Here is a 115343-nt window from a genome sequence, read left to right as displayed (position 1 = left end):
CCCATAGCTTGCTCTGTTTATGTTCCAGATTTCCTTTAACTGGCCAGAACAACACCGGGCCAAGCACAGCCATGAAAAACGGAACAAGCGTCATAAGTGCTACCAGCAGGATGGCGACTCCGACAGCGACTGCCGCAGCCGATTGATAAAGCTTAAATGATGACAATCCGATCGCCGCAAAGCCGATCATAACGGCTAAACCGCTGAAAAACACAGTTTTTCCAGCCGTGCGATAGGTTGTTATAATCGCTTCAGTTCGGCTTTCTTGTTTGCCAAGCTCCTCTTTAAAGCGGCTTAGCAGTAAAATGCAATAATCTGTACCGATCCCGAACAAAATGGCGACCAAAAATGTTTGCGTAAAAGTGGACAATGGAAAATTCACCATTTCAACTAAAAAGGCGACAATTGACTGTGATGCCAAATATGTCATGCCGACTGTCAAGAGCGGCACAAATGGCGCTATAAGCGAGCGGAAAACGATCAGCAAGACGATCAAAATAAACACGACTGTTATGCCTTCTGTTTTTTTCACTCCTTCCTGCGAGCTGACAATAACGTCTTCATCGATGATCCAGCTGCCGGTATAATAATGCTCCAATGAAATATTATCGATCACTTTATAAAGAGCGGATGTCATTTCTTTTGCCGTTCTTCCGTCTCTTTCCATTTGTATTGACGTCAAGATGGTGGTTTTATCTTTTGAAACAAGCTGATCCTTTAACTCCTCTTGATGAAAAGGCGAAACAATTTCTGTAATCCGTAAATTCTCGCTGTTTTGTTCAAGCTGTTTTACAGCTTGTTCCGCTTCTTTCCAATCTTCCTTTGTCAGCCCGTCCTCATTATGCAGCACAAGGGCGACTGATATTAGATCTCCTGAATGCTCTTTGCCCTGAATTTCTTTTAAAATGTCATTCGCGATCGAAGAGGAATAACCTTCTGGAACCGTAATTTGCCCTTTTTCGCGCACAAGCTCCTCCATGTTTGGCGATGTAAAGAGCAAACCAATAACAGCGACAAGCCATAAAATGAGTACAAACCATTTTCCTTTCAGGATTACCCTCATGACTCAACCTCCAGTTCAAGCAATACGTTTGCCAATTTTTCATAGGTTTGAATAAACGATTCGATCTCGTCCTCCGAAAATTTTGTTATGAACGATCCTACAACTTTATGAACTCTCTCTTCTGTGCTTGCAAACAAATTGCTCCCTTTTTCAGTCAAAGCCAAATAAATGACCCTCCTGTCTTTTTCATCGCGAATTCGCTGAACAAATCCTTTCTCAACAAGCCGATTAATCATCGCTGTGATCGCGCTTTTGTTCACTCGAAAAACATTGGCTAGTTCTGTTGAAGTGCACCTTTCCTTTTGATGGATATAGCGCAAAAGATAGTGTTGTTCGTTTGTGATATCTGGATCAATTTCACATTTCACAAGTTCCTCCGCTCTTTTCGTCACAATGAACGAAACCTTAATATACCGTTCGATCAATTCATCTATTTTTTTTCGATCCATTGTCTGCCCCCTATTTTAAATAGTTCAACTATTTAACTATTAAATCATTTAACTATCTACCTGTCAATCAATTTGTATGAAAATTGGCAAACTTCCTCTTCTTCAAACGCGTGAAAGGTGCATTCCAATAAATGAAGGCTTCTCTAACGTGCTGAACGCTAGTTTCCATTCTCTAAAATATGTTCTTAGCATAGAAAAATGTTGTGTGAGCTAAGCTTTTATACTGTAAAAGATCCGCATCACTTAAGAGCAGATTCGACGAGCAGCAGTCAGGACTGTCCGTTGCACTCTCAATGCTTTCGTTATCGAACTGAGAAGCTCCTGTTTCAAGTGTCAGTTAAACGGCGAGCAATTCATGGAAAAAGGGATCAACCTGCAAAGATGATCCCATCCATCGGTTCACAAAATCATCCAAACCGAAACAGCTAGCGAAACAACAATTGGAATAACCTGAATACATACCATCCCTTTAAAGGTGATTCGTTCTTCAGGAATCGGAAATGAAGCCTTTTCACACAGCCAATTAGCAAGCTTCTCCATTTTTGACTTTTTCATTGGAAAATCCGGTATTTCCACTGTATATTTTTTTAATAATTTATCAATTTCACGATCCTTTTCCATCAGATTCGATCCCCCATTCTTTCCTCATTTTTTGAACCGCTTGATGCAGCCTTGATTTCACCGTGCCCAAAGGTATGTTTAAGATGCGCGCAATATCCTTTTTCGACAGATCATGATAATAAAACAATACGATAACGGCCCGCTGTTCGTTTGAAAGCGATTGAAGCATCCGCTCGACCTCCATTTTTTCATCGGAACGGGATATGGTGACAGGCTCTTTATATAAAAACGGAAGAAGACGGTGCCACCTTGCTCTCATTTTTATTTTGCTGATCATCGTATGATAAGCAATTTGAAAAAGATATGTCTTCAGCCTCCCTTTTTCAGGGGAAAAGTAATGCTTTTTTTGCTGCAGCTTCAAAAATGCATCTTGAACGACATCCATGCTAAGCTGGTCGTCCCGTGTACAACGGTAAATAAAGCGGAAAAGCGTTGCTCGATATCGTTCATAAAGCTCGTTCAAAGCTTCCGTATCACCGTTTTGAAATTTTTTCATCAGCTTTTCATCTGTTAAATTCATCTGACCACCGCTCTTTAATTCCTTTGAACACATACAGGATTCTTCCGATGAACCAAAGAAACGTCATTAAAGTAAACATAAACGATTGATGAAGGAAAAATTGAATGACAGGACTGTTAATGTTATCTCCCCTTATTAGAAAGATAAAGAGTCCTGTGAGGCAGCAAAATGAATAAATTGCGGATATAACCGTAATCGTATCCCAACGGGTCCAATAGAAATAAAGATCGGTTTTTTTAAAATCAATGTTTCCCCATCGATCCCGAACGACCTTTTTATTTAAAGAAGCGATCGAAACACCGAAAATCGTTCCGATGATTCCGCCTACAATTGAACTGATTACCCAGCCGGTTACAGGCATAATTGGCATCTCCTTTCCCATCATTCATTTGTTTATACAAATCGTGAAAGGAAAAAGTTCATTTTTCTTCGTAATTTTTTAATAAAAAGGCTTCAGGTTGATTTCATCTGTAATATTAACAAAATCGCTGTTAGTTTTAATGTTTCACTGGCCGTTTTACATGAAACGCTCCGGTTCCATTCCGTTGATCAACATTTTACATCTTCTTGCAGATAAATCTCACGCTTTTTTCGCAAACGTCATAGGTCCGAAACAGATTCAATCATTTTAATGTTTTATGAAAAATGAAGTTTTCCTGTTTCTTTCTGTCAAGTCGAAAAAGTTGAAGTTGTTTCTTTTCATTCGATACAATGGATGTGCGATTGATTGATAAAAGAAGGTGAAAACGTGAAAATTGAAATATGGTCTGATTATGTTTGCCCATTTTGCTATATCGGAAAGCGGCGGATGGAAAAAGCGCTTGAGCTGTTTCCGCACAAAGAGCAAGCGGAAATCGTGTTCCGCAGCTTTGAGCTTGATCCAACCGCCAAAAAACAGTACGATCTTTCCATCCATGAAATCATTGCTCAAAAATACGGCATTTCCGTTGAGGAAGCGAAGCGGGCAAATAACGATATTGCCAAACAGGCAGAGTCCGTCGGATTGACATTTCGCTTCGAGGAAATGAAGCCAACAAATACGTTCGATGCCCATCGATTAGCGAAATATGCGGATAAAAAAGGAAAAGGAAGAGAAATGCACGAACGGCTCTTTTATGCTTATTTCACTGAATCGAAATTAATCAGTGACCATCAAGTTTTAGTTGAACTCGCAGAAGAAATCGGCTTGGATGGCGACGAAGTCAAGCAAGTGCTTTCAAGCGGTCATTTGGAAGAGGAAGTTAGAAAGGATGAACAGGAAGCCTCACGTCTCGGTGTCAGAGGTGTGCCGTTTTTCGTCATCAACCGCAAATATGCCATTTCTGGGGCGCAGCCAACAGAAGTATTTTTGAAAAGCTTTCAAAAAATATGGGATGAAGAAAACTCTTCTTCGCCGCTCAAACCACTGGCAGCTGATGGCGGAGGACTATGCAACGATCAGAGCTGTGAAATGTAATTCGTTTTGACCGCAGGTGGACAGGAGGAACAACGGTCATCAATAACGACGTGTCCTCCTTTTGCATTTCTTTCAGTTCATGACATCTGTCAATTGCTCACATCGCAAAGTTTGTTTAATTTATTTACTTAAATTCGTTTGTTAACACATATAAAAGAACCGAATCGTCAGGTTATCAATGTTTACATCCTTTGTTACATTGACTAACCTTCCCAAGTTTTCTTTAGAGGAACAATTCTTACTTTACTCCTCAAACTATGAAATTTAGGCGGTGCGGCTGCTCATTATGTCTTCATAACGGTGATGAATCGTTTAACTATTTTTCTTGTTGATCTGCTATTCCTTTTTTCTTGAATGATGCAAAGACCTTTCCATTTTATTACACTTGCACCCGAAATAAAAAATCCACGTCAAAGTCCTAGAGGTAAAATACTGGGATTTTGACGTGGATCTCCATTTTCCCTTCAAATTTATGAATTTTTCATCCATCGCAACATTGTAAATGATTTCAAAGAACGGACTTTTTTCCATTTAATGTTTGATTATCCATTTTTTCATAAATTAAATTCTCGCTTCAAAAATGACCGCCTCTTGATCAAATTTCATATCCAATAGACCCTCTGTTTTATTTATAAAAGAGTTCCAATTGTTGATAAGATTATTGTAAGTAAATGGATAATACGCATGATGCGCCGACCAATCATTTTGAAAAAACATGTCCCAGTCGTTTTTTGAGGAATGATAACGGACAAGATCATTCCAATTCGCATCATTTGTTTTTTGTTCATATGAAACATAAGCAGACGGTATAATATGCAAAAAGACATGATCTATATTTTTTTCTTTTGCGTGCCTTCTCATACTTGAAATAATGTCATCGATGATTTTCGAATCAAGTATGGAATAAGCCCTTTTGCTCCGTCCATATGCTTCTTCCCTCTTTTCCTCCTGGAAGCGGTTGTATGATTCAATCGTTTTTTGGATATATGAATGGTATACATGCTCAAGGTTGCCGCGCATTTTTTCAGACAATGGTGTATGAAGCAATGCTTCCAACTTCATCCCTAATAATCCGAGTTCAATCCCGATTTGTTCTTCGCTTTTTGCAGCCGTATAGCCATGTTCTGTTCGGACCGCTTCTTGATAAAAGGACCCAGCCGCTTCAAAATCATATATTGTATAATGATCGCCGGTTTCTAAAGCGCTTTCATTCTGTAAAAATTGTTGGTGGAGGGCCTCCAACTTAAAAGTATGGTTGCCCCTTAACAGCTGTTCACCATCCGTTCTATCGATTGGGGCATAATCCTCATGCTTGCGTAAAAAAGATGTATATTGTTCGATGCGCTGTTCATAAGCTTTTAAAATATCGTTATACATCTCCTCTTTCACGTCTGGAAAACCATGCTTCACAAAAAAGCCGCCAACTGATTTTGAAAAAGAATCAGCTAACTGTTGGATGCTTTGTTGAAAAAAATGATCGAGTTTGTCGAGCCGCTCTTTTCGTTGTTCACCAAAAAAATTTTCTTCAATCCAGTTTTTTAAATAAACATATTCTGAAGCTAGATCATCAATTTTTTCACCTAGGCGGTCAAAACGCCCAAATCCTGCCCGCCCCCTTGCTTTCGCGTAGAACTTAGTTGATTTCCAAGGAACGATTAGAGCGTTTGACTTCCCCCTTTTTAACGTGATTGTTTTCAGAACAGATCCGTGTGCCAGCGCTTCCTTCCTCAAATCTTTTATGTTGTCCTTTTCTGATTGGGCCCCAAGATTGGATTCATATATTTTTTCGACAATAGACTGTTTTTTCTCATGTTCTTTCAATGATTGCTGCAGAGCAACAATAGGTGCAAAACTGAATTGATCTGTGTAATAAAGCTGAACCATTTTCCCACCTCCCTCTATAAACTTTCATTTTTTTGCGGATGCGAGTTTGTTTGATTTATATTCTTAGTTTCGACGGAAACCATTATAAAACCTCTTGTTTGCACAAAGATTTTAAGTGACTGTCCAAAATGGATTCGATCATCTCATTAGATAAATATTCCGGATGCATTAATCCATGAATGGCCAAGCCATCGATCAGCGCATACAGACGGTCCACCTCCAGCTCTACATTGATATTCGGCCGCGCAAGATCAAGTTTGACTAAAGTCTTGATGACCTGTTCAAATCCATAACGCATTTTAAGATATACTTCTTTGCTTAAAGGCTGAAGTTCCGGCTCCGAAAGAGCTTTCTGGGTAAAAGCAAACCATACCTCCATTTCTTTCTTTGTATCGTCTTCAAGCGGCAAAACCTCCCGGATCATCCTTTTCATTGCATCAAGCGGCGGCATAGAAAAATCAATTTCGTTAATTCGTTGACTCACCCTTTCCGACACCAATTTCATTGCAAATGACAGCAGTTCTGCTTGAGTTGAAAAATAATGTCTTAATGAACCAACGGAAACTCCTGCTTCTCTCGCAATATTGCGAACGGTTGCTTTTTCCATCCCGCCTTTCGCAATGACATTCCATGTCGCTACAGCAATTTTTTCTCTTTGTTTTACGTGATCCACTTTTTTCGGCATATTTTTATTATATCATGGTTGTTTTTTTAATACACTTGTATTAAATTTTTATTTAATACGTGTGTTTTAAAAAGGAGTGGAATCATGATCGGTTGGCTCATTGTCATATGCGAAATTTTGTTTTGGATATTTGTCGGCGCCGGATTATTCGCTAGATATATTCTAGGCTGGAAAAAATTCGGGTCGCTCCTTCTATTGTGTACGCCTCTTATCGATCTTGTTTTAATCATCGCAACGGTTATCGATTTGAAAGACGGTGCAACAGCTCATTTTGTACACGGATTGTCTGCTGTATATATTGGGGTTTCGGTTGCATTTGGCAAACGGATGATTCAGTGGGCGGATGAACAGTTTGCTTACCGATTTGCTGGAGGAAAGCGGCCAAATAAACGGCCTCAATTCGGAAAACAGCATGCTGCTTATGAACGGAAAGGCTGGTACCGCCACCTTCTAGCATGGATTATTGGGAATGCACTTCTCCTGTTCATGGTTCTTTTTGTCAACGATTTCCAGAAAACAGAAGCACTTTTATCATTTTCGGCAAAATGGACGTTCATCCTGTTTATCGATTTTTTATGGAGCTTCAGCTATACAATATGGCCGAAAAAAGAAGCGAAAGGGCATTATGAAAGTTAAAAATGTAATCCTATAATTTGACCATTTTCCCCTAGATTAGCGCTACAGAGCTTGTAGAGAAGGACAATATTTTTCTCTACAAGTTTTATTTACAGCTTTTTATACCATGTTTGTAAACTCTTTACGTTAGTACCATCCCATCATAAACACTCCGAAACATGCTGTATTCACTAAAAACGTAATCCCAGCTGCGATCAGTATTCCTTGAGCAATCGCTGTTTTTCTTTTCATTAAGGCGATCACCACTGCTGGAATGATATAAATCACCTGAACAAAACCGATAAAAAAGATCGTAATCGGAAAAATCAACAATAGCCCATGTAAAAGAAGCACAATACCGATGCCTTTCCAAATGTCTTTTGTATGCTCATTCATGCGCAGTCATCGCCATTTCTGTTTGAATTTCTTTCAGCCGGTTTTCAAGGCTGTCCCTATAAAACAAGTTATACGTGTCAAACGGAATGATGCGGCCGTCGTGATGTACAATATGTACACAGGATTTTTTAACTGAACGAACATCAAAGTTATAAGCATCTAAAAATTGCATAATAATTACACGAAACACATTGTTATAACTGATATTTTCCGGTATCGCTACTTTCGGCAGACAGCATAATAAATCTTTTAGTGACATCGCGGAAGAGCCGGGAGAATGATTTAAACTGAATAGCTCAAAAACTTTATGTTTCAATTGTTCATCCTGTTCAAATACGATCGTATTTTGATCTCCTTCAAGGAGAATATGCGGATCGATCATACCCGTCAGAGGCTTTACTTCCCCGTTTAACTTCAGCGCATACCCCATAGCCAAACAGTCAGGATGGCAAGGGACAGGAATAATATCGTCTGCTTGAAAAACCTCCGATTGCTCGATAATCATGCTGCGAACTTCGCTCAACGTTAATCGGTCAGTTGCAGGGTTAAAATTTTTTGTTCTTCCGGCAATTTGCACCGGCTGAAAGGTGACTCCCCTGACTGCCTGCTGCGAAAGACCGTATTTAATGATTTTTCCGACCTCCTGATCGTTTACACCCTTTTTTAACGTGACAACTAATGTTGTGGAAATGTTGTATTCATTTAAATGTTCTATTGCCTTCTCTCGGACTGCTCGCAAATCTACTCCGCGCAGATCGATTAACGCCTCTTTTTCAAAACTGTCAAACTGCAAATAAATTTCAAATCCGGGCATGTAGCGAGCCAGCTTTTCAGCAAATTTTTTGTCCTGGGCAATTTTAATTCCGTTTGTATTCACCATTATATGCTTAATTGGCTTCGATTTCGCCATTTCTAATATCTCGAAAAACTGTGGATGGATCGTTGGTTCACCGCCGCTGATTTGAACGATATCTGGTTCCCGCTCATTTTTCACAATCGCATCAAACATCTTCTCAATTTCCTCTAGTGGGCGCCATTTCTGTTTTTTCGGGGAAGACTCCGCATAACAGATCGGGCATTGCAAATTGCACTGATCCGTAACTTCCACCAATGCCAAGCAGCTGTGCTGCTCGTGATCCGGACATAAGCCGCAATCATACGGGCACCGTATTGAATGGAGGTATTCCAGCGATACGGCATTTCTGCACGCTTCAAAAATTCACGGCATTTTTTGTAATATTCGATATCGGTTGAGATCAATACTTTTTCTCTTCCATGATGACGGCAATGTTTTACTAAAAAAACTTGATCATTCTCAAATATGACTTTTGCTTCCGTTTTCCGCAAACATTTCGAACAAATGCTGTTCGTTAATTCATAGAAAATGTATGGTCTATTTGGCATACTGAAATTTCTCCCTTCTCTTTTTCCTTATAAGGAACAAATAGTACATCAATCCGACGAAAGCTGCTAACTGAATGTTGTTTAACCCAAAATACGGGTGAGGTGTCGGCTTGATAAAATCAATAAAAAAGCGAAACAGCAAATAGGAAACCATAAAAAACTGGAACAGAAACCCTTCCCACGGAGATGTTTTCTTTTTTCTTATGTATAGAACGAAAAAACCGATCAGCCATAAATAGACAATTTCATATATTTGAGTTGGATGTCTCGGCACGCCGTCTCCAAAATCAACACCCGTCACCCAAGTCGTTGGGGTGCCGTGCGTATGGTCTGAGAGGCCGGTGAAAAAACAGCCTATCCTGCCAATGCTCATGCCAATAATAAGCGGTAAGACAAAATCATCGCCTGTCGAGCGCTTCCAGCCGATTAGCTTTTTTGCGGTTTCAACTCCGATCAGTCCTCCCAGCAATCCACCGACGATCGTTTTCCCGGCCATTAAATAGTTGAGATTCGTCACATTTTTCAGCGTTTCAACAGGATTTTCAAGCCAATATAGGAGCTTTGATCCTAACGCAGCCCCGGCTATCGCACCGATCACGACCCACATCGCCTTATCAAGTGGAATTCTTTCTTTATTTCTCGTATGCAAGTAAACTCTGAAACCGGCAAAATAAGCCAAAGTCTCAAAAAATAAATGCGGATGAATCGAAACAGGACCCAAATGTATATAAACAGGAAAATCCATTTTACACCTCTTTTTGCAAAACCTTACTTTCATCATATCAAAAAATATGAATTTATTGTTTTAATATTTTAAACATTACAAAAAAATTTCGTTGCAGCAGTTATATTTTTTCCCCGTCTCAACTAAACTAATGGAAGCACCGGCAAATATTTTCGAAAGCTGATTTTTGTTGAACAAGCTTAGCATCAATAAGTGATTCCAAGCTGTCCGCATCAGCCCATTTACAGAAAAGCTATATTTTCTAATGTTTATAATCAAGGCAGATTGGATTTTTCCGGAAGCAACTCCCGAATTTCCTTTGAATCATGATGGCAATCGCTTTTGCATACAAATAAATAATTAAAAGTTATTTGTTAGGAATCGTTGTTTGAGCAGGTTTCCTAGATTTGATTCAACGATCATCCTGTCATTTCCTTGCTCTCATTCATGCAAATCTTTCAAACTTTTTTTACACTTGACAGAATCGGTTTTGAAAAATATACATCCTACTAATTGTGCAATTCAAAATTTACGAGACTATATTTTCGTTTATAATGAAGTTGTCAAATTCCATAACGTAAAGGGGGAAAACACCATGTCTGGCAAGATGAAGACTTACCGAGTGGGGATCGCAGGTGCGGGCGCTTTTGCCACTTTTTTGTCCGGTGCGCTTGCACGGCTGCCTGAATTTCAATTGACAGCTGTCGCAGGAAGGACGGATACAAAACGGGAGAGCGTGATGGCTGCTTACAAAAAACAGAGACATAATGCGATAACGCCAAAAGAATATTATGAGGCAGCCGACCTTATAGCCGATCCTGAAATCGATATTGTCATTTTAGCAACACCGCCCCATCTTCACTCCTCACTTAGTCGACTGGCTTTAACACACACAAAGCATGTCTTGTTAGAAAAACCTGGTGCCCTTTATGCCAAGGAACTTTTGGAAAATGCGAACTATGCAAAAAAACAAAAGCGTGCATTCGCCGTGAACCTTGTATTGCGTTACAATCCGCTAGTAGAAGCTGTTGAATGGATCGTCCGCCATCGGCTGCTTGGATTCGTGCATCATGCAAGTCTCACCAACTCGGCTCATCACGTCGCCAATGGCCATTGGTTTTGGAATGATCAACTAAGCGGAGGCATTTTTATTGAACATGGAGTTCATTTTTTTGAGGTCGGTCGCCACATACTCGGAGAAGCGGTCGATGCGAACGGTTTTGCTCTGACGGAGGAAAACGGTGAAAAACAGCGTGTTTGGGCGAGCGTTCTTCATAAACCAGTTTATCAACAAGACGAAAAAAGTTCGGAAAACAACCTATATTCTTTAGTTCCTGTTCAATATTACCACGGCTTTACGATGGATCCTGACGCACCGGAATCGACAAAATGGGAAATTCATTGCACTCATGGACGGATTGTACTTGAAGGATGGATTCCCCAAAAATTATATTTAGAGGGCAAAATCTCAAAAGAACAGGGCGAGCTGATCGATCAAATACTAGACAGCATACCGAAAAAACCGGTAGAAAACGCTGTTGAAAAAGTACGCTCTTCAGCCTTTCATTGTTTCAAAAATAAATCGTTCCCGCTTAAAGCACTATCCAGCATTTCATACGAACGGACAATCAAATTGGAGCAGCGGCAATTGTGGTATGAGGCAATGGTCCAAGACCGTTTCCTTGATTTTTGCCGAATCATTGAAGAAGAAGGATGGGAAGGATTTGTTACAGCTGAAGACGCCGTGAAAGACTTAGAACTGGCAAATCGTGTAACGTTTAATAAAACGGAGCAGCCGCTAACCGAATAAATTGGTTAGCGGCTTTAAATAGCATTTTATCCAATGGAAAACGACTGATCTAATCTCATTTTTTTATTTCGCATATACACTAATGCGAAATGATGTTAACGTCATTCCAGCACCTTTCATGTTCCCCTTTTAATTTTTATTCAAAATCCCCTCTAAGAACAAAAGGGACACTTGGTCCGCAAGTTCATTTTCTGTTTTTTCTCCTGTCATTACATATCGTTCAATGATGTGCTCGATCACTGAGAGAAATGCTTCACCGGCAAATTGAGTGTCAATTTCCGTTTTAACAATTCCAAGTCTTTGATTGTTGCTCATATTTGCTGCTATTTTTTCAACAATGATGCTTCGTAAACGATCATCTTTGTTCTCCCTGAGTGCAACTTTCGTTAAGTGAGGATTTTTTCCGAGAAACTTCAGAATGTCAACGATTGTCTCACGGACATGGTCTTTCACTTGCTCCGGTTGTATATCAGCCACTTTTTTTCCTGCATCACTAAAATGAATTAACTGCTTTTCAAAATCTTCAAGCATTTGTTCGAAAATTTCTTCCTTGCTGTTGAAATAAAGATAAAAAGCTGCCTGCGTGAGCCCTGCTTTTGCCACAATATCGCTGATCTTTGTAGCATGAAAACCTTTATGAGCGAACAGCTCCGCAGCAGCTTGAAATATTTTCTTTTTGCTCTCTTCTCCTTTATTTCTCGCCATAAAAATCACCCTTTTTTATACAACTAACTAATTAGTTAGTTGTTATTGTACATGATATTGCTTTTACGATCCATTACTTCCATTAAGTTTTTTTGCCATCGTTTGATCATTTCTCCTCCTCTGTCGCCACCGCTGTTGTGATGCTTAAACAAATAAAGAGCGGCATCAACAAATGAGCCGCCCAATTACCCTTGTGTCAGGCTGATTTAGCCTCCATTTGAAAGCCCGGATCATTCCATATTTCAATCCATTTTTTCAATGCCGTTGCCAAGATGACAATACCAAGAACGAGCATAATGATGGATAAAATTCCGTTTAATACGTTGTAGCCTGCAGCTTCCGGATTCAAATAAACATTTACGGTCATCCAGTAGCCAGCATAGTTTACTGTAGCAAATAAATAAGCTAACGGAATGAGGCAAGTAAGCATATATCTTCGTTTATCGGCAATTTTTAAAATGACTGTCGCACCGACAATCAGTCCGATGGATGCCATCAGCTGGTTCGATACGCCAAACAATGCCCAAACCGATCCAATATCTCCTGAGTAAAGCAGGTACCCCCACATAAAACAGGCTAAAGCGCTTGCAAATACGGAAGCCGGAACGGAATCTACCTTTTTTAATGGTTTATACACTTCACCGAAGAAATCTTGAATTAAATAACGTGCTACACGTGTTCCTGCATCAATCGCAGTTAAAATGAAAACAGCCTCAAACATTATAACAAATTGGAAAAAATACGAAGCCAAATTCTCAAACCATGGAATCGCAGTAAAAATATAAGTCATTCCAACTGCAAGTGTAACCGCTCCACCTGTTCTTCCTTCCAAATTTAAACCTATTTCCTGGCTTAAAGCTGGTAAATTAATAACATCCATTCCAAGTGTCCGGAATACTTCCGGCGCGGAATTGATCGCAAAATAATCTGCCGGATGAAGAGCTGTTGCAGCGATCAGCGCCATGATGCCGACCAAACATTCCACCAACATGGCTCCAAAGCCGACAACTTTTATATCGCTCCACTTATTAAGCATTTTCGGCGTTGTACCCGATCCGACAAAAGCGTGAAATCCTGAAATCGCACCGCATGCAATTGTAATCGATATAAACGGCCAAACAGGTCCAGCTAAAATCGGCCCTCCGCCGTGGATAAATTCAGTAAAGGCCGGCATTTCAATAGAAGGATTAATGATAAAAACACCAATGATCAGCGCAATGAACACACCGATTTTCATAAAGCTGCTCAAATAATCACGAGGAGCAAGCAGCAGCCAAACCGGCAAAGCCGCAGCAAAAAATGCATAGATTGGTAAAATAAGCGCCAAAGTTTTAGTATCGAATGTCAACCAATCCCCAAGAGCTGTTTCTTGTATGGAAGGTCCTGCGAAAACACCTATCATTAATAAAATAAAGCCAACTGTTGAAGCTAATTTTAAATTGCCTGTTTTCTTATAGAAAATTCCGACTCCCATAGCAATAGGAATGGTGATTCCGACTGCAAACGTGCCCCAAGGGTTTTTTTCCAATGCATGAAGAACAACCATGGAAAGACCAGCCATTGTTATGGTAATAATGAACAGCATGGCAAGTCCTGTACAAAAGCCGGCTACCGGACCTAATTCTTCTTTTGCTACTTCCGATAATGATTTCCCTTTTTGCCGCATGGAAGCAAATAAAACGACTGCATCATGGACGGCCCCTCCAATTACGGCACCAATCAAAAGCCACAGCAGACTGGGCAAATATCCAAATTGTGCAGCCAGGATCGGTCCGACGAGCGGTCCTGCTGCAGCAATAGCGGCAAAGTGATGCCCGAAGCTTACCCATTTATTCGACGGAACATAATCCTTTCCATCATTTAATTCGTGAGCTGGTGTCGGTTTTGAATCATCCAGCTTCAACACTTTTACAGCCATAAATGTTCCGTAAAGACGGTAGGCGATCATTAAAATACACATTGAGGCAATCACGATTGTAATCGCATTCATTTTTTTGCAAACTCCCCTTTGTTCTTGCTTTTTACATTCATTGTATTAAATAAACATCTTCATGATCGGTTTTCAAAACAAAATGCAAGAATCCGGGGATAAATCGTCAATTTCTTAAATTGAATTGCAACAATTTTGTCACAAATATTGCTTAAAGCTTTCAGCTTTTTTTAAATGCCCAATCGCTTTTTCAGTTCCTTCGTATAAGTTCTGCTGACCGGGATCGATTCGCCATTTTTCATGATTACATGATACGTGGAGTTGAACCACGGCTGAATTTCAACTATTTCATTCAAGTTGACTAAATAAGCTCTATGAACACGCATGATATGCGTTTGCTGCAGCTTTCTTTCAAAAGTGACAAGCGATTCTTTAACTTCATATTTTTGATCGCGGCAAGTGATAATGGTTTTTCCGTCATTAAACTCAATATAAAGAATATCTTTCACGTTAATAAGCAGAATGCGGTCGTCTAATGACACAGGAATCTTTTCATCCTGCATTTGAAAATATTGCGGTCTTTTTTCTTGGCGGGCTTCCAGCCGCTTTGAAATTTTTTCAATTGTATGAAATATCCTTTCTTCATCAAACGGCTTCAAAATGTAATCAACCGCATTCAGATCAAATGCTTTCAAAGCGTACTCATCATAAGCGGTTGCAAAAACAATCTCAGGTCTATGATCAATCTCCATTAGCTTTTCAGCAAGTCTAATCCCTTGTTCATGAGATGACAGCTGTATATCGAGAAAGATCACATCCATGTCGGTCTGGCGGATTTTTTCAATCGCTTCATCCATTTGTTCCGCTTCCCCAACAATCTCTACCTGCTTGCTCCTTTTAAGCAAGTAAATAAGTTCGTCTCTTGCCAACGGTTCATCCTCCACGATAAAAGCCTTGATCATACGGCTACTTCTCCTTTCATTTCTAATGGAAACTTAATCGTCACTTTCGTTCCATTTTCATCGCTTTTAATATGGAAGGCTCCGGCGGAACCATAAATTTCTTCTATTCGTTTTTTTATATTCCAAAGAGCTGTTCCTGTTCCATCATTCGATTGAACGGTCTGATTTCCCAATTGACGCAATAAATGATCAGGAATGCCGCTGCCATTATCTTCGGTGATTAAGATCATTTGATCATTTTTTGCATACGCCTGAATGGACACTTTCCCATGCTCCTTATTGGCAAAAGCGTGCTTGATGGCGTTTTCGACGAGAGGCTGAAGCGTAAACGGCGGAACCATTACTTTCTTTAAGCTTTGGTCAATATCAAAACTTACATGATATTTATCAGGAAATCTTGTCTGCTCAATAGATAAGTACGCTTCAACATGCTCAAGCTCTTTTTCAAGCGGAATGACAAATTGTCTAGCTCCCTGTAAATTACTTCGGAAGAACACGCTTAATTTTAAAAGAAGCTTTCTAGCTTTATCCGCATCAGTTCTGATCAAGCTGGAAATCGTGTTTAACGAATTGAACAGGAAATGCGGATTAATTTGCGCCTGCAAAGCTTTAATTTCTGCATCTTTCAGCAGTTTTCTCTGCAGTTCTGCATCAGCAAGCTCCAATTGGGTAGAAAACAGCTTGCTAAGTCCTTCCGCCAGCTCTTGCTCCACTTTATCCATAAGATTCGGGTCTAAAAAATAAAGCTTTAACGTGCCAACCGTTTGGTTGTGTACTTGAAGCGGCATAACAATCGCTGACTGAAGCGGACAATCAGAATTTGGGCATTGGATTTCCTCCTTCGATTTTGCTTTAATGATTTTACCCTGCTCTAAAACCTTTTTTGTCAGCTTTGTTACTAAAGTTTGCCCCTGCTTATGATGATCAGAACCGGCACCGATATGAGCGAGGACAATTTCCCGATTGGTAATGGAAATGGCATCTGCTTTCGTCCATTTTAAAATAATTTCCGCTACTTTTTTACACGAATGCTCATTTAAGCCTTTTCGGAAAAATGGCAAGGTCTGCTGCGCGATGTAAAAAGATTTATGTGTTTGAAGCGCCTTCGTCCGCTCTTCCTCCACTAGAATCGAATGAATAATTAAAATAAAAATAAGAGTCCCAAATCCGTTAATCGTAATCATCGGAAGAGCGATTAATTCTACAAGCTTAACTGCGGATTCAAACGGGCGGGCAAGTAAGAGAATAAGTCCCATTTGAGTACATTCCATAAAAATTCCGGTCAAAACAGCTTTCCAAGGTGAAAAATTGTCTTTTATTCTAAAACGCTTCCAAAGGAAACCGGTCACGAATCCAGCCAAAATAGTAGATGCTCCGCAAGCAAACGCGGTAAATCCTCCTAATGTCATCCGATGAAGTCCTGCTACTAAACCAGTGCCGATGCCGACGAATGGACCGCCAAGCAATCCCCCAATCACTACTCCCATAATTCTTGTATTGGCAATTGCGGCATCTCCATCCACTTCTATTTGCCATGTTTGTGAGCTGATATTGCCTTGAGCAATTTCGACACCAGTATAATTACTAATAATGCCAAAAGATCCAAATACGGCAATCAGCATTAGCTTTTCGCTTAATCCATGCTCATGATGAATCATTCGCCGAAATGCCTTCATCCTTGATAACAAAAAAGCTAAAATGACTAAAATTCCCACTCGCTCCAGCATTAAAGGCATTAAATCAAACAAGACAGACACACTCCTTTACACCGATATTCCAGCTTTTGTTCGCTCGCGGTGTCAATATTCATTGTACCTATTAAAGGGTGCTGAATAAAGTTTAATGTTCACAATGGTTATCATTACTATTACATTTTAAGCTTCTCAAAATGGATTTTTAGGCAGTACTCATTATAATATGGGTGTTATACTGAAAGTCGCACAGTTGCTTAGAGCGGGTGGAGATGCGGTATTTGATGCGGCAAGACATTTTAACATAATAGACGCAGCTACTGCCAGAACGTTTAAAAATAATAGTAAAAAATCGGAATTTGGTTAACGCAATTTGAAAATGCTGGTTCAGATGCAGCTGCTATGGTTAGAACAAGACTTCCAGTTTACTTAAAAAAGAATACTAGAATGAGTAAAACTACCGCTGAGAACATTGCAATAGCTGTAAGCTGGGCTATTCGTATGGCAGATGTCTTATTCTTTTAGGAGTGATACTTGTGGGGATTTTAGCTGTAAGTGAATGGATGAAAAAAATGGTTTACATAAAGATGATATACATTTTATCGAAACAATTTTGACTTTTGCTTCAACATTATAAAACCCAGTGGCTGAGAGTGAAGAATCAATAACAAAGTCAATAATAAAATAAATAGCCTTTTCACTGAAAGAAAGGTGAAAATTAATAGAAAGGGCACTTATATCAAGATTTTAAAAATATATTAAATGAAAATAAAATATTCATAAACCTAAGTGAATTATTGAGTAGATACCATTCTCAAGGAATTTGCAAGGATTTATGTGAAAAATTACTTAAAGAATACAATGATAATAAAAATGTATAATTTTAGTTATTTCGGTTGTAGTCATATAATAACTATTCGAGTGCTCTTCGTAAAAAAACTTATGCTTTAATGTTTGTCCATTATAATTTATATTGTCTAATTAAGGAAAAAGCCTAATTTCTCATCATTTAAAATGAGAGAATTAGGCTTTTTATTTCGGAATTTACTTAGTGTTCTAAATCTGCATTTTCCTACAGCAACCCTAAGTAGAAGCAAGGAATGATTGGGATCAGCAAAAAACTTATTTCTTTGAAACGTAGCATATCTTAATTGAAATAAAAAGGTCGCTCAAAATTATCAGATGCACATAACAACCCAAATATTAGGAAAAGATAAAAGCATCATCAGTTCTAATAGGAGGAACTTTTTTATGAAAGAAGCTGTTAGTAAAAATGAACTTCCTCAGCTTTCAAAACCGTTTTGGCCAGATTCTGTTCAGCTGCCCTCCTTCAACAAGCTTGACAAAGATATTTTTGTTGATGTAGCGATTGTAGGCGGCGGGATCGCAGGCATCACAAGCGCCTATCTGCTTGCGAAAGAAGGAATCAAAACCGCGCTGATCGAATCGGATCGTATTTTAAATGGTACGACCGGGCATACAACCGCAAAAGTCACCGCACAACACGGGCTGATTTATGATGAATTTATACAGCACTTTGGGGAAAGCAATGCAAAGCTATATTATGAAGCAGCCAGCGATGCGATGGAGTTTATCAAACAAACGATACAGGAGCACAACATCGAATGCGATTGGAAAGAAGAGGATACATATGTTTATACGAATTCAGAGCAATACATAAAAAAAATCGAAAACGAATATAAAGCATATGAAAAGCTTGGAATTCAAGGAGAGCTTGTGGAAAATATCCCTGTTCCCGTACAGGCAAAAACAGCAGTTGTGATGAAAAATCAAGCCCAATTTCATCCGTTAAAATATTTGCAAAAGCTTGTGGAAAACGCGTCGGAAAAAGGGATAGACATCTATGAGAATACAGCAGCTGTCGATATAAAACATGGCCCACACCCGAAAATTTTGACAAAAGACGGTTATCACATTTTGTGCAACTTTGTATTCATTTGTTCGCATTTTCCTTTCTATGATGCCGCCTTTTATTTTTCAAGAATGTATGCGGAAAGATCGTATATTATTGCTGTCAAAACAAAAATTGAGTATCCCGGCGGCATGTACATCAGCGCCGAAAATCCGGTTCGGTCGCTTCGGTCCGTCACGATCAATGGAGAAAATCTTGTGCTGATCGCAGGTGAAAATCATAAAACTGGACAAGGAATCCCGATGATTCAGCATTACGAATCCCTTCAAGCTTTTGGCGATCAAGCATTCGGCATACAAAAAATTCCTTACCGATGGTCTACTCAAGACTTAACAACGTTGGATAAAATTCCTTATATTGGACATATAAACGAACAGAAAGCAAATATCCTGTTTGCGACAGGGTTTCGAAAATGGGGAATGACAAACGGCACAGCCGCCGCACGACTGCTTGTCGATATAATTAAAGGGAAGGAAAACCGATATCGCGAGCTTTTTACTCCAGCAAGATTTCAAGCAGATCCAAGCGTGAAGCAGTTTATTTCAACGAATACGGATGTTGCAAAGCATTTGATTGAAGGAAAGCTTGAGTTTGCTCTAAGAAAGCCGGAAGATTTAGCCCCTGATGAAGGAGCAGTCGTTTCCTATAACGGAAAAAGAGCCGGTGCCTACAAAGATGAAAATGGCAGCCTCCACATTGTAGATACTACCTGCACCCATTTAGGCTGTGAATTAGAATGGAACAGCGGCGAGAAAACATGGGATTGTCCATGCCATGGTTCGAGATTTTCAATAGACGGCGATGTTGTAGAAGGTCCGGCACTCAAATCAATTAAGAAATTAAAGGGGTGACTGCATCGCTTCCAAGTCCAAAAAATGAAAAATAAAAGGGAGAAAGACTTGTTGAACAAAAACAATCCTTTCTCCCCTTTTTATTGAAACGTCTGTTCTTCAATCAAAATTCTGCCATATGGAAAACTACGACAGGATTTGCTCAATTTCCTCGAGCACATCTTCCGTTAATTCCACATCAATTGCTTTGACGTTTTCTTCGACTTGCTCCGGCTTGGTGGATCCGATCAGAGCGCTGGCAACATTCGGCTGCCGCAATACCCAAGCAATCGCCAATTGGGAAAGTTTAATTCCTAATTTATCCGCCACTTTTCCTAATTTTTCTACCTTCAATAAATTTTCATCTGTCAGCAAATCATTGATATATTTATTTGCTTTTGGATCACTCGCACGGCTTCCTTCCGGGATGTCTCCATTGCGCTTATATTTCCCCGTCAGAACACCTTGTGCAAGCGGCGAAAAAACAATTTGGCTAATACCGTTATGTTCGCAGACTGGAATAATCTCCTTCTCAATATAACGGTTCAGCATATTATATTGCGGCTGGTTGACAACGATGCGGTCCAGCAAATATCGATCTGCTGTGCCAAGAGCTTCTTGTATTTGCTGAGCAGTCCATTCACTGACGCCGACATATAACACTTTTCCTTGCCGGACAAGATCATCAATTGTGCGCAGCGTTTCATCGATCGGTGTTTCCGGATCATAGCGGTGGCAGTAATAAATGTCAACGTAATCTAATTGAAGGCGTTTTAAACTGGCATGGAGCTGTTCAAACACATGCTTCCGCGATAAGCCTTTGTCATTGGGGCCATCTCCCATCGGCCAAAATACTTTCGTTGCCAAAACATATGATTCACGCGGATATTTCCGCAATGCTTCACCGACAACCTTTTCCGCTTCCCCAGTTGCATAAACGTTCGCTGTATCAAATGAATTGATGCCTAGCTCATACGCTTTGTCAATCGTCCGAATGGCCGTTTCTTTTTCGATGGAGTTTCCGTATGTAAGCCAGCTTCCCAAGCTGATTTCGCTAACCTTTAGCCCCGTTCTTCCCAATTTGCGATATTTCATTTATTCATCCCCTTTTTTCAAAAAATAGCAAAAAAATTCATTCAAGACTCATTATAATACTAAACATTTCGAATCTGAAAGCAATTTGTTTGAAGGGGACAAAAATCTATCATTTTTCCTCATGTGAAAAAATTCTCTAGTTTTCATAAAACTTGCGCTGCCGATCAGTCAGCGTCATGGTAGCGAACCACTTCTTCATAAAAAATTTTTTGCGAGTTAATGACTGGTTCGTTTTCCGACCGTTCAACATAATGATAATCGCCGTTTGCATCCTGAAAACGTGCTTTGACGTTGTCCTTTAGTTGTATGTCCAAGATGTTTTTCAAACGCTCTTTTAAACGGACATCATAAATCGGAAAAAGAATTTCAACACGTTTAATCATGTTTCTTGTCATCCAGTCAGCAGAGGATAAGAAAATTTTCTCCTCCCCAAAATGGTGAAAGTAAAAAATACGGCTATGCTCCAAAAAGCGGCCGACGATGCTTCGCACTTGAATGTTTTCGCTCACACCTTTTATTTGCGGTCGCAAACAGCAAATTCCCCTTACGATCAAGTCAATTTTGACTCCAGCCTGCGAAGCTTCATAAAGCTTCATGATGATCGTTTTATCTGTTAAAGAATTCATTTTGGCAATAATCCGGCCTTTACCGCTTTTCTGGTGCCATTCGATTTCTTGATTGATGAGTTTGATAAAGGTCTCCCGCATATCATATGGCGATACAGAAAAATGATTCCAATCCGGTTTTTCCGCATAACCGCTCAAATAATTAAAAAAGTTGGTTGCATCGATCCCAAATGTTTCTTCGCTTGTAAAAAAGCCGATATCCGTATACAGTTTCGCCGTGACATCATTGTAATTTCCCGTGCTCAGATGAACGAAGCGTTGAATTTTACCCGTTCCTTCTTCCTGCCGGACGACAAGGGTAATTTTGCTGTGCGTTTTTAAATGGTGAAAGCCGTAAATAACGTGAACTCCGTGCTGTTCAAGCATTTTTGCCCAATGGATGTTGTTCTCTTCATCAAATCTTGCCTTTAATTCAACTAAAACCGTCACCTGCTTCCCGTTTTCCGCCGCTTTTGCCAATGCTTGAACAATCGGCGAATTTCCGCTTACACGATACAGCGTCTGCTTGATTGCCAACACTTGAGGGTCATCCGCTGCACTTTCAATAAATTCAACAACAGGCTGAAAGGACTCGTACGGATGGTGTAATAATAAGTCCCGTTTTAATATAGCTTCGAACAAATTTCCGTTCGGCAAGTCGAGCGGGGGTGGTGGAATGAACGAATCATGAACAAGGTGCTCAAAATCGGTCAGCAAATGGGTATAAAATGGAAATAAAAACGTTAAATCGATCGGGCCGTCCACTTCATAAACATCCATTTTTTGAATTTCCAGCACATCCATTAAATAATTTAAAACACGTTCATCTATCGTTCCTTTTTGAATTTCAAGCCTGACCGCCGCACCCCACTTCCGCTTTTTCAGCTCCTTCTCAATCACTTCCAGCAAATCCCGCGCCCCTTCTTCATCAATGGTCAAATCTGCATTCCTCGTAATGCGAAACGGTGAGACCGAAATGATGTTGTAACCGAGAAACAGTTTGTAAATAAAACTGCTGATCAAATCCTCAAGAAATACAAACTGCCTCTTTCCATCTTGATTCGGCACTTCAATGAATCGAGGCAAAACAGCAGGAACTTGAACGATCGCAAAAAAAGGGTTTTTCCGCTCTTTTTTCTTATATTGAAGCAATACGGCCAAGTTCAACGATTTATTTAAAAGCATTGGAAACGGTCTGTACGCATCGATCGCAAGAGGCGTCAAAACCGGGAAAATTTGCTCATCAAACTTTTGTTCCAAAAAGCGGAATTGTTCGCCAGTTAATTCATTAAGCTTGAGAAATTCAATCCCTTCCTCTTTTAATTCCCCCTGTACATATTCATTAAATATTGCATATTGGCGTTTGACCAATGTGTGGCATTTCGCCGAAATGGCGTTAAGCTGCTGCTTTGGCGTCATGCCGGCTTTATTTTCCGGTAAATTAAAACCAGCTTTTTCTTGATCTTTTAAACCAGCAACCCTCACCATGAAGAACTCATCCAAGTTCGAGCTGAATATAGCTAAAAACTTCATCCGCTCAAGCAAAGGATTTTCAAAGTCAATGGCCTCTTGCATGACACGCTCATTAAATGCAAGCCAGCTTAATTCCCGGTTATTATAAAATTCTGGACGGCTTATATCTGGAATTAATTGTTCTTTCTTATCTTGCATAATTTCGCCCACCTTTTACCTTTCGTATGTCCATTAGACGAGTGTAAATGATAATTCGACTTGGCAGTTAAAAGCGCGTTCCATATGCTTTTTTTGCTTATTTGCTTCCTGCTCTTCAAAAGTATAATCACTGTTGCAGGCTAAAGATATTTCCATCTTTTCCCCCTCCTTTTTGTTCACCTCCAGTTCGGAAATGATTGAACGGTGTGTCGTGTTGAGGGAATAAAGGAATTTCAAAATCGCGCCTAATCGCTCCAGCGATAAAATTTCTTCCTCCGTTAATAATGATTTGTAAGGAGAGATATATTTCATCAAAGCTTTTTTGGACTTGAAGGAAGCGACGCATGCAAGTTTCAGCCGCATTTTATGACTGATTCCGTCAAGCGATCGATTTGTCAAAATATAAAACGTATGCTGACTGCTTGAATGGTGATCGATAAATTCCCCGAATTGAACCAACTTTGTGCTTTTAAACAAAATTTCTTTTTCCTCTTGTGTAAAGGATATGATTTGCTTTGCCTCACATTCACTGACAAATACGTAAGCAAGACGAAGGAGGAATGATGTATTCTTTAAGTTGATTTTATAATCACTGGCAAGCTTGGAAAATGTTTCGTCCGCTACTTGAGAAAAAGATCGAACGTTTAAGTTGGAAAATACCTCCTCAAAAAAGACCCCTTCCCTTAAGCCTTTGCTGCTCATTGTAAAAAATGGAGCTGATACGATTTCCGTCAACGTATAGATTGCCTCAATTGCAGGAATGATGATATCCGCGCGGTCCTTCGACAGCCCATCCAACTTTTGGCGCTCTGAGACAGTCATTCCGATCAGCCATTGATTTATTTTTTTAATTTCATTCGGTTCCATCTCATATTGATGAATACCAAATAACGGGTAATTGGTTTTATTTTGGTGAAGCCTTATTAGATTTCTGGCGCTGCCGCCAATCCCGATTACCGGAACATTTTTGTTTTTGAGCCACTTTTGCGAAGAAAATTCATTTCGCAAAAATGCTGTCAGCTCTTTCATTTCCGATTCTTTCGGTTCACTGTTGGCGATAAACCTTTTCTTTAATGTAAGAGCCCCAAATGGAAAACTGTGTGAATGGACGAGCTCCCGATTTTTAAAATACGCCACTTCCGTGCTTGCTCCGCCTATATCAATGGTTATGCCTTCAGTTAAATATACGGAATGTATAACAGCTAAGTACCCGTAATAGGCTTCTTCTTGACCGGAAAGGACGCGAAAATCGAAATTCGTCTCTCTTTTTATAGCCTCCAAGACCATTTTCCGGTTTTTAGCAGATCTAATAGCTGCCGTTGCAACCCCTTTCGTTTCTGCCACTTGATGAAATTGAACGATTGGAACAAATTTTTTTAAAGAATCGATGACAACCTCGATCCCCTCGTTGGACAAATTTCCTTTGGCGTCAATATACGTAGCTAAACGGGCATTGATCTTAAAATTGTAAAGCTCTTTATATTGTCCATTTTGATCAATATGAAAAATAACGAGGCGAATGGAGTTCGATCCTAAATCTATTATGCCGATTTTTTTCTCTGTCATTTTTCCCATCCTTTTATGAAATCCAATGAAGAAAGTATGTTATTTTTTACTTATATCGTACTATTTTTCCAGTCTATTTAAAAGATTTGAATAGATATAAATTAGTGAAATAATTTTTACAGACAACGTCCAAAAGACATAAAAATCGGCAAGACTGCCGATTGCTGGAAGCTGACTTCCATTTTTAAAGTCAGTTCTTCAAATGAATTTTGTGAAAGCTGTCGTTTTACAAAAACGAAAATTCCGAAGATCCATTTTCTTTTTTTAAAAAATGTGCTATATTTTTTCCAGAAGTAAAAAAATGGTTTCCTAACCATTTAAGCTTCGACAAGGAGAGGCGGTCAATTATAGCAAGATCGCTTTGAGATTTGGGAGAAATGAATAAGCTTTAAGAAATGAACAACGTTATTGTCTCAGCAATTGCCCAATAACAAAATTTGTGAAAGCGATCGATCATCCCGATATTCATTTTTCCCTGTTTGCATCAAAAGTAAAGCGTTTTCGAAAACTTTTGAAGGAGGTATATTTGATGGAGTTTAGACCAGGATTAGAAAACGTAGTGGCAGCTGAGACAACGATTTCGTTTCTCGATGTAGAAAATGAAGAAATTGTCATTCGAGGATACGATTTAATTGAACTTGCCGAAACAAAATCATATGTCGAGGTTGCGTTTTTGCTGCTTGAAGGCAAGCTTCCGTCTGAACAAGAAAGAGCTAGATTTGAAAGCGAGCTTCTAGCAAAAAGAGAGCTTCCAGACGTGCTTTTCGAAGTATTTTCTAAACTGCCGAAGACAACTCATCCAATGGACGCCCTGAGAACAGGCATTTCCATTTTAGCAGGATTTGACCCGCTCATTGATGACAGATCTGAACAGGCCAATAAAACGAAATCTATCAATCTTCTAGGACAGATGCCATCCATTCTTGCCAGCAGTTATCATCTACTCAATCAACAAGAAGTCATTCCACCAGATGAAAATCTCTCCTACAGTGCAAATTTTTTATATATGATTACAGGAAAAAAACCGACTGAACTTGAAACGAAAATATTTGACCGCTCGCTCATCGCTTATATCGAACATGAAATGCCAAACTCTACATTTGCCGCTCGCGTCATATCGTCTACACATGCAGATTTGTATGGCGCTCTCGCCGGTGCGGTTTCCTCCTTGAAGGGACACCTGCATGGCGGAGCCAATGAAGCGGTGATGTATTTAATTGAAGAAGCAGGTACAAAGGAAAATTTTGAACGATTGATTAAACAAAAATTAGCAAATAAGGAACGGATCATGGGATTTGGCCATCGCGTCTATATGAAAAAAATGGATCCAAGAGCATTGCTTATGAAAAAAGCATTGCAGCAGCTGTCCGAACAACGGGGCGATTTTCGATTGCTTGAAATATGCGAAGCCGGGGAAACCATTATGAGAGAGGAAAAAGGATTGTATCCGAACCTCGATTATTATGCGGCTCCTGTCTATTACATGCTTGGCATTCCGATTGATTTATATACTCCTATTTTCTTCAGCGCTCGAACAGCAGGCCTGTGCGCCCATGTGATCGAACAGCATAATAACAACCGTTTGTTCCGTCCGCGCGTGAAATATACAGGAAAACGCTCTTTGAAAGTACAACAGTAATGGATAGCTTAGGAGGTTGTAAAAATGGCAGAAGTACTAGTAAAAAATAATGAAAATCGACAAACAGACAAACTGCTTGAAGAAATTGCCGATTATGTTCTAAATAAAGAAATTCAAAGTAAAGAAGCGTTTGAAACCGCCCGCTATGTGTTGTTAGACACGCTGGGCTGCGGCATACTTGCTCTTCGCTACCCTGAATGCACAAAGCTTTTAGGCCCGATCATTCCGGGGACGGTTGTTCCAAACGGGTGCCGCGTCCCTGGCACTTCATATGTATTAGACCCCGTGCACGGTGCATTTAACATCGGCTGCATGATTCGCTGGCTCGATTATAATGACACTTGGCTTGCAGCGGAATGGGGTCACCCTTCTGATAACTTGGGGGGAATTTTAGCTGCGGCCGACTACATAAGCCGAACGAATGTGGCAGAAGGGAAAAAGCCGCTCAATATGAGGACAGTTCTTGAAGCGATCATAAAAGCACACGAAATTCAAGGGGTGCTGGCACTTGAAAACAGCCTGAACAGAGTCGGGCTTGACCACGTGCTGTTCGTAAAGGTTGCTTCAACTGCTGTCGTTACGAAACTTCTTGGCGGCGGAAAAGATGAAATCATCAACGCCCTTTCCAATGCCTGGATTGACAATTCAAGTCTTCGGACATATCGACATGCTCCAAATACTGGTTCTCGCAAGTCGTGGGCGGCTGGCGATGCAACAAGCCGCGCTGTACGTCTTGCATTTATGGCCATAAAAGGTGAAATGGGATATCCTTCTGCCCTATCGGCTCCGAACTGGGGATTTGAAGACGTGCTGTTCCGAGGACAGAAACTGAAGCTCGCCCGTCCTTTGGAATCATACGTAATCGAGAATATTTTATTTAAAATATCATATCCAGCAGAGTTTCATGGGCAAACAGCTGCTGAATGCGCCATTGAGCTTCATCCTGAAGTAAAAGATCGCCTTGATGAGATCGAAGAAATCACGATCACGACGCATGAATCAGCCATTCGCATCATCGACAAAACGGGACCTCTTCTCAATCCGGCTGATCGTGATCATTGCCTTCAATATATTACTGCCATCGGTCTTATTTATGGCGATTTAACAGCGGATCATTACGAAGATGAAATCGCACAAGACCCTAGAATCGATGCGCTTCGTGAAAAAATGACAGTTGTGGAAAATAAACAGTTCAGCAAAGATTATCTCGATCCGGACAAACGGTCAATTGCAAACGCAGTTCAAATACGGTTTAAAGACGGAACGGAAACGCGCCAAGTTGTGCGGGAATATCCAATCGGCCACAGATTCCGCCGTCAAGAAGGTCTGCCTAAGCTGATCCAAAAATATGAAAACAATTTGGCAACACGGTTCCCAAACAAGCAGCTCAAGCAAATCTTAGACGTTTCACTTGACCAGAACGTGCTGGAAGAGACGTTTGTACATGAGTTTGTAAACTTATTTGTTATATAAATCCGGGGCAGATCACACGTTGTTTTGCATCAGATGCATGTTACTTTGGCGCAATTTCATTGTTTGGCAAGAAAAAACATGTTATAAACCTTGTAAGACATTTGAGATAACTCTATCGAGCTTGTGTGGCAATCGACCACACCAAAAAATGTTCTGTAAAGCGAAAATTTTTTGGGCAGGCAAAAAGAACGAAAAGAATCGATTTTGTACCAAATGACGGAAGTTAACAGACAAAAGATCAGGGTACAAAACAGACCGTAAGCGAAGCGTGGATACAGGGCGGCACCCTCAAGTAGACTTGACGAGCTAAGCAAAGGCAGCGCTCGTTTAATGAAAAACGCGGCTTGCCTCTAGAAACGTAATTAATGGTTCTGTAAAGCTAAGATGAAATGACAGAAAAGAAGGTGATTCCATGGTTTGGATCGTTGAAAAAGAATCGACACAAGAGGAGTTGGCCGATCGGTTTCGAACGTTAATGAACGCACCGGAAATCCTTCAAATTCCTGGAGCCCATGATGGAATGGCTGCACTTATAGCGAGAAAAGCAGGATTTCAAGCGCTTTATTTGTCAGGCGCCGCCTATACCGCGAGCCAAGGGCTTCCTGACTTGGGCATCGTCTCGTCAGAAGAGGTTGCCCGCCGGGCGCGGGAAATCGTGCGGGCGGCTGATCTGCCGCTTCTCGTTGACATTGATACCGGTTTCGGCGGTGTTTTGAATGCCGCCCGAACAGCTAAAGAAATGGTAGAAGCACGAGTAGCTGCTGTCCAAATCGAAGATCAAGATCTTCCGAAAAAATGCGGACATTTAAACGGCAAAAAGCTTGTGTCTGTAGAGGAGATGATGCAAAAAATTAAAGCTATTAAACAGGCAGCGCCGACTCTTGTCGTTGTTGCCAGAACGGATGCCTATGCAGTTGAAGGAATTGAAAGCGCCATTGAACGCGCCAAAAGATATGTTGAAGCGGGAGCAGACGCTATTTTTCCTGAGGCTCTTTCGACCAAAGAAGACTTTTTAAAGGTGAGCCGGGCAATTTCAGCTCCTCTTCTCGCAAACATGACAGAGTTTGGAAAAACTCCTTACTATACAGCAGAAGAATTTTCGGAACTCGGCTATTCAATGGTGATTTATCCTGTTTCATCTCTTCGCGCCGCCGCTAAAGCGTATGAACGCCTATTCCAAACCATTAAATCGTCTGGAACTCAAAAAAGCGAGCTCGAGAATATGCAAACTCGCAAGGAACTTTATGAAGTGATTCATTACGATGATTTCGAAGCGCTCGACCAAACGATTGCAAAAACAGTATTGCCTGAAGATTAACCATCCACGGGGTTTGCCCCGTGGATGAAAAAGTATTTACCGGAAAAAATAGTAGCTGCTCACATTTCTGATTCATAAAACTTTTTAATCCCACAATCCTTTTTTCGTGTCCTTCCATTCCCATTGCTCCAAAATCGTTGTTGTTTTTGAACCCCATCCTTCCAATGCTTCATTAGCAAACTCTCTCTGTATATAAAAGTACTGTCTGTTATGCTCGCTTAAATAAATCTCGCCCGTTCTCGTCTGCTCTACATTTTCATAATGAAAGGAACGGAGAGACCAATCAGGTATATTTCTTTTCTCTTCTTCTTCCGCTGATAAAACTTTATAAGAAACATTTCCCAGCAATTCATCTGTAATGTAATTTTCCGCCTCTCCTAAAGATGTCCCTTTTGGAAAAAACATGACATCAACTTCCCCATATTTTTCATTCACCGCTATCAGCTTTGCTCCGATCAAATTTTTTTCTTCAATATATTCTGCCTGCCAACGATCCGGAATATATGTGGTAAAAGGTAGTTGCTTTATGTTTACGAGGTGATACAGCTCCTTTTCTTCCATTCCTTCCAATGAAATTGTCATTTCGATCGATTCAGGTCGGTTGATATCTCCTTTTTCTTCTTCCTTTTCTGCATTTTGAGATTGTTGGGGAGACATTAGTATGCTTTGTTGATCTGAATGCTGACCGCCTTCTTTCGTCTCATTTGTTTGAAAAGGAGGAAAAATCATTAGAAGGATGCATACAGCTGCTGCGGCCGCAAATGAGAATACAAGCTGAAGCTTGCTAACGGCTTTTTTCCTTCTCTCTTTATTTCTAGCTAATTCAATTCCGGCTAAAGCTTTTTGAAAACTTTTTTCTTTAAATTCATCTGTCGGTTCTATATAAAAGTGATGAAAAAGCTGTTTTATTGACTCTTCACGCTTTTCGCTATTCGGCGGTACGAGTTGTTTTTTCATGATCATTCACCTCGCTTTTTAAATGGGCTGACAATTTCTTTTTAGCCCTTGTTTGCAGTGATTTAACCGCCATAACCGTTTTCGACATTACCTTGGCTGTTTCTTTTATAGACATTCCTTCAAAAAATCTTAAATAAAGGACCGTCTTTTCATCCGGGGACAATTTTTCCATACTGGCCATGATCTGTTCTCTGAGCGAATATTCCAGAATATTTTGTTCTACTAAATGTTTATCCTGTTTATGCCCTAAGTCCTCGGGGCTTAAATAGACTGTGTTATTTTCTTTTTTATACTTGCGATGGTAATCGATAACAACCCGCCTTCCAATTGTAAACAGCCAAGTTTTAAAGCTTGATCTTCCTTGAAAGTTCGCTAAATGAACCGCCATTTTATACATGACATCTTGAGCAATTTCTTCTGACCGATGATAATCCCCCGTCTGCATATATGCATAGCGGAGCACTTGGCCAATGTAGCGGTCATGAAGCTCACGGAAGGCTGAATCGTCCCCCTCTAAAGCCTTTTGAACCAAATCTTCATCTCGCATGCCGAGGTGCACCTCTCTTTCTCGTACAATCAATTAGACGAAATGCTGGAGAAAAAGTATCGAATCATGCAGATTCTAGTTGCAGAAATAGATTGGAGGAATTCCCATTTTCTCACAAAAAGCAAGAACTCAAATTTTGGAGCTTTTTAGATGGCAAAGTTTTGTAAAATAAGCCAACGATCTGCCCTGCATCAGTGGATCGTTGGCTTATTATATGGGAAGTAGCTGAAATGTAAGACGCTCTCTCCACAGAAGTTCAACCTTTGAAAATAGTAATCTAAAAACAACGATCATTGAAATTTTAATGATCTCTTTTGCATTTCTAATTTATATACAAGCCGATTTTCCAACCCCTTCTTTTGGTAGATGTTCCTAAATGGATTGTAAGCGTTTCATCAATGAATCCCGAAAGCTTTCCGATAGTTCGTCCACACGAAGAATTTGTTCAATTCCTTCTTTATTTGTTTTATCATGAAACATGATTTGATTCGCAAAAGAAACCGTTATGTTTAGCGGATGTTTTTCAATGAGCTGCAAGCTTGATTGTGTCTCCACCCAGCCTTCTTTCAGCACCCGAAAATAAAAACCGGTATAACCAGTATGTTGAACACGAAGCGGCAAGTCATTCACCCTGTGCTTTTTGGCAATCTTATGGCATGGCTGCCGAGGCTGGCTAACTTGCACAACCGCTTCCCCTAATTGGAACGTATCCCCGATGCAAACTTCTGTTTCCAACAAGCCTTTTACTGTCAAATTTTCACCAAATGCCGCCACATCCAGCTTTCTTTCAAGCTCATGCTCCCAATAGGCATAATGATCATACGGATAAACGCATACCGCTTTATCTCTACCGCCATGATGAACAAGATCTGCCTGACCATCGCCTGAAAAATTAAGAAATGACAAAAAAACCGGTCCATCAACAGGCTGCTTTTGAATTCCAGTGACGAATTCTTTGCCGTTATAGATGAAATTTTTCGGTTTTCCTACATTTATAGAAATAATTTCATAAGTTTTTGCTTCCATTTTGATCAACTCCATTAATTCTTTAAGATCTTCCAACTTCGTTTGGGAGCAGCAATAGATTATCGTTAAGCGGCAAGTCTGCAGTTTGTATGATTTTCAAAAAATCATACAGGATAAAAAAATCTATTCCTGTGCTGTAACCTCCTAAAATGGTTAAAAAGCTGAATTGGGGAACAACCAAACAAAAACTAGCATAGTTTATAGTGAGCTTTTTATTGTCTACTAGATAGATTGATGCGCTCTTTTTGAAGAAAATTCCATTTTGTCTATTTTTTATTCATGATAAACTCGTTGATGAGACGCTTCACTTTTTCAGCAGATTGTTGAAATAACTCTTTTTCCTTTTGATCGATTTCCCATTCAAGGATGCTTTGGATGCCTGTATGATTCACTGTTAGAGGTACACCTAAACTAATGCCAGAAACGTCGTATTCTCCGTTTAATACCGCAGAACCGATTGCTGTCGACGTTTTTGGTTGAAGCAGCTGATCAATCAGCCTTTCCATACCGACGGCAGACGTCCACCCGGTTGTTCGGTTTATGCCTAGGTCATTGAAGTTTCGAAACCAATTTGTCAGCTTTTCTTTAACTTGAATTTTCTGATCTTCTGATAAAAGCAGCGGCTTATAGTTTACTTTGACTTGGCTGAAAAGCGGAACTTGTGTTTCTCCGTGCTCACCTATAACAGGGCTTGATACTTTATCATTCTCGTGTAGCTTTAGAACTCGGCGAAGCGCCCATTCAAACCTGTAGGAGTCATTCATGGTGTATCCGATTAATTTTTTCTTATCAAATTGAAACGTATGAACTAAATAGTAATTCAGAACATCGACTGGATTGGAAGCGGTGATAATCAAAGCGTTTGGGGCATGTTTTGCGACGGCTTCTCCGATTTGACGAAACAATTGCAAGTTTCCTTCTAAAAACTCATCTCTAGAAGAAATATCGGTTCGGTTTGGGATGGCTGCCGTAATGATGACGATATTAGAGTGCTTTAAATCGTGAAAAGTCCCTTTATAAATCGTTTTGGACGGATAAGCATTTTCCAAATCCATTAAATGATTGAGCAGCAGCTTTTCATTTTGATCGATGAGACAAATTTCATCGATCGCTTTTTTCCCTGCTAATTTGAAAGCGATGGCGGCTCCAAGAGTTCCTGCTCCGCCAATGATCGTAATTTTGCACATTTTCTTTTCCCCCTTTGCAGCCGTTAAGATTCCTCTCCACGTCAAACAGGCAGCATGACCCGTTTTGACATTGAATACACAAATTTCCCCGTCTTGTCAATGGATCATCTCTGAAAAAGTGCACCGTTTTAAAACAAGCTCGTCTCTTTTTGACTAAAATTACAAAGTCAGGCACTACTGATTTTGAATAACACGGACGATATTATGGTATTTTCCGCAAAAGTCGAATTAAATCTTGAATTTCTTCTTCTGTAAATGCGTTGAATTTGGAACGCATATATTGAATCAAGTCCTGTTGAACCGCTATGATGGTTTCTTCTCCTTTTTTTGTTAAAGAGATTTGGACAATTCGGCGGTCCTTCTTTGATCTATTCCGTTCGATGTAGCCTTTTTCGATTAGCTGATCAGTAATACCTGTGAGGAAACTGGGAGATATATCAGATTCTTGGGAAATGGTAGATAGTTTTTGAGGGCCGTTTTTCAGCAAAAACTTCATAATAAAAAATTCATTTCTTGACAAGCCATATTTTTTTCCCATTGTATAAAAATTTCGCAAATCACGAAAAATCCTTATAAATTCGTTCTCTAATTCCGTCATGGAGGAGGATGTCGGATTCATAATATTACTTTCCCTTCCTTTCACATATATAAAGGGTGTCCTCTGCCGGACATCCCCGTTTCATTCATTATATCTTTGTTTATAACTCTTGGGAAGATGCTTCGGTTTTAACTTTTGCTGCTTCGAACGAGCTTTCCTGGAGCGTTTTCTTTGGTGTTTTCAAGAAAAAGGAAAGAACTAGCGCGATGAATGCCAAAACGGTCGCAATGTAAAATGCATCGTTGATCCCTTCGATGGTTGATTGCTGCAATGCCTGCCCTAAAAGTGCCTGAGCACCAATAGTTTGACCAGCATGTGCAGAAAGTCCGGCTGATTGAGCCATACTGCTGCCAAGTGCTTGCAGCTGATTCATCAACATTGGATCAGTTTTTGACACAAGATTCGTATAATCTGATAAATGATTTGTTGATTGCTGTGTCATAACCGTTACTAATAATGCGGTTCCAATAGATCCAGCCACTTGGCGTATCGTATTCGACATGGCTGTTCCATGGGAAATCATCTTTAATGGCAGCTGATTCATACCGGCAGTCATGATCGGCATCATGATCAATGACATTCCGAAAGACCGCAGCATATATATTCCTAATAAGGTTGTGTAGGGCGTATCGGCCGTCAGCTGCGTGAATTCATATGTTCCATATGTTGTAATGGCCAAACCGACAATTGCTAATCCTCTTACACCATATCGATCGAAAATTTTTCCTGCTATCGGCCCCATTAATCCCATGATCATTGCTCCTGGAAGCAATAATAAACCCGATTCAATCGGTGTAAAACCGCGAATATTTTGTAAATAAATCGGGAGAAGCAGCATTCCTCCAAATAATGCCATAGTAACAATCGAGTTGATAATTAATGTGAACGTAAAGAGGTTGTACTTAAATACTCTTAGTTCAAGCAGAGGTTTTTCCACATTCAATTGTCTTACGGCAAAGAAAATTAAAAAAACAACTCCGACCATTAAGCTGATGATAACTTCCGCGCTTGACCATCCTTTGCTTCCAGCCTCGCTAAACCCGTATAAAATGCCGCCGAATCCAATACTTGAATAAACAATCCCTTGGATATCAAACGTCGGGCGAGTTAATTCTTTTTCTAAACGGAACCAAATAAAGGCGAAAAAGATATCAATTAAACCGATCAAAGCCATCGCGTAGAACAAAAAATGCCAATCATAATTTTGCACAACCCATCCTGAGAGTGTCGGACCAATTGCAGGAGCCAGAATCATGGCAATCCCCATCGTCCCCATGGCTGTTCCTCTTTTTTCAGGAGGAAAAACAGTCAAAAAAATGTTCATGCCAAGCGGCATTAAAATTCCTGCACCAATCGCCTGAATAATTCTGCCAATCATCACCAATGGAAATGTTGCTGATACGGCACAAACGAGCGATCCAATTGTAAACGAGATCATCGCTGTAATAAACAGCTTGCGAAAACCGAAATTTTCAACTAAAAATGCGCTGATCGGTATTAAAATTCCGTTTGCAAGCATAAAGCCTGTCATCAGCCATTGTGCTGTTGTCGCATTGACATTTAAATCCGTCATCATGACCGGAAGCGCTACATTTAAAATTGTTTGGTTCAAAATCGCAATGAACATTCCAAACATTAAAACGAACAGCACTTTTCCAACCGGCACTTCCTTATCAAGTGCTTCCTCTTTTTTTGTATGCCAGTTTTTCTTTCTGACAAGGAAAACATTCATGACGACCAGCACAATCAGAGTGAAAAACGTATAACTGATGATAAACGGCATGCTTCCACCTCCTTCAGTTTATATGGTTAAATCATTTATTTATGGATGCGTACTTTTGCATTCATTCCCGGCATAATTCCTAGCCCTTTTGCATCCGCAATAGATATTTTCACAGGAATCACCTGTGTTACTTTCGTATAGTTTGCGTCCGCATTTTCACTTGGAAGCAATGAGAAGACGCTAGCTGTTGCTTTTCCGATTTGCTCTACTTTTCCCGAAAGTTTAGACTCGCTGTACCCGTCGATGTAAATATCAACATCTTGACCAACTTTTACATCCCCAATAATGGTTTCTTTAATATTGGCAGTGATCCATAAATGATCGAAATCATATGCATATGCCAAAGGGGTACCAGCTGCCACAAATGAATTTTCTACCGCATTTGTTTGGACAATCGTTCCGGACTGGGGCATTTGAATGCTGACAGGTTCATCCTCCCCAGGTAGGGCTAATTTTCCAATGACTTTATCTTTCTGAAATTGTGCTCCAACCTTTCCATCAAATTTTGTCAAGACGCCGGAAGCAGGGGCGGCGATCACTAATTGCTGTCCGTCCACTTTTGCGTAATCTGTTTTAATATAGTTGGCCGACTCATTGTAATAATAAAATCCGGCAAAACCTCCTAAAACCAAAACAACGAGAACAACAATATTTAATATGACCAACTTTTTCACATTCATTTTTTATCACCCTTACAAAAAATATTCATTAAATAAATATTTCATTTTACGAAATATTTATAAACTGCATTATTTATCATATGACAATCGTTTATCCGAGTCAATGTTTTTCGTGTACCGAAATATATATATAAAAATGACCCAGACAGTACAATGGACTGTTTGGGTCATTTTGTCCAAAAAGCATGATCATGCTCCATTCGATTTTTGATAAAAAGCTGCTGAAAACATTCATGAAAGTCCAAGACAAACGAACGAAATCTCAAAAAGAAAACGGTTTAAATAAATCACATTGTAAAAATGCTGCATGAAAAGGAAAAGAGCAGCTATGATAAAAGCGATTCCCAGCCCAAGATTTATTTTTCCAACTAGTGTAAAATTGTTTATTTCAACTCCTCCAAACAATCACGTTTTCAAACAAACGTTACATGACAGGCGAATTTAAACTTGAAATATCGACTTTTTGTTTCCCTACTTTTAAGAATACCATAGTCATATCATCTTTTTGCGGAACGCCTTCTGTAAATTTATGAATCGATTCCAGCACTTTTTTTTCAATCTCCCCGGCATTTTTATCCTGATTTTGTTTTAACGTTTCGATCAGCCGTGCCAATGTAAATTGCTCACCGTGTTTATTCTGCGCCTCAATGATTCCGTCTGTATAAAAGAAAATTGAATCATGTTCAAATAATTGGATCGATTCTTCATGGTAAATTTGATTAGGAAGACCGCCAATCATAATCCCTTTCACTTTTGGAAGCTCATGTACCGCATCGCCTCTTATAAACAGCGGAAGATGATGGCCAGCATTTGCATATGTAAACGTTCCCGACAGCGGATCCCAATCGGCACAGAAAACGGTAACAAAAGATTTTAACTTTCTCAAATCATTGTATAACGCTTTGTTCATTGCAGTCAGCGTCTTTCCGGGGCTTTGCGTGCTTTCAGCGGCTGTCCGAAAGGCGCCGCGCGTTAAGATCATGAGCATCGCAGCAGGAATCCCTTTTCCCATCACATCCCCAATAACGATGCGCACTTTACCGTTGACAAGCGGATAAAAGTCGTAATAATCCCCGCCAATTAATCGGGCAGGTATAGAATAGCCAAATACCTCTCCCCCTTCGATCGATGGAGCATGCCCGTTCAACAACGTTGTTTGTATCGTCCGTGCCAAGTTTATTTCCCTTTGCAGCATTTGTTCCTTTCTCTTAACATCTTCTATCGTATAGGAAGATTGCTGATACGTTAAAAAGTCTCTTTGCATCAAACAACCTCCCCTTGAATCGATTTTAAAATTTCGTATAGTCCAACTGTTTCAAATAAATGGTTTGTGAAGTCATTCATACCTTTAAAAACTAATTTTATGTTTTTTTCTTGAGATAAATAAATTAAATCGATGATTTCACCAATGCTGGATGAATCAATGAATTCCAAATAGCTAAAATCAATCGTCAATACTTGAAAATTGCCGATTTCATTAAAATGACCATGAAACACATGAGCCGTTGAAATATCTAAAACTCCTTTAATGTATAATGTGAGGTTTTGATCTTGAATTTCCTTTTGAACCGTAAGACCCATACATACCCTCCTTGGCAGAAAAACTGAGCAATCATTTTCACCTTTATGTGTTTCATGATTCTTGAACTTTAAATTTAACCCGTGGTGCTAGATAAAATCGAGTAAGCATAAAATAGCCCTTGCCTGCGGATCTCCTGTAGAATGAAAGTGCGACCAAACATTCGAAAGGAGAATCCCCATGCAAGAGCACTTTCATTTTACAACAGACAAAGCGAAAATTCAAAAACAATATGCAGCCATTTTCTTTTTTGTTTCTGCCCAGCTGTCACACATTCAATGCTATCTTCAACGCCGCAATCGTCATTTGGCGAAACAAGAAGACGCAGTGATCATTGCCATTCATCTGTTAGGAAAGTTGCTTGGCTTCTCTTCCGAACGTGCATGGCATCGCTTTGTTACTGGGAACTTGTTCACGGATGGACGTTTTCTCGAACGTTCTCGATACAATCGCCGTTGCCGAGCGCTGCGCTTTGCGATCAAATGGATTCGTCATGAACTGGCGAAACGTGGGCAACACCATGCCTATGCGGTCGTAGATAGCATGCCAATCGAGTTGTGCCATGCCGCAAGAATGTACCGTGTCAAACGATTTCAAGGCATCGCTGACATTGGATTTTGTGCATCGAAAAAGCAGTGGTACTATGGGTTTAAGTTTCATCTTCAAGTGACAGACCAAGGGCTACCTATGGGATACGTGGTAACCGAGGCGTCCTGTCACGATCGAACTGCAGCTGAAACCGTCATGACTCAAATTCCTCACCCCTATAACTTGGGTGACAAAGGATTCATCAGTAGTGAATTGCAAAAAAAGTTGTATGAGGCGTACCAAATCGCTTTTTGGACTCCATCTCGCAAAAACCAGAAACACCGCCCATCGGAGTCATGGGAGACATGGCTCAAACAAAAACGGAAAGTAATCGAAACGGTGTTCTCCGTCCTTATTGACCAGTATCGTATGACAGACATTCGTGCGAATACGATTTCAGGATTTGAAGTGGCACTAGATGGCATCTTGTTGGTGTATTCGCTTGTAACACTCGGGCTAGTTGAGCGCTAGCGCTCAACTAGCACCACGGGTTAAATTTATTTATTTTATTTTCTAAATCCTTTGAAAGGTTGTCTAATTGAATAATAATTTCATTCAATTGCTGTATCGCATCAAAAGAAGATAAATTCATTTCCGTAACTTTTTTGACATTTTGTTTCATCAAATCATTCAGTCTTATGAGTTGATGACTTGATTGAATAATAAAATTAGAGACATGATGGAATTCAAAATGATTCGCTTCTTTTAGTTTTTCCAGTTGTTGATTGATATTTTCATAGTTTTGTCTTATTTCTTTCACTTCTAATTCTATTTCATGAAAAATTTCCCGCGATTCCTTCGTCATGGTTGTTGAAACTTCGTCCATGACATGAAAGTAAGAGTGTACTGTCTCTGATAAAACGTTTGAAACGAGCCTTAATGTTTCAATATCGTTTTTAATATCGACAATTAATTGGCTGATGCTGTCAGTCATTTCATTTAAATGGGCAGCAATATCACCGAATTCATTTTTCTGATCGACATGAATTTCTTCGGTCAAATCGCCTGCTGCAATTTTATTAATATAACGGTGAATAGTAGGGATCGGTGTTAAATATTTTTTCATAATGACCTGCAAAACGAAAAATATAATGACAAAGGCAGCAACAAATGACAGGACAAACAAAAAAATGATATTATGAAAAAACTTTGTGCCAGCGCTTAAGTCGGTGACAATCGTAATAACCCTGTCATTTGGAATTGGCAGATAATATTTCCGATAGTTTTCCCCCAGTTTCACTGACTCCATTTGATTTTCTTTCAGAACTTTTTGAATATAAAAATGATCTTTTTCATGCTTATATGAATTTTTCCCATATAATATCGGCGCATCTCTTTCCGGTTCAATAATATCTCGATTTTCGCTCCGAAGCAGTACATTGGCATTTATAACCGCAATTTCTTCAATTTCACTTTCTTTAAATTTTTGAATTGAATGAACAAGAGCTTGAGGATCCGAATGTTTTGTTGCTTTATAAATTTCAGAATCGAGAATATACGGATTGATCATAAAATCGGTCGTTCCATCATAATAATAGGCATATTTAAAATATTTGTTTTCCCAGTCTGATTTGGAGATCGGACCAACCCAATAATGTTCTTGATAATAACCTTTCCCTACTGTTACAGGCTTACCTGACATCAGTTGTTGAAAAGCATCATACCAATACCCCCACTCTTTTGTGCTTAAACCAATTTCATTGGGGTCTGAAGATTGGGCAATGATTATATCATCATTTCTTCTTACCAATAAAGAAATATTGTACACATCATATTTATTGCGCAATGTAATTAAATCTTGCTGAGTCACTTCCTCGATCGTTTTCCCGCGCAATTCTTTTGCAATCTCTTTTGAAATTAAGTGCAGCTTTTCGTCAATTAAACGTTCAACCGTTTTTTTGGAATTTTCGCTGATTTCTATCGCGCTTTTTAAAATGCTTGCTGTTCGTAACACATCATTTCTATGAAAATGATCAAATTCTTTCTCCATCTGCCTGACAAAAATAAAGATGAAAATAGAACAAATAATAATCGGAATAAGCGCAATCATCGTAATAATTTGACCAATGATCGTTTTATTCTTTAAGAAATTCATCCGCATTCACTCCGAACGAAAGGATCAAGTACTTGATTGCAAAATGATCTTTATCATAATGGGATGTTTTTTCTTCTCTCTATGAGTCGTTCCTTTAAATCTGCTTCTAAAATAATCGTCGTTCCTTCTGTACTTGTATATATTGAAATTTTATCCATCATTTTTAACATAATGCTGAAACCGTGCCCAAATGACCGTTTGCTGGAATAACCTTCTAACAATATTGATTTCGGCAGCTCGCTTAATTTGATGCCATTTCCTTTATCTTCTACAATCACTTTTAACCAATCATGGTTCAAATAAACTTTCATTTTTCCTTCAACCGCATGCTTTAATACATTTGTTACAGCTTCAGAAATAGATAAGAGCACATTATATCTTTTCTTTTCTGAAATATGCCGATCATTTAACAACTGGTCAATAAACGTTCTACATGCCGCAACATCATTTTTTTCAGAAACAGGAAATTCCGCAATTTTCTCACCTTGATTAAAGCTTTTTAATTCTTCCCGTTCAATCAGAGTCAATTTTCCTTGTGTGACGGCGTATAAACAATCACGGTAAATTGTACGTATCCTCAATTCTTGTTTTCTCTCATATTCTCGTAAATGACTTACATCAAACAATAGACATAATATTTTCTTTTCCAAACAGATCCAATGAACGTTATACATTTTCCGACTTGGAACATCTTCAATAAATTCATGTGCATATCCATTTTGAATAGGATGATTCGTAATCAGGCTTTTGATTTGTTGTTCACAAGGAATTTGAACTTTTTCACCATTTATATGATAGAAGCTGCCATTTTGATAAAATACAGCTTGTACAACAGCAAAATCTTTCAGAAGCTTCGAGCCTTTATATTTTATATCGTGAAAGTGCTGCTGATTTTGAGCCTGAATCAATCCCGGATGATGATCTTTGCTTGCCTTTTTGAAATCAGCTATTTTTAAAACAATTTCTACTAATTTTGGATCAAGTTTTGTATTCTTTAAATTTAGAAAAGCTTTCTTTTGATTGATAATTCCAGAAGAATGCATCAATTTGTCATACTCATTTGCCGCAGCAATAATGCGGGCTCCCAATGGAATTTCTTCTCCTTTTTTTCCATCCGGATAGCCGTTTCCATCCCATTGTTCGTGATGAAAACGGACATACTGGGCAGCTTTTTCGATTCCCGATATTGCTGAAACCATCTTTGCCCCTAACTCGGAATGTTGTTTATAAAGCTTTTCTTCTTCAAGCGTTAGAGCCCCGCGCTTCTGAAAAATTTCATGCTCCATTTGTATTTTTCCAATATCATGCAACAAGGCAGCGTAATGAACAGCATCAACATGTTTGGGGCTTAACTTTAACTCTTCTGCGATGCGGCGTGCTAAATCTCCTACCCTTTTAGAATGCCCCTTCGGCAAATGAACTTTTTGTTCCATATACTGTGTAATATTTTCTAAGGTGGCCAAATGGTTTTTTCTATGACGAACTAGTACTTGAGCAATGGATCGAGCGAATAAAAAAACAGCGACGGCAAAGATCGTTTCAAACCAAAATGGAAAAGGCTGTTGATCGTAATCAATAGCAGCAAGCCGAAATCCTAAAATAAATGTCACAGCAAATGCTAACAATGTATCATTCATCTCTGTTGTCAAAACATCTGAAAAATTTTGAGAGAAAACGAGACTCTTATAAAACACTGTAATGGCAAAAAAGATGAAAAAATATATAAACGTTGTGCATGCAAATGCGAAAACGGAGGTTATATATGTAAAAACGCCGAGTTTGCCAAAAAAATACTCAAATACAAATCCTGCCAAAAAAACAGCAACCGCACATTGACTAACCTGAAATAACCAAGAAATAAAGCTTAATTTGCTATTGTAAAATAAGAATAAAGAAGCGATGAGAACAACAATCACAGCTTCCGGAATTCCCATTTGAACAAGAACCACAATGTTAAAAATGCTTGAACAAGAAAGCTTCTTACCATTGCGGAGTTCGATAGGAAATATTTCTAATATCCCTGCAAGAATCGCTATTAAAATGGCAAATGGTATATGTGTTTTCTCTAAACTCCATAATTGTATTAGAATAATGGGCAGGCCAAAGCCGATGACAATAAGCATGAACCCTTTCTCTTTCAACAAGATCGGCATGTATGATACACCTCCCTCTAGAAATGTTGATATATCAAGGCTTTTCGGCCTCTCAGGGGTGTCAAAAAAATATTTTTCGACAAAATCCCTTACATCCTTTTTCAGTTTTGTGGATATCTTACAGAGCCAGGGTGCGCTTCGCGGCCACGTCTGGATACATTTTCCTGACGTGGGGGGAAGCGTATTCGATGCACCCTTGGATCTCCGCATCGCTGATGAGGACGAACCCTCCCATGTCTCCGGGCGTCTTTGCGCCAACATTCCCTCGTTCGGTCTCGTCATCAGGCGGAGGCCGGCCAAGCTTTCTTAGGGACTCGAGGTCGCATGGAGGAGATCACGCCAGCTTCTCCGGTGTCATCCTGTTGTCAAACATTTTTTCTGTTCGTGGGGGAGGCCTTATGCCACCCGGTGTTGAACTTGGGACAAGACGTCCTGCATCATTCGCTCTGCGTCAAAGGCTTGTTTCTTCGTACAAATCGCAAACAGCACATTCAGCAGTTTTCGGCATAACACCACGATAGACTGTTTTCCGGTCAGCGGGTTGACGGATCGGGTCGTGTAATACTCATGCAGCTCGCGAAACGCCTCGTTGTGCCGGATCAGCGGAATCATCGCCCGAAACAACACCGATCGCAGCCGTTTTCGTCCCCGTTTGGAGATCCGCTTTTGCCCTTTGCGCTGGCCGGAGGAGTTCTCCTTGAGCGTCAGGCCCGCTAATTTCACCAATTGACGCGGGTCCCGATAGTGGGAGAAACTGCCGATCTCCGCCAGCAGGTCAATGATCGTGGCATCCCCCAACCCGTCGACCGTTTTCAGCCATTGATACTCCATCGTCGTTTGAACCAACGCCTTCAACTCCGCGTCCAGCGCCGCGATCTCGGCTTCTAATTGGCGGTATTGGCGGACGAGCGCGGCGATCTCAAACCGGGCCATCGTCGTCCCTTCCGTCACCCCAATGGAGTCCTTCGCGGCGTCGATCAACGCCTGAATTTTGGCCTTCTGCGGGCATTTCAGCCCTTCGCTTTGCCGGTACACCTCGATGAGCTCCTCGGCGGTCCGACCCACCATATCGGCCGGAAACGGCGTCCACTCCAACACCGAAAGCGCCGTTTTCCCCAGATCGCGAAACACCGTCCAAAACTCCGGAAAATACCGATCGGTCCAACGAATGATCGCATTTTTCACCGCCGTCTGTTCCTTGCGGAGCTTTTCTTTGAGGGTGCTCCCGACGCGCAAATCCGCTTCGATCTCGTGCAACAGCCGGGGGACGAGGAATCGTCCGTCTTTCGCCAGTCTGGCGATGACCAGGGCGTCTTTGGCGTCGTGTTTCGTCGGCAGGTTGTCATCGAGTTCTTTCGACCGGCACACATGCGCTGGGTTGACCATGACCAGCGGGATCCCGTTTTCCTCGAGAAAGTAGGCCAGGTTCAACCAGTAGTGCCCGGTCGGTTCCACGGCGACGATCACCTGTGACTTCCCGAACGCTTGCATCGCCTCCTGAATCGCTTCATTCAGCTGCCGAAATCCCTTCTTCGACTGGAGGAACGGGAAGGATTTTCGAAGCACACGCCCCCGGTCATCCACGAAGCAGGCGTAGTGGGTTCGTTTCGCGATATCGATTCCCACGACAAGCGTTTGTTCGGTGACTTGATTGATTTTATGATTTTGTGTACAATTCATCTGAAGTCCTCCTTGGCATGATGGTAGGTGTTGTTTGACACCCCTGCATCATACCAAGAGGGCTTTTTTTGATCAAGTCCCCGGAAAAGCTCCTAACAGGAATGCTTTCTTTTAAAAACTCGGGTCAGACATATTTTACGAATTGAATGAAAAATCCCCGAATAATTTTTAAAGCTTTTTCAATATAAAAAAGAAAAAATCCATTTTAGAACTTCTCCCTTGCAAATATCATGCCCTTAACAATCCGTGCACCTCTTGTATTTTCAATTTCGAAATGTAGGCAACTTTATCGCTTCCAGAAAAATGGGCGGCATACGTTTCGCCTTGTGGTTCAATTTTTATGATCTTTTTCAAATTAACAATATAGGAACGATGAGTTTTATAGAAATTACAAGGCAATTTCCCTTCTATTTCTTGCAGTGATTCGTTTGTTTCGTGTTGATGTTCTGCAGTATGAAACACCGTTTTTCTTCCGTTCTTCTCAATAAAAAGAATGTCGTCTGATGAGATGTAATGAAAGGTTTGATTCGATTTAATCGAAAGCTTTTTAAACTCTTTAAATGGATGCTTGTTTAATAATTTTTTCTCTATTTCAATCGCTTTTTTCGCCTTTTCAAGCGCCGTAAATAATCGAGTCCGTTCAATTGGCTTTACGATATAATCTGTAGCAGACAGATTAAATGCGTCAACAGCAAATTCATCATACCCAGTTGTAAAGATGACTTGCAAGGACGGATGGATTTCTTTACATATTTTCATAGCTTCCATTCCGTTAATTTTCGGCATATCGACATCAACTAAAACAATATCAGGAATTTTCTTCATAAATCGTTGAATTAATTCTTCTCCGTCAGCTGCCTCACAGACGATTTCATATTGGGGGAACAATTGAATAAAATGGGATAAAATCAGTCTTGAAGGGTGATCATCATCTGCAATAATCAGTTTGTATTTCTCCATAAATCTCCACCTCGTTGCTCTAGTTTGCGTGCCGTCTTTTTGAGTTTATTGTGTATTCTGCATGGATGATGATGTTCCTTTTCAAAAGGAAAGCATGAATTGCGGATGAAACCGGCATCTTTCCTTGTTGGATGTCTCCATGATGCAGACAGCGTCTTCGATGTTTATCCAAGTACATAAAATGCTGAAAAGCCGTTTTGCTTTATGAATTTCACATAAATATTTTCATAAAATAAGTTTTTCATTATAATCAAATTTTGTCGCCGAAAAGATGCTTGCAAGCTGCGAAAAAGTTGAAATGCGTCGATTTCTTGCAAGGATGTTCTGCAATTCAAATCTTTTCCCGATATAAAACCGCCGGGATGCCAATTTGAAATAAAAATTATTTTAACAGAAACATTCAGAAACATTATAGAAAAAATTTGATTTTTCCCCGGGCTCCCAACTCAGTCTTCAACAATCTGTAAAATACATAAAATGCCAATATTAGTATTTTTTTACATATCAAAAGGTAGAAATCGGCTGTTTTGCTGATTTCTACCAATACTGCATCGTCTACATGTTGTTTTCTGCTTCTAAAATAGCACTCATCCCACTTCATTATCGTAATACCTATACAAATACATTTTCTCCTAAAATTTTATCTAATTGGAGCATATCAAATACATCTTTCACTAAAGGTTGAACGTTTTTTATTTTCACTTGAACATCCAACCCATTCTTTTTGACTGTCTCGATTAAATTTAATAGCAGTCCAATCCCGGTGGAATCAACGAAAGGAACTTCTTGAAAATCAAACTCAATATTTGTATAGGTTTGCAGAGCCGGAATAATTTCTGTTTCCATTAATTCCACGACTTCAATATCTAAATCTCCGACAAACCGGACGTATGCTTTTTCGTTCAATTGATCGAGGCTATAAGAAAACATACAAAAATTCTTCCTTTCTAAATCATGCCTATTCGTTTTGCTGAAAAATCTTTTTATAAACGGCACGTCCTTTTTCAAACGTCAACTGTTTTTATGTCGCTAAAATACAAGATTTCCATTTTTATCTAATTTCGCTATTATGTTTCTTTTCCCTTCATGAAACACATGCTTCATTTTTCCTATTTCGATGATTGTCCCTTCATTGGCATGATCAATGATAATTTTTCCATTGCTTGGCACGCTGATTTTTGTCATAACCCCGCTTTCTGAACCGCTCTCTCTCACCATGACCTCTTTTTCGGAAAATATTTCCCCGCCTCTGAGGACATTTTTTATGGCGATCGTTCCACCAGCATACACTTTGCTGTTAAAACAGCCTTGTCCAGTTATAAAAATGTCCCCTCGGGAATAAATGGTGCTATTTTGAGCATACTTTAGTTTGACAAAACAGTGATCATCCTGTTCATTTTTTTGCCGCTCTAACAGTTCAGTTATTTTTTGCATGAGCTGATTGATTTTTTCGATCGTATGGTATTCATTTACAGCAGGTGAAAGGAAACATAGTCTTAATTGTTCGCTAATTGTTAGCCATTCCAGCTCTAAAATATGACTCCCATTATTGCAGGTCGCAATATATTGCTTTACAAGCGTAAGCAAATTATTGAACTTTTTTTCAAGCAAAATTTTTATTAACGGCTGTAATCCTTTTGATGAATAGTCTGACATTTTATATGCAGGGAGCTTAATGACTTGATAAATGGATTTGATCAATTGATCCATTTGTTCTTGAATGCTTGTTAATAATCGAATGAGCTCGGATGAATAAATATTTTGTTTTCCTGCTGAGATTGTGCTTTTAATAAAGCTTCCATGAACGGCAATGGCATTTTTCGATGAAATTGTAGCTCCATATACATTTTTTTGAATCAAAATGTTTCCATCCGCCTCTACAACCATTCCCTCTTCCACATTGCCAAGAATGTCCAGATCACCCTTAAAACGAATGTTTCCTGATAATAAATTCACATCATGAGAATGTACAAGTTTTGGCAATATAGATACTCTGACGATTAATCCCCTTTGTTCAATGAGAGGACGCCCCGTTTCTGTAGCTAAAATTTTTTTACCTTGCTCGATAAGAGCGATTCCCTTTCCCGGCTGAATCGTAAGCGGATATGTCGGTTTAGGTGGTAAAGGTTCGTTCGTAACCGTAATTCCAGGTATTCCAGGGACAGGAGGATGTACAATAGCAATGACCTGTCCTTTTTCAACTGAAGGGAACTCCTGTTTTTCACGAAAATCGACGGTTCCGTCTTCTTTTTCTTTCACTTTTGCTCCTTTATTTAAATCAACGAGAAGCTCGATTTTTCCATTTTCCCCTTCTTTCGGTTTCATGCCAGATGCAATTGTAAATGTTCCTGGCCGGTCCGCATGAATGGCTTTAATAATCTCGTTATGGTTAAATCCATGAATAACTCGCAGCTCTTCTAGTTTTTTTAAAATTTGATTGTAATCAACTGCTGGAATCGTTTCAACAATTTCTTCTCCTTCTAATACAATATGCTCACTAGGTTCGATATCTTTCACTTTATACGTTTTTCGAACCCCTGGTTCTATTTGCAGTAAAACATGCAGTTTGTCAGAGTCGAGTGTAATATCCCATTTACCTTCCGTTACAACTTCATCCGTTTGAATTTTATACTCATCCATTTCGGTTACGATCGTCGTTCCTGTAATGAGTTGACCATTCTTATACAACTTTATTCCTTTTCCAACAGTAACGGTCGGGTATTTATTTGAAGTTGGCTGGCAATATAATTTTCCATCTTTTACCCACACTTTACCTTCTAATGGATTTTCTTTTATTGGTTCAGAGCTTGCAAATGATTCGATTTCTAACGAATCAATGGTCTGTTCTAAGGGATCCTGTTTTATAGACCTTTGCTTAGAAGATGTTTCCTGATCATCCAGCTTTGTTAGTCTGACGATCGCCTGTTTAGAACCAATTTTCCAAAATCCTTTGCCGCCTTTTTCGATGATTTCAATCGAAACTTTCTCCTTATCAGTTCCTAAAATACTCAAACCTAGTTCGATCGCTTCCTGTATGTTTTTTCCTTTCGCTAAAACTGACTGATTCATTTGCATCTACCTCTCCATATAAAATTCAGGAGAAACATGTTCATTCATCGGTCGGAGTGCTTATCGAAAAATATCTTCAATGGTGTGGACGGCTGATTTTTCTGGTTTTCCTAATAAATTTCCTTGGCCAACAGGAACTTTTAACAATTTTGCCTTAGCTAAGTCCATTTCCTTTTCGATTCCTTCCAAGATAATAGTAGTTTGTTGTTTTGCATATTGCACTAAAAGCGAGACAATGTGCTGTTTTTCTTTAGAACGATATAATTCTTTAGTAAAATGCCGATCAAGTTTAATATAGCTTGCTGAAAAATCAACAATTTGTTGTAAAACAGCCGTTCCATTTCCAACACCATATAACGCTACATCAAAACCGTTTTTCTTTAACATGTTTATTTTATCTTTTAAATCTGGCAAGTCCCATATATGCTTTTCACTTGGTGTATGATTTATTTGAAATACAACTTTTTCTTGTATTTGAGGATATTGTTTCAATAACCGCTCGACAAATTTTTCGAATTGATGATGAATGAGTGTGGAAGGGAAAAGATTGACGAATATTAATGAATCATCCAAACGTTCAATCGGAAAACACGTAATCGCATTTAATATCGCCTTTATGTTCAGTTCATAAAGACATCCTTTTCCCCGTGCCAGTTCATATATTTTTTCTATGTCCATTTGGCCATCTGGAAAGGTTAAAAATGCCTCATATCCAAATACATTCCAATTATTTAAATCCCAAATCGGTTGATAAACTGATTCCATTTTATTGGCTGCACTGTTTCTCATCTTTTCCCTCCCTTGCCATGTTTTATAATATTTTTGTTCTATGTTCAATGTAACTGTATTCCAACTTATTGTCTAACCAGCCTCCAGCATGAGAGGAACGTATTTTGACTTAAGAAAAATGATAGAGGACAGAATATGTCAAAAATCCGACATTTTACGACTTTTTTATACAAACTTACAAATATTGCCTTAATAGTTCTTTTTGACTAAAAATAATAGCAAAAAAGACCTATGACTAAATAATCATGCTAAAATTATTTCCTTTTTTTAGCAGATGTTTGAAGCCAAAGGGAAAAGCTTCAGAATCGTCATTGTCTTGTATTCATGATTTTGTAACTAGGAAATTGTATTTATGAAAAAAAGAAGCTGCTGTGATTAGCAAGCCTCCTGTTCAAGTATGAAATTCTTCTGCTTTTACCGACATTGCCGGCGAGTTTGACGTGTTCGTCTAATAAAGTTTTTTATAATTCCCATTTCCTGTGTTTTCACAAGATGATATCTTTTGCTTAAGAAAAGGTTTTCATTATCACTGGAATGAAAAAAGCTTTGATTTTCATCAAACCTTTTACTTTTGCATATTGAATATTGCAAAACGCTTTGTAACAAGGCAACTGAACGGTCAGTCATTAAATTCCAACATTTCCAGCACATTAACTGGAACTCTTTTAACCTATTTGAACAAAATAACAATTTTCCCATAACTCATGCGGCATTTTCCGTAAACATAGAAAACAGTTTATATATATTTTAATGGTGCTGCCTGTGTTCTAGATCTTTCTTAACAGCATGATTCGTTTCTCGATTCAACACCGGCAGTTTAATCCAAAAGTCACTTCCTTCTCCTATTTTGCTAACAACCCCAAATTCCCCGTTCATCAGCTCTATCAGTTGCTTTACAAGTGAAAGTCCGAGACCGGTTCCTTCAACTTGCACATGTTGAATACGATAAAAAGGTTCATATATTTTTTTCAATTCTTCTTCGCATATCCCGATGCCGGTATCAATTATGTGAATAACTAGAAATCCGTTTTGACATTTACAGGTTATATGGATCTGTCCACCTTCAACATTATATTTAATCGCGTTATCTAACAAATTTAAAATGACTTGTTTTAATCTTAACGAGTCAATGTGGATCATTTGATCCACACACTGAGCAATGCTTTTGATGATTTTGATCCTTTTTTTGTTTGCTGCTGGCTTCATCAATGCTATACATTCACATATGACCGAATCAATTTGTACTTCGTCATTTGAAATTTTTATTTTTCCTGTTTCAATTCTGGAAAGATCTAAAATTTCATTAATCAAATTTAATAAATGGCGGCCTCCTTTTAAAATTTCTTCCACAAATGCTTGCTGCTGCTCCGTTAACGTTTTATCTAGTTCCAACAAATGAGAAAAACCAAGGATTCCATTTAACGGCGTTCTTAATTCATGACTCATTTTCGATAAAAATTCCGATTTCGCCATATTCGCTTTGACGGCTTCTTCTTTCGCCTGAATAATGCTGTTTTCCATTTTCTTTTGTTCTGTTATATCTTCAAACGTCCATAAATGGCCTTTCAGTTTCCCGTCCATATAAAAAGGAAAATAACTTCTTTTCAAGATTTTACTATTTTTGATGTTCACTTCATCAGAGAAATGCTTATAGGGCGTGAAAATCTTTGACACTTCCCCTATGTTTTCTTCGACCTTTCGGCCAACGGCTGGAAAATAATTTGTGATGCTTTTCCCAATCAGCTGTTTTATTGGCTCATTGATTTGAAAAATTTTCAATATCGTCTTATTTAAGGCGATAATCTTCATTTCATGATCAATCACAACAATTCCGATTGGCAGATTGTCAATAATCGTCCGTCTTAGTGCATTCGACTCATTTAATTTCATTTCCTGCTCTTTTCTGACGGTTATGTCTACACAAGAACCGATGACTTCAACAACTTTTCCATTTTCTATAACCGGACTTAACACAGCCAAGTAATCATATCCGTTCAGCTTTCCCTCAAAATGGACAATCTCGCCATTCCAGGCTTTCTGATAAGCTCGAAGCTGCCCTTCAGCGACTTCTTTCGGCAAAAAATCCCGCAAATCCTTTCCAATAATCTCATGGGGAGAATAGCCAAGTTTATAGAGCAATTCCCCTGCACATAACGTATGGATAAACTGATCGTTTATTTTGACGAACTTAAATGTCATTCCTTGCTGGCGTTCTAATGTATTCATTAAATCTTTCTGCATTTTTCGAAGTCGTTTTTGATATTGTTTTAATTCTTTCATATCTTTGGCGATGACGAAAAAACCTTCATTTTTTCCTTCAACGATCATAGGGACAAACGTTAAAAGTAAAGGAATCCATTCACCTTTACTATTTTTAAACGAAACTTCCATTTCATTTTCGTTGTGCTCCAACAAACGATTCATTTTCTGTTTTACCCTTTCGGCATCGTCTTGAGGCAAAAACGAAAAAATCGATTGATGAATCATTTGTTCTTTTTTTGCTTTTAAGATTTCTAATCCTTTAGGATTTATATTCGTAATCATTCCGTCGATATTAATGATGAAAACGATATACGGATTATACGTAATCAATGATCCGTAATATAGATTTGTTGTTTCAAGCTTTCTTTCTAGCTTGTTTTTTTCTTTTTGAACAAATGCAAAAATCATAAAAATCATAATGATTGAAAGGAGGAGTTGATTTGCCAGCAATGTAGAAATCGAATAAATCTGCTCATATATGAATAATCCAGCTTTTTTTATTTCATTCATTACCGTGTATTGAAAAATGAAAATACCCAATCCCAAAACAATTGAAAGTATTATGATCGTTTTCATTTGAAGCTTTTGAGATCGCTTATTGTGATGGAAAAAGGCAATCAATGCTCCCGCTAAAACAAAAGCGATTAAGTTAGAAAGAACGGAATAAAATCCGTCATATTCATTCCCTTTCAATGATTTTATACCAATATAATATATTACAAAAATACTTAAACCCACTACAATCGAAATCGCCGCTGCATTAGAAACATTTTTTTGTTTATCTTTCATGGAAAAAGCAGCGAATGATGCAATGATCCCTAGCAAAAAAGATAATAGCGTATAGACGGTGTAATACGTTGCAATCAAATATAAATCATCACCGAGCATGTCAATAAATTGCATCGACCAAATTCCTAACCCTACCCATATCGTTCCTAACATTATGTATAACCACTTATCCTTTTCAGTAGACACCTGTATGTTCTGAATCATGTGAACAGAAAAAAAAGAAGCAATGATTGCCATGACGACAGATGAAATCACTAACTCCCAATTAAACAAAGCTTCCATGTTTCACACACCTTATCTTATTTGCTTACATCATAAACAAATAAAGAAGGTTAGACAATTATTTTTACTCTGTGGAACCATTTTGAACAGAACGGAACAGTTTTTTTAGTAAAATATTAAAACTGTTTTTTGAAGACGGTGGAGTAATATGCCAAAGAACTTTGCAGATAAGCGGGATACTTTTTTTAAAAAGCGGAATTTAAAGCGTCATCCTAGTATTGAAAAAACAAAAAAAGCACCGAGATTTAAGAAATTTTATAGGTGCTATTGCTCTCAAACAATCATTCTATATGAAAAATTTCATAGAAGCAATTTTAAATGTTCTTAACAATCTTTGCATTTTATTGCACCTATTGATTCAAAAATCTCTTAGTGCAGCATTGTAAATGTTATATTTATTTATTTTTGTAAAATATAAAAATTCTTTTGATTTAAAGAGTACAACTACAGAATATGACTTGCAATAATTCGATCAAGCTTCCGAATATTCACTTTTTTATTTAATAATAATTTGAATTTCCCTGCCCTAGTCCATAGTTCGAGTTCTGCATTAAGGTCAATCTTTCCTCCATTTTCAGAAGAATACATGACAATCGATTTAAATGGAATGGTGTAGATTTCCACTTTTTTACCTGTAATTCCTTGACGATCGGCAATGATTATTCTTTTGTTCGTCACGACCGCAACATCTCGAACCGTTTTATACGCAGCTTCCGCAGTTTCCCCTTCAATTAAAATTTCCTCCACTTCTTTTGGAACATCTGTCTCTTCATAAAACGTCCAAGTCATAATAGAACCTACATTTGCCATACCTATTTTCCTCCCCTATTTGCTTCATTTATGAACAATAAACATAATTTTGGCAAACTGTCTTGGAGCTTATCTTACAAATGTGATAAAATCAACGTTCACTGGTTCATGCCGTTCAGATCGCAGTCTCAAGTTGATCTGTCCTCGATGGTAATGTCCGTGCAAAGCGACATGAGTTAAAATTTCCCTTAATGTATTTTGAAACTCGATTCCTTTACTGTTTCTGTAAGTGACAATGTTGTCTAAATCACGATTCGTCAAATTTTTCAAAAACGATGTAATGCTCTGTTCATTTTGTTTTGCAAGTTCTGCACAGGCATCTATATGTACATCCTCCCAAATCGCAATGTGTGAGCTGTCCAATCCTTGTAATCTTGTAAACCATAGTTTTTCAGTTAAAAGAATATGCGAAAACAAGCGCAGCGCCCCATTATTTTCCCCTTCAATCTTTTGCAAAGTGTCTAATATACGCTCGTTCGCCCAATGCAAGTGCTCAAACATCTTTTGAATCGTTTCCAATAAAAATCCTCCTTCTTTACTTTACTATGTATACAGCAAATGCTGTTCCTTTGAGTGAACTGACAATGATTAGGTTTTATCGTGCAAAAGTTCGTCAAATACACGGTGTATTTTCCGAATATTCTAATAATTTATTGTTGACAAGCTCCTGATTATGAATTCCTGTTTTTGACTGTTTTATCAAATTGGGAAATATCCAACCTTTTAAAACTTTTTGGGAAAGCCACTCCAAAGATTGTTCAGAGTTTTGCATTCTGCCTCGCAAAATGACAAGTGTTGAAACAATTATAACATGAGTTCGCTTAAAAATTTAAACATTTTTTCGGTCTGTGAGCATAATAAAGCTCTCTCTATTATTAATCCAACTTCTGTCAAATATAATGCCAAATTACATATTCAATATACCTGCTTGACAGCCGATTTTCTCATTGATTCGTTCAATCATTTCGCAAACTTTAAAAGTCGGATAGATCATATGCTTGCTGGACAGATCAAGCAATCAATAGTTTACTTTCTATCAGTTAGTATTTAATAATAGAAGAAGGAAAGGGGCATGCTGACATCAAACGACAAATAGTTAGTATTTATATCTATAGAAGAAAAGAGGTTGTTATAGCCTGACTCTTCTATTCAACCTTTTGAGGTATTGAAGCTCTTCATATAGAACTAGCAAATCGAGTAGGAGGGAGCGATTAACTCCCGTCCTCTCACACCACCGTACGTACCGTTCGGTATACGGCGGTTCAATTAAGATAATTGACGCAAGTCTTTATAACTTCCGTGAATAGCTGTTCTCTTTATGCCAGTGGTCACTCCACCCTCCAAGAGGTCTCCCACGGGATTCACCGCTTCCTTCCTCAAGTGAGGTACTACGTTTTCTGTGTTCATCATGACTCACTGAATGCCAAGGGCTATTCTCTCTTAATTGTTCGGTCCTTCTTAGTTGTTCTAGACCAACTAATACTATGACCTCTGCTGACTTCTGACTGTTCAGCTATCTATCACTAGATAGGTTACCAAGGTTACTTGGCGTGCCAGCCAGACCTCCCCGGGTAAGAGTGTAATCTTTCCTTCCATCCATCTGCTTCATTTACTCTGTATCACCTTCGGCAGAAAGGGCTTTGTTTTGTCTTGCAAACTCACCCAGTGATACCTAGCCTCATATGAAGTTCGTGTTCCGAGAGACCTTAAAGTTTGCCGCTCGCTTCCTTCAGATTCCGCGTCACCACGGACACCCTTGCGTTAAGCTAACTGCTACTTCTGCCTTCGCAGCTCGGGACTTTCACCCTATAGATTACACCCATGCCGGGCGCACATAAATCACTCCCTACACAATGTATAGGGAGTGGTCATCATTAAAACGGAAATTGACGCTCTTTTTCTTGAACTGAAACCCATTTTGTCACGGTAAATTCGTCGACAACCCATGGATTTCCGAAACGTCCTAAACCGCTTCCTTTGTTTCCGCCGAATGGAATATTTGGAGCATCATTGACTGTTTGGTCATTGATATGGGTCATGCCTGAATCAATGGACAACGCAAGCTGTTCCCCTCTATTCAAGTCGCTGGTGAAAATAGAAGAACTTAAACCATATTCGGTGTCATTGGCCATTTCAATCGCTTCTTCATCTGATTCAGCCTTAATGATTGTCGCGATGGGCGCAAAAACTTCTGTTTGCGCGAGCTTGCTTGAATTTTTGACATTCGTAAAGACAAATGGAGTGAGGACGTTTCCTTCTCTTTTCCCTTCTAAGACAAGTGTTGCGCCTTCCTTCTTAGCTTCTTCAATGTAGCTTAAAGCTTTTTTCAGCTGGGTTTCATTGATTAATGGTCCAATGACCGTATTGGGATCGGAAGGGTTCCCATAAGGAAGAGATTTTGCTCTGGAAACAAATTTTTCCACAAATTCATCGTAATGATCTTTATGAACGATAAAGCGATTGACGATCATACAAATTTGTCCTTGGTGGATAAACTTGCCGAAAACAGCGGCGTTCACTGCCTGGTCTACGTCGGCATCCGACAGCACGACAAACGGACTGTTGCCTCCAAGCTCCAGCGCAACCCGTTTCAAATTGCGGCCAGCAATTTCACCGATATGTCTGCCAACGGCGGTGGAGCCGGTAAAACTAATTAAGCGCGGAATCGGATTTGTCAACATTTCATCACCGATTTCAGGAATATCGGTTAAAATCATGTTGAAGACTCCTTTTGGAAGTCCGGCATATTCAAATGCTTTCGCAATGATCGAGCCTCCAACAAGACCTACCTGTATATCCGGTTTATGGACAACGCTGTTTCCTAATGCAATCGCAGGAGCGATTGTTCTCATCGATAAATTCATCGGGAAATTGAACGGTGATATCGATGAAATCACTCCGAGCGGAAGACGGTAAATTTTGTTCACTTTCCCTTCAATTGCACTTGGGACTTCCCTGACTTCATGTATGGCTCCTGCATAGTTCAAGGCTTCTTCGAGAACCTCCAGCGTCAAGTGCAATTCTACATTCGCCTTTAAAACAGTTCCGCCTGTCTCACGAGTGATAACGCTTACAATTTCATCCTGATGAGACTTTAAATATTCTGCTGCTTTTCGAATAACTTCCTTTCTTTCTTCAACAGACGATTTCGCCCATTCTTTTTGTGCCTGTTGAGCGATTTCAAATGCTTCTTGCACTTGTTCTCTCGTTGCTAAACGCACTTTTGTGATGAGGGAATTATCATAAGGATTAACATCTTCAAATATGCTTTCGCTTTTTCCTTCAACCCATTGTCCGTTAATATAGCTTTTATTGTAGTTCTCAAATTTCTCCATTTAGTCCCCTCCTAAAAATTCCGAATTTTCAATCCGATTTTATTAGTTTATGGCGCGGCTGTCAATCATTAAGCATCATTTCATATTTTTCGTCCTGCTGTTATTGTATCAATTTGCTTGGCCCGCCATGAAATTGGCAAGCTTCTAAAAAACCTTTCATTGAGAACTGTAAGATTTTCTAGGAAGCTGCATCAACATAGCAGCTATGCTCCGTTTTATAGATAAATATGTTTCGCTGCCGACTTCCATTCCACTCAAATCCCAAATATTTCTCGCTATATTTCGACAATGTTTAAATGATTTTCGAGTCATTTTTATTGAAATGGTTCAGAAGTTCCATTTGATTGTGCTTTTGAAAAGTAGATCAACTTATATAGTTTTGTTCAAACATACTTTTTGGCTTCTTAAATTCTAGCAAAATATTTTAAGGCGATGCATCAGTATTTTCCATTTTTACTGTGCATATGATCCGGCAGTTACTTGCCTGGATCTAAAAAGTGGTGATTCAACTCTCCATAAAAATAAAATAAAGAGGGATTCTCACCTCTTCCAAAAACTATCAAAACATGGTAAAATAAAAAGGAACATTTGTTCGTTTATTTTCGGTCTGCCTTTCGGCACGAATTCATGAAGGGATCAAGGGATGGAGGGTTATTTTGAAAAGAAGATAAAAAAACATATAATGCTTTCTTTTGCTCATCATTTAAAGTAGAAAGAATATGTTCTACTTGATCATCAACAAGAGATATGTCCTCGTTATCGATCATTTTAAAAAAGCTTCCCATCGGTATATTAAATCTTTGACAAAACTTTTGAATGAGGCTAATAGGAATTTCTTGTTCACCATTTTCGATTCTAGAAAGCCTTGGCTGAGAAATTTCCAAATCCTCGGCCAGTTGAACCATCGATATATTATACTTTTTTCGCACTTCTCTTATTTGTTCTCCGATTTTTTTATTGATTTCCATCTGTTACATTCCTTCTTTGCTACTTCATCTATAATATAGTTTAACGTTTTCCTATTTTACTTTCAATTCGTTTTGTATTACTATAAAAATGAATATTTTTTATTCATTACATTACTTGATACTCTAATGCTGTAATTTTTTCTCGGCAATTCCGATAAATGTCTTCCCCTGTTTCCGTCAGCTGAATGATTTTTTCACGCCTGTCTTTTCCGGGAATCTGCTTCAACAATCCTTTTTCTTCCAGACGCCGGACGGTTCTTGTAATATTAGGCTTTTCGACTTGATAATATTTCGAAATTTCCACCAGGGTGCAAGGCCCGAAATTTTTCACATAAAAAATCACTTGCCATAAGGAATACGTCAGATCAAATTCGCCTAATAGGTCGTTTAATTTATTAATCAATGGCCGGTATAAACGGATATATCGGTAAAAAAACCTTGCATCTCCATGTCTCTCCTTTTTCCAATTAGTTACCTATGCTAATAATTAACAAGAGTAACTATATAGCGATTTTTCTTTCATGTCAATCCGTATTTTGATTCATTTTATTTGAACATCGACCCAATCCGTTTTTTTGTAAAACATCATGAAAGAAAATGAATTTCAAAGCAAACTTCCCTAAAACGCGAAGGAATCCGGCTTTTGTTTTCCGCCGATTTTCAAACGTTTTAAGGATTATTTTGAATGAATCAGATGAAATAATAAAAAGCCCCTGCCAAAATTGGGAGGAGCCATTTGATCGATATTGATTCTTTAATACGCGAAACATATCAGTTATTTGCAACATTGCTTTTCTCCACTTTAATCCTGTTCAGCCGTTTTTGAAACATTTCCCGCCAGCTGTCCGAAAGCTCTTCTACACGAAGAATCTTCTCGATCCCCTCTTTATTGGATTGATCTTTGTACAAGATGCGGTTTGCAAAGGAAACCGATACAGCAAGAGGATGTCTGTCCAACAACATCAAACAAGAATCCTTCGCCACCCAGCCTTCTTTCAACACCCGGAAATAAAACCCGGTGTACCCGCTGTTTTGTATACGAAGCGGCAAATCTGCGATATCATGTTTTTTCGCCAATTTATGGCATGGCTGCCGCGGCTGGCTGACCTGCACGATCGCTTCACCAAGTTGATATGTATCTCCAATACAAACGTCCTCTTCGACTAAACCTTTAACCGTTAAATTTTCGCCAAACGCCGCCCAATCCAACTGCCTGCCCAGTTCCTTTTCCCAAAATGGATAATGATCATACGAATAGACACATACCGCTTTATCTTTTCCGCCATGATGAACCAAATCGGCTTGGCCATCGCCGGAAAAATGAAGAAACGACAAAAATACCGGTTCATGAACAGGTTTTTTTTGAATGCCTGACAGCAATTCTTTGCCGTTATATACAAAACTTTTCGGTTTTCCAACATTGATGGATGCTATTTCATATGTCTTGGACGTCATATTAATCAACTCCGTTCGTTTGTAAAAATCGAAAAATTTGCATTTCTAAAAAGGCTTTTTTGAAAAAGCGGTCATGAAGCGACAAACTATTGATTCATCCGCAAAGTTTTTCCAAGCCTAATTTTGGCTGAAAAACGACTATGCATATTAATTTTACTACAAGAAAAAGGAAAAGAGTACCAGGAGATTTCAAATGGCAGGAGACGCAAAACTCAACGCGGTAGGAAGGGTTTACAGACCAAAAAGCAAATATGGCTCGCTTCTTCAAAACGACACTTTCTTTTTTTTCAAAAAAGGAGTTTGTAACGTTAGCAACGAATACTTAGTATGTTTGATATTCATCATGTCATTGGAGGGGAGCAAGGTGAATGAAAAATATCCGGTGATGAATGGAGCAGAACCTTTTTACTTTGAAGGGAATTCCATCGGCATTTTAGTTTCGCACGGTTTTACCGGAACAACCCAAAGCATGCGTCCGTTAGGAGAAGCGTTTAGAAAGGCAGGCTATACGGTATGCGGCCCGCGTCTAAAAGGACATGGGACACATTATGAAGACATGGAGAGAACCGTTTATCAAGATTGGATTTCGTCCGTTGAAGCAGGCTACCAATGGTTAAAAGAGCGGTGCGACACGATTTTTGTAGCGGGACTTTCCATGGGAGGCACGTTAACATTATACATGGCGGAACAATATCCCGAAATCAAGGGAATTATTCCAATCAATGCTGCTTTGCGAATTCCTGATATGGAATCGGCCAAAGATTTGGAAGATGCCAGATTTTTAGAGGCCATCGGTTCGGATATAAAAAACCCTAATGTGAAAGAACTTGCTTATGAAAAAACGCCGGTGCGTTCTATCAAAGAAATTTTAAAATTAATGGAAATCGTCAGAAACAATCTTCATAAGGTGTCATGCCCGACACTCATTCTTGTTTCTAATGAAGATCACGTTGTACCTCCTGATAATTCCCAAATGATCTATGAGACCATCTCATCAAAAGAAAAAGAATTGATTCGATTAGAAAACAGCTATCATGTCGCAACTCTCGACCATGACCAGCCGTTGATTATTGAAAAATCATTGCAATTTGTAAAAAAATATTCATAATCTGTTGAAACAATAGAGAGCCAAAGGCATTTGAGAACATTCACGGCTCTCTTTTTCCCATCCTAAAAAAAGATTTTTTTGAAAGCAAATGAGTTCAATGCCTTAAAACAGCATATAGGTTGCAAACGATCGTCATTACTTATTTAATGTAAATGCCGTCAACTATGTTCTTTATTTTCTTTGTATAACGTATCAGCCCTAAATACACTTAAAGTCGAAACTATGATTGATATAACAACGAAAACAACCCAAAAACTATTGTTATGTACTACAAGAATTACTACTGCAAAACTCAATAATATAGACAAAATAAACCCCGTCATTGCTTTTACGTCTCGAAAAACTTTATTATTCCTTATTTCTCCTTTCATACATGCAAATTAATTTTTTCAAACTTCAACACTAGCATTGCAGTAATTAAATCTGATGATTCAAAATACTAAGAATGTTCAATTTTTTATTGATTTCGAAACAAAAAAATCCTTTACAATGGAAGTACAGGTGGTTCCTGTCCAAATCCAATCGTAAAGGATAACTATTATGGACAAGAATACACTAATTTCATCATTTGGTAAATGGGTTTCACCCATAAATATTCAAAAACTTAGCGAACAAGTCAAAGAATTGAAACAGGACTATTACACAAAAAAGCTGACAACAGAAGCCTATATTAAACTTTTATTGGTAGCCCAGCTGCTCGAATTTAAGAGCTTAGAGGAAATGAGTGATGCACTTGTAGACGAAGATCTTCAAAAAGCACTCGGATTTGAATCGATAAGTGCCTCTCAGCTATCCCGAAAAAACAATCAGATCCACCCACTAATTCTTGCAAATTTGTTCTTGGATCTTGTTTGGAAAATTCAACGGTACCATTATAAAAACGGAAAGAATATGCCACTGAAAATCATTGATTCAAGTACACTCCCGTTGAATTTGACCCATTATAAATGGGCAAAATTCCGTCAAACAAAAGCTGGTGTAAAGCTACACTTACGGCTCGTTTTCATGGATAAAGACACCGTCTATCCTGAAAAAGCAGTGATTACGACAGCAAAAGAACATGACCGAAATCAACTCGAAGTCCTAGTGGATGATCAAGAAGCCATGTATGTGTTTGACCGCGGTTATGTGGACTATGAACGTTTTGATCGGATGACAGATGATGGCTATTTCTTCGTTTCAAGACTGAAGAAAAACGCAGTCATTCGTGAAGTCTATACATTTTCACTTCCTGATGATTGTCACGTTCTATCCGATAAAATGGTCTACATTGGTACCACACAAAATCGTACTGAAAATGTCTATCGTCTACTAGAAGTTATGGACACAAAAGGGAACTTACTTCGTTTCATCACCAACCGATTTGATTTAAAACCAGAAGAGATAAGTGATATTTACCGATCTCGCTGGGCTATTGAACTCTTTTTCAAATGGCTCAAGCAACACGTAGAAATTAAGCACTTTTATGGAATGAGTGAAACAGCTATTCAAAATCAAATTTTCTTAGCCCTGATCACGTATTGCTTACATGTTCTCATTCAATTGGAGATGAAAAGTAAGAAATCCCTACTTCGAATTACTCGTTGGTTAAAGAGAGCTCTGTGGAAACCAGCTTATGTTTGGTTGCGAAAATTTGATGGGCGAGCCAGTCCATAATCTCCCTTTTGTCGTTGTCGCTCTGATTTAACTGTATATATTTACCAAATGGACAGTGCCACCTTTCTTTAGGTTTTGTCTTTTTGGCACAAATTCACAAAAAATAATTAACAGAAAATTCTAACTATATTTATGCAATGCTAATGCATAAAAATAAAATAAAGAGGATTCTCACCGCTTCCAAAAACTATCAAAACATGGTAAAATAAAAAGGAACATTTGTTCGTTTATTTTCGGTCTGCCTTTCGGCACGAATTCATGAAGGGATCAATGGATGGAGGGTTATTTTTGAAAAGAAGATAAAAAAACATATAATGCTTTCTTTTGCTCATCATTTAAAGTAGAAAGAATATGTTCTACTTGATCATCAACAAGAGATATGTCCTCGTTATCGATCATTTTAAAAAAGCTTCCCATCGGTATATTAAATCTTTGGCAAAATTTTTGAATGAGGCTAATAGGAATTTCTTGTTCACCATTTTCGATTCTAGAAAGCCTTGGCTGAGAAATTTCCAAATCCTCGGTCAGTTGAACCATCGATATATTATACTTTTTTCGCACTTCTCTTATTTGTTCTCCGATTTTTTTATTGATTTCCATCTGTTACATTCCTTCTTTGCTACTTCATCTATAATATAGTTTAACGTTTTCCTATTTTACTTTCAATTCGTTTTGTATTACTATAAAAATGAATATTTTTTATTCATTTTTATCTTCAAAGGGTTGGGTGAGCATAGATGAACTTTGAGCAAGCTTTCAATGAATTCGCTTATAATCGAATTGAGCAAGCTTTGTTAAATCGACAAAACCGTGAGCTCAAAGCTCTATACAACGAGCTTGAAGAAAAGCTTAAAAAGCTGGGCATAGCCAAAAACGATTGCGATGATTTAAAAGGAACCATCTATTGTTTGATGGATACTCAAAATTTGCTAGTTTATAGGCAAGCACTTGCAGATGTCATTTCCTTTCTTATCAAACTGGAAGAAACAAAAGCGGGCACCGGCCAAAAATAAACAATTCTACGAAAATATTTCCCGTTCATGCTGATCAAAAGGGTTTTTGGGGGTCAAGATGTTGACAAATGAATTAAATCCTTCTTTCTATGAACATCGTAACGCACAATATTTTTCACTGCCTCTCTACATATTTAATAATGAGTATAAAAAAGACCATCATGAATCAATTATTGAACAGTATCTACATAAAAATGTAAAAAATAGGTATTTTCAAGTCCCGGAATTCGTTTTTAAAGAATTTGCCAAAGGAAATTTGTCTGAAGTGTGTGTCTGGATTTTATTGACTTGTTTTTATTTGCTCCATATAAACAAGAGAAACGGCTTTAACGAAGGGGAAATTTTGCGGCTCGTAATGGAAGCGAGGAAAAAGACATGTTCTTATCCATCATTAAAAAAATGCTTTAAGCATTGTGTTGCGGAGTTAAAGAGAAGCGGATGGATCGAGCAGAAAAACAGGCTAATCTTTCTGAAAATTTTTTGAGTATTCATTCTCTTTTTTTCAATTTTCTTGTTTGAGAGAAAAGAAAAACGCGGTTGTGAAACCGCATTTTTAAATAAAAGGGCGAAAATTATATCGTTTCAAAAAGGATTGAAACCATCTGCTTATTTTACTATTAAATCGACACCGATAACCCCGACGATGTCTCCGTTCTTATGAATGGGGAAGGAAATGGTGATGCACGGTTTTTTTGTAACAGCAGATGTATAGATGCTTGATATAAAGATTTTATTTTTACTAGCTTCGATAAACCAAGGACGGGCTTTTGCATTTATTAAGCCTGCAGGAGGGTTGGAATAAACGAATGTACCGTCCAGTCGATTCGACCAAATAGCTTCGATATGCTCGTTCTCCTCAAAAAATTGATCCAATGCTTTTTTATGAACATCCGCATCTAGTTCATACAATGGAAATTGTGATAAAAGATTCATCACTTTTTCTTTCATTTCATTGATTTTTGCCAAATCTATTTCAGTAATTTGTTGAAGCTGATCCCTTTTGACTAACGTTTGCAGCTCTTTAGAGGTTTGATCCAATGTCTCGCTGATGGCAATCATCTCTTCAATATGCTGGTGCTGCTTATCCATATCTTCTGAAACTCTCAGTGCATATGTTTTATTTTCATGAGCCATATCTGATATTTGCTTGAGCACCGTAGTAATTTCCTGTACATGATCACACTGTAATTCGACAGCGTCTTTCGAATCCGATACCATTGATGTGATTTTGCCCAACGATGTTTGAAAGGAATGGATAACATCAATTAAAGATAGTAATTCAGCCACATTCTTTTTCATCTGATCGTTTTCCGATTTTACCATTTTGGTCGAAAACTCAATTTCTGATTGAATCGAAGAAAGAATTTGATGTGTTTCTTCAACCGCATCATGCGTTTGGTTTGCTAAATTTCCAATTTCATTTGCAACGACCGAGAAGCTTTTCCCGTGTATTCCGGCTCTTGCCGATTCGATATTTGCATTTAATGCAAGTATTTTTGTTTTTTGGGAAATCGCTCCAATCGAAGAAAGAATGTGATCCATTTGTTTGGAAAAAGAAACGAGCCGATCCATTTGATCAAGAATTTTCAAATGATTTTGCCGCAGCTGTTCCGTTTCTTCTTGTATTTTTTGCAGCTGTGTTTTCGATTTTACGAGCTGTTCATAAAATAATATGCTTGAGGAATGTATCTCTTGGGAAGATGCTGTGATTTTCACAGCTGCCTCTTCAATTTTACGCATCTTTTCTGAAACGTTATTTGTGTCTTGAGCGGTCTGCTCAATATGCTCTAATAGCTGAAACGTGCTTTTTTTACTCGAGGAAGATCGTTCATCAAGGGAAACAGCGGTTAATTTCATTTGCTCAATGACGCCTTTTAATTGATCCGCAGCAACTTCCACCTGTGCCGCAAACGAATCCTCCATCTGTTTTTTTTGTTTATCTTCTTCATGATCCGCTGCTCGATTCCATTTTTTTAAAAACAGCATATTTATCACCTACTGTCTCCACTAATTTACTCTTTATTGTAACAAGCCGAACAAGAACGAAACATGATTTATGTCACATAATCTGACACAAAACATTTCAATATACAACCATTCGACAGATGCTACCTTTTTTCTCGTTTTTTCTTTATCATTGTTGAATTTTGCGCTTTCCCGAGAAATAATTTTTATTTACAAAAAATACTCTCCTTCCGCGCAAAAAAGGCGGAGAGTTTATCAAGCTGTTATTCTCTTTCATTCAAACTTTCCTGTTTGATAGTCGACGATTGCTTGCCGTATTTCTTCTTTCGTGTTCATAACAAACGGACCGTTATGGAGAGGTTCTCCCGCATATAGAAGCAGCCGGAGTTTGTCTGCCGCTGTGACGGTTATGAAGCTTTCCTCTCCCTCAGCACCCTTTGTTAAAAACAGCACTTGCCCTTTTTCCCCTTTTGTTTTGGACGCACCAAACAAGCCTTTTCCTTCCAAAATATAAAGAAAACCATTATAGCTTCCCGGAAGATCTTGATGAACAGACGCATCAGGTTCCAGAATCATTTCTACCATCAAGACAGGAACGTAATTTTTTAGTCGGCGCTTGAATACCTTTTGACGAACCAGAAAAAATCCGAATCAACGCTCCTTTTTCTTTTCTAACTGGCATGTTAGCACTTTTCAAATTTTGATAGCGGGGAGCGGTCAGTTTTTTTGAACTCGGCAAATTAACCCACAGCTCTAGACTGTGAACAGTAGATCCAGGTGCAGGATCTTCTTGATGGATTACTCCTCTTCCAGCAGTCATCCATTGAACATCACCCGGCTTTAGCTTGCCATATCCATTTTTGTTATCAAAATGCTTTAAAATCCCGTCAATTACATATGTGACAGTTTCGATTCCCCGATGGGGATGAAGGTCAAACGTCCCTTGCTGAAAAATATCCTCCGCAAGCATTAAAAACGGATCATATTCCTCCCAATTACCAGGTTCTAACACAAATGCATTAGTATGGGTAGGATTATTCGTTTGTAACGCAACATTTTTAATTTTGCGTATATCTCTTTCCATACAAGCCTCCTTATCTATTTTCTGCTTTTTGCAAGTAATCAATAATCCCTTGCGCACAAATGCCCATATCGATTTTTATATACTCGTGCACTTGATGATCTTCGGAAATATGTTTTTTCTTTAAGTAATCTTGCAACGTGCTGTACAATCTATCAGATAGAAGCTTTGATTTTTCTTCAAACGGCAAGCTTCCATGCTCTTTTACAACCGCTTTGCCTTGATCTACAAAAATGTCCAGCCAATATTTTAGCTGTTTATAAACTTCCTCTGGATGCTCGCTCATGCCAAAATGACCGAAAAATATTTTCGAAACGTTTAATGCTTCGATTCTTTCGCATGATTCAAGCATTTTATCCGGATCGAACTGGTTAGGAGAAGTAGACGGCAAATAAAACTCTAAGTCTGAATCTAAGAGCATTGAATAAAAAACCCCGATCGTGTCGCCGGTAAAGATGCCGTTGCTTTTGGAATCATGTATACAAAAATGGTGATTCGCATGACCTGGTGTGTGATAAAATGTCAGCACGCGATCATCGCCTACTTGAAGCGTTTCCAAATCTTCTTTTACAACTAGCTGGTCTTCTGGCACGGGCAAAATCGGGTCAAACAATTTTTGAAATTGCTCCTCTCCATACACCGTTTTGGCGCTGGCAATTAATCTCGATGGATCTTGCAAATGACGTTTCCCGCGGGGGTGGACGAACACTTTTGCTTTTGGGCAATGTTCAAGAAAAAGCCCGACACCTCCCGAATGATCTAAATGAATGTGCGTAACAATGATGTTTTGAACATCCTTCGGATCAATTCCTAAACTTTCAAGACCTTTTAATAAATATGGGACAGACGGGCTCGCGCTTGTTTCGATGATGGTCAGCTCTTTTTCGTGAAGAACGTAAGCCCCTGTTCTGTTTTCTAATCCTAAGTCAAAAAGATCAATTAATGTGATGTCATCGCCAATGTTTTGTACCTTCAATGTTATGTGACTCCTTTCTTTTATTTGCCTACTACATAATTCAACAAAAAAAGATTAATTTCCTTTTCCAAACTTTTTGTTGATTGGTTAAAATTTTTTAATGACAAATTTTTTATTTTAATATATAATATCAATGCTGACGTTTTTCGGGAAGTAGCTCAGCTTGGCAGAGCACCACGTTCGGGACGTGGGGGTCGCAGGTTCAAATCCTGTCTTCCCGACCATGGAGAAGTACCCAAGTGGTTGAAGGGGACGCACTCGAAATGCGTTAGGGCGGGCAACCGCCGCGTGAGTTCGAATCTCACCTTCTCCGTTTAAAAAACGCGCTTTTTAGCGCGTTTTTTTATTGCCGGAATTTGAATAATTGACCCTTTTGAAAATTTTTCAAAACAATTGATATTCTTATTTTCATAAAACTGTTTCAGCAAGTTATGCAAAAAAACCTGAAAAGCCTATTCAGTGCTTTTCAGGTTTTTTCTTATCATTCCTCGATTGGAGCTTTTCTTCTAAATTTGCTTAATACTTCATAGACGATTGGAACAATGATGAGAGTCAGCAAAGTCGAGCTGGTCAATCCGCCGATGACGGTTAAACCAAGTCCTCTCGAGATCATGCCTCCATCTCCTTCATAACCTAATGCGAGAGGAAGCAATGCTCCAACTGTTGCCAGCGCAGTCATTAAAATCGGTCTTAGACGAGTTGCCCCTGCTTCAATGAGCGCATCTCTTGTAGAAAGTCCTTCACGCTCTTTATGAATGACACGGTCAATTAACACAATCGCATTCGTCACAACAATACCGATTAACATGAGCGCACCGATCAAAGCTGAAACGCTCAATGTTTCTCCCCCAAGCCATAGCGCTACAAATCCGCCGATGACGGTAAATGGAAGTGAAAATAGAATGGCAAAAGGCGCAAGTCCTTGACTAAACGTAACCACCAGCACAAAGTAGACAACAGCGATGGCAGCGAGCATAGCCAATCCTAATTGTGAAAACGACTCATTGATCTGTTCGGACACTCCACCTGTTTCAATGTTCACACCAGGCGGCAATTCTAAACCATCTATTTTCTTTTGAATGTTTGCATTTACTTGGCTAACGTCATTAGTAGTAATCTCTCCACTGACTGATACTGCAAATTTTCCGTCGCGTCTAGTAATCGTATTGGATGTTTCGCCTTCTTTTACTTTCGCTACATCTCCAATTTTCACATTCATGCCAAGTGGGGACTGAATGGTTTTCTTTTTCATCTCATCAATCGAATCAAATGTTTGCTCTTCCCCTTCAATATAAACTTCAATGTCTTGACCTTCTTTTTGGATTGTTGTTAAAACCGGCCGTTCATGCTGTTGGCTTAATGCCATCGCAATTTGCCCAGCGGTCAATCCTAGCTTGCTCATCTTTTCTTGATCAACAACAAACGTGAACTCATCATAAGTTTTCGATAAACCTGATTCGACATTTTTCAAGTTTTTTTCATCTTCCAAGATTTTTTGCACTTTTTGGGCGACAGGCTCAATATCTTCCATCGAATCGCCAAACACATGCAATGTGTACTCATTGCTTGCCATCATCATGTCAATGGTGCCCCAATCGCCTTTTTCGTTCGTTAATTCATTTAAGTCTTTAACAATTTTCTCCTTTTCTTTTTCAAAATTCGGTGTGTCATCTTCATACATAATAAAGAAAATGGCCTGATTTCGATTTCCAGGATTCATCGGATTTTCGCTTCCGACAGACAATTGAATCGTTTTTACATGATCACGGTCGACAAGGAAATCTTCTGCCTTCAATGCGATATCTTCTACTTCTTCCAGCGTTTGCCCTGGATCCGGATCATACGTTACGATAACTTGCTTTTCTTGTTCATTCGGCAAAAAGCTTACACCGATGACAGGAATTAAAAACAGACTGGAGACAAGAAGCAGGATCGCAATCAATGATGTTATCCATTTATGGTTCAAAGACCAATTTAATATTTTTTTATAGTTAGTAACCAAAAAGCCAGCTTCCTTTTCTTTTTCGCCTTTCCGTTTTACTCCTTTTTTAAATAAAACGTGAGCAAGTGCCGGCACAATAGTAATCGCCACTAAAAGGGACGCTAAAAGCGAGAATACAATCGTAAGGGCAAACGGCATAAATAGCTGTCCGACCATCCCTTCGACAAATGCGAGCGGCAAGAAAACCGCTATCGTCACAATGGTTGAGGACATAATAGGAATAAACATTTCTTTTGTCGCTGCAATAATCAGCTCTTTCCCTTTTAACGGCTCCCCTTTTAATGTCATCCGTCTGTAAATATTTTCAATGACGACAATCGAATCGTCAATGACACGGCCGATCGCCATTGTGATAGCTCCAAGCGTCATCATGTTCAACGTGATGTCCATTTCACGCAAAATGATTAATGCAATTAATATGGAAAGCGGAATTGACACCACGGAAATCAACGTTGAACGAATGTTGCGCAAAAACAGCAAAATGACAATAACTGCAAAAATCGAACCGAACAGCGCTTTATTCAGCATTGTTTCAACAGATTTTTCAATCGGTTCCGCTTGGTCCAGCGTTGAAACGACTCCGAGGCCTTTATATTCGTCTTTTAATTCATCCAATTTTTCTTTTACTTCATTCACAACTTCAACTGTATTCGCATCAGTAGCTTTTACAATTTGCAGTCCGATTGCTTCTTTTCCGTTCGTTCTTGATACGGATTCAGCTTTTCCGACGATTTCGATATCGGCAATTTCTCCTAATTCGACTGTTGGCAATTCAATGCTTTGCTGCTGGATCGCCTGATTTGGCGCTGCACCATTTGCTTTAGACAAACCGTTTGGCACTTGGCTCATTTGCGCCTCTCCAGCTTGCTGCCCTTGTGCTGATCCAGTGACTGGGATTTTAAGCTTTTTCAAATCGTCAATTGTCGTAATATTTCCGTCAACGACAACAGACTTTTCCGTGTCTTTAAATGTATAAAGACCTAATGGCGCACGGAGATCCGCACCTTGAATATAATCTTTTATTGTTTCCTCATTTAGCCCGAGCTCTTTTAATTTGTCTTGATGAAAAACAAGCCGCCCCTCTTCTACCTGCTGTCCAGAAGTTACAATGCTTTCTACTCCATCAATTCCTTTCAATTCAGGAACAATGATGTCTTCAACCAGTTCAGTTAATTCAGGAAGTGTTTTTCCTTCATCAAAAAAGCTCACTGTATAAACAGGGAAAGCGTTCATGCTAAATCTTGCAATTTTAGGCTCTCCTGCTCCATCCGGAAGTTCGACTTGTTCGATTGCCTTTTCAGCTTCCTCTTCTGCTCGTTCCATATCTTTTTCAAATTTGTATTCGATTTGAATAGAAGATGCATTTTCAAACGAATTAGAGCTGACGATTTCCACCCCGTTCAAATTGCGAACAGCTTCTTCAATAGGAACCGTCACTTTCTCTTGTACTTCTTCAGGGGTTGCACCTGGATATGTAGTCGTAACACTTATGATGGGAGTGTTTATGTCCGGGATCGTCTCCAGCTTCATATTAAATCCAGAAAATAGTCCCGCAAAAATTGCAATGATAGTTAAAATCCAAATAGCCAGTTTGTTACGGAGCGAAAATTTAATAATGTTCTCCACCAAGTCCCATTCCTTTCATGAAGATTTGACAATTCTCCTTTTTTTATACATACTTATAGTAAGTTGACTATATAGTCATTATAATTGACCGGTTAACTAGTAGTCAACTAAACTAATAAAATTTTTTCCGACAATAAGGGGATGTTCATGTGAAAGAAAAAGAACGTTTAATCATTGAAGCTGCGATGAAGCTGTTTGCTCGAAAAGGCGTTTCTTCCACCTCCATCCAAGAAATTACCAATGCATGTGGCATTCCGAAAGGTTCGTTTTATTTTTATTTCAAATCAAAAGACGAGCTGTTAATTAAATTATTGGAGCAGTTTTTTAGTCAGTTAAAGAAAAAAACGGAGCAAATCGGGGCAAATTACGAAGATCCAAAAGAGCGGTTTATTAAACAATTGTCTGTTCAATTAAAAGAATTTTTGGCGCATAAAGAAATATTTATTACGCAGATGCATGAAAATTTAAAAGAAAATAATGAAAAAATTGATTCGTTGTTACAAAACCTAAGAAACGATTTTTTTCATTTTTTAACAAACAATCTGAAAAACATTTACGGCAAGTCAATTGATAAGTATATAGCAGATGTAAACATTATCGTTCAAGGAATCTTTTTTTCATTCATTCAGTTCCTCATATTTGAAAATAGGGTGAGAGTAGATGAGGAAAAATTAGCAAAATACATTTTGCAAACAGCAGATGATTTAGTCAAAGGAATGCTGGCAAAACAAAATGACCCCATCATTCCAGCTGAGATCATGACCAAAATGTTCAATCATTCTCAATCCCCCAGCCATCCGTTGAACATTTTAAATGAGATAAAAGAAATGAGCCGTTCTATAATCGATGATGGACAGTTAAACATTACGATTGAAGTGTTAGAAGCTGAAATAACGGCTGAAAAGCCAAGAATTCCGGTCATTAAAGGAATGTTGTCAAATCTCCATGAATATCCTGAACTACGCTACTTGGCCAATCAACTAGCTGATTATTTTCAAATTAAATGAGCCTCTAAAGGGTTAATTCCTTTAGAGGCTGTATTTTTACTCCAGCTCCAACGCTTTTGTTTCTTGTCCAAACAATAGAACAGCTAGTGCTCCAATAATAATGGCAGCGCAAAAAATTGAAAAAATGGCTACCATGGAAACTTTGAGAGCGGCTAAATAACCAACTAATAAAGGCCCGAAAATGCCACCAATTCTTCCGAACGATGCGGCCATTCCCGCACCTGTCCCGCGAATTTCTGTTGGATAAAGCTCAGGTGTATAAGCATAAAGCGCTCCCCAAGCCCCTAAGTTAAAAAATGATAAAAAGATTCCAGATATTAAAAGCTCTGCCGTTGTATCGGAAAATCCGAAAAAGAATGCGCTCAGTGCAGTGCCAAATAAATAAAGAGAAAGAACAAATTTTCTACCAATTCGTTCAATGAGCCACGCCGCACTAAAGTATCCCGGAAGCTGTGCAATCGTCATAATAAGAACATACTCAAAGCTTTGCACTAAACTGTAGCCTTTCATCATCACAACGCTTGGAAGCCATAAAAACATCCCGTAATAAGAAAAAACAACAGAAAACCACAACACCCAAAGTACAGCTGTTTGTTTCACATATTTTTTTGACCAGACAGCTGCGATATTTTTCCATACATTTGATTTTGTTTGTATCGATTTGAATTTTTTTGAATCCGGAAGCTTCATGCGCAAATAAATCGCATAAAAAGCCGGAAGAGCTGTTAAAATAAGGGCGAGACGCCAGCCAAATTGAGGGATAACAAAATAAGATATAATTGCCGCGATCAACCATCCTGCAGCCCAAAAACTTTCAAGCAGCACGACCATTCTTCCCCGATCCTTTGTCGGCGAGCTTTCTGATACTAGCGTTGATGCTACTGGCAATTCACCCCCCAGCCCCATGCCGATAAAAAATCTTAACAGCAAAAATACCGCTAATGTGGTTGTAAAAGCCGACAGGCCGCTGCCGATCGAAAATAACAATAATGTGATAATAAAGACAGTTTTTCTGCCAATTTTGTCTGACAAGAGACCGAAGAAAAATGCCCCTACAGCCATGCCGATCGAGTTGATGCTCCCGATCCAGCTCATTTGTTCTGCCGTCAAATTCCAATCTTCTTTTAACGCGGCAATGATAAAAGATAAAATGCCGACATCCATTGCATCAAAAAGCCATGCGATTCCCGCAATGCCTAATAGCTTTTTTGTTGACATCTCTTTCATCTTGTCAACTTCACCTCTTTCTGATGTCTTTACATATGTTTTGTTATATGTAAACTATATCATATTTTACATAATTGTCATGTTTTTTGTTTTTATAAACGAAACATAATATTGTGCCACCGGCATATGAATACTCTAATCGCAATTTCAGACCATCTTTGCAGCGTTTCATTTATTGCAAAAGGTTCAATTCCTTAAAATTTCTACTTTTAGAAAAATCCTTAACAACTAAAAAGATCCACAGAAATCATTTATATATTCTGTAGATCTTCGCCATTTAAAAAGGAATTAGGAGACAGCACTTTGTCTATAAAATTTTTATTTTTTGTTTTTTGTCCCATCTTCTACGTTATATGCTTGACCATATGCTTCACGGGACGGTTCATATAAGTCATGTACATCCGTTCTTCTTTCGAGTTCCGTTTGTTCATGTGTACGTTTTTTGTTTTTAAACCACTTCATTTTTGCTCACCTCTCATATATATCATCATCTTCTTATTTATTGTTGCGAAATTTTTTACGTTTATTCGAAAATATGCATGCCATTCGCCAACCAGTTCTTTTTTTCATTTATAATGAAATTAATCGATTATGTTAGATTGAAGGTGACAGTATGGAGATCGAAGATATTATAAAGAAGGTTAAAAATCATACTCCGACGATAATTGGGATGGATCGTTTAGTAAAATTTGCGGTATTGCTTCCGTTTATGCGAATAAATGATGAAGTTCATTTGTTGTTTGAAGTACGCGCCAAAAAATTAAAAAGGCAGCCGGGCGAGATTTGTTTTCCAGGTGGGAAAGTTGAGCCGACCGATCACGATGAAAAACATACAGCTATTCGCGAAACATCAGAAGAGCTAGGTATTTCAGCCGATATGATTCAGCATGTATATCCGCTTGATTATGTGATGACTGCCTACGGAACGGTTGTTTATCCTTTTGTCGGCATGATCGACCCTGACGCTTCGTTAGAGCCAAACAAAGACGAAGTCGGCGAAGTATTTACAGTTCCTTTTCAATTCTTTTTAGAAACGAAGCCTGAAATTTATGAAATTCATTTTCGGGCAGAACCTGAAGAAAATTTTCCTTATGAAAGCATCATCGGAGGAAAAAAATATAAATGGAATTCACCGAAAATAGAAGAACATTTTTATTATTATAAAGATAAAGTGATTTGGGGGCTGACAGCCCGGATGATCTTCTATTTTATCGATATGCTAAAGAGCGAGCCATCCCTATAATAGTTTTATGGGATGGCTGTTTATTTAAACTGTACCGTGAAACAATTCTTTTTTCCTCCACCCGCCGAGCCTAAAATATAAAAAGGCGAATAAGCTGGAAATAACAAAGCTGACGCCCATTCCGACACCGATGCCGTCTTCGCCGATCCAATTGGAAAAAAGGTATGTGAGCGGGTAACGCAGCACCCAAAACGAGATGATGTTTAAAATTAAGACTTGCATCATCGCACCAGATCCACGAACAACACCGTTTAACACAAAATTGATGCCAAGAAACGGATAGAAGAAAGCGACGATTTTTAAATAATTCACACCAAATTGCACCGCTTCTTCCTCCTGGATAAATAATTCCACACCAAAACGGGCGAAAAAGAGAATTAGCAATGATATCAAAACCATAATAGCTAAATTATACATCAATCCATATTGAGCAATTTTATAAACTCGATCCCATCGATTTGCACCAATGTTTATGCCTGCCAAGCTGTTGACAGCAGTTCCGAGGGCCATTGCGGGAAGCAAGATAATATTATCGAGCCTCTGAGCAGCGCCGAATCCGGCCAGCGCGTCTTCGCCAAAACTAGCTACAACGCTCATGATCGCCGTCACTCCAGCGGAAATGACCATCATTTGCATGCCGGACGGAACCCCGATTTTTAAAATAAGAGAAACTTCTTCTTTTTTCGGCATACGCGGCCATGTAAAAGGAACTAATTTGTAATGAATCGCCAAATATATTCCGAATAAAAAGGCGATCCCTTGGGAAATCACTGTTGCATAAGCCGCTCCGGCTATGCCGAATTGAAATCCAGAAATAAATAATGGATCTAAAGCGGCATTTAAAAGAACAGCCAAAACAACAAAATAAACCGGAGCTTTGCTTTCTCCAAGCGCACGCATCAATGTCGCCACAAAATTGTAGCCGAATAAGAAAATAATTCCAAGAAAATTAATTCGCAAGTATAAGGATGCATCTGCAATTAAACTTTCAGGTGTTCCAAGCAAAAATAAAATCCGTTCGGCAAAAATAAATCCAAAAACTCCAAGCAAAATCGATAATATAAACAGCGTGACAACAAAGGCATTCACATACCGTTTCAACCCTTGTTCATCGCGTTTTCCTTTTAATTGGGACAAAATCGTTAATGTTGCTTGGTTGATCCCGATAATGAAAGAAAGAATTGTGAAAATGACAGTTCCAGAGAGAGACACCACCCCTAATGCACGAGCCCCCAGCAAGTTTCCAACCCATAAACTGTCAATTATTTGATACGAAACTTGAAGCAAGTTCGTTAATAAAATAGGCGAGGAAAAAGTGATGAGCTGCTTTAAAATATTTCCTTCTGAGTAATCCGTCTGTTTCATCCAAGAATCACCTTTTTCTTTCATCTTACATTGACGTAGCCTTCGAATAAGCAAAGTGCCGCTCGGTGAAGGATTTACGACCACGTCCTGCTGAGAGCTTTTTTTGAACGAATGGGGCTCTCTTGCTTCCTTACCTTTTATCAAGATTTATTCTTCATATATCATTTTTTTCGTCATGCCGCCGTCAATAATAATATTTTCTCCCGTAATAAAATCGTTGTCGGGATGAGTTAAAAACAAACACGCTCTGGCAATATCATCCGGTTTTCCGACTCGCTTTGCAGGATGCTGTAGATGATCGCGCTCAGTAAGCAGTTCATAGTTGTTCGTTTCAATCCAGCCGGGGCTTATACAATTAACTCTGATTTTGTCTTCCCCCAATGAAATAGCTAAAGCGTGTGTTAAAGCAACGATGCCGCCTTTAGATGCAGCGTACGCTTCCGAATCTTTTTCAGACATGAACGCTCTTGTTGAAGCAATATTAATGATCGAACCTCCCCTTTCATTTTCTCGCATATATTTTGCCGATTCCTTTGCAAATAAAAATACGCTGCGAAGATTTGTTTGTAATATGTCATCCCATTCCTCAACCGTTAGCTCATAAAGAGATTTAAATCTTGAAACACCTGCATTGTTAATCACAATATCGATTCTTCCCGTTGTATGTTTGACCGTTTCTATTAATTTGATGACGTCCTTATGATTTTTGACATCCGTTTTGATAAACGTCGCTCCATATTCCTCAGCTGTTTCCTTTCCTTTTTGTTCATTCACATCCGCTATCACAACTGTTGCTCCTTCTTTTGCATAGGCGGAAACGATCGCTTTCCCGATCCCTTGTGCACCGCCGGTTATAATGACTGTTTTTCCTGCAAAGACCATGTCGATTCCTCCTCTTATCGTTTTTTAAAATCCTGCTCTTGTTTTCGATTACTTCCGTTGGAAATAACAGGGTCAGCCCCACAATATTGAAAATTTTCATTTAAAGATGGACTTTTTTCGTTGAACGCAGAAACCGTCTAAAGATCTTTTATGCAAGCTTTTTCCCTCCTTTTCGCTTCGGCTGCTTAAAAGGTTGGTTTCACCATCTTGTGTTCGAGCTACTAGTTCAATCTGGCTGCAAAGCTGGAAGCTTGCAACCTTCCCCTCCCCTAAATCGAAAAAAGAGTCCCCCTTGAAAAAGATTGACTGTTAGCTCAGAAGACACGCAGCCTGATATAAAAAGATCCACTCTACTCGCCTAAACGGAAGCGAATTAATTTTTTTGTATTGCCTTTTTTCGGCTGAAGATTTTTACATTTCTTCAATTTAGTCCCTTTTAGATAGCTCACTCATTTATTATATCATTTATAAACTTAATCAATTGACAACAACGTGCAGCATACATAAAATACAATTAAACAGATCGGAATAAAAGTCAGAAAGGAGATACCTTTGGCAATTAAATTGACAACTGTTTCCATCTTTGTTTTCATGATTATCTCATGGCTGTTTGGCATCTATTCGCTGTCAAAGTTTTACACACCAACAATCATCATCCCGATTTTTAACAATTATTATTGGTCTACTCCATTTGTCGGAATGTTAGGTTTAACTGTTTTCTTTTCCATCGTATCAGTAGCGACATTTTTTATCTTGAAATATAAAAATTTTAGAAAACGAACCACGATCTATTCTATAGCCTCCATTTTATGGATAGCTATTATCGATGGCAATTTAAAATTTTACTGTTTAATCTCGGGATTTGCCATTAACTTTATGATATTATTAAACTTTAACTCATTCTAACTGGACCAGGAGTGAAGAAATTGGAGAAGAAGCTAGAGAAAGCAACATTCGCCGGAGGCTGTTTTTGGTGCATGGTAAAACCTTTTGACCAGTGGGACGGCATTGAGAAAGTCATTTCTGGTTATACGGGCGGGCATGTTGAAAATCCTACTTATGAACAGGTCAAAACAGGGACAACTGGGCATTATGAAGCGGTACAAATCGAATTTGACCCAACGGTGTTCCCATATGATAAGCTCCTTGAAATTTATTGGCAGCAAATCGATCCGACCGATGACGGCGGACAATTCCACGACAGAGGCAGTCAGTACAGGACAGCCATTTTCTATCATTCAAATGAGCAAAAAACGCTGGCAGAACAATCTAAACTCGCCTTAGCCAAAAGCGGAAAATTCAATAAACCGATCGTAACCAAAATTTTACCGGCTGCGCCATTTTACCCAGCAGAAGAATATCATCAAAATTTTTATCAAAAAAATCCAGAAGCATACAAAAAAGATCGGGAAATTTCCGGACGGGATGAATTTTTGCGAAAGCATTGGAAATAAAAATGATCGAAACAGTAAAATCTTACAATAGATTTTACTGTTTTTTTGAATGGCCATCACTGATTATGCATTCATTCAGCTTCCTGATTTCCGGACATCCAAACGCATTTGTGTAAACGATTCCATTTTGTGTGTCAATGCAGCCTCTCACTTCCAAAATGTTACAAACGAAATTTTGAAAACGTTTTACAAAAATGATTGACTATTTTTTTAGCATAACTTATTATTGTAATTGACAAAAAATTACGAAAATTACCAAAGAAAGGGGATGGTACAATGGAAACATTCGGAAAGGAAAAAGAACAGGGGGAGCGCATTCTCGATTATGAGAAAATTGTTGCAACGAGCAAATTTCAACAGTTGATTCAAAAAAAGCGGAATTTTATTGTACCCATTATAATCGTTTTTCTCATCACTTACTTTTTATTGCCGATTCTCACGGGTTATACATCCATCTTGGAGCATAAAGCAATCGGATGGATTACATGGACATGGCTCTATTCGCTTGGTCTTTTTGTCATGGTTTGGGTATTCGCTACGATGTATGTAAAAAAAGCGGAAACATTTGACCAATTGGCGGAAGAAATTATTGAAGAAAATATAAAATAAGGGGGGCTGCACTTTCATGAGTGTACCAGCATTTATTCTGTTTTTAATCATCCTTTTAGTCACGTTATATATCACGTATTGGGCTGCAAAAAGAACAAAAACCGCAAACGAATTTTACACAGCCGGCGGAGGCTTGACTGGGTGGCAAAATGGACTTGCGATAGCTGGAGACTATTTATCAGCCGCATCATTTCTTGGTATCGCAGGCGCCATCGCATTGAATGGATTTGATGGTTTCTACTACAGCATCGGCTATTTAACCGCATATCTCTTCGTTCTATTCATCGTTGCAGAGCCTCTCAGAAATTTAGGAAAATATACACTCGCAGATATGATCAACTCAAGATTCAGTGAAAGAAAAGTCCGTGCAACAGCTGCTCTTAGTTCCATTACAATTGTTATATTTTATATGATCGCACAACTTGTTGGTGCAGGTGCACTCATTAAATTGTTATTGGGGATTGAGTATTGGATCGCCGTATTGATCGTTGGAGTCATGATGACCATTTACGTATTATTTGGAGGAATGACAGCAACTAGCTGGGTGCAAATCATAAAGGCTTTATTGCTTATGGCAGGAACGGTCATTATTTCATTCCTTGTTTTATTGAAATTTAACTTTAATATCGTTGGCATGTTTAACGAGATGTCACAAGCGACTCCACACGGCGAAAATTATTTGCATTCAGGAATTGTATATAAAAATCCGCTCGATTTACTTTCCATGATGCTTGCCTTAGTGTTGGGAACGGCAGGGCTTCCTCACATATTAATGCGCTTTTTTACCGTTAAAGATGCACAAACTGCACGTGCGTCAGTAGTGAATGCAACTTGGGTTGTCGGAATCTTTTATGTCATGACAATCTTCTTAGGATTCGGTGCAGCCAAATTTGTCGGTTCAGAAACGATTATAGCCGAAAATCCTGCTGGAAATATGGCGGCGCCGCTGCTTGCGAAAGCACTTGGAGGAGATTTCTTAATGTCCTTTGTTTCTGCAGTAGCTTTTGCAACAATATTAGCTGTTGTTGCAGGTTTAGTTTTGTCTGGTGCGTCCGCATTCGCGCATGACATTTATGGACAGATTATTAAAAAAGGAAAAGCTACGGAAAGACAGCAAGTGTTAGCTGCAAGATGGGCTTCTGTTGGAGTTGCCGCATTTTCGATCCTGCTAGCCCTTGGCGCTCAATCATTAAATGTTGCATTTCTTGTGTCTCTTGCGTTTTGTGTAGCGGCAAGCGCTAATTTGCCCGTCATTGTTTATACGATTTATTGGAAAAAATTTAACACTGCCGGAGCGGTCACTGCCATGCTGGCTGGTTTAATTACAGCGATTGTATTAGTGTCAATCAGCCCAAATGTCATTCATCCTGAAGCTGGAAAAGCCTTTTTTGTCGGCGATCCTATTTTCCCGCTGACAAACCCAGCGCTCATATCAGTACCAGCAGGTTTTATCGGTGGTTTGATTGGTACGCTTGTTTCCGCCAAACGGGATGAGAAAAAATACTCCGAGGTGATTTTTAAGGCAAATACGGGATTTAAGGAGGCAGATTGAATCTAATGGGGAATTTTTACATTTTATAGCTTTCTTTATAAAGATTTAAGACAATAAAAGTTCTGCAAAAAATATAAAACCCGAATAAAGGCTATCATAAAGTATCCTTTATTCGGGTATAGTTTAGAGTTTTACCTTTTTGCATTGTTCCTTTTAGTGCATAGAATACAGTACCCATACAGAACCAGCAACAATTACTATTGCGAAAAAAGCTGCAGAAAGCATCTTACCTACCTGCCATTTACCCTCGCCTTCTGTTACGTGCATAAACATGAATAACTGAATTGCTGCTTGGATAAACGCTAGACCAAATATTAGAATCAGGACCGTATTATAAGGTAAGTTTGTATAAAGCCCCCACCAAACCGCTAAAAATGTTAAAGCAATCGATAAGAGAAAACCAATGACCTGTAACCACGGAAAATGATTATGATTAACTATTTTATTTGCCATTATTCCACCATCCCTAATAGGTAAACACTTGTAAAGACGAAGATCCATATAAAGTCTAAAAAGTGCCAATATAAACTAGAAATAAAAACCTTTTTGGCAGTATCAGGTGTTAAACCTCTTTTAAGCACTTGAAAAATAACTAATATTATCCAGCCAATACCAAGTGATACGTGAAAACCATGTGTTCCAGTAAGGATATAGAAAGAAGACCAGAAAGCATTTGTACCCAAAGTAGCACCTTCATGCACTAAGTGTATAAACTCAGAGATCTCCATATACAGAAATCCTAAACCGAATAATAAGGTGATGATCAACCAAATAATCATAGATTTAACGTTTTTTCTTCTCATTTCATGAATTGCTATACCAGAAGTAAAACTACTTGTTAATAATAATAGTGTCATGACTATTGTGTTTTTTAAATCAAAAACTTCAATTGGAAGTGGTCCTCCACCCGTGCTACCTTTAAGAGTAAAATAGGTCGCAAATATAGTAGCAAATAAAGCAACTTCAGCACCTAAGAAAATCCAAAATCCAAATATGTTCAATCTTCCAATGCTGGACTGATATTCCAATGGCGTGTTTGGATCTACATTCATGCTATGTGTCATAAATCACGCCTCCTTCTTAAATAGGTTTTCCGTTTTTTCAATTTCTTCCACACTTACGTAGTACCCTTCGTCATCAATATGTGAATGAAGTGAACGGAACGCCATACATCCAATTGAACCAATACCACCGAGTATAGCCATCCACCATAATTCAAACACTAAACCGAAGCCCGCAACAAAGAAGAAAACAGACATGATAAACGGCGTAGCTGAGTTGCTCGGCATATGAATTGGTTTATATTCAATTTTTTCTTTCTTATCTTCTTTTTTCTCTTGTTTCATGTGCCAAAATGCATCTATTCCTTTTACTTCAGGAATAACCGCAAAATTATAATGCGGTGGTATCGCTGTTGTTGTTGCCCATTCTAGTGTACGTCCGTTCCACGCATCTCCTGTCGTTTCTCTTTTAGCGTAACGGAAGCTGTAGTATACGTTATAAACAAGGATTACAAAGCCAATCCCCATACCTACAGCCCCTATGGTAGAAACAACATTTAATGCAGTCCATCCATCTTCTGGAGCGTACGTGTATATACGTCTCGGCATACCAGCAAATCCTAATAAGAACTGTGGCAAGAAACAGACATTAAATCCAATCGCAAAGAACCAGAACGCCAATTTTCCCAGCCGCTCATCCATTTTATGACCAAACATTTTTGGATACCAGTATACAAAACCTGCGAAACAAGCAAATACAACTCCGGCAATTAACGTATAATGGAAGTGAGCAATTAGGAAGTAAGTGTTATGATATTGAAAGTCTGCTGCAGCCATGCCAAGCATAACACCTGTTACTCCCCCAATTACAAACGTTGGAATAAACGCTAGTGCCCACATCATTGCTGTAGTGAATTGAATTCGACTCTTGTATAGCGTAGCCAACCAGTTAAAGATTTTTATCCCGGTTGGTATGGCAATTGCCATCGTTGTAATTGAGAATACATTGTTTACTGCTGCGCTTCCTCCCATTGTAAAGAAATGGTGAACCCAAACAAGGAAGCTTAAGAAAGAAATAACGACTAGAGAAGTAACCATAGATTTATAACCAAACAATGTTTTTCTTGCGAACGTTGCAATAACCTCTGAGAAGATACCGAACGCAGGCAAAACAACAATATATACCTCAGGATGGCCCCACAACCAAAATAAGTTTGCCCAAAGCATTGGGTTACCACCATCAGTCAATGTAAAGAAATGCGTTCCGAATAATCTATCAAATGTCATTAACGCTAATGTAACAGTAAATATTGGAAAGGCAAAAACAATAATAAACGAAGTAATCAGCGTTGTCCATGTGAACATTGGCATGCGAAGCAGTGTCATTCCCGGAGCACGCATTTTAATAATCGTTACTATAAAGTTAATACCTGTCATAAGCGTACCAATACCAGAAATCTGTATACCTAGTAAATAATAATTGATACCAGGTCCAGGACTGCCTTCAACAGCTAAAGGAGCATAGTTTGTCCATCCAGCATCTGGAGAACCACCAAAAACAAAGGAGATGTTAAAAAGAAGTGCTCCAAAGAAAAATGACCAAAAACTTAAATTATTTAAATAAGGAAATGCTACATCTCTAGCTCCTATTTGTAAAGGAACAGCGACGTTCATTAATCCGATTAAAAACGGCATTGCCATGAATAAAATCATAATTGTACCGTGCGTTGTAAATATTTCATTATAATGCTGTGAAGACAAGAATCCATTATTAGGAACTGTTAGTTGCGCCCTCATTAACAATGCATCTACACCACCACGGAAAAGCATCAATAGGGCAGCAATTATATACATAATTCCTATTTTTTTGTGGTCAACAGTTGTAATCCATTCTGTCCAAAGCCATTTCCATTTTTTAAAGTAAGTAAGAGCAAACACAATTCCAATTACTGTTAATAAAATAGAAATATTTGCTGCAAGAATCATTGGATTATCAAGGATTAAATTATTCTTTATAAAATCAAACATCTAGAGGCCTCCTTCTTAGTGGTTAGAGTGAGATCCACTATTTGAAGATGCTTCTTCACTTTTTGAATCTATCTCTTCACTATCATTTTCATCGTTACCGTCAGTTTTCACTTTCATTCCTTTTATTTCAACCCCATATTTTTCACGTATTTTCATTGCATATTCGGAATCTTTTCCATGATCTACAAATTCCAAATGAGTGGATGAAAAAGTCATTTCGTCAACTGTTTCAGGCAACATTAATTTTTCATATGTTTTTTCAACTAGTTTTGGCGCATTTTCTTGAGTTTCTTTTACCCAATCTTGATAATCCTCTTCTTTTAAGACTACAAAATTAAACTGTTGGTGTGTCATCCCTTCACCTGTAAAGTTTGAGTTCCTGCCTTCATATTTTCCTGGCTCATCTGCCTGTAGATAAAGATCATTTACCATTCCGGGCATCCCATAAATTTGACCGCCTATCTGCGGAACCCAAAAAGAAGCCATAGAATCTGCAGCAGTAACTTTGAAAAGAATTGGGTGATCTTCAGGAACGTTTACGTAATTCACTGTTTCAATATTTTCCTTAGGATAACTAAAAATCCATTTCCAGTCCGCAGCAGTTGCATAGATGACTATAGGTTCTTTATCTGCAGATGATTTCGGAGGTTCTTTCAATTCATAAAGCGCCTTTGCATTTGGAATCGATAATGCCGTTACAATTAAGATTGGAATGATTGTCCAAATGATTTCCAGCATCGTACTTCCGTGCATATCAGGTTTATAATCCTTGCTACTTAAATTTTTACGATCACGGTATTTAATAACCATAAAAGTAAACAAGACGAAAACCACTATTACGATGGCAAGCATAAAATAAATTGAATACATAATTAGATCCTTTTGGATTATACCAACTGGTCCTTTAGGATCTAATATAATTAGTTCGGTTTTGACACCTATTGCAACTATTACTATTAGTGAAATTATAGTTATCATTGCAATTAACAATGTTTTAGCATTTTTGAACATATAAGTTCACCTTCTTTTCAAAATAGAGATTCTTAAGTTTGTTAAACAGGTACCGTCAAGAATTTTGTGTAAGGTATAATAGATAGGGTATCTCTGAAATCTATTTGGAATAGAGAGGGGCTGTTCCTTTCACACTAGAGACTGAATTTTCAGTTTCCTGTGTGATAAGGGAAAATCCCCTCACCTCATTGATTTACATTATTTGGTTAATTATAACGTCCTTCAACCATTCCTTGAAGGGCTTCGTATGCTTTGGCAAATCCTCTTAATTTCCGTCCTTCCCACTTCTGTTAAAGTCTTGAATCGTCAAATATACGACTTTTTCAACTGCTTCTAAATTGCTTAAACTGTTCATCGGTTTTAGTTGTTTCGAATCTCCTTAATCGTACATTTAATGGCATTCGTCGAATAAATCACACTTGGTATACTACTCGGATAGTCCATTAAGGTGAGGATGACATCCAACTCATTGCCCCAAGATTTGTTTTCTCTCGGATACTTGCTCGACCATTTCGACTCAAACTGTTGAAACATCTGTATCACTATTTCCTTATTTCGGTGCAGATAAAAAATCAGTTTGAGTTCCTCTGCCACTTCCAATTGATCTTTTCTCCGAATACAATGTAACGTTTTTCGTACTCTGTGAACGACACAGCGCTGCACATCGGCTTTCGGATAAACCGTCTGAAAGGCTTTCTCCAGCCACGAAAGGCAATCAAATACGCCCCATCTTGTACGCCTCTTTTGTAGAGCTATTGAAGAATCTCCTGCCATCCATATGCGCTTTCTCGCAGCCCCCACAAAGAAATCGAAAATTTCGCGATATCCTTCTTTGTCAACCCCTAATATCACATAAATCACTTCTTTCTCAACGGTTTCACAACGAAGTTTTAACCATCGAATATCGTTTTGCAGAGGACATGTGGACCATTTCGCAACGACTTCCTTTTATGGTAGAGTTCTCCTTTTAAGGGAAATTTAACCAAACCAGAAAGTACCCAACCTTTTTCTTTTGGTCTAGCCAAATGCTTAGAACAAACTATTATACACCAAACAAAGGGGTGATTGTTTCTATATTCTTATATTACAAAAAAACAAAACTGAATAAAACTTGTTTTTATATCATTTATCAACATTGTCGAAAATCCGACGAATTTTTTTCACGAGTTGGTAACAAATTTGGTAAAATATTTAATTGAGGATTTTGCAAAATTAGATTTTGAATATATTCTTGTTCCTGATAATACCTATTTACTTCGTATTTGGAACAATCATTTTCGGGCCGTAACTTTTGCTTCCGGGGATGTCTTTTTAAATGAATAAACCCCTTGAAAAAGGTTAGGAGTTTCATTAAACATACTAACATTAGTAGTACAGACCTAGGCCAAGGTTTGTGCTACTATTTTTTTATAGTAGAAGTGAAGGAAGGTCGAACAGCCCCTGGGACCAAATAGAGTCCGTATTAAAAACAGACCAACTTCACATCCTTATTTGAATCAGTTTAGTATGTTGGGTCCGAAGAGACCGTGTATAAGAAAATGGAATCGATAAGGCAATGTGAAGAACTTCTATGTTTGGCTAAAAAGGAGAGGCAGAAAATATGAAACACGTAGTGGCATTTGATGTCAGTATGGGGAAAAGTACAATGGTCATTTACGACCGTTATCGTCAATGCGAATATGAGGGTGAAATAACCCATAACCGTTACTCTTTCGAGAAATTAAACGAAACCCTTATATCTTTAACACAAAAAGATGGACAGGCACCTGATATTGTCTTTGAAGCAACAGGCGTATATTCAAAACCACTAGAACGATTCTTAGGTGATCAAGGTTATATGTATTATCGAGTTAACCCACTCGAAGCGAATATTCAAATGGCTTCAATGAGGAGACAAAAAACAGATAAAAGCGACGCTCATGAACTTGCGAAAACTCACTTTAGAGCTGAACGTGAACAAACTTATCAAGAAGAGGAATATTATAAACAAATGCGTGCAATGACGAGATATTATGATGAATTAAGTAGTGAAATGACGCATTTATATAGTCGTTTACATGCGATTCTACAATTGAGTTTTCCTGAGTTAGAAAAGCTATTCAGTAAACGTTCTGCTTTATTTTTGAATGTCGTTCAATTATACTCTCATCCGGATCATGTGTTAGTTTGTTCAAAAACAGTGATTCGTAATCGTTTAAAAGCCAACACAAGAAAAAACTTATCATTGGCACGTGCTGAAGAAAAAGGGATCGCTTTAATCGAAGCAGCAAAAGAAGCGTATCCAGCAATTTCAAAAGATGATATTCGCTGTGAACAAGTGCGGGATTATGCCAAACGGATTGCAGACTTGAAGGAGAAAAGAGATCAACTTGTCCAAAAGATGGTTAAATTATCGAAAGATAAACAAGAGTATCAGATTTTAATTTCATTTCCAGGAATCGGAGAAACGACTGCAGTTCGTTTAATTGGAGAACTAGGAGATATTCGACGATTCAAAAACCATAAACAACTGAATGCTTACGTCGGTATTGATATTATGAGATATCAATCTGGGAATACCTTTTATAAAGACAAGATTAATAAAAGAGGAAATAACAAACTTAGAAAGATTCTATTTTACATGAACCAGACCATGATCCAACTACGGAAAAATACACAAAATCATATTGTAGATTATTATGATAAATTAAAAACGCAACCCCAGAGGAAACCTCATAAAGTTGCGTCCATAGCATGCGTGAATAAGTTCTTGAAATCGGCTTATCACCTTATCACACATAATCTGAAATACGATTACGAAAAGGCAACAATGCATCAGTAATCGTAAGTAAGATTATATCACAAAGACCTGGCGAAAAAAATGGAAATCGTGAGGTCTATTTGTCATGCGAAAATTTATTTTGGAAGGAAGGGGTACCCCTTCCTTCCAAAATAAAATCTATATTAACCAAATTATTTAATAAAAAACACTTGACTAGAGGTAAGAAAGGGGCTGTCCAAAAAGTCAGGGTAACTGACTTTTTGGAGCCCCTCATTTTTTCACTTATTAAAAAAGTACACAAAAAAATCGTCCTTTCTAGTAAAATGAAGTTGCGACACAACATTACAGAAAGGACGATTTTTTATGAGCAATCAAATGATTACTCCTGAAAATTATAACACACAAATGACACTTCCTCTAGATGGAAAAGAAGAAAAAACTCCTGCCAAAAGAAATTTAGCCCCTACTTTCAAACCATATGACAACCGTCAAGTTCAAATGATTTATGATATTGAATCGCTCATACGCGAACATCACGTGGCACGTGTCGTGGACGAAATGGTGGAGGCGATACCAGATAAACAATTGTTTTCTCATTATAAAGGCGGCGGCAGAAGTTCCTATCATCCCAAAATGATGCTGAAAATCATTCTGTATGCTTATTCTCAAAAGGTTTATTCTTGTCGAGGAATCGAAAAACTCGTTAAAGAAAATATTCCTGCCATGTGGCTTTCAGCGATGCAACAACCAGATTTCCGGACAATCAACGAATTCCGAGGCGGACGGATGAAGGTCCTAATGGATGAGTTATTTGAAGCGATGATTCTGAAGTTGATTGAAGAAAATTACATCACGATGGAAAACTACTTTTTGGATGGTACTAAGATTGAAGCCAATGCCAATAAGTATTCTTTCGTGTGGAAAAAATCAACCTCGAAATTTGAAGCGAAGTTAAGAGACAAAATTCAAGAAACACTTCAGTACATTCAAGAATTAACCCAATTAGAAGCAGGAACAGCACAAAAAGAGGCGAAAGAAGAGCCAGAAATCACGGAACAAAACTTGGAAGCCATCGCTCAACAATTAGAAGAAAAGTCGAAATCCTAACAGAGGAAATCGAACAGGAATCCGATACAAAAGTTCGGAAGGAAAAACGAACAGAACGCAAGAAATGGAAAAACCTTTAAAACTGATTCGAGAAAATTTTTTACCTCGACTAGCCAAATACAAGGAGCAGAATGAAATCTTTGGCGATCGTAACAGCTATTCAAAAACGGATAAAGACGCAACTTTTATGTGAATGAAAGAAGATCATATGAAAAATGGTCAACTGAAGCCAGGGTATAATGTGCAAATCGGGACAGAGAATCAGTTTATCTTGTTTTATACCATTCATCAACGACCAACCGATACACGTTGCTTTATCCCACATATGGAGAAGCTAGCGTCCACTTCATTACCGATGCCCCAAACAGTTATTGCGGATACAGGATATGACAGTGAGAAAATTATGTATATGTGGTGGGGGATGAGAAAGAACCGCAATTTAAATTTCTGATTCCTTATGGAACCTATGCCAAGAACAGACACACAAATACAAACAAGACCTCAAACAGAAAAAAACTGGATGTATCTTGAGCAAGACGATTGTTTTCTTTGCCCGAACGGAAGGAAGATTCCGTTTAAAAATACCAAAAGAATCCGTCTGGCTAGAACAAAGCTATAAAATATACGAATGTGAAGATTGTACCGATTGCCCATTAAAAGCACAGTGCACAAAAGCAAAAGGCAACCGACAAGTTCACTGGAATACGATTTTCGAAGAAATGAAAGCAAAGGCAAAAGCAGCCCTTGAATGTGAAGAAAAAGCCGCGATCTACGCTCGGAGCAAAGTCGAAGCAGAAAGTGTGTTCGGTCACATCAAGGGCAATCGATCTTTCCACAGATATTTTTTGGGGGGTCTCGACAAAGTACATGTCGAGTTTGGGATTGCGCTTTAGCCACAAAATACTGAAAGCAACCGGCATCCGACAGCTGTTTTCAAACAAAATTGAAAACATACGAAATCAAGCAGAGAAAAACGGTTTGTTTTTCTCTGCTTGATTTGTTTTAGGGACATATCGGACATCCCTGTCTGGCACCAAAGAAACTTATGTTGAACAGGTAGTGAGATGCGGGGTTTAGTCGACCCTCCTACTCAATTCTCATAATACCACCTGTACTTGCGGATGTAACCAGTTTCGAGTAGCGTGCCAAGTAACCCGTTTTCACTTTTGGCTCAAAGCCTTTCCATTCCGCTTTTCGTTTGTTCCATTCCTCTTCTTTAACATGCACATCAATCGTCCGTTTTTCAATATCGATCACAATACGGTCTCCTTCTTTTACAAAGGCAATCGGTCCGCCTTCCGCAGCTTCAGGTGATACGTGACCAATCGATAAACCGCGGGATGCACCGGAGAAACGTCCATCCGTGATGAGAGCAACTTTCGGTCCAAGACCCATCCCAACAATTTGTGATGTCGGCGCAAGCATTTCAGGCATTCCCGGGCCTCCTTTAGGACCTTCGTAGCGAATGATGACAACATCCCCTTCTTTTACTTTTCCTTTCGCAATTCCTTCAAGCGCTTCCTCTTGAGAATCAAAAATTACGGCAGGGCCGTCAAAATGAGTGATTCCTCCTTGAACGCCGCCTGTTTTAATGATAGCGCCATCTGGAGCTAGGCTTCCAAATAATACGGCAAGTCCGCCTTTTTCAGAAAACGGATTATCAATTGGGCGAATAACGTTGTAATCTTTTACTTCGCATCCGGCAATATTTTCACCGAGCGTTTTTCCTGTTACCGTCATGCAGTCTAAATGAAGAGTTCCTTCTTTTTTCGTCAACTCATTTAATACGGCGGAAACTCCTCCAGCTGCATGTAAATCTTCAATATGAACATCAGATGCCGGCGCAAGCTTTGCTAAATGAGGCACTCTTTCCGCCACTTCATTGATCCGTTCAAGCGGATAATCAACGCCTGCTTCATTGGCAAGGGCTAAAGTATGCAAGACCGTGTTGGTCGAACCGCCTAACGCCATATCTAAAGCAAATGCGTTATCAATTGCTTTTTCCGTCACAATATCACGAGGTTTTAAATCCATTTCGATCAATTTCATTAATTGTTTTGCCGTTTGTTTGACAAGTTCTTTCCGTTCAGGCGAAACAGCTAAAATCGTTCCGTTCCCTGGCAGGGCCAAACCTAATGCTTCAGACAAACAGTTCATTGAGTTTGCTGTAAACATGCCTGAACAAGATCCGCAAGTCGGACAGCCGTACATTTCAAGTTCTTTTAATCCGTTTTCATCTATTTTTCCTGATTGATAAGCTCCTACTCCTTCAAAAACTGAAGATAGGGAAATTTTCCGGCCGTCGCTTGTTCTTCCGGCAGCCATCGGTCCTCCGCTGACAAAAATCGTCGGAATGTTAATCCTCATAGCTGCCATCAACATACCAGGCGTAATTTTGTCGCAGTTCGGAATGCAGACCATGCCGTCAAACCAGTGTGCATTGACGACTGTTTCAACAGAATCAGCAATAATTTCTCGGCTTGGCAGTGAATAGCGCATGCCGATATGCCCCATTGCAATTCCGTCATCGACACCGATCGTATTAAATTCAAATGGCACGCCTCCAGCTTCGCGAATCGCTTCTTTTACAATCTTTCCAAATTCTTGTAAGTGAACATGGCCTGGAATAATGTCCACATATGAATTAACAACCGCAATAAACGGTTTATCAAAATCTTCTTCTTTTACACCAGCTGCGCGCAACAAGCTTCGATGCGGTGCACGGTCAAACCCTTTCTTGATCATGTTGCTGCGTAATTGCGCCAAAATAAATCCCCCCGCTTTTAATTCCTTTTTTAATTTTCAATTAATTTTAATATTTAAATATTATACTACTATTTTATTTTTTTCACAAAGGTTTTTATTATGGTCTTTTTCATTAAAAAAAGAGGAATCGTATGCACCGCTTCCTCTTGTCATTGCAAATAATCAATCTCCATCAAACAAATCCCCAATTCCGCCTAAAATGCTGCCTTCATCTTTGCCTCCACTTTGCGCGGCCAAAACTCTGTCAGCTAAACGGCTGAAGGGCAATGATTGCACCCAAACAGAACCCGGTCCACGTACGGTTGCGAAAAACAGACCTTCGCCGCCAAAGAATGCCGTTTTCACTTTGCCGACAAATTCGATATTGTAATCAACATCTTTTGTCATTGCTACTAAACAGCCTGTATCAATTTTAAGTTTTTCTCCTGGGAGCAAATCCTTCTGGATAATCGTTCCGCCTGCATGAAGAAAAGCTAATCCATCTCCCTCAAGCTTCTGCATAATAAATCCTTCACCGCCGAAAAATCCTGTCCCTAATTTCCGTTGAAATTCAACTCCGACGGAAACCCCTTTTGCAGCGCAAAGAAATGAATCCTTTTGACAAATGACCTTCCCGCCGAATTCCTTTAAATCAAGCGGAATAATTTTTCCGGGATACGGAGCGGCAAAGGAAACATGTTTTTTTTCCATCTGATGATTTGTAAACACTGTCATAAATAAGCTTTCTCCAGTAATCAAACGCTTCCCTGCGCCAACAAGTTTACCTAATAAACCTTTTGATTGATTACTTCCGTCACCAAATACTGTTTCCATTTCAATACCATCGTCCATCATCATCATGGCGCCGGCTTCTGCTATGGCGCTTTCGCCAGGATCAAGTTCAATTTCGACAAATTGCATATCGTCTCCATGAAGTTTGTATTCAATTTCATGAGCGACCATAGTTTCACCCCAATAATTGTAATTTTTTGAATATGTAATATACTCATCATAGCTCTTTTTCATCCATATTGCCATAATTTTTTTAAGAATCTCTATGACCATAGAACCAGTGCATAATACCACTTTGAGCAATCCGTTCGATTTCTTTTTTCAATCGGGCTTCGGTGCAATATGAATGTTTTGTCCTAGGCAAGGAAAAAGAATTGCTTCCAGCAAAGCCAAAGGATTAACGGCTGCTCAGTTAATCGATATATCTACTTCATTTGCAAAATGCAGATGTAAAATAAAGTTTGATAAATAATCGTCTTATATAAAATTGAAAGTTTGATCAAACATCCTGTTTATATAGGATTTATCCTTTAAAAAAGCAAAACAGAATTTGATCGAATTTTATCGATTTTGGAGCGAGAAAATCAGCCTCTAAATCCGAAAAAACTAACGAGGTATTGGTACAGCTCGAACAGTTCATACAGGGCTGACCAGTTTATAAAGATAATATAAAAAGTTAATTGATGAAATTATCTGAGTAATAGATTTTCGAATAAACTAACATCACTGGATATGGAATATTCGTTCTGGATCGCTGCTGAAATAATTTCGCAGAAGCAATTTGAGAAATTATAGATAATACCGTTAAACAGTTTCTACTTCATAGGTATACTGTTGCCCGTGATTTTATTAGGTATTAAGCGGCTTTCTACAGTATCGTAATCGTATGAGAATGTGTATTGAACCCAAATGAGGAAAAATGAAAAAAACGGTTGGATTTCTGCTGATCATTTCTGTAACTTTGCAGCAATCTTCGTCAAATGGTCGGAAGCACCGGCAACTATACTAAGTATGTATCGTATGTATTTAGCCTCTATATTATTGTTGCCAATGATCTATGTAAATAGCAAAGATTTAGTAAGATTTCCAAAAAGGAATGGCTGATTTTATTAGCTGCAGGTGTTTTTTTAGCCTTATATTTTGCTTTGTGGTTTTAATCTTTGACAACTGTGGCCAGTTCGACGATAATACTTTCTTTGCAGCCTATAGTCGCTTTGTTAGGAGGATTTTTAATTTGCAAAGAAAGAACAACTATTTCAACTTTAATCGCTATCGTGATTTCAATTATAGGAGTAGTTATGGTTGGATGGGGTGATTTTGGGCTTAATCGCCAATCAGTCATTATTGGTGATATTTTATCCTTTTTAAGTGTTTTGGCAATTGTTTGTTATTTATTAATCGGACAAAATACGGTAAAGCTGATTTCTCATTGGATTTACAGTTTTTGTGTATTTTTTGCAGTTACTTTAACGATTTAAACCTTTTTGCGAATGTACCCATCAGCGGTTATGATTCAAAGGAATGGGGAATTTTTTTGTTGCTGGCAATAGTCCCTACAATCGCTCATGTAATATATAATTTTTTATTAAAGTATGTAAACTCAGCCACTATCTCGATGAGTGTTTTATTTGAACCTATAGGAGCTACAATTTTAGCAGCAATCCTATTAGGTGAAACTGTTGTCGGTTTGCAGATTGCAGGCGGCTTCTTTGTTTTATTAGGTGTATTTTTATTTTTACTTCAACAAAGGAAAGCAGCTGCAAATGAATCTTATCGTGCAAATAATATAGAATGATTTCTTGTCTTTGATAAAAATTCCTATGTAAAGCTGGTGAATAACTTCAACAATTCGGGGCTTTAGTTGAAAACATCTGAGCCTTCATCGTAAAAAAATTAAAGATTGAAGAGAGCTTTTTCGCCAAAAACAAATGCTCAATCCCTATCATGTGCAGAACTTCCATTTTCGGATTCTCACTTATTTGATCACATTTACTTTCTCTGCAGCCGTGAAAGGCTGTAATCATAAATATCTTCATGTCAACACAAAGGAGGGCATCGAAACTTCCAGCGCTCAAAACAATTGATGTCCTCCCCCTCCTAGCTTTATTCAGTTAACTTTTTCCAATACTAATTCAAGACAAATCCGAGCATTCGCTCCTAATTTGCTCGTCATTCTTTGTCGATAACTTTTACGGTCGTAACATCGGCAAAATAATGGAGCCCTGAACAGTTCGGAATTTTCAGATCTATCAATCAACATCAAGTCCGTTGTTCCTCTAAAAGCCGTTTATGAATCCAAATCGCTGCTTGGATTCCATCCCCCATTGCGATTGCAGCTTGTTCCGAGTGAGCCGCAACGTCTCCGGCTGCCCAAACATTTTGGACGCTCGTTTCTTTCGTCCGTCCATGGATGACTAGATGCTTATTTTCTAATCGTTCGGCGCCGAGCTGAGCGGCAAGATCTGAATGAACGCGATTGCCGCCAAATCCGAGGAAGCCTCTATCCGCCAAAAGGCGTCTTCCGCTTTCCAATTCAACTCCCTTAAACCATTCACCGTCTCTCATCACTTTCGTTAATCGTTCTTTTATGTATTCGATATTTTTATTAGAAAGTTCATTTTTTAATGCATCATTAATTTCTTCTCCGTCATGATTCACGTACTGAATGTCTTTCGTCCAGTACGTTAGTGAGAGAGCCAGCTTTGCTCCTGCTTTTCCTGCCCCCATTACAATGACCGATTTCCCATCTACTTCATATCCATCGCAATCAGGGCAAACATATACCGAAATGCCTAAACACTGTTTTATTTCTGACAGCACTTCTGGTATGCGGTCAGTAACCCCTGTTGCAATCAGCAATTTTTTTGTTTTGTATATGCTGCGATCGTCCGTTTCGATAAGGAAATCTTTTCCTTGCTTTTCGACTTTTGCTGCCATCTTTTTCAAAAATTTTACTCCGTATTTTTCTGCATGTTCTCTTCCAAGAGTACGCAGTGTCTGTCCGCTTACCCCGTCAGGCCATCCTAACAAATTATGATAGCTTCTGCATAGCATCGATCTTCCGTTCATCTTGTCGATGACTAAAACATTATGTTTATACCTTCCAAGCATAATGGCCGCAGATAAACCGGCGATCCCGCCACCAACAATGATGCAATCGTATGTTTTCACTTTTCCACCCTTTCAGTCAACCTTGCAAAAAAGGCGTTAATGTTTTGATCATTTCAGCTATTTTTTTTCTATTTTTTATATACATGTTTTTCGCTTCCGTATTTTCAGTTTGCAGAGCGTATAATTCAAAATCTGCCTCCACTTTTTTAAGGGATGAAAGAAGAAGCTGTTTTTCAACAGGCTCAGGCACTTTTACTTTATCATCATATAAATCAACAGTGAGTTGTCCATATGAATCGACTTGGGCTAAAAAAACATTCTCGACGGCGACTCCTAATTGATCGAGTTTTTCTTTCAGCCATCTTCGATTCAAACCGGTCGTTGAAAGAGCTTCGTCCATAATTTTTCCGTCCATTATGACGGTTTGCGGTTCTTTAACAGGGGCAACGTTCGTTTTGATATCTCCTACCGTTACAGGCTGTTTTTCTTTTTTTAACAAAATACTCAGTTCACCAGTAGTTTCCAAAATAGCAAATTCCACATCACTGGCATGATGGACATTATTTTTCCTCAATTGTTCCAACAAAGCGGCCAAAGGATATTTTTCTTTCTTTAAATTTTCCTCCATGATTTTTCCGTTTTTAATAAAAATTGTCGGTTTTCCTTCAATAAATTGCTGAAACGACGGACTTTTCATGGAAATGAATGAAATAATAACCGGAATCATCACCCATATGGCAATGCTGATAATACCGTTTGTTAAATTTAAATTCGTATCCATTGACAGTGTCCCGGCAATGTCACCAATGGTAATGCCGACGACGTATTCAAAAAAGGAAAGCTTGGAAAGCTGTTTTTTTCCCAATAGTTTGGAAATGAAAAATAATCCAGCTATTATGGCAAGTGAACGAATAATGACTTCAACCCACTCTGGCATGTTCATCCCTCTTTTCAAAAGCCTTTATACTCAGGTTCCTCAAACTCCAGCTCTCCAATTCGAGACTTTACATCATTGATAATTTCTTCAGATATTAACATGTTTTCGTGAAAAACTCGTTTCGTTTCTTCATCAGTTGACGTAATGGCCAAGTTTTGCAATCCCGCATGAATGCTTTTTAAACTGGCCAGCGTTTGCTTGACCTGTGATGCTACTGTCAATCCAATCACCCCTTCGGTTTAAATAAAAGCGCTCCGATAAAACCAAAAATAATAGCTGCTGAAATACCGGAGCTAGTCACTTCAAACATACCTGTTAAAACGCCGATCAATCCATGTTTTTCTGCTTCTTGCAACGCTCCATGAACGAGAGAATTTCCGAAGCTTGTAATCGGAATGGTTGCACCTGCACCCGCAAAATCGATAAATGGTTCATAAAGCCCGAAACCGTCCAAGATGGCTCCAATCACGACAAACGTACTTAATGTATGAGCAGGTGTTAAATGAAACACATCAAACATGATCTGTCCAATTACACAAATTAATCCGCCTATGACAAACGCCCAAAAAAATGACGCAACCAAATGTTTCACCCCCTGAATTCAATGGACACAGCGTGTGCAATGCACGGAATGGTTTCATTTTGCTGGAACGTTAGCGGAGAAAGCAGCGCCCCAGTTGCGACAGCGAGAATTCGCTTCAGCTCGCCTTTTTTCATCCGATTTAATAAATGGCCGTATACGACAATTGCCGAGCAGCCCGCCCCGCTTGCACCGGATAAAACTGGTTGTCCTTCCCGATAAATCATTAAACCGCAATCCTGAAATTTTTCCTCATCCATTTGAACTCCATTTTTTTCAAATAATTCAAGAGCGACGTTGCGTCCGATTTTTCCTAAGTCGCCTGTTACAATTAAATCATAGTAGTCCGCATCAATATTTAAATCGCGGAAATGCGCTTCTATCGTATCAACTGCTGCCGGCGCCATCGCACCGCCCATATTAAACGGATCAGACATGCCTAAATCGACCACTCTGCCAATCGTTGCCGAGGTCACGGCAGGTCCTTTCCCTTCATTGCTTAACAAAGCAGCTCCTGCACCCGTGACTGTCCACTGTGCAGTCGGTGGCTTTTGCCCACCGTACTCGGTCGGATAGCGAAATTGTTTTTCGATTGCCGTATTATGGCTGGCCGCACCAGTCAGTAAATATTTTGCTCCGCCGTAATTGACGATAAATGCGCTTAATGCCAGCCCTTCCATCGACGTAGAACAAGCGCCGAAAATGCCGAGATAAGGAACGCCGAACGTTCTTGCTGCAAAGCTGGACGGGGTGATTTGATTCACTAAATCTCCGGAAATAATAAATTCCACCTGTTCTTTTTCAATGTTTCCTTTTTCTATTGCTTTGTAAAACGCTTCTTCAAAAAGCACTTTATGAGCTTTTTCATAAGAGTCCTCACCCAACCACAAATCTTCGTGAAGAAGATCAAAATCGTCGGCTAGTCTGCCATTTGCTTCAAACGGCCCGCCAACGGTAGCGGTTGAAATGATCACGGGTTGATTATGAAATACCCAAGTGCGATGTCCTTTCAGCATTTCAAAAACCACCCCATTTAATTAAAATCGTTTTGATTAAAGCAACTACAAATGCAGAAAATGTTCCAAATAAAATAACAGATCCGGCCAATTTAAACATGTTCCCGCCTACACCGAGGACAAATCCTTCTGTTCGATGCTCAATCGCTGCAGAAATAACAGCATTTCCGAACCCTGTGACTGGTACAGCGCTTCCGGCACCGCCAAATTGAGCAATCCGGTCGTAAACACCAAATCCGGTCAAAAGCATAGATAAAAAAATCATCGTGGCAACAGTCGGATTTCCAGCGGTTTGTTGAGTAAAATGAAAAAAGTACATGTAAAAAAACTGTATCGCTTGTCCGATGGAGCAAATAATTCCACCGACTAAAAAGGCTCGTAAACAGTTTGGGACAACAGGTCTTTTCGTTTCATTTTTTTTCTCCAATTGATAGTATTCCTGCATGATTTTCGTTTGAAGTTTTCTTTGCTCATTCGCCATCGAAAACACCTTCTTATGTTTCTTCTCTGCTCAATTGAATAATGTTTTCCACTTTCTTGTTCATTTCACGCTTGTCCAGATTTTCCAGTTTGTTAATTAATTTTTCTGTTTCCCAATAAATTTTCATGTCGCTTGAAACGGTGACATCATAATCTCGGAAAGATTTTTTTAATTTTTTTTCAATTGTTTTTTCCTTTTGTTTTAATTGAAACCGTTTCATATGATCTAATTGAAAAGCAAGCAATAGCTTGCGGTCTGTATTGACGCTTATGGCTTTGGGAACTCCATCATAGCTTTCCGCTATTTCCTCCGCCTTTTTCGCGACCTTTTGATTAAAAGGAGCGTTCTTCGTCGAATAATTGATTTTTGTCGGTTGTTCTAAAGTCGGATCGACCATATCGTTCTGTTGGCATGCTGAGAAAACAAAAAGGAAAGTGAAAAAGAATATAAAATGTTTCATCCTGACCAGCTCACTCTTATTTGTGATGTGTTGAAAAGGTTGGTAAATACCAACCTTTACTGTTGTTTATATTGAGGCTCTTCATTCTGGATTTGCTGCAAGCGAGTATTAATCAAATCAACAATTGACTGTGTTTGCTGCGCAGCCTGTTGATAAATCTGTTTTGCTTGCTTGTTTTCCGTTTGCAGTGCAAACGTTTCAAAGCTTGCTTGAGCACTTTTTAATCCTGCTAATGTTTGTTGAACTTGAGTTGAAACTGTCATTGTCAATTCCTCCTTTTTGTTGTTACAAGTTTAATATTTCCTAAATGCCCAAAAATAAAAAAGGGATGTTCTTCCCTTATATCCATTTTATTCCGTATTATTATTTTGATTTTTCAGGCATAATGACAGCAGGTGCCGAACCAGTCCCGCCGCTGTTGTAAAACTGCGGAACTTTTCCTTCAATAAATAAATCACCAATTTTCACTGAATTTTCTATTTCCATATCTTTTGAAATCGAAGGAATAATGACGTTAATTTTAACTAAAATGTCCATATATATTTCTAAATAAGCGTTATTAATGCCAATTTCCTTATATTTTGTGCTAATTTCTGAATTAACTGAACCAATAAGTTCAAAGCGTACGGGAACTTCAGGACCTAAATGGGAGATGAGCGCATTGTTCGTTATTAATCCGAGTGGAATATGATAAACCAGGCCTTTTCCATCTGGGTTTTGATTGACGGGGATGCCGTCTTCCGATTCAACCTCCACATTCCCATCTAAATATTGCTGAATATAAACGGTCGCATCTGAAATAAGACGGTTATAAATTTGGGAATTAAAGCTGTAAGTCGCCGTTTCGTCTGATTTCTTTTCATGAATAATGATCAATTCCTTCATATCAAGTTTTTCTGCTATTTTTTTCGAAACAGCATCATGAATTGCATGTTCGGCAATTTGCCTCGTCTTTGTTTCCGCTATTCTGACCAATGTCGGTTCAATAATGGCATTGATCAGCCATAAGCTGTATGCTGTCAAAACATTGAAAATGACAAATGTAATTAAAAAAACATATTTAGCCGGCAGAGGGCCGCGTCTTCGTCGTCTTCTGAATTTTCGGTACAAAAGAATTTCCCTCCCTTTGTACCAATATATGTAGAAAAGAAAGCTGATTAGAAGCTAAAATAAAATTGGAATCAACTGTTACTAATAAAGAATCGTGAAAAAACAATACTATAACTGTTGGAAGATGTTCTTCCAAACACAACTTAGGAAGAGGTGCTTTTATAATGAGAAAAATGGGGTCCCTCTTCAAAATGGGAAAAAAACGCTCCATGTTTCCTAAGAACCGGCAAAGAAACAGCATGATGTGGATTTCTTTAGTCGGTTTGGGGGCTGCAGCATTATACGGATTTGGCAGACGACAAAACTTATTCGCTAACATCATCAAACCGCTGCAACAAAAATTTGCAAACAGTCAAATTCAACAAATCATGCCAAACCGATAAAAGAAAACGGCCGATTTTCTTTCTCATGTTTGAAAGAAAATCGGCTTTTTTTGTAATATGTGTCAGTTGAAACTTTTTCACCCCATCGCTGTTCTAGATTTTTCATCGATTTGTGAATTTTCTTCTCCAGCTTCTATTAAAAGAAAAGGCAACCAATCCATTGAGTTCCTTTGAAAAATTTGTATAATAGAGTAGTTGGTAATTGTTCGAGTATCTAAATATTTTTGTTTTTACGATGCAGGAGGTGCCATCAAATCCATGAAGGATTCTGCCGTTCATACCGCCAAGCCGCCGCTTTGGACAAAATCATTCATTTTGTTAATTATCGGAAATTTATTTGTTTTTATGAGCTTTCAAATGCTTTTGCCTACTTTGCCGCCGCAAGCGAAAGCAATTGGAGCATCGGACATTGAAATCGGGCTTGTTACAACCCTTTTTTCCATCGCTGCTGTTGTCATTCGACCGCTCATTGGTTTTCTTCTTGAATCAGCGAAACGAAAATGGCTCGTTATAACTGGAGCTGTAGGCTTACTCTTTTTAACCCTTTCATACTCGCTTACATCGATTGTTTTTTTATTTTTAATTGTCCGCCTCCTTCACGGTTTTGCCTGGGGCTGGTCAACAACAGCAAATGGAACGGCAGCTGTTGAATTGGTTCCAACGAAACGCCTCGGAGAAGGAATGGGCTATTATGGTTTATCTATCACCATTGGGATGATCATCGCTCCTAGTTTTGGCATTTTGCTTTTTCAACATTTAGGATTCCAGCCGCTCATCATCGGTTCCGCCATTTTCGGTGTCATATCGATTATCGCCCTTTCATTAGTTCAATACAAAACGCCAAAGTCTGTTTTAGAAAAATCAATACATGTAAAGGATTTTTCTTTTTTTCGCTCACTCATTGATAAACATGGGGCGTTTCCTGCACTGATTACATTATTATCAGCTTTCGGTTATGGGGGAATTGTCACGTTTATCGTCATATTCGGCCAAGAAAGAGGGATCGATCAAATCTTCTTATACTACTTATGTAATGCGTTGGCGGCAACTGCTGTACGACCAATTTCAGGAAGGTGGTTTGATCGAAGCGGTCCTTGGCTTCTTGCCATTGTTTGCTCATTCTTAACATTTATCGCCTTTTGGGTTTTATCTTTCACATACTCAGTCGGAATGCTTGTTTTAGCTGGTATTTTATTTGGCGCCGGTTTTGGGTCACTGCTTCCTGTTTTGCAATCATGGGTGCTTTCTAAAACACCTGCCGATCGGAGAGGAGTCGCAAACGGAATGTATTATTCAGCATTGGATGGAGGAATAGGAATAAGTGCGGTTTTTCTAGGCTTCTTATCATCCTATGTTGATTTAGGAACGATTTTTCAATTATCAAGCATTTGTTTTTTCATTGTTATTCTTCTAGTTTTAATTGATTATTTAAAAGAGAAAAAGAAAACGGACAAGCGGGAAAACCAGCAAGTTCATGCCAAATCGTTTTCGTAACGAGCATTGACAGATTCAAAGCTCGCGACTCCCGCGCCCGTTTCGCGCCGGCAAGCTTGCGGTCGAGGCCGTCTAAGCAAAAGAAATGCTCGGAGTCTCTCGCTTTCTTTGCGCTGTCAAAATTGGGGCACCCGTCAGTTCGTTGATGATGATAGAAAAATTTTTTATGGAAGAAAGTCTTTTCTTCATTCCCGAATTTTTAACGCCCTAATCCGGTTCAAGGCTGCCGCTAATTCAAATCTTCTTACATACGCCAATTCACCTTGATGACCATGATGGGCCGAAAAACTTTGGAGACCGTCCTGATTGATCTTATTTTCTACGAAATCAAGCAATTGTGATACTGTTAAGCGTCTGTCAAAAAGGTTTGTCCGTTCGATATACGATAATATTTCTCCAATCATTCTTGTCTGGCTTTCGTCGACCAGCTGTTCTACATAAGATAAATCAATTTTTTCTAGTCCATATTGAATTTCAGAAAGCCGGCAAGCAATTTTAGATTTTTTCCCTTTTCTGCTGTTCAAGCTGCCTGATTCCGGAATACGAAGCTTCCATTCTCCAAATTTCTCCCCTCCTTCATGCTTTCTTCCGGTTTTAATTTGACAGGCAATCTGTTTTGCTTCATGTGTGACGTCATAAGGCTTATAATGATCCATTTTAATTACACGATCCGCAACAGAAAAGTAATCTCCCGATCCGCCCATAACTAAAATTGTTGAGACATCAAAATCATGCTTCAATTGTAAAACTTTATCGATAAATGGAGTAATGGGTTCATGCTCTTTATGAATTAATGCTTGCATTCTGGCGTCCCGGATCATAAAGTTTGTTGCACTTGTATCCTCGTCGATCAATAATGTTTTTGCTCCTGCTTCTAGCATTTCCATTATATTGGCTGCCTGCGATGTACTGCCGCTTGCATTTTCCGTAGAGAAGGATTTTGTGCTTTTTTGAAACGGCAGATTGTTAATAAAAGCGGAAATATCCACCTTCTTTATACTGCGGCCATCTTCGGCACGTATTTTGCATGCTGAACGGTCCGTCAAAACAAATTCACGGCCGTCCCCTTCAATATGGTCATAAACACCATGCTCGAGCGCCTTTAATAAAGTGCTTTTTCCATGATAACCTCCTCCAACGATCAAGGTGATGCCTTTGTATATAGCCATGCCCTTCAACGGTTCTTGCCGATGCGGAACAGGAATTGAGACTTCCATTTCCTTTGGACTTTGAAAAGGAACAGCGCCCTTCAACGGCTGATCACTTACGCCGCTTGCACGCGGCAAAATTGAATTATTTGCAATAAACGCTATTATTCCTCTCTCATTCATATAGGAGCGGATCGCCATTTGCTGGTCGCAAAGCTGAATCGCGCCCTCAATATCTTTCTCCTTCACAGAAAAGACAGAATGCCGCAAAATTTCGGGAAGTAGTTGAAAAAATATTTTTTTGGCTTCCTTGCCTAATATTGTTCTCCCTTGAGCCGGAAGACCGATTGAAAGACAAACTGTAATATCGTGTTCTCCTATCTGAACAGCAGTCCGTTCTAACACTTTCTGCCCCGGTTTGTCAATCATGATCAGCCCGCTTTTTCCAGAGCCGCGTACGTTATTTTTCAAATTAGAAATTACTTGAAATACTTCGCGGACAATCATATCTTCACATCTTATCTTTCTTTGCCGGCTGTTTGTCCATTTTTGTAAAAAAGCCGTTTTGCTTCTAGCGATCAATATTCTGATTTTCGAAGGACTTGCAAACGGATCGCCCTGTACATAATCGATCAACAATTCAAAATCAGGAAACTTGTACGAGCCTTGAATCTGTTTGTACGCTTTATATCCTTTGCCATCGATTTGTTCCAGCTTTTTTGCAAGATTGATCATAATACTCCTCCATATTTATGCAAAATTGTCTCGTATAGCTTTTTCAATAATTGCTTTTGAGCGGTCCAGCTCTGCTTTTAGTTGTCTTTTATATTGTTTTGCTTTTTCATAATCGACAAACTGATAATAGACAACCTCTTGAAACTCGGCTCCTTCTTTTTTTCGTTTAATTTGTTTTAAAATGCCGTCTTTTATTAAATCATGAAGCGCTTTGTACAGCTCAGAATGATTCGGACGGTAGCCATACGGGCGAAACTCTTCCCGCAGTTCATCCAATATTTTAAAACCATACAGCCGCTTCTTTTCCGTCATCGTGATTAAATATAATTTTAAAAAAGCTCGCTGCTTCAATAAAAAGCCGCTAGGTTTTCTTTTTTCCGTCATCTCTCCATCCATCTCCTTTTTGCAATAATATAATTATGTAAACTTATAGTTTTCCGATCCTTTTATTTTAATCATAATATAAGTTCAAATAAAAATATATCTTTTTTTCATTTAGAACATTGTTTGCAAAATGAATTGTCACATAATATGACAAGACCTCCATGCTATTTGTTAAAATATTTGTTTTAGCATAAAGTGGAATGGCATTCGGCTGTTGGTCAATCCGAAAGTCTTTTCCTCTACCACCGAATCTTGACCTTTTTAAAATTTCGATTGCTTCTCGGAAGCATCGGGCATGAACATTTCTTATTCACGCAATAATGAGTGTTACAAACAAGATGATTCTGTCTGAAAAAACGTAGATTAATGGGATGGATTACTTAAAATCATTATTCCTAACATGCCACCTTTTGAAAACCATTAGAAAAATTTAGGAGCAGCTTGACCAAGGGATCCAACCTTCATTATAATATTTCTATAAATTTCCAAAATCCTCATTCGGAAATACTAGTTTAAAAGAAATTACATGACTTTGTTTTCGGGTTTCATCACATAAGAATTCACGGGCTGCTTAGCTATGCAAGTTCGGTTGATTACAATTTGGCTTCCCGCTTTAGTACAATTGCATGATTTGTTGTTTATAGTCTACTTGAACTAAAAATTTTTGACCAACTAAGTACAGCCCATTCAGTTGCAATTTTAAACGAGGAAAGAATATTATTTGTGTGAAATTAAAGCAATTTTGAGAGGATAAGTTATGAATTTAATCTGACTGCTGCCGGAATTATTCTTGATGGTCTCTCTCAATGAAATTTCTTATGTTTCATGGTGATTAACTCTAACTGTAATAGCCTTTAGCCTCCTGCTGTTTTAATTTTTGTAATAAGGCGGAACACCTTTTCTTATAAAGGGGATAAATATGCTCAAATTAAAAAATGAAAGAATAATAAATTTACTTTCTTTTTGCCTGTTAGCGCTAGCAGTTGTGGCGAATTCATTTTTTTCCATTAAACAGTTTCAAGTGATTGAGCAATTTGATAAACTGCAAGCGAGCTTTCCATTGTTTGCACATTCGTTTGTTGCTGCTTTGTTAATTTTAATACAATTGATTGCGGGAATTACCGTGATCATAATCGAAACAATATTTGTTACTTATATTACAAATGTCATGACGAATAAAAAGTTTACATTTAGTAACTTTTTATCAGCCATCATTTTTGCGAATCTTGTTTCCATTTTATTAAATATGACGATCATTTCACTGGCTGGCTTTAATCAACTGCAAGATATTCAATGGCTGGGCTGGTTTCCAGGTTCGCAAATCCTATTGGTTGTTTTTTTCTACCCCGAGTTCGACAGTCACTAGGCAAACAAAATGCCTCTCATCCCTTGATACCAAAGGGACGAGAGGCATTTGGGCATACGTTGGGCGTGTATCTAGGTGCGAGGATGAATGCCTAGAATCTTCGGAGGAGGCTCCAGCCCTAGAGCCGCAAAGAATTGAGCCTGTTTGGCCGTCAGTTCGGTTCGTTGATAAAGGTCACCGTTTTTTGAAGAAAAATGTCCAAGCATGAGACGTTCGCATTCGTCCCTTACGTTCGGCCACGATTCATAGGTTCGAATCTCCACGATCCGAACTAACAAGAGAGCAAGCCAACTGAGCAGCACATGCGCCCGAATGCGGTCTTCCAAGCGATGATACATAGGCCGCAATTCCAATGTAGACTTCAATGTTCGGAAGGCCTGCTCAATATCCACCAGCTGCTTATACCCGATGGCGACATCTTCGGCAGACAAGGTGTCATCGGATGTCCGGATGAGATATTTGCCGTCGTACTTTTCCGCGTCACGAACCGCTTGCTTGTCGATGCGAAGGGTTCCGTCCTTCAACTGGCGCAAGTATTTTCCGTAGGACGAATGGGAACGCAACCGGCAGGTCGCCTTATGATGGGCTTCGTTTGGGAGTTGGCGAAGCCCTTCTAACTCCTCTTTCAGCGATTCAAGCAGCTTTTCTCGCTCCTTGCGTTGGCGTTCGGCTTCGCTGGGATTGTACACGAGAACATAGCGCTGACGCGCTTCTCCGTCGCCGACGATGATTTCTTTGATGTGCAAATTCTCGTCCACTTCATGATAACGTCCGCGACGACTTAAGGCCTCTTCGACGGCGGCTTTGCCGGATCGCATTTTTTCGCCGACAATGTAGTGTCCGCCGGCCTGTTGCAAGATTCGCAAATTCTCTTCAGAGGAAAAGCCGCGGTCCATGACGCTGATCACACGTCCAAGCTTCCAGCCAATCAAGTCTTGTTTCACCTGTTTGATGACCGTCATGTCCATCGTATTGCCAGGCCATACCCAAGCGCGAATCGGGATTCCTTCCCGGGTGACAGCCAGCCCAATGACGATTTGAACCAAGTCTGGGCGTTTGTCTTTCGAGAATCCTTGTTTTCGAAGCGATTCTCCTTCCGGTGTTTCAGAGGGATCCACTTCGAAGTACGACGAAGTCGTATCGAAGTAAATCAAGTCGACTTCCAAATTCAATAAATCGGCCACAGCATGGAACACTTGACGTTCCAATTCCGGCTGCACGGCCAGCAGTTCATCCATCGCCCGGTACAACTGGTGGCTGGCGGCTTGAGGAAGGTGAGGGATATACACGTCTTTCTCCACCCACTCCTCCATCGCCAACTTGCTTGACGGATGAAGGGCGCGATTCGCCACCATGGCAAAAATCAGCCGTTCCAGCGAAATCTGGTGATGTCGGGAGGTAAACAAGGAGTGGAGAATCTCTCCCAACCCCAGTTGTCTCCAGAGCTGATCCAAGAGCCAGACGCCGCCGAGGTGTTTGCATGACTGGAATTGAAAGTCATCGGAAGCTTCTCCTGTCAACGTTTCGACTTCCCAAGCCTGCTCAGGAGAAAGGAATCGCGAAATGCTTTTGGCCAGACGTTCCAAGACGGCGCGATCCACTTCATCTTCGCGCCCGAATGAATAAATCACCTTCGCTTTCGCATATTTGGCCTTTGGATCCCATTCATTGTGAGCAAGCTGGAGATAAGCAACGGTTGTTCCATCCTTGTTTTTGCGTGTGACTCGTCGTATGTACATGCCTATATTATAACGTATAAACTTTATTTTTAAAAGGAAAAATTAATAAATCGTGTGCCTATGAAATTCGGCGTTTTTTCCTAGGATCCGCATTACGAAACCCTTGATATAACAGCATTTTGGTCATTTCCATTTGCCTAAAATGACCTCAAAACTGTCGAACTCGGGTCTACTTTTATTTATCATATTTAGACAGTTCCACTTCCATCAGCCTAAAAATAAGACTGTGTACAATAATATTTTCGGGTGTTGTTTCTTCCTTTGTTGCAAATTCCATCGGGGCATCATCAAGCAGCAGACGCATTGAAAGAAGATTTATTAGGTATTGACCCACAGTGGCAATGCCATAAAGTCGAGCTGCTGTCATCACGACTAGGAAAAGGGGAAAATTTCATATCTTATGTTTACTTACAATGGATTCGCCATTTTCCAAAGACATACAGCACCTTATATTATCAATCCGTCGTCCGTCAAAAAAAGACAGAGCCATCATTTCGATATTACGAACTCCTCTTTGGCCGCCACTTAAAAAATATAGTTAAACATATAGCGCCGGATCTCATTATTTGTACACATGCTCTTCCTTCCTACTTATTAAACAGGCTTAAATTAAGCAAGGAAATCACGAATCCGGTAGTAAACGTATATACTGATTATTTTATTCATGATTTATGGGGAATCGAGGCAATCGATTGCCATTTGGTCGGCCATCCTTACATGAAAACGCAGCTGCAAGAAAAAGGAGTTTCGGAAAGCCGCATTTTTGTGACCGGCATTCCGACTCATCCACATATAACAATAAGCAAACGGAAAGAGTGGACGGAGCGTCCTCGCTACTCCGGTCTTATATCCGGCGGCAGCTTAGGAATTGGCAATTTTACCGAATTGTTAAAAAAAATTTCTCCTGACGATCCGATCGATTACTATGTTCTTTGCGGGAAAAACGAGCAAATGTACAAACAGCCGCAAAGAGTAAACCACCCGCGCCTCATTCCACTTCCTTACATTTCGTCGCGCGAGGAGATGAACAAACTTTATGATCAAGTAGATTTTATTTTAACAAAGCCAGGCGGGGTAACGATTAGCGAATGTTTGTATAAAAGATTGCCTATTTTTATTTACGATACTCTTCCCGGGCAAGAGGAAATTAATTTCCGTATATTGAAACAGTTTCATCTCGCTTTCGATTTTTTAAATTGGAAAGATGTCTCTAATATTTCTGATAAGCTGCTTCATATTCTTCACTCTCCGCAAATCGCACATTATTTCAACAAAGTGGAGGAATACCACCGCCAGCTTTCCCCAGATCGCCCGGCAACATTGCTTTACTCGAAGCTGGCTTCCTTCGACGGCAAAGGATTATTCAAGGGGGCGCCACGATAAAAAAAGCTTGTCCTCCTTGCGTAAAGGACAAGCTTTTTTATCGCCGAATATTTACCGTCACAAATACGAATTTATCGTAACGGTGTCGGGAAAACGAGTACTCAAATGGAATACCATTATTTAAAAATCCGACTTGTTCTAATTCCAACACTGGGTCATCCGGCGCACATTGTAAATACATTTGATCTAGTTTATTCGTCTTTGCCGCGCGAATTTTCCGATGTGACCCAGCAATCGTTAAGCCTAACTCATTTGTAATATAATTGTAAATGGAAGAATGAAGTACTTTTTCGTTTAGTCCTGTAATTAAATTTGTCGGCATATAGGTACGTTCAATAACGTACGGTTCATCATCGACATTGCGAAGGCGAATAAGGTGATAAACTGGTGTATTTGTATCAATACATAGATGCGTTGCGACATCTTCCGGTGGAAACAACACTTCAAACGTAATAATTTTACTTGTCACTTTTCTTCCTTTTAACAAATTGGTTAAGCCAAGCGTCTCATTGCTGACAACATTTACTTGACCGTCTAATATCGCTGATTTAACAATAAACGTTCCATGTCCGCGTTTGCGATACAATAACCCTTCCGATACAAGCACATCTAACGCGCGTTTGACCGTCATTCGACTACAGCCAAATTCTTGCGCTAACGAAAGCTCATCCGGAATCGGTTCATCTGGGGAATATACACCGTCTTTAATTCGTTTGCGAATTTCATTAGAAATTTGTTCGTACTTTGGCATTACCGTCATCCTTTATATCACAGTTTTTATCTTTATTGTAATTTTTCTTCTGCGCTTACACAATATGTGAGAAAAAAGAGGTTATCCCAAAAGAAGGGATAACCTATACTCATCATTAATCTACTAAAATCCGTTATTTTCAGCAAGCTTTTTAAACCAGTATCCACTCTTTTTAATCGTCCGTTTTCTGTTGTTCTCAAGGTCAACAGCAACTAATCCATAACGATTTTTATATGCATTTGTCCATGACCAGTTATCCATGAATGTCCATAAGTGATATCCTTTGACATTTGCCCCTTCTTGAATCGCTTTATGCACCCACTTCAAATGTTCACGGATAAATTCAATTCGGTAATCGTCATGAATCATTCCATTTTCATCACGAAAACGTTCTTCCCCTTCGACTCCCATTCCATTTTCCGAAATAAAGCATTCGATATTACCGTAATTTTCTTTCACATTCATTAAAATATCGTAAATGCCTTTTTCATAAATCTCCCAGCCGCGATAAGGATTCATTTTTCTTCCCGGCATTACGTAATAATCAAAAAAGCGTTCCGGCATAAACGGCGCTTCCGGATTTGGAAGATGTTCTTTTGCTTTTACACGCCGCGGCTGATAATAGTTAATTCCAAGAATATCAACAGTATTTTCTTTGATTAACTCTTTATCTCCTTCTTCAGTTACCGGCAAATATCCGTGCTCCCGCAAAAGGTCGACGAGATCTTGCGGATATTCCCCTTTTACCGCCGGATCTAAAAAGCTGCGGTTGAAAAATAAATCCGCAATATGCGCCGCTTTCACATCAGCAGGATGGCTGCTTCGTGGATAGGAAGGAGTTAAATTTAAAATAATTCCAATTTTTCCATCCTTCATATTCATTTGCTTAAACACTTGCACTGCCTTGGCGTGGGCCACGATAGTATGGTAAGCCACTTGTACAGCCCGTTGAAAATCAAAAACGTTCGGATAATGGAAATCGTATAAATACCCGCCTTCAACCGGAACGATCGGTTCGTTATGGGTAAACCATTTTTTTACACGATCGCCGAATAGTTCAAAACAAATCTTTGCATAACGAGCATAAGCGTCCACGACATCGCGGCTTTCCCAACCGCCCAATTGCTGCATTGCAAGCGGCATATCAAAATGGAATAAATTTACAAACGGTTCAATGTCATTTGCTAACAACTCGTTAATGACATTGTTATAAAATCGCACCGCTTCTTCGTTCACATCGCCATTTCCATCCGGAATCAGCCGTGACCATGAAATCGAAAAGCGAAAGGAATTATGGCCGATTTCTTTCATTAACGCAATATCTTCTTTATAGCGATGATAAAAATCAGAAGTAACGGACGGACCAACACCGTTAAAAAATCGATTTGGCTCTTTTTCATACCAGTAATCCCAAATATTCGGCCCTTTTCCGCCTTCATTTGCCGCTCCTTCAATTTGCGTAGCGGATGTGGCACTTCCCCACCAAAATCCGTCTGGAAAGCGAAAGGAGATCTCTTGCTTCGGTTGTTGTTCCATTGATCTTCACCTCTTTATGACGCGTTCTTTGTAGCTTCTCTTTCTTCCCTTTCTTTTTGCAAGTTCATTCGGTCAATAAATTTTAAGAACGGGAACCAAATAACAAGTACAATCGTAAAGTTTACTAATTGCAAAAGTCCTCCTGCCAGCGAGTTTGTCGCCATGATTCCGTTAATAAAGATCGGCACCGTCCACGGCACTGCCACTCCTGTTGGCGGCGGTACAAGGCCGGAAGACATCGCTAAATAAGTGACAAACGTAACAACCATCGGCGCAAGAATCCATGGAACGATAACAAGCGGATTCATTATCACTGGCAAACCGAAAATAATAGGCTCATTGACGTTAAAAATTCCTGGTCCAAGTCCCAATTTAGCCACTTGTTTCATCTGCTTGCTTTTCATGAAGAAAAGAATGGCAAAGATGACGGCAAGAGTCATTCCAGTTCCACCCATACCAACCGTATAAATTTCGATAAACTGTTTGCTGATAACGTGCGGAACTTCTCCTGTTTTCGTATACGCATTTAAGTTTTCAAGAGATAACGTATTCCAAATCGGGTCCATCACAGAGTTAATGATAATTTGCCCGTGCAACCCGAAAAACCATAAAATTTGTGTCACAAAAATCGCAATAAGTGTTGGAATAATGCCGCTTCCTAAGCCGACTAACGGCGCTTGTACTGCATTATAAATGACGTCATGCATGTTTGTTTTAAATAATTGTGTTACAATAGTATTGATGACAAGGAAAACGGTGAGTGTCACTACCGCAGGAATAAGAGCCGCAAACGATTTCGAGACTGCTGGTGGCACTCCCGCCGGCATTTTAATGGTAATATTTTTTTGCACGACTTTCCGGTAAATCTCCGCAGCGACAAAGGCTGTAATCATACCAAGGAACATTCCTTTAGCCCCCAAGCGGTCAAGCGGAATGACACCTTGTACCGCTTCTTTTCCTTCCACATTTAAAACAAACGGTGTTAAAATGAAGAAAGAAGCAAGCGCGATGGCACCCCCGAAAACTCCTTCCACATCGTAACTTTTAGACAAGTAATAACCGATACCGAATACAACAAAAATCGTCATGACTTCCATTGTTGCGCTTGGAGCGACGTTTAAAATCGAACGCATCGTGTTTAAGGCGCCTTCGCTCATTACTTTATCAAGAAATGGCAAGTTGGCAATAACGACAGCGATAGATCCGAAAACCGTAAGCGGGAACGCCAACATAAACGCATCGCGCAATACTTGTAAATAACGATTGTTATTTAATTTCCCAGCAATCGGGATCAATATTTTACTTACCCTTTCAAAAACTTGGTTCATACAACACAACCCCCTTTTATAAGTTTTTTTCTTTAAACAACTCAATCATCTCTTTTACTAACTCCTTCATAGACAGCGTCGACATTAAATGGTCCTCCGCATGCATCAGCAATAGCGTAATCTCCGTATTTTGACCGCCTGCTTCTTTTTGGATCATTTGAAAGTGAATATCGTGAGCTAAACTTAAGTCCTCTTCCGCTCCTTTTAGCAGCTGATCTGCAGCTTCTTTGTTTCCAACACGATATTCGCGAAGAGATTGAATGATTTTGCTGCGCGCATTTCCGCTATGAAGAATGAGCTGAAACGCAATTTTCTCGTTCGTTAATTGTTGAATATCCACTTTTTCCATTATTTTTCCCCCATTAATTTTAACGCTTGTTCATACGCTTTTTTCCCGTCTGCCATTCCGTATGCCACCATATCAATAACATCTACTTTAATTCCATATTTTTCAGCTTCTTTTTGAAGTTCACTTTTTAAAAAGCTCATTTGCGGACCAATTAAAACAACATCCGCTTTCTCCATTTCTTTTTTCGCTTGATCTTGTCCTACAGCCCAAATTTCTGCTTCTTCCCCAATCGACTTCGCATACTCTTGCATTTTTGTTACTAGCAAACTCGTAGACATCCCTGAACTGCAGGCTAAAAGAATTCGTTTCATCGTTGATTCAACCCCTTTACTTTAATTTAATGATACCGTTTTCAATTAAAATTATATACAAATATAAAAATTTGTCTAGTCATTTATAAAATTGTTTTTTAAATTATGTCTATGTTTTTATAAATTCACTAAAAATATCCTTCTCCTTTACAAAGGAGGATATGATTTTGAATTTTATTCATGGGCTAAAGAAAATGGATTAAGTAATGCAAAATACACTATTTTTGTACGTGAACAGCTTCAATTGATCGATTTTACAGTTTTTTCTTCAGCTGCTTGTTTTATTCCTTTTGGAAGAAAGAAAGTAAAAAAGTTCGTACATGCTGTCAATCTTGAATATTGCAAACAATGGTTCTGCCAGAAGCATAAAAGGAGCATCCAATAGACGAAAGTATGTCTAATTGGAAAGCTCCTTGAGCCTCTTTAAAAAATTTTTTTACGGTCCCGTTCTTCTTTTAAAATTTCCACCGCCTCACGAAAACGTTGTGAATGAACAATTTCCCTTTCACGTAAAAATCTTAATCCGTCGTTTAAGTCAGGATCATCTGACATATCGATAATCCATTGATAAGTAGCCCTTGCTTTTTCCTCGGCAGCTATATCCTCATACAAATCAGCTATTGGATCCCCTTTTGCTTGAATATAAGTCGCAGTCCATGGCACTCCGGCAGCGTTGTTATAAAACAAGGCGCTGTCATGATTGACATAATGTTCGCCTAGTCCTGCTTCCTTTAATTGTTCTGGCGTCGCATCTTTCGTCAATTTATACACCATTGTTGCGATCATCTCTAAATGAGCAAATTCTTCTGTACCAATGTCCGTTAAAAGGCCTACTACTTTGTCGGGAATTGTGTATCTTTGATTCAAATAGCGAAGGGCGGCGGCAAGTTCTCCATCTGCTCCGCCGTATTGTTCAATTAAATATTTTGCAAGTTTTGGGTTGCACGTACTCACCCTGACAGGATATTGTAGTTTTTTTTCATAAAACCACATGTTCTTTCTCCTTTCATCGTATGAGTATAGTTAAACGGGCTAAAGCTATACTTGCCATGGCCACGGCATCGTTCCCCAGCTCCAGTTCGCGTCTGAAAAGCTGTTTCCAAATTGCTGCAGCGCACCGAATTTTGATTCAAACATTTGCTTCAATTGTTTTGAGTATTGGGCATATTGGTTAAATTGCTGGATTGCTTCTATATCATTTGGATGAGTGTCTAGATAAAGCGATAATTCAACAAGCACGAAATCAGCCGCTTGAATTTCTTCAAGGAGCTGATAGTACTCTTGAGGAAGCTCCTTCATTTTGGCTACCTCCCTTTTTTCTCATACGGATTTTCGTAATAGTCATAAAAAAATCGCCAAAGAGTCCCTTTTTTTAATGCTTCTTTTGCGGAAAATTGCTGCAAGTTCGGCGGCTGAAAACCGAGGAAAAGGTTTGGCGGTGTGGAATAGTATTTGACACCGATTGGTTTACATGGATCATATCTGCTATGAAAAGGACGATATGATTTTACGGTCGTAAAAGATTTTTGATGCTTCTCATTCATAGTCATCACCTCTTTGAAGTTCATTTCTCTTTATACGATTATTCTTAAATAGTTTGTCTTGATGACTGAAATAAAGTTGTTTTCTTAAGTTTTCTGCGGCCATCCAGCAGTTGTTGGTCAGGAGATTTTTGGTAATTTTTAAAAAATGGGTTGAAATATTCTGAATTTTCCTTTATTATAAAACTGTATTTCGTTCATCCAGAGTTTACACAACGAAAAAAAAATTAGGAGGATGATCGATGAGTCAATTAATCGCTAATGTTGAAGGGAAAGTAGCGGAGTTTCTAAAAGGGAAAAAAAAGTTGTACATTAATGGTGAATTTGTCGAAAGCGTTTCCGGCAAAACGTTTGACACTCCTAATCCAGCAACTGGAGAAACTCTTGCAACGGTTTATGAAGCGGACAAAGAAGATATTGACCGTGCTGTCCGTGCGGCAAGAGCTGCTTTTGACAGCGGGCCATGGTCCAAAATATCAGCTGCTGAACGAAGCCGATTATTGTACAAACTGGCGGATTTACTGGAAGAAAACAAAGAAGAACTAGCTCAGCTGGAAACGCTGGATAACGGAAAACCGATCCGGGAAACTAGAAATGCAGATATTCCGTTAGCCATTGAACACTTGCGTTACTATGCCGGATGGTCTACAAAAATAGTCGGGCAGACCATTCCTGTCAACGGACCATTTTTCAATTATACAAGACATGAACCTGTTGGTGTTGTCGGCCAGATTATTCCATGGAACTTCCCGCTTCTAATGGCAATGTGGAAACTTGGTGCCGCTCTTGCAACTGGTTGTACAGTCGTTTTGAAGCCTGCAGAACAAACTCCACTTTCAGCCCTTTATTTAGCAGAGCTTATTGAAGAAGCAGGTTTCCCACCTGGGGTTATCAACATAGTACCGGGCTTTGGGGAAACAGCTGGGCAAGCGATTGTTGATCATCCTCTGGTAGATAAAATTGCTTTTACCGGATCGACAGAAGTCGGCAAGCTGATAATGAAAAATGCCGCACGTTCACTGAAGCGAGTTACGCTGGAATTAGGAGGCAAATCGCCGAATATTATTTTGCCGGATGCTGATCTGTCAAAAGCGATTCCAGGTGCATTAAACGGTGTAATGTTTAATCAAGGTCAAGTATGCTGTGCAGGTTCTCGTGTGTTTATTCAGAAAAAACATTACGATAATGTATTAGCAGATATGGCCTCCCATGCCAAAAATATCCGCCAAGGCTTTGGACTGAATCCGGAAACGGAAATGGGGCCGCTCGTATCTGAAGAGCAGCAGTCAAGAGTGTTGAATTATATTGAAAAAGGAATTGAAGAAGGCGCAGAAGTTGTGACCGGCGGATCTACGCCATCTGAAAAAGGGTATTTTGTCACTCCTACAATTTTTGCTGATGTTGAAGATAAAATGACAATTGCCAAAGAGGAAATATTCGGTCCGGTCATTGCTGCATTGCCTTTTGAAGATTTAGATGAAGTTATTGATCGGGCAAACAACAGCGAATACGGCTTAGCTGCCGGTTTATGGACGAGAGATGTGGCCAACGCTCACTATGTCGCCAATCGCTTGAGAGCAGGAACTGTTTGGGTCAACTGTTATAATGTATTTGATGCAGCTTCTCCGTTTGGCGGATACAAACAATCAGGTATCGGTCGCGAAATGGGTTCATATGCTTTGAACAACTATACAGAAGTAAAAAGCGTGTGGATTAGCTTAAATTAAAATATATAATTCAGAATAGCGCCTGTCTAAAAAACAATATCTATGCCCCACAGAAAATGATTTCTGTGGGGCTTTCCAGTTGTCGAGAACTTCTCCTAAAAGGTTGAGTTCCGCCTGCTTTAGTACTTTCTGCATTGAGAAAAGCTCGGGCATTTCCTCTGTGAAAAACAACAGAAACAGTAATTGTCCATAATACAGCAGAACACCCCTTCCCTGTTCGGCTTTAAATTGAAAAAAGCGTTGTCTTCTCTGCTTTTTACAAATTAAAGGACGCACAGCATCAAAAAGGAATTACAGGGAAAATCGCGATATAAAATGAACATTGTTTCTAAAAATCTTTCAAAAACAGAAATGAAGAGGATTATGAAATCTTTAAAGGAAAACCAAGTAACGGGATAAATCAAGTAATTTAAATATATGAAATCTGTACAAATAGTAAACAAAATGAATTTAAAGGGTGTATAGACAGATGAAGCTATTATTTGAGATTGAAGAATATGAGGATACAAAAGATGCTCCTTTTGAGCTATCCTTTTATTTCTACAAAAGATTATATATGTATATTGTTGAAAAGGGACAAAAACAACATTCCGTGATGGTCTTTTATTAGATATCGGAGATTACT

The 115343-nt window shown here is 38.9% G+C and carries 103 protein-coding genes, 2 tRNA genes and 2 pseudogenes (1 of these 107 cut by a window edge); 30 read left to right on the top strand and 77 right to left on the bottom strand.

From position 1 onward, the window contains the following. The 5 genes from NSQ44_RS08665 to NSQ44_RS08645 all read right to left on the bottom strand — a co-directional run. A protein-coding gene (locus NSQ44_RS08665) for an MMPL family transporter (protein ID WP_340856547.1) crosses the window boundary here: on the bottom strand, positions 1 to 1063 show its beginning. The gene continues 2063 nt to the left of window position 1, outside the view; the window shows 1063 of its 3126 coding nt (coding positions 1-1063); the start codon lies at positions 1061 to 1063; its stop codon lies beyond the left edge, outside the window. After that, complete coding sequence (locus NSQ44_RS08660; protein WP_063389539.1) at positions 1060 to 1512, bottom strand: MarR family winged helix-turn-helix transcriptional regulator; 453 nt, start codon at positions 1510 to 1512, stop codon at positions 1060 to 1062. Before NSQ44_RS08660 ends, NSQ44_RS08665 begins: the two co-directional genes overlap by 4 nt. A 399-nt stretch (positions 1513 to 1911) precedes the next feature. Next, positions 1912 to 2133: a hypothetical protein gene (locus NSQ44_RS08655; protein ID WP_340856544.1), complete on the bottom strand. Its 222-nt coding sequence runs from the start codon at positions 2131 to 2133 to the stop codon at positions 1912 to 1914. After that, positions 2117 to 2653: an RNA polymerase sigma factor gene (locus NSQ44_RS08650; protein ID WP_340856542.1), complete on the bottom strand. Its 537-nt coding sequence runs from the start codon at positions 2651 to 2653 to the stop codon at positions 2117 to 2119. The genes NSQ44_RS08655 and NSQ44_RS08650 overlap by 17 nt, the downstream gene beginning before the upstream one ends. Continuing rightward, positions 2637 to 3014, bottom strand: a complete 378-nt coding sequence (locus tag NSQ44_RS08645) for a hypothetical protein (protein ID WP_063389541.1) — start codon at positions 3012 to 3014, stop codon at positions 2637 to 2639. The genes NSQ44_RS08650 and NSQ44_RS08645 overlap by 17 nt, the downstream gene beginning before the upstream one ends. A 387-nt stretch (positions 3015 to 3401) precedes the next feature. On the opposite strand from NSQ44_RS08645, the gene NSQ44_RS08640 reads away from it, so the two are divergent. Then, a complete protein-coding gene (locus NSQ44_RS08640) occupies positions 3402 to 4109 on the top strand; it encodes a DsbA family oxidoreductase (RefSeq protein WP_340856540.1) in 708 nt (235 codons plus the stop codon). A gap of 561 nt (positions 4110 to 4670) precedes the next feature. On the opposite strand, the gene NSQ44_RS08635 is transcribed toward NSQ44_RS08640, so the two are convergent. Further along, positions 4671 to 5993: a hypothetical protein gene (locus NSQ44_RS08635; protein ID WP_340856537.1), complete on the bottom strand. Its 1323-nt coding sequence runs from the start codon at positions 5991 to 5993 to the stop codon at positions 4671 to 4673. 82 nt (positions 5994 to 6075) lie between these two features. After that, entirely contained in the window at positions 6076 to 6678 is a 603-nt protein-coding gene (locus tag NSQ44_RS08630) for a TetR/AcrR family transcriptional regulator (RefSeq protein WP_063389544.1), read from the bottom strand. Positions 6679 to 6762: 84 nt separating this feature from the next. On the opposite strand from NSQ44_RS08630, the gene NSQ44_RS08625 reads away from it, so the two are divergent. Further along, the gene (locus tag NSQ44_RS08625; protein WP_340856535.1) at positions 6763 to 7314 is read left to right on the top strand and encodes a hypothetical protein; all 552 of its coding nucleotides are present in this window, start codon (positions 6763 to 6765) and stop codon (positions 7312 to 7314) included. 126 nt (positions 7315 to 7440) lie between these two features. Here the strand turns inward: NSQ44_RS08625 and NSQ44_RS08620 are convergent, their stop codons facing one another. The 4 genes from NSQ44_RS08620 to NSQ44_RS08605 are packed head-to-tail and all read right to left on the bottom strand — an operon-like array spanning position 7441 to position 9838. Next, positions 7441 to 7689, bottom strand: a complete 249-nt coding sequence (locus NSQ44_RS08620; RefSeq protein ID WP_063389546.1) for a hypothetical protein — start codon at positions 7687 to 7689, stop codon at positions 7441 to 7443. Continuing rightward, positions 7682 to 8797, bottom strand: a complete 1116-nt coding sequence (locus tag NSQ44_RS08615) for a radical SAM protein (RefSeq protein WP_340858196.1) — start codon at positions 8795 to 8797, stop codon at positions 7682 to 7684. The genes NSQ44_RS08620 and NSQ44_RS08615 overlap by 8 nt, the downstream gene beginning before the upstream one ends. Next, entirely contained in the window at positions 8713 to 9093 is a 381-nt protein-coding gene (locus NSQ44_RS08610; protein WP_340856533.1) for a hypothetical protein, read from the bottom strand. Before NSQ44_RS08610 ends, NSQ44_RS08615 begins: the two co-directional genes overlap by 85 nt. Continuing rightward, complete coding sequence (locus tag NSQ44_RS08605; RefSeq protein WP_340856532.1) at positions 9083 to 9838, bottom strand: prolipoprotein diacylglyceryl transferase; 756 nt, start codon at positions 9836 to 9838, stop codon at positions 9083 to 9085. Before NSQ44_RS08605 ends, NSQ44_RS08610 begins: the two co-directional genes overlap by 11 nt. 574 nt (positions 9839 to 10412) lie before the next feature. Here NSQ44_RS08605 and NSQ44_RS08600 point away from each other — a divergent pair. Continuing rightward, complete coding sequence (locus NSQ44_RS08600) at positions 10413 to 11627, top strand: Gfo/Idh/MocA family protein (RefSeq protein WP_340856531.1); 1215 nt, start codon at positions 10413 to 10415, stop codon at positions 11625 to 11627. Positions 11628 to 11756: 129 nt separating this feature from the next. On the opposite strand, the gene NSQ44_RS08595 is transcribed toward NSQ44_RS08600, so the two are convergent. The 4 genes from NSQ44_RS08595 to NSQ44_RS08580 form a co-directional block, all read right to left on the bottom strand. Next, entirely contained in the window at positions 11757 to 12332 is a 576-nt protein-coding gene (locus tag NSQ44_RS08595; protein WP_340856530.1) for a TetR/AcrR family transcriptional regulator, read from the bottom strand. A gap of 196 nt (positions 12333 to 12528) precedes the next feature. Then, positions 12529 to 14322, bottom strand: a complete 1794-nt coding sequence (gene cstA, locus NSQ44_RS08590) for a carbon starvation protein CstA (protein ID WP_340856528.1) — start codon at positions 14320 to 14322, stop codon at positions 12529 to 12531. Between the two features lie 170 nt (positions 14323 to 14492). Further along, positions 14493 to 15224 carry a LytR/AlgR family response regulator transcription factor gene (locus tag NSQ44_RS08585; protein ID WP_340856527.1) on the bottom strand — a complete coding sequence of 244 codons (732 nt, stop codon included), beginning with the start codon at positions 15222 to 15224 and terminating at the stop codon, positions 14493 to 14495. After that, positions 15221 to 16972, bottom strand: a complete 1752-nt coding sequence (locus tag NSQ44_RS08580; protein ID WP_340856526.1) for a sensor histidine kinase — start codon at positions 16970 to 16972, stop codon at positions 15221 to 15223. Before NSQ44_RS08580 ends, NSQ44_RS08585 begins: the two co-directional genes overlap by 4 nt. 1194 nt (positions 16973 to 18166) lie before the next feature. On the opposite strand from NSQ44_RS08580, the gene NSQ44_RS08575 reads away from it, so the two are divergent. After that, positions 18167 to 19699 carry an FAD-dependent oxidoreductase gene (locus NSQ44_RS08575; RefSeq protein ID WP_340856525.1) on the top strand — a complete coding sequence of 511 codons (1533 nt, stop codon included), beginning with the start codon at positions 18167 to 18169 and terminating at the stop codon, positions 19697 to 19699. Between the two features lie 126 nt (positions 19700 to 19825). On the opposite strand, the gene NSQ44_RS08570 is transcribed toward NSQ44_RS08575, so the two are convergent. From NSQ44_RS08570 to ppx, 3 genes are all read right to left on the bottom strand, one after another. After that, on the bottom strand, positions 19826 to 20773 hold the full coding sequence (locus tag NSQ44_RS08570; protein WP_063389554.1) for an aldo/keto reductase family protein: 948 nt from the start codon (positions 20771 to 20773) through the stop codon (positions 19826 to 19828). 164 nt (positions 20774 to 20937) lie between these two features. After that, positions 20938 to 23049 (bottom strand): RNA degradosome polyphosphate kinase, encoded by a 2112-nt coding sequence (locus NSQ44_RS08565; RefSeq protein WP_066246664.1) that lies wholly within the window; start codon positions 23047 to 23049, stop codon positions 20938 to 20940. Positions 23050 to 23082: 33 nt separating this feature from the next. Further along, positions 23083 to 24615 (bottom strand): exopolyphosphatase, encoded by a 1533-nt coding sequence (ppx, locus tag NSQ44_RS08560; RefSeq protein WP_340856524.1) that lies wholly within the window; start codon positions 24613 to 24615, stop codon positions 23083 to 23085. A 529-nt stretch (positions 24616 to 25144) separates the two neighbouring features. On the opposite strand from ppx, the gene mmgD reads away from it, so the two are divergent. The 3 genes from mmgD to prpB all read left to right on the top strand — a co-directional run bounded on the left by mmgD (position 25145) and on the right by prpB (position 29045). Then, entirely contained in the window at positions 25145 to 26254 is a 1110-nt protein-coding gene (gene mmgD / locus NSQ44_RS08555) for a citrate synthase (RefSeq protein WP_340856523.1), read from the top strand. A 24-nt stretch (positions 26255 to 26278) separates the two neighbouring features. Beyond that, positions 26279 to 27727 carry a bifunctional 2-methylcitrate dehydratase/aconitate hydratase gene (locus NSQ44_RS08550; protein ID WP_340856522.1) on the top strand — a complete coding sequence of 483 codons (1449 nt, stop codon included), beginning with the start codon at positions 26279 to 26281 and terminating at the stop codon, positions 27725 to 27727. A gap of 412 nt (positions 27728 to 28139) precedes the next feature. Next, a complete protein-coding gene (prpB, locus tag NSQ44_RS08545; protein ID WP_063389559.1) occupies positions 28140 to 29045 on the top strand; it encodes a methylisocitrate lyase in 906 nt (301 codons plus the stop codon). 84 nt (positions 29046 to 29129) lie between these two features. On the opposite strand, the gene NSQ44_RS08540 is transcribed toward prpB, so the two are convergent. The 9 genes from NSQ44_RS08540 to NSQ44_RS08500 all read right to left on the bottom strand — a co-directional run bounded on the left by NSQ44_RS08540 (position 29130) and on the right by NSQ44_RS08500 (position 37404). Continuing rightward, entirely contained in the window at positions 29130 to 30002 is an 873-nt protein-coding gene (locus NSQ44_RS08540) for a hypothetical protein (RefSeq protein WP_340856521.1), read from the bottom strand. Next, positions 29974 to 30549: an RNA polymerase sigma factor gene (locus tag NSQ44_RS08535; RefSeq protein WP_063389561.1), complete on the bottom strand. Its 576-nt coding sequence runs from the start codon at positions 30547 to 30549 to the stop codon at positions 29974 to 29976. The genes NSQ44_RS08540 and NSQ44_RS08535 overlap by 29 nt, the downstream gene beginning before the upstream one ends. Before the next feature lie 372 nt (positions 30550 to 30921). Further along, positions 30922 to 31575 (bottom strand): MOSC domain-containing protein, encoded by a 654-nt coding sequence (locus NSQ44_RS08530; protein WP_340856520.1) that lies wholly within the window; start codon positions 31573 to 31575, stop codon positions 30922 to 30924. 266 nt (positions 31576 to 31841) lie between these two features. Further along, positions 31842 to 32762 (bottom strand): malate dehydrogenase, encoded by a 921-nt coding sequence (locus NSQ44_RS08525; protein WP_340856519.1) that lies wholly within the window; start codon positions 32760 to 32762, stop codon positions 31842 to 31844. Between the two features lie 202 nt (positions 32763 to 32964). Beyond that, complete coding sequence (locus tag NSQ44_RS08520) at positions 32965 to 33381, bottom strand: MarR family winged helix-turn-helix transcriptional regulator (RefSeq protein WP_082829330.1); 417 nt, start codon at positions 33379 to 33381, stop codon at positions 32965 to 32967. Between the two features lie 79 nt (positions 33382 to 33460). Beyond that, positions 33461 to 35092, bottom strand: coding sequence for a DHA2 family efflux MFS transporter permease subunit (locus tag NSQ44_RS08515; RefSeq protein ID WP_375338809.1), 1632 nt, complete (start codon positions 35090 to 35092; stop codon positions 33461 to 33463). An 86-nt stretch (positions 35093 to 35178) separates the two neighbouring features. Further along, on the bottom strand, positions 35179 to 35823 hold the full coding sequence (locus tag NSQ44_RS08510; protein WP_340856517.1) for an HlyD family secretion protein: 645 nt from the start codon (positions 35821 to 35823) through the stop codon (positions 35179 to 35181). Positions 35824 to 36247: 424 nt separating this feature from the next. Next, positions 36248 to 37018: a PP2C family protein-serine/threonine phosphatase gene (locus NSQ44_RS08505; protein ID WP_340858194.1), complete on the bottom strand. Its 771-nt coding sequence runs from the start codon at positions 37016 to 37018 to the stop codon at positions 36248 to 36250. A 68-nt stretch (positions 37019 to 37086) separates the two neighbouring features. Beyond that, positions 37087 to 37404, bottom strand: coding sequence for an STAS domain-containing protein (locus NSQ44_RS08500; RefSeq protein ID WP_340856516.1), 318 nt, complete (start codon positions 37402 to 37404; stop codon positions 37087 to 37089). A 178-nt stretch (positions 37405 to 37582) separates the two neighbouring features. On the opposite strand from NSQ44_RS08500, the gene NSQ44_RS08495 reads away from it, so the two are divergent. After that, positions 37583 to 38461 (top strand): IS982 family transposase, encoded by an 879-nt coding sequence (locus NSQ44_RS08495; protein ID WP_044899180.1) that lies wholly within the window; start codon positions 37583 to 37585, stop codon positions 38459 to 38461. A 7-nt stretch (positions 38462 to 38468) separates the two neighbouring features. Here NSQ44_RS08495 and NSQ44_RS08490 read toward each other — a convergent pair whose 3' ends face one another. From NSQ44_RS08490 to NSQ44_RS08425, 14 genes are all read right to left on the bottom strand, one after another. After that, complete coding sequence (locus tag NSQ44_RS08490; RefSeq protein WP_340856515.1) at positions 38469 to 40085, bottom strand: methyl-accepting chemotaxis protein; 1617 nt, start codon at positions 40083 to 40085, stop codon at positions 38469 to 38471. A gap of 53 nt (positions 40086 to 40138) precedes the next feature. Further along, positions 40139 to 42238: an HD domain-containing phosphohydrolase gene (locus NSQ44_RS08485; protein ID WP_340856514.1), complete on the bottom strand. Its 2100-nt coding sequence runs from the start codon at positions 42236 to 42238 to the stop codon at positions 40139 to 40141. A 396-nt stretch (positions 42239 to 42634) separates the two neighbouring features. Beyond that, positions 42635 to 43918 (bottom strand): IS110 family transposase, encoded by a 1284-nt coding sequence (locus NSQ44_RS08480; RefSeq protein ID WP_340855228.1) that lies wholly within the window; start codon positions 43916 to 43918, stop codon positions 42635 to 42637. Positions 43919 to 44146: 228 nt separating this feature from the next. Then, on the bottom strand, positions 44147 to 44878 hold the full coding sequence (locus tag NSQ44_RS08475) for a LytR/AlgR family response regulator transcription factor (protein ID WP_340856513.1): 732 nt from the start codon (positions 44876 to 44878) through the stop codon (positions 44147 to 44149). 612 nt (positions 44879 to 45490) lie between these two features. Beyond that, complete coding sequence (locus tag NSQ44_RS08470) at positions 45491 to 45808, bottom strand: STAS domain-containing protein (RefSeq protein WP_340856512.1); 318 nt, start codon at positions 45806 to 45808, stop codon at positions 45491 to 45493. Between the two features lie 99 nt (positions 45809 to 45907). Further along, positions 45908 to 47947 (bottom strand): flagellar assembly protein A, encoded by a 2040-nt coding sequence (locus NSQ44_RS08465; RefSeq protein WP_340856511.1) that lies wholly within the window; start codon positions 47945 to 47947, stop codon positions 45908 to 45910. A gap of 60 nt (positions 47948 to 48007) precedes the next feature. Then, the gene (locus NSQ44_RS08460; protein WP_340856510.1) at positions 48008 to 48736 is read right to left on the bottom strand and encodes an EAL domain-containing protein; all 729 of its coding nucleotides are present in this window, start codon (positions 48734 to 48736) and stop codon (positions 48008 to 48010) included. A 747-nt stretch (positions 48737 to 49483) separates the two neighbouring features. Beyond that, entirely contained in the window at positions 49484 to 52069 is a 2586-nt protein-coding gene (locus NSQ44_RS08455) for a PAS domain S-box protein (RefSeq protein ID WP_340856509.1), read from the bottom strand. A 444-nt stretch (positions 52070 to 52513) separates the two neighbouring features. Further along, a complete protein-coding gene (locus tag NSQ44_RS08450; protein WP_063389575.1) occupies positions 52514 to 52879 on the bottom strand; it encodes a PH domain-containing protein in 366 nt (121 codons plus the stop codon). A 69-nt stretch (positions 52880 to 52948) separates the two neighbouring features. Continuing rightward, positions 52949 to 53398 carry a DinB family protein gene (locus NSQ44_RS08445; protein ID WP_340856508.1) on the bottom strand — a complete coding sequence of 150 codons (450 nt, stop codon included), beginning with the start codon at positions 53396 to 53398 and terminating at the stop codon, positions 52949 to 52951. Positions 53399 to 54753: 1355 nt separating this feature from the next. Then, a complete protein-coding gene (locus tag NSQ44_RS08440) occupies positions 54754 to 56214 on the bottom strand; it encodes an aldehyde dehydrogenase family protein (protein ID WP_327873946.1) in 1461 nt (486 codons plus the stop codon). Between the two features lie 596 nt (positions 56215 to 56810). After that, positions 56811 to 57182, bottom strand: coding sequence for a helix-turn-helix domain-containing protein (locus NSQ44_RS08435; RefSeq protein ID WP_340856507.1), 372 nt, complete (start codon positions 57180 to 57182; stop codon positions 56811 to 56813). A 106-nt stretch (positions 57183 to 57288) separates the two neighbouring features. After that, positions 57289 to 57585: a MarR family winged helix-turn-helix transcriptional regulator gene (locus NSQ44_RS08430; RefSeq protein ID WP_340856506.1), complete on the bottom strand. Its 297-nt coding sequence runs from the start codon at positions 57583 to 57585 to the stop codon at positions 57289 to 57291. A gap of 368 nt (positions 57586 to 57953) precedes the next feature. Then, a complete protein-coding gene (locus tag NSQ44_RS08425; protein ID WP_340856505.1) occupies positions 57954 to 58637 on the bottom strand; it encodes an MOSC domain-containing protein in 684 nt (227 codons plus the stop codon). A 364-nt stretch (positions 58638 to 59001) separates the two neighbouring features. On the opposite strand from NSQ44_RS08425, the gene NSQ44_RS08420 reads away from it, so the two are divergent. Beyond that, a complete protein-coding gene (locus tag NSQ44_RS08420; RefSeq protein ID WP_340856504.1) occupies positions 59002 to 59745 on the top strand; it encodes an alpha/beta hydrolase in 744 nt (247 codons plus the stop codon). A gap of 540 nt (positions 59746 to 60285) precedes the next feature. Further along, entirely contained in the window at positions 60286 to 61401 is a 1116-nt protein-coding gene (locus tag NSQ44_RS08415; protein WP_340856503.1) for an IS4 family transposase, read from the top strand. Between the two features lie 282 nt (positions 61402 to 61683). Here the strand turns inward: NSQ44_RS08415 and NSQ44_RS08410 are convergent, their stop codons facing one another. After that, entirely contained in the window at positions 61684 to 62001 is a 318-nt protein-coding gene (locus NSQ44_RS08410) for a helix-turn-helix domain-containing protein (RefSeq protein ID WP_340856502.1), read from the bottom strand. Positions 62002 to 62138: 137 nt separating this feature from the next. On the opposite strand from NSQ44_RS08410, the gene NSQ44_RS08405 reads away from it, so the two are divergent. Both NSQ44_RS08405 and NSQ44_RS08400 read left to right on the top strand, forming a co-directional pair. Next, entirely contained in the window at positions 62139 to 62414 is a 276-nt protein-coding gene (locus tag NSQ44_RS08405; RefSeq protein WP_063389581.1) for a hypothetical protein, read from the top strand. 58 nt (positions 62415 to 62472) lie between these two features. Further along, complete coding sequence (locus NSQ44_RS08400) at positions 62473 to 62898, top strand: hypothetical protein (protein WP_340856501.1); 426 nt, start codon at positions 62473 to 62475, stop codon at positions 62896 to 62898. 122 nt (positions 62899 to 63020) lie between these two features. Here the strand turns inward: NSQ44_RS08400 and NSQ44_RS08395 are convergent, their stop codons facing one another. The 3 genes and pseudogenes from NSQ44_RS08395 to NSQ44_RS08385 form a co-directional block, all read right to left on the bottom strand. After that, the gene (locus NSQ44_RS08395; protein WP_340856500.1) at positions 63021 to 64400 is read right to left on the bottom strand and encodes a methyl-accepting chemotaxis protein; all 1380 of its coding nucleotides are present in this window, start codon (positions 64398 to 64400) and stop codon (positions 63021 to 63023) included. A 252-nt stretch (positions 64401 to 64652) separates the two neighbouring features. Next, positions 64653 to 65463 (bottom strand): annotated as a pseudogene (locus tag NSQ44_RS08390) (pirin family protein). A 10-nt stretch (positions 65464 to 65473) separates the two neighbouring features. Then, positions 65474 to 66442, bottom strand: a complete 969-nt coding sequence (locus tag NSQ44_RS08385; RefSeq protein WP_445659527.1) for an MBL fold metallo-hydrolase — start codon at positions 66440 to 66442, stop codon at positions 65474 to 65476. A 141-nt stretch (positions 66443 to 66583) separates the two neighbouring features. Here NSQ44_RS08385 and NSQ44_RS08380 point away from each other — a divergent pair. Continuing rightward, positions 66584 to 66660, top strand: a tRNA-Pro gene (locus NSQ44_RS08380). 1 nt (position 66661) lies between these two features. Next, positions 66662 to 66749 (top strand) — tRNA-Ser (locus NSQ44_RS08375). Between the two features lie 168 nt (positions 66750 to 66917). On the opposite strand, the gene NSQ44_RS08370 is transcribed toward NSQ44_RS08375, so the two are convergent. Next, positions 66918 to 70064 (bottom strand): efflux RND transporter permease subunit, encoded by a 3147-nt coding sequence (locus tag NSQ44_RS08370; RefSeq protein WP_340856498.1) that lies wholly within the window; start codon positions 70062 to 70064, stop codon positions 66918 to 66920. Positions 70065 to 70213: 149 nt separating this feature from the next. Between NSQ44_RS08370 and NSQ44_RS08365 the strand changes: the two genes are divergently transcribed. After that, complete coding sequence (locus NSQ44_RS08365) at positions 70214 to 71071, top strand: TetR/AcrR family transcriptional regulator (protein WP_340733671.1); 858 nt, start codon at positions 70214 to 70216, stop codon at positions 71069 to 71071. Between the two features lie 36 nt (positions 71072 to 71107). On the opposite strand, the gene NSQ44_RS08360 is transcribed toward NSQ44_RS08365, so the two are convergent. Continuing rightward, complete coding sequence (locus NSQ44_RS08360) at positions 71108 to 72298, bottom strand: MFS transporter (protein WP_340856497.1); 1191 nt, start codon at positions 72296 to 72298, stop codon at positions 71108 to 71110. Between the two features lie 318 nt (positions 72299 to 72616). Beyond that, positions 72617 to 72760 (bottom strand): hypothetical protein, encoded by a 144-nt coding sequence (locus NSQ44_RS08355; protein WP_158640157.1) that lies wholly within the window; start codon positions 72758 to 72760, stop codon positions 72617 to 72619. 151 nt (positions 72761 to 72911) lie between these two features. Here NSQ44_RS08355 and NSQ44_RS08350 point away from each other — a divergent pair, with 151 nt between their 5' ends. Beyond that, complete coding sequence (locus NSQ44_RS08350; RefSeq protein ID WP_340856496.1) at positions 72912 to 73541, top strand: NUDIX hydrolase; 630 nt, start codon at positions 72912 to 72914, stop codon at positions 73539 to 73541. A gap of 24 nt (positions 73542 to 73565) precedes the next feature. Here NSQ44_RS08350 and NSQ44_RS08345 read toward each other — a convergent pair whose 3' ends face one another. Together NSQ44_RS08345 and NSQ44_RS08340 are read right to left on the bottom strand one after the other, a co-directional pair. Beyond that, positions 73566 to 74906, bottom strand: a complete 1341-nt coding sequence (locus tag NSQ44_RS08345) for an MATE family efflux transporter (protein ID WP_340856495.1) — start codon at positions 74904 to 74906, stop codon at positions 73566 to 73568. A gap of 147 nt (positions 74907 to 75053) precedes the next feature. Beyond that, on the bottom strand, positions 75054 to 75788 hold the full coding sequence (locus NSQ44_RS08340; protein WP_066246619.1) for an SDR family NAD(P)-dependent oxidoreductase: 735 nt from the start codon (positions 75786 to 75788) through the stop codon (positions 75054 to 75056). 552 nt (positions 75789 to 76340) lie between these two features. On the opposite strand from NSQ44_RS08340, the gene NSQ44_RS08335 reads away from it, so the two are divergent. From NSQ44_RS08335 to NSQ44_RS08320, 4 genes are all read left to right on the top strand, one after another. Next, positions 76341 to 76694 (top strand): hypothetical protein, encoded by a 354-nt coding sequence (locus tag NSQ44_RS08335; RefSeq protein WP_340856494.1) that lies wholly within the window; start codon positions 76341 to 76343, stop codon positions 76692 to 76694. 20 nt (positions 76695 to 76714) lie between these two features. Then, positions 76715 to 77242 (top strand): peptide-methionine (S)-S-oxide reductase MsrA, encoded by a 528-nt coding sequence (gene msrA / locus NSQ44_RS08330; protein ID WP_094245694.1) that lies wholly within the window; start codon positions 76715 to 76717, stop codon positions 77240 to 77242. 276 nt (positions 77243 to 77518) lie between these two features. Continuing rightward, on the top strand, positions 77519 to 77851 hold the full coding sequence (locus NSQ44_RS08325; RefSeq protein WP_063389591.1) for a DUF485 domain-containing protein: 333 nt from the start codon (positions 77519 to 77521) through the stop codon (positions 77849 to 77851). A 16-nt stretch (positions 77852 to 77867) separates the two neighbouring features. Then, positions 77868 to 79403 carry a solute symporter family protein gene (locus NSQ44_RS08320; protein WP_340856493.1) on the top strand — a complete coding sequence of 512 codons (1536 nt, stop codon included), beginning with the start codon at positions 77868 to 77870 and terminating at the stop codon, positions 79401 to 79403. Positions 79404 to 79556: 153 nt separating this feature from the next. Here NSQ44_RS08320 and qoxD read toward each other — a convergent pair whose 3' ends face one another. From qoxD to NSQ44_RS08295, 5 genes are all read right to left on the bottom strand, one after another. After that, complete coding sequence (gene qoxD, locus NSQ44_RS08315) at positions 79557 to 79856, bottom strand: cytochrome aa3 quinol oxidase subunit IV (protein WP_340856492.1); 300 nt, start codon at positions 79854 to 79856, stop codon at positions 79557 to 79559. Then, entirely contained in the window at positions 79856 to 80467 is a 612-nt protein-coding gene (gene qoxC, locus NSQ44_RS08310) for a cytochrome aa3 quinol oxidase subunit III (RefSeq protein WP_340856491.1), read from the bottom strand. Before qoxC ends, qoxD begins: the two co-directional genes overlap by 1 nt. 3 nt (positions 80468 to 80470) lie before the next feature. Then, entirely contained in the window at positions 80471 to 82432 is a 1962-nt protein-coding gene (gene qoxB, locus NSQ44_RS08305) for a cytochrome aa3 quinol oxidase subunit I (RefSeq protein ID WP_340856490.1), read from the bottom strand. A gap of 15 nt (positions 82433 to 82447) precedes the next feature. Further along, on the bottom strand, positions 82448 to 83443 hold the full coding sequence (gene qoxA / locus NSQ44_RS08300; protein WP_340856489.1) for a cytochrome aa3 quinol oxidase subunit II: 996 nt from the start codon (positions 83441 to 83443) through the stop codon (positions 82448 to 82450). A 360-nt stretch (positions 83444 to 83803) separates the two neighbouring features. After that, entirely contained in the window at positions 83804 to 84295 is a 492-nt protein-coding gene (locus tag NSQ44_RS08295; RefSeq protein ID WP_340856488.1) for a transposase, read from the bottom strand. A 748-nt stretch (positions 84296 to 85043) separates the two neighbouring features. Between NSQ44_RS08295 and NSQ44_RS08290 the strand changes: the two genes are divergently transcribed. The 4 genes from NSQ44_RS08290 to NSQ44_RS08280 all read left to right on the top strand — a co-directional run bounded on the left by NSQ44_RS08290 (position 85044) and on the right by NSQ44_RS08280 (position 88204). After that, positions 85044 to 86264: an IS110 family transposase gene (locus NSQ44_RS08290; RefSeq protein ID WP_340856487.1), complete on the top strand. Its 1221-nt coding sequence runs from the start codon at positions 85044 to 85046 to the stop codon at positions 86262 to 86264. A 303-nt stretch (positions 86265 to 86567) separates the two neighbouring features. Further along, a complete protein-coding gene (locus NSQ44_RS08285) occupies positions 86568 to 87311 on the top strand; it encodes a transposase (RefSeq protein WP_340856486.1) in 744 nt (247 codons plus the stop codon). A gap of 193 nt (positions 87312 to 87504) precedes the next feature. Then, complete coding sequence (locus tag NSQ44_RS19010; RefSeq protein ID WP_445659499.1) at positions 87505 to 87762, top strand: transposase; 258 nt, start codon at positions 87505 to 87507, stop codon at positions 87760 to 87762. A 76-nt stretch (positions 87763 to 87838) separates the two neighbouring features. After that, on the top strand, positions 87839 to 88204 hold the full coding sequence (locus tag NSQ44_RS08280; RefSeq protein ID WP_340856485.1) for a transposase: 366 nt from the start codon (positions 87839 to 87841) through the stop codon (positions 88202 to 88204). A gap of 193 nt (positions 88205 to 88397) precedes the next feature. Here NSQ44_RS08280 and ilvD read toward each other — a convergent pair whose 3' ends face one another. Beyond that, positions 88398 to 90077, bottom strand: coding sequence for a dihydroxy-acid dehydratase (gene ilvD, locus NSQ44_RS08275; protein ID WP_340856484.1), 1680 nt, complete (start codon positions 90075 to 90077; stop codon positions 88398 to 88400). A 162-nt stretch (positions 90078 to 90239) separates the two neighbouring features. After that, complete coding sequence (locus NSQ44_RS08270; protein WP_063389744.1) at positions 90240 to 91019, bottom strand: TIGR00266 family protein; 780 nt, start codon at positions 91017 to 91019, stop codon at positions 90240 to 90242. A gap of 738 nt (positions 91020 to 91757) precedes the next feature. On the opposite strand from NSQ44_RS08270, the pseudogene NSQ44_RS08265 reads away from it, so the two are divergent. After that, positions 91758 to 92643 (top strand): annotated as a pseudogene (locus tag NSQ44_RS08265) (DMT family transporter). 464 nt (positions 92644 to 93107) lie between these two features. Here NSQ44_RS08265 and NSQ44_RS08260 read toward each other — a convergent pair. The 9 genes from NSQ44_RS08260 to yunB all read right to left on the bottom strand — a co-directional run bounded on the left by NSQ44_RS08260 (position 93108) and on the right by yunB (position 98543). Beyond that, positions 93108 to 94019, bottom strand: coding sequence for an NAD(P)/FAD-dependent oxidoreductase (locus tag NSQ44_RS08260; protein ID WP_340856483.1), 912 nt, complete (start codon positions 94017 to 94019; stop codon positions 93108 to 93110). A 16-nt stretch (positions 94020 to 94035) separates the two neighbouring features. Continuing rightward, positions 94036 to 94896, bottom strand: a complete 861-nt coding sequence (locus NSQ44_RS08255; protein WP_130158003.1) for a DUF421 domain-containing protein — start codon at positions 94894 to 94896, stop codon at positions 94036 to 94038. Between the two features lie 14 nt (positions 94897 to 94910). Continuing rightward, positions 94911 to 95117, bottom strand: a complete 207-nt coding sequence (locus NSQ44_RS08250; protein WP_063389730.1) for a DUF1657 domain-containing protein — start codon at positions 95115 to 95117, stop codon at positions 94911 to 94913. Between the two features lie 5 nt (positions 95118 to 95122). After that, a complete protein-coding gene (spoVAE, locus tag NSQ44_RS08245) occupies positions 95123 to 95479 on the bottom strand; it encodes a stage V sporulation protein AE (RefSeq protein WP_063389729.1) in 357 nt (118 codons plus the stop codon). A gap of 5 nt (positions 95480 to 95484) precedes the next feature. After that, entirely contained in the window at positions 95485 to 96492 is a 1008-nt protein-coding gene (spoVAD, locus tag NSQ44_RS08240) for a stage V sporulation protein AD (protein ID WP_063389728.1), read from the bottom strand. Between the two features lies 1 nt (position 96493). Further along, positions 96494 to 96973, bottom strand: a complete 480-nt coding sequence (spoVAC, locus tag NSQ44_RS08235) for a stage V sporulation protein AC (RefSeq protein WP_094245691.1) — start codon at positions 96971 to 96973, stop codon at positions 96494 to 96496. Between the two features lie 13 nt (positions 96974 to 96986). Continuing rightward, positions 96987 to 97433, bottom strand: coding sequence for a YhcN/YlaJ family sporulation lipoprotein (locus tag NSQ44_RS08230; RefSeq protein ID WP_063389726.1), 447 nt, complete (start codon positions 97431 to 97433; stop codon positions 96987 to 96989). Positions 97434 to 97489: 56 nt separating this feature from the next. Then, a complete protein-coding gene (locus NSQ44_RS08225; protein ID WP_066246606.1) occupies positions 97490 to 97696 on the bottom strand; it encodes a DUF1657 domain-containing protein in 207 nt (68 codons plus the stop codon). 100 nt (positions 97697 to 97796) lie between these two features. Further along, positions 97797 to 98543 (bottom strand): sporulation protein YunB, encoded by a 747-nt coding sequence (gene yunB / locus NSQ44_RS08220; RefSeq protein ID WP_063389724.1) that lies wholly within the window; start codon positions 98541 to 98543, stop codon positions 97797 to 97799. Positions 98544 to 98707: 164 nt separating this feature from the next. Here yunB and NSQ44_RS08215 point away from each other — a divergent pair, with 164 nt between their 5' ends. Further along, entirely contained in the window at positions 98708 to 98926 is a 219-nt protein-coding gene (locus NSQ44_RS08215) for a hypothetical protein (protein ID WP_066246604.1), read from the top strand. 258 nt (positions 98927 to 99184) lie between these two features. Continuing rightward, positions 99185 to 100420: an MFS transporter gene (locus NSQ44_RS08210; RefSeq protein WP_340856480.1), complete on the top strand. Its 1236-nt coding sequence runs from the start codon at positions 99185 to 99187 to the stop codon at positions 100418 to 100420. 185 nt (positions 100421 to 100605) lie between these two features. Here NSQ44_RS08210 and NSQ44_RS08205 read toward each other — a convergent pair whose 3' ends face one another. Together NSQ44_RS08205 and NSQ44_RS08200 are read right to left on the bottom strand one after the other, a co-directional pair. Further along, positions 100606 to 102303, bottom strand: coding sequence for an ABC-ATPase domain-containing protein (locus tag NSQ44_RS08205; RefSeq protein WP_340856478.1), 1698 nt, complete (start codon positions 102301 to 102303; stop codon positions 100606 to 100608). A gap of 15 nt (positions 102304 to 102318) precedes the next feature. Beyond that, positions 102319 to 102687 carry a helix-turn-helix transcriptional regulator gene (locus NSQ44_RS08200; RefSeq protein WP_063389720.1) on the bottom strand — a complete coding sequence of 123 codons (369 nt, stop codon included), beginning with the start codon at positions 102685 to 102687 and terminating at the stop codon, positions 102319 to 102321. A 919-nt stretch (positions 102688 to 103606) separates the two neighbouring features. Here NSQ44_RS08200 and NSQ44_RS08195 point away from each other — a divergent pair. Beyond that, positions 103607 to 104053, top strand: coding sequence for a hypothetical protein (locus NSQ44_RS08195; protein WP_340856476.1), 447 nt, complete (start codon positions 103607 to 103609; stop codon positions 104051 to 104053). 71 nt (positions 104054 to 104124) lie between these two features. Here NSQ44_RS08195 and NSQ44_RS08190 read toward each other — a convergent pair whose 3' ends face one another. Beyond that, positions 104125 to 105792, bottom strand: coding sequence for an IS1634 family transposase (locus tag NSQ44_RS08190; RefSeq protein WP_094244483.1), 1668 nt, complete (start codon positions 105790 to 105792; stop codon positions 104125 to 104127). 261 nt (positions 105793 to 106053) lie between these two features. On the opposite strand from NSQ44_RS08190, the gene NSQ44_RS08185 reads away from it, so the two are divergent. After that, positions 106054 to 107175 carry an MGDG synthase family glycosyltransferase gene (locus NSQ44_RS08185; protein ID WP_340856474.1) on the top strand — a complete coding sequence of 374 codons (1122 nt, stop codon included), beginning with the start codon at positions 106054 to 106056 and terminating at the stop codon, positions 107173 to 107175. Between the two features lie 37 nt (positions 107176 to 107212). On the opposite strand, the gene NSQ44_RS08180 is transcribed toward NSQ44_RS08185, so the two are convergent. From NSQ44_RS08180 to NSQ44_RS08145, 8 genes are all read right to left on the bottom strand, one after another. After that, a complete protein-coding gene (locus NSQ44_RS08180) occupies positions 107213 to 107926 on the bottom strand; it encodes a GntR family transcriptional regulator (protein ID WP_340856472.1) in 714 nt (237 codons plus the stop codon). A gap of 123 nt (positions 107927 to 108049) precedes the next feature. Beyond that, positions 108050 to 109462, bottom strand: coding sequence for a glycoside hydrolase family 1 protein (locus NSQ44_RS08175; protein WP_340856470.1), 1413 nt, complete (start codon positions 109460 to 109462; stop codon positions 108050 to 108052). Between the two features lie 14 nt (positions 109463 to 109476). Continuing rightward, positions 109477 to 110790 (bottom strand): PTS cellobiose transporter subunit IIC, encoded by a 1314-nt coding sequence (celB, locus tag NSQ44_RS08170; RefSeq protein ID WP_340856468.1) that lies wholly within the window; start codon positions 110788 to 110790, stop codon positions 109477 to 109479. Between the two features lie 16 nt (positions 110791 to 110806). Beyond that, the gene (locus NSQ44_RS08165) at positions 110807 to 111139 is read right to left on the bottom strand and encodes a PTS lactose/cellobiose transporter subunit IIA (RefSeq protein ID WP_340856466.1); all 333 of its coding nucleotides are present in this window, start codon (positions 111137 to 111139) and stop codon (positions 110807 to 110809) included. Further along, positions 111139 to 111450, bottom strand: a complete 312-nt coding sequence (locus NSQ44_RS08160; RefSeq protein ID WP_013400991.1) for a PTS sugar transporter subunit IIB — start codon at positions 111448 to 111450, stop codon at positions 111139 to 111141. The genes NSQ44_RS08165 and NSQ44_RS08160 overlap by 1 nt, the downstream gene beginning before the upstream one ends. Positions 111451 to 111873: 423 nt before the next feature. Continuing rightward, positions 111874 to 112443: a spore coat protein CotJC gene (gene cotJC / locus NSQ44_RS08155; RefSeq protein ID WP_340856458.1), complete on the bottom strand. Its 570-nt coding sequence runs from the start codon at positions 112441 to 112443 to the stop codon at positions 111874 to 111876. A gap of 45 nt (positions 112444 to 112488) precedes the next feature. Then, positions 112489 to 112749, bottom strand: coding sequence for a spore coat protein CotJB (locus NSQ44_RS08150; RefSeq protein ID WP_063389714.1), 261 nt, complete (start codon positions 112747 to 112749; stop codon positions 112489 to 112491). 5 nt (positions 112750 to 112754) lie between these two features. After that, complete coding sequence (locus NSQ44_RS08145; RefSeq protein ID WP_063389713.1) at positions 112755 to 112994, bottom strand: spore coat associated protein CotJA; 240 nt, start codon at positions 112992 to 112994, stop codon at positions 112755 to 112757. A 239-nt stretch (positions 112995 to 113233) separates the two neighbouring features. Here NSQ44_RS08145 and NSQ44_RS08140 point away from each other — a divergent pair, with 239 nt between their 5' ends. Next, positions 113234 to 114718: an aldehyde dehydrogenase family protein gene (locus NSQ44_RS08140; RefSeq protein WP_063389712.1), complete on the top strand. Its 1485-nt coding sequence runs from the start codon at positions 113234 to 113236 to the stop codon at positions 114716 to 114718. Positions 114719 to 115343 lie beyond the last annotated feature (625 nt).

The sequence above is a fragment of the Aeribacillus sp. FSL M8-0254 genome (assembly GCF_038008845.1).
GTDB lineage: Bacteria > Bacillota > Bacilli > Bacillales > Aeribacillaceae > Aeribacillus > Aeribacillus composti.
This window is presented reverse-complemented; position numbering and strand designations above follow the sequence as displayed.

Excerpts from the sequence above, each read along its gene's own strand:
- NSQ44_RS08550 (WP_340856522.1), top strand. The coding sequence starts at position 26,279 with ATGGCAGAAGTACTAGTAAAAAATAATGAAAATCGACAAACAGACAAA.
- NSQ44_RS08605 (WP_340856532.1), bottom strand. The coding sequence starts at position 9,838 with ATGGATTTTCCTGTTTATATACATTTGGGTCCTGTTTCGATTCATCCG.
- NSQ44_RS08320 (WP_340856493.1), top strand. The coding sequence starts at position 77,868 with ATGAGTGTACCAGCATTTATTCTGTTTTTAATCATCCTTTTAGTCACG.
- NSQ44_RS08595 (WP_340856530.1), bottom strand. The coding sequence starts at position 12,332 with ATGGCGAGAAATAAAGGAGAAGAGAGCAAAAAGAAAATATTTCAAGCT.
- NSQ44_RS08140 (WP_063389712.1), top strand. The coding sequence starts at position 113,234 with ATGAGTCAATTAATCGCTAATGTTGAAGGGAAAGTAGCGGAGTTTCTA.
- NSQ44_RS08510 (WP_340856517.1), bottom strand. The coding sequence starts at position 35,823 with ATGAATGTGAAAAAGTTGGTCATATTAAATATTGTTGTTCTCGTTGTT.
- NSQ44_RS08200 (WP_063389720.1), bottom strand. The coding sequence starts at position 102,687 with ATGACGGAAAAAAGAAAACCTAGCGGCTTTTTATTGAAGCAGCGAGCT.
- qoxD (WP_340856492.1), bottom strand. The coding sequence starts at position 79,856 with ATGGCAAATAAAATAGTTAATCATAATCATTTTCCGTGGTTACAGGTC.
- cstA (WP_340856528.1), bottom strand. The coding sequence starts at position 14,322 with ATGAATGCGATTACAATCGTGATTGCCTCAATGTGTATTTTAATGATC.
- NSQ44_RS08630 (WP_063389544.1), bottom strand. The coding sequence starts at position 6,678 with ATGCCGAAAAAAGTGGATCACGTAAAACAAAGAGAAAAAATTGCTGTA.
- NSQ44_RS08610 (WP_340856533.1), bottom strand. The coding sequence starts at position 9,093 with ATGCCAAATAGACCATACATTTTCTATGAATTAACGAACAGCATTTGT.
- NSQ44_RS08325 (WP_063389591.1), top strand. The coding sequence starts at position 77,519 with ATGGAAACATTCGGAAAGGAAAAAGAACAGGGGGAGCGCATTCTCGAT.
- NSQ44_RS08150 (WP_063389714.1), bottom strand. The coding sequence starts at position 112,749 with ATGAAGGAGCTTCCTCAAGAGTACTATCAGCTCCTTGAAGAAATTCAA.
- NSQ44_RS08520 (WP_082829330.1), bottom strand. The coding sequence starts at position 33,381 with ATGAATCCGACATCCTCCTCCATGACGGAATTAGAGAACGAATTTATA.
- NSQ44_RS08515 (WP_375338809.1), bottom strand. The coding sequence starts at position 35,092 with ATGAATGTTTTCCTTGTCAGAAAGAAAAACTGGCATACAAAAAAAGAG.
- NSQ44_RS08435 (WP_340856507.1), bottom strand. The coding sequence starts at position 57,182 with ATGGAAATCAATAAAAAAATCGGAGAACAAATAAGAGAAGTGCGAAAA.
- NSQ44_RS08565 (WP_066246664.1), bottom strand. The coding sequence starts at position 23,049 with ATGCAAGATAAGAAAGAACAATTAATTCCAGATATAAGCCGTCCAGAA.
- NSQ44_RS08540 (WP_340856521.1), bottom strand. The coding sequence starts at position 30,002 with ATGAAAAAACAACTCGTACCGCCGAATAGCGAAAAGCGTGAAGAGTCA.
- NSQ44_RS08285 (WP_340856486.1), top strand. The coding sequence starts at position 86,568 with ATGAGCAATCAAATGATTACTCCTGAAAATTATAACACACAAATGACA.
- NSQ44_RS08175 (WP_340856470.1), bottom strand. The coding sequence starts at position 109,462 with ATGGAACAACAACCGAAGCAAGAGATCTCCTTTCGCTTTCCAGACGGA.
- NSQ44_RS08505 (WP_340858194.1), bottom strand. The coding sequence starts at position 37,018 with ATGCTGCAAAGGGAAATAAACTTGGCACGGACGATACAAACAACGTTG.
- NSQ44_RS08585 (WP_340856527.1), bottom strand. The coding sequence starts at position 15,224 with ATGATCAAGGCTTTTATCGTGGAGGATGAACCGTTGGCAAGAGACGAA.
- NSQ44_RS08660 (WP_063389539.1), bottom strand. The coding sequence starts at position 1,512 with ATGGATCGAAAAAAAATAGATGAATTGATCGAACGGTATATTAAGGTT.
- NSQ44_RS08535 (WP_063389561.1), bottom strand. The coding sequence starts at position 30,549 with ATGCGAGATGAAGATTTGGTTCAAAAGGCTTTAGAGGGGGACGATTCA.
- NSQ44_RS08290 (WP_340856487.1), top strand. The coding sequence starts at position 85,044 with ATGAAACACGTAGTGGCATTTGATGTCAGTATGGGGAAAAGTACAATG.
- NSQ44_RS08525 (WP_340856519.1), bottom strand. The coding sequence starts at position 32,762 with ATGTGCAAAATTACGATCATTGGCGGAGCAGGAACTCTTGGAGCCGCC.
- NSQ44_RS08225 (WP_066246606.1), bottom strand. The coding sequence starts at position 97,696 with ATGACAGTTTCAACTCAAGTTCAACAAACATTAGCAGGATTAAAAAGT.
- NSQ44_RS08460 (WP_340856510.1), bottom strand. The coding sequence starts at position 48,736 with ATGAGAAACAGTGCAGCCAATAAAATGGAATCAGTTTATCAACCGATT.
- NSQ44_RS08180 (WP_340856472.1), bottom strand. The coding sequence starts at position 107,926 with ATGCCAAAGTACGAACAAATTTCTAATGAAATTCGCAAACGAATTAAA.
- celB (WP_340856468.1), bottom strand. The coding sequence starts at position 110,790 with ATGAACCAAGTTTTTGAAAGGGTAAGTAAAATATTGATCCCGATTGCT.
- NSQ44_RS08470 (WP_340856512.1), bottom strand. The coding sequence starts at position 45,808 with ATGTTTTCTTATAGCCTCGATCAATTGAACGAAAAAGCATACGTCCGG.
- qoxC (WP_340856491.1), bottom strand. The coding sequence starts at position 80,467 with ATGACACATAGCATGAATGTAGATCCAAACACGCCATTGGAATATCAG.
- NSQ44_RS08530 (WP_340856520.1), bottom strand. The coding sequence starts at position 31,575 with ATGGAAGCAAAAACTTATGAAATTATTTCTATAAATGTAGGAAAACCG.
- NSQ44_RS08490 (WP_340856515.1), bottom strand. The coding sequence starts at position 40,085 with ATGAATTTCTTAAAGAATAAAACGATCATTGGTCAAATTATTACGATG.
- NSQ44_RS08405 (WP_063389581.1), top strand. The coding sequence starts at position 62,139 with ATGAACTTTGAGCAAGCTTTCAATGAATTCGCTTATAATCGAATTGAG.
- qoxB (WP_340856490.1), bottom strand. The coding sequence starts at position 82,432 with ATGTTTGATTTTATAAAGAATAATTTAATCCTTGATAATCCAATGATT.
- NSQ44_RS08230 (WP_063389726.1), bottom strand. The coding sequence starts at position 97,433 with ATGAAACATTTTATATTCTTTTTCACTTTCCTTTTTGTTTTCTCAGCA.
- spoVAD (WP_063389728.1), bottom strand. The coding sequence starts at position 96,492 with ATGCTGAAAGGACATCGCACTTGGGTATTTCATAATCAACCCGTGATC.
- NSQ44_RS08345 (WP_340856495.1), bottom strand. The coding sequence starts at position 74,906 with ATGAAACAGACGGATTACTCAGAAGGAAATATTTTAAAGCAGCTCATC.
- mmgD (WP_340856523.1), top strand. The coding sequence starts at position 25,145 with ATGGAGTTTAGACCAGGATTAGAAAACGTAGTGGCAGCTGAGACAACG.
- ppx (WP_340856524.1), bottom strand. The coding sequence starts at position 24,615 with ATGACAGAGAAAAAAATCGGCATAATAGATTTAGGATCGAACTCCATT.
- NSQ44_RS08165 (WP_340856466.1), bottom strand. The coding sequence starts at position 111,139 with ATGGAAAAAGTGGATATTCAACAATTAACGAACGAGAAAATTGCGTTT.
- spoVAC (WP_094245691.1), bottom strand. The coding sequence starts at position 96,973 with ATGGCGAATGAGCAAAGAAAACTTCAAACGAAAATCATGCAGGAATAC.
- NSQ44_RS08425 (WP_340856505.1), bottom strand. The coding sequence starts at position 58,637 with ATGACGTCCAAGACATATGAAATAGCATCCATCAATGTTGGAAAACCG.
- NSQ44_RS08350 (WP_340856496.1), top strand. The coding sequence starts at position 72,912 with ATGGAGATCGAAGATATTATAAAGAAGGTTAAAAATCATACTCCGACG.
- NSQ44_RS08195 (WP_340856476.1), top strand. The coding sequence starts at position 103,607 with ATGCTCAAATTAAAAAATGAAAGAATAATAAATTTACTTTCTTTTTGC.
- NSQ44_RS08480 (WP_340855228.1), bottom strand. The coding sequence starts at position 43,918 with ATGAATTGTACACAAAATCATAAAATCAATCAAGTCACCGAACAAACG.
- NSQ44_RS08475 (WP_340856513.1), bottom strand. The coding sequence starts at position 44,878 with ATGGAGAAATACAAACTGATTATTGCAGATGATGATCACCCTTCAAGA.
- NSQ44_RS08160 (WP_013400991.1), bottom strand. The coding sequence starts at position 111,450 with ATGAAACGAATTCTTTTAGCCTGCAGTTCAGGGATGTCTACGAGTTTG.
- NSQ44_RS19010 (WP_445659499.1), top strand. The coding sequence starts at position 87,505 with ATGAAAGAAGATCATATGAAAAATGGTCAACTGAAGCCAGGGTATAAT.
- NSQ44_RS08450 (WP_063389575.1), bottom strand. The coding sequence starts at position 52,879 with ATGGCAAATGTAGGTTCTATTATGACTTGGACGTTTTATGAAGAGACA.
- NSQ44_RS08395 (WP_340856500.1), bottom strand. The coding sequence starts at position 64,400 with ATGCTGTTTTTAAAAAAATGGAATCGAGCAGCGGATCATGAAGAAGAT.
- NSQ44_RS08410 (WP_340856502.1), bottom strand. The coding sequence starts at position 62,001 with ATGGAAATCAATAAAAAAATCGGAGAACAAATAAGAGAAGTGCGAAAA.
- NSQ44_RS08270 (WP_063389744.1), bottom strand. The coding sequence starts at position 91,019 with ATGGTCGCTCATGAAATTGAATACAAACTTCATGGAGACGATATGCAA.
- NSQ44_RS08645 (WP_063389541.1), bottom strand. The coding sequence starts at position 3,014 with ATGCCTGTAACCGGCTGGGTAATCAGTTCAATTGTAGGCGGAATCATC.
- NSQ44_RS08145 (WP_063389713.1), bottom strand. The coding sequence starts at position 112,994 with ATGAATGAGAAGCATCAAAAATCTTTTACGACCGTAAAATCATATCGT.
- NSQ44_RS08400 (WP_340856501.1), top strand. The coding sequence starts at position 62,473 with ATGTTGACAAATGAATTAAATCCTTCTTTCTATGAACATCGTAACGCA.
- NSQ44_RS08570 (WP_063389554.1), bottom strand. The coding sequence starts at position 20,773 with ATGAAATATCGCAAATTGGGAAGAACGGGGCTAAAGGTTAGCGAAATC.
- NSQ44_RS08620 (WP_063389546.1), bottom strand. The coding sequence starts at position 7,689 with ATGAATGAGCATACAAAAGACATTTGGAAAGGCATCGGTATTGTGCTT.
- NSQ44_RS08415 (WP_340856503.1), top strand. The coding sequence starts at position 60,286 with ATGGACAAGAATACACTAATTTCATCATTTGGTAAATGGGTTTCACCC.
- NSQ44_RS08355 (WP_158640157.1), bottom strand. The coding sequence starts at position 72,760 with ATGAAGTGGTTTAAAAACAAAAAACGTACACATGAACAAACGGAACTC.
- cotJC (WP_340856458.1), bottom strand. The coding sequence starts at position 112,443 with ATGTGGTTTTATGAAAAAAAACTACAATATCCTGTCAGGGTGAGTACG.
- NSQ44_RS08465 (WP_340856511.1), bottom strand. The coding sequence starts at position 47,947 with ATGAATCAGTCAGTTTTAGCGAAAGGAAAAAACATACAGGAAGCGATC.
- NSQ44_RS08440 (WP_327873946.1), bottom strand. The coding sequence starts at position 56,214 with ATGGAGAAATTTGAGAACTACAATAAAAGCTATATTAACGGACAATGG.
- NSQ44_RS08210 (WP_340856480.1), top strand. The coding sequence starts at position 99,185 with ATGAAGGATTCTGCCGTTCATACCGCCAAGCCGCCGCTTTGGACAAAA.
- NSQ44_RS08455 (WP_340856509.1), bottom strand. The coding sequence starts at position 52,069 with ATGGAAGCTTTGTTTAATTGGGAGTTAGTGATTTCATCTGTCGTCATG.
- NSQ44_RS08635 (WP_340856537.1), bottom strand. The coding sequence starts at position 5,993 with ATGGTTCAGCTTTATTACACAGATCAATTCAGTTTTGCACCTATTGTT.
- NSQ44_RS08485 (WP_340856514.1), bottom strand. The coding sequence starts at position 42,238 with ATGCCGATCTTGTTGAAAGAGAAAGGGTTCATGCTTATTGTCATCGGC.
- NSQ44_RS08190 (WP_094244483.1), bottom strand. The coding sequence starts at position 105,792 with ATGTACATACGACGAGTCACACGCAAAAACAAGGATGGAACAACCGTT.
- NSQ44_RS08495 (WP_044899180.1), top strand. The coding sequence starts at position 37,583 with ATGCAAGAGCACTTTCATTTTACAACAGACAAAGCGAAAATTCAAAAA.
- NSQ44_RS08255 (WP_130158003.1), bottom strand. The coding sequence starts at position 94,896 with ATGCCAGAGTGGGTTGAAGTCATTATTCGTTCACTTGCCATAATAGCT.
- qoxA (WP_340856489.1), bottom strand. The coding sequence starts at position 83,443 with ATGTTCAAAAATGCTAAAACATTGTTAATTGCAATGATAACTATAATT.
- NSQ44_RS08340 (WP_066246619.1), bottom strand. The coding sequence starts at position 75,788 with ATGGTCTTTGCAGGAAAAACAGTCATTATAACCGGCGGTGCACAAGGG.
- NSQ44_RS08655 (WP_340856544.1), bottom strand. The coding sequence starts at position 2,133 with ATGGAAAAGGATCGTGAAATTGATAAATTATTAAAAAAATATACAGTG.
- NSQ44_RS08215 (WP_066246604.1), top strand. The coding sequence starts at position 98,708 with ATGAGAAAAATGGGGTCCCTCTTCAAAATGGGAAAAAAACGCTCCATG.
- NSQ44_RS08625 (WP_340856535.1), top strand. The coding sequence starts at position 6,763 with ATGATCGGTTGGCTCATTGTCATATGCGAAATTTTGTTTTGGATATTT.
- prpB (WP_063389559.1), top strand. The coding sequence starts at position 28,140 with ATGGTTTGGATCGTTGAAAAAGAATCGACACAAGAGGAGTTGGCCGAT.
- NSQ44_RS08575 (WP_340856525.1), top strand. The coding sequence starts at position 18,167 with ATGAAAGAAGCTGTTAGTAAAAATGAACTTCCTCAGCTTTCAAAACCG.
- NSQ44_RS08500 (WP_340856516.1), bottom strand. The coding sequence starts at position 37,404 with ATGGGTCTTACGGTTCAAAAGGAAATTCAAGATCAAAACCTCACATTA.
- NSQ44_RS08205 (WP_340856478.1), bottom strand. The coding sequence starts at position 102,303 with ATGATCAATCTTGCAAAAAAGCTGGAACAAATCGATGGCAAAGGATAT.
- NSQ44_RS08600 (WP_340856531.1), top strand. The coding sequence starts at position 10,413 with ATGTCTGGCAAGATGAAGACTTACCGAGTGGGGATCGCAGGTGCGGGC.
- NSQ44_RS08650 (WP_340856542.1), bottom strand. The coding sequence starts at position 2,653 with ATGAATTTAACAGATGAAAAGCTGATGAAAAAATTTCAAAACGGTGAT.
- NSQ44_RS08360 (WP_340856497.1), bottom strand. The coding sequence starts at position 72,298 with ATGAAAGAGATGTCAACAAAAAAGCTATTAGGCATTGCGGGAATCGCA.